The following is a 94,944-nucleotide window of genomic DNA, read 5'->3' as shown; positions in this document are numbered from 1 at the left end:
GAGCGCTTCCAAATTGTCAGCGAGCCGGAAATCGACAGAGGCGTGGACAATGTCATAGCCCTCGTTCGCCGCTTCGACGATCGTGTCGCCAATGTTGTCGACGATGTAAGTGTCATCGCCTGCACCGCCGATCATGCGATCAGCGCCACTTCGTCCGTCCAGATAATCGTTCCCGCCGCCGCCGATAAGGGTGTTGTTTCCGAAGTTACCTGTGAGCGTGTTATCGAGATTATTGCCGATTCCTGTCGTGGCCTCTTGCCCCTCCAGAACGAGCGCTTCCAAATTGTCAGCGAGCCGGAAATCGACAGAGGCGTGGACAATGTCATAGCCCTCGTTCGCCGCTTCGACGATCGTGTCGCCGATGTTGTCGACGAAATAGACGTCGTCGCCCTGGCCGCCGACGAGCGTATCGGCTCCGGCGCCCCCATTCAGCGTGTCGTTGCCGTTTCCGCCCTCAAGCTGGTTTCGTCCGGCGTTGCCGATAAGTTCATTGTCCGCGTCGTTTCCTTTCCCATTGATGTCCGCGCTGCCGGACAGCGTGAGATTCTCGAAGTTGGTCTTTAGGGTATAGGATACAAAGGCAATGACCGTGTCGATGCCCTCATTAGGGTTCTCGACGAGTTCATCGAGTGTATCGCGAACTTTGTAGACGTCATTTCCGGCGCCACCGATGAGCTTATCAATACCGCCGCTGCCGCCATCCAGCGTATCGTTTCCCAAGCCGCCGTCGAGCGTGTTGTTTCCCGCGTTCCCCGTCAGCACATTGTTGGCGCTATTGCCGGTGCCGCTGATGTCGCCGACCCCAGTCAAGACAAGGTTTTCGAAATTTTTCAGCAGAGTATACGTGAACGAAGCTTGGACCGTATCGATGCCTTCGTCGGCGTTCTCAACAAGCTCGTCGTTTTCGTCGATGACATAATAGTCATTGCCTAGGCCGCCAATAAGTGTGTCCTGCCCCAGGCCTCCGTTGAGGAAATCGTTGCCGTCGCCACCGTCAATGACGTTGTTAAAATCATCGCCGATGATCGTGTTATCGCTTGCGTTCCCTAAAACATTGCGGGCCTCGGTAAGCGCATAAACACTTAAGTCAAAAATATCATCGTCTATCGTTGAGAAGACATAGGTCTTTGTCGCCGGGTTATATATAGGCATTGCGAAATCCCACGAATTGATATGATATTTTATATCAATAACTCGAAGGAAACGCAACGATCTCGCGAGGGAAAGGCTTTATTCCCTGCCCCGATGCCGCAAGGTATCTCCTCAGGCGAGGTGTCTTCTCGCCTCGGGGAGCAAAATTTGATTCTCGCGGCGAGAATGATACGTTATAAAAACATGCATATTTGATTGGGTTATCATGGCAGCTCTCGATGCGGTCCTTCGCCAGCATGGCGAAGGCGAGACGATCAAGGTTGGCGCGGAGGAGATTCGATTCGCGCTCACCAGCGCGGAGACGAACGGGCGCCTCGATTTGATCGAGCGCATGGTGTCGCCCAATTTCCAGTCGCCACCCCTGGCGCATACCCATACGCGCGAAGACTGGATGGGGTACCTGATCGAGGGACGGCTCGTCTTTCAGCTTGATGGCGAGACGAAGGAACTGAAGCCGGGCGGATCGCTGTTCGTTCCGCGCGGCGTCTATTTCCGCTGGTGGAATCCCGATCCCGTGCCGGCGCGCATTCTGTTTGCCTATACGCCCGGCGGCTTCGGCTCGTTTTTCAAGGAAGTTCTGGAGCTGTCGGCGCAAAAGGCCGATCGGGTCCACGATTATGACAAGACGCTGACGGGCATCATGAAGCTCCACGACAAATACGGGATGATCCGGCAAGAGCCGAAAGCCCCGTAAGGCGGGACCTCAAGGTTTCAGCGGCAGGCAGGATTGCAGGAAAACCGCGAGGTCGTCGGTCACATAATCAATGTGGGGAGTCTTCACGGCCTCCTGCTCGAAGGCCTCGCGGAAGGGATCGACGGTTTTCGGTACGACCAGCGTCGTCATCATGCCAAGCTCACGCGGAACGATCAGGTTCTTCGCGATATCCTCGAACATCGCCGAGCGCGACGGATCGACGATGTGCTTCTCGAGGAAGCTCTCGTAAGCCCGCCTTTCGGGCTTCGGGACGAAATTGGCATCGGCGATGTCGAACACATCCTCGAAATGATCGAGGATTCCGAGTTTCCTGGCCACGTTCTCCGCGTGCTTGCGGGAGCCGTTGGTCAGGATCAGCTTGCGGCCGGGAAGGTGTTCGATGGCGGTGCCGAGACCGATGTTCAACTCGAGATCGGCGTGATCGATGTCGTGCGCGAAGTCGAGGAAGTGGTGGGGATCGATGTTGTGCTCATTGATGAGCGCGCGCAGCGTCGTGCCATATTTGTGGTAGAAATATTTCTGCAGCGCTCTTGCTGATAGGCCGTCGAGGCCGAAAAGATCGGCGATGTAGAGCGTGATCCGTTCATCGATCTGAGGCCAGATCCGCGAGCTGTGCGGATAGAGCGTATTGTCGAGGTCGAAGACCCAGGTATCGACGTGAGCAAAGCTTCGTTGCTCGGCGGAGATCAGGGTGGCTGAGGCGGGTGGAACGGCTTTCATATCACTCTACAGACAACAATGGGGCCGGATGGCCCCATTGAAAACAATATAAGGACGGTTGGGCCCGCGGAAAAGGGCTCAGCCTCGTGTGATCAGCGTGCCGGCGCCGTGATCGGTGAACAGCTCCAGCAGCACCGCATGGGGCACCTTGCCGTCCAGAATGACGACTGCTTCGACGCCTCGCTCCATGGCGTAGATGCAGGTCTCGATTTTCGGGATCATGCCGTCGGTGATGGTGCCGTCCGCGATGAGGCGGCGGCAATCGTCGATGGTCATTTCCGGAATGAGGTTCTTGTTCTTGTCGAGCACGCCCGGAACGTCGGTCAGAAGCAGGAGGCGCTTTGCCGCCATGGCGCCGGCGATCGCTCCCGCGAAGGTGTCCGCGTTGACGTTGTAGGTATGGCCGTCCTGGCCGATCGCGACGGGCGCGAGAACCGGGATCAGCTCGGCGCTCAAAACCTGGTCGAGAACGGCGCGGTTCACATGCTCGGGCTCCCCGACGAAGCCGAGGTCGATGATCTTCTCGATGTTCGAATCAGGATCGACGGTGGTGCGGGTCACCTTGCGGGCGGTGACCATGTTGCCGTCCTTGCCGCACAGGCCGACGGCCTTGCCGCCTTCCGCCCCGATCCAGCCGACGATCTGCTTGTTGATGGAACCCGCGAGCACCATCTCGACGATCTCGACGGTTGCGGCATCGGTCACGCGAAGTCCGCCTTTGAACTCCGATTGAATGCCGAGCTTCTCCAGCATCTTGCCGATCTGCGGCCCGCCGCCATGGACGACGATGGGCTTGATGCCCGATTGCTCGAGCAGGACCACGTCCTCGGCGAAATCCTCGGCCGCCGCGCGGTCGCCCATGGCATGGCCGCCATACTTGATGACCACGACCTGCTGATCATAACGCTGCATGTGGGGCAGAGCCTGAACCAGGACCTCCGCGCGCACATGCACGTTGGGGAGCTGATCGGGCGTGGACGGATCGGACATGAAGGGCTCCGGCTCGGGTGGAATGGAACGGCGAGCCTTCTAGCCCAGGCGCGCCGCCAAGAAAACAGGGAGTTCAGCCTCGGCTGCGAACAAAGCAGGATGCGCCCGCCAGGAACCAGCCGATCATAAGCAGCACGCCGCCGGTCGGGGCGGCCATGGGAGCGAGCGCAACGCCCGCCAAGGCCCGGCGCGCGAGGTCGCCGCAGAACAGCGCGAGGCCGAGCACGAGAACATAGCCCGCCAGCCGTGCCAGCTTGGCGTTGATGGCCCCGCTCGCGACGAGGGCGATCAGCGCCAGGAGGGCCGGGGCATGAAACAGAAGGAATTGGGCCGCGATCGTGAGGCTGCCTCCCCCGGTGACATGGGCTGCAGCCGCCGACAAGGCGACGCCGGTGAGGCCGGCGAGCGCCGCAAGCGCCATGAGGATCCGGTCAGGCAGGATCATGCAGCGCCCCTTTCATGGAGGAGCTTTGCGATACCCGCGCGCAATTCGGGAATCCCGGAACCCGACCGGCTCGATGTCGGCATGATCTCTGGGAAGGCGGCGGCCCGCTTGGCGATCTTTTGCGCCGTATCGGCGATGCACTTCTCGATCTCACCCTCCTTCAGTTCATCCCCCTTCGTCAGGACGATCTGGTAGGAAACGGCGGCCTGATCGAGGCCGTCCAGCACTGCGGCGTCCAAGGGCTTGATGCCGTGCCGGGAGTCGATCAGCACATAGACGCGGGCGAGGCTGGCACGGCCGCGCAGGTAATCATGGATGAGCTTGGTCCAGGCCTGGACCTTCTGCTTTTCCACCGCGGCATAGCCGTAGCCGGGCATGTCGACGAGATGGAAATGCCCGCCGATGTCGAAGAAATTGAGCTGCTGCGTCCGGCCAGGCGTATGGGAGGTGCGCGCCAGGGTGTTACGCCCGGTCAGCGCGTTCACGAGGCTGGACTTGCCCACGTTGGAGCGCCCGGCGAAGGCGATTTCGACCTTGTCCATGGGGGGCAGGTTCTTCAGGGAGGTCGCGGCCCAGATGAAGTCCGCCGCGCCCGCAAAGAGCTTGCGGCCGGTTTCGAGGAAGGGATCGGTTTCAGGTGCCATTTCGGTCATGAGACCCTTATCGACGCTCGCAGGCCGTTCTTCAAGGCGTCAAGCCGCACCTTTCCCGGGGAAGCGCCCCTATTCGCGGCTTAGCCAGAACGGTTCTGCTTCCAGGAGCTTGCCACAGGCGGCCTCGGCGTCGCTGTGGAGTTTTTTCAGGCGCCGCTCCGCTCGGGCGGGCTTCTGCTGTCCTCGAGTCAGCACCAAGGCTTCGCCGACCACGATATCGTTCATGTCGCCCAACAGATCTTGCAGTCGCCGCAGGATGGCGAGCAAGGAGCGACGGCGTTTCTTGGCGGGGCCATCGGCGAACGAGGAAGCGAAGAACTCGGCCCCATAACGGAGCTTCTTGATGCGCATTCGCAGCCGGTGCCTTTCGTCGAAATCAAGCTCGGCAATGCGTTTCGCGCTCTTGCGGATCCGTTTCCAGTGCCGCGACAGCTCCAGCCCGGCCAATTCCTCGACCGTCAGGCGGCGCGCTACCCGGATGGCGCATTTCTTGCGGGTGAGCCATTTGCCGGATTCGATCCAGGCGGCCGTGTGCAGGATCGCGGCGGTGAAGCGTGGCTTTTCGAGCGTCTTCAACAGGACCTCGTAAGCCTCTGAACGCCGACGCTCGGCCTCCTCCAGCCAGACATCGTTCGGTGCCGAAAGCGTCGATTTGCGCAGTTCGCCGAGGAAGACATCAAGATCGCGAACCGCGCCAAGCTGTTTTCCCGCCCAGCGGAGATCGGCTTTGACGGCGCGGCTCTCGCGGCTTGAGAGCATGGACTTGAAGAGCGAGTTCGCGGCGTTGAGGCGGCGCAAGCCCACGCGCATCTGGTGCAGGATTTCCGGGTCCTGATGTCGGCGCAGGAGGGCTTCGTTGCGCACCACTTGAGACAGGCATGAGCGCGCGATGATCTGGAAGGACTCGGCGCAGGACGTCTTCGGCGGGAGATCGATCTCGTCGGCAGAGACCGGCTTGGCGGCGATCCCATCGAGAAGCGCGTAGCCGCGTTCCGATTTCGTGACCGGTGTCAGCCTCAATGGCGCAGCCTCCGAGAGATCGCGCGCGACCGCGAAGAGGGCGGAGGCGTCCCCCTTCTTCAGTTCGAGCTCCACCTCGCAGAAGCGCACGGAGCGGTGGCCTGCCACAACCTTCACCCGGTCAAGAGCAAGTTCCATGGTCGTGCCATTGCGTTCCACCTCGTAGGCCTTGCGATCGGTGTCGACCGTGAAGACAGGATGGACCTTTTCGCTGGCGGATGTGCCGGAGACGAAAGGCGCGAGAGGCGTGTCCGCCGCCGCCGCAACGTCGAGTTCGCCATCGACGGCGCATTCCCATTCCGACCGATCGAGGGCGAGACTTCGGTGTTTTCGCTCGGCTTTGATGGTCTGCGTGTAATGCCCGTTCTGCCGACGGACCCGAACGGACAGCCCCGCGCGGCGCAGGGCGAACTCGTCGGTGTCATAGTAGACCGCATGCAGAGATCCGCCGCGCTCGGCCAACGGACGGGCCTGCGCGAAGACGGGGTGGCCGAGAAGTAACGACATCCCATCGGAATCAAGCTCGAGCTTCAGCTCGACCTCGCGCGACTTGCCCGCCAAGCGTGTGGCCGGCTTTTTCTTTTTCAGTCGAGCTGCGCCCATCCAGAGCCCGTCGCGATCACCGCCATGCGGTCGATATAGGGCGGACCTTGATCTCCGCAACGCGTGGGTCAGGCGGTGTTTTTCAGAGCGGCGAGGTCCGCCCCGCGGATCGCGTTGAGGTTGCGCGTGATCTTGTCAACGCTCCAATCCCACCAGCGCAATGTGAGTAGCTCAGCGATGACATCGTCGGAAAAGCGTTGGCGCAAGACCTTTGCCGGATTGCCGCCGACAATAGCGTAAGGCGGCACGTCCGCCGTCACGACCGACTTTGCCGCAATAATTGCTCCGTCGCCGATTTTGACTCCCGGCATGATTGTGGCCTCGTGACCGATCCAGACATCGTTGCCGATGATCGTGTCACCCTTGAAGCCAGCTTTGATCGTGCCCCAATCGAACCCTTCCTCCCAGCCGTGACCGAAGATGTTGAAGGGATAAGTCGAGAATCCCGTCATGGCGTGATTGGCGCCATTCATGATGAATGTCACGCCCGTCGCGATCGCGCAGAATTTTCCAATGACAAGCTTGTCGCCGATGAAATCGAAATGATGCAGCACGCATCGCTCGACGAAACCCTCCGGGCCGCGCGGATCGTCATAATAGGTGAAGTCGCCGATCTCGATATTCGGCCGGTTCACGAGTCCTTTGAGAAATCCGACACGAGGGTGGCCTGGCATCGGATGCGGAGTCCGAGGATCGGGGCTGGGCATTATCATCATCTCCGAACTCATATGTACCGACCAAAAAAATCCCCGGGACAGGCCCGGGGATGATTGGAGCAGCTTGTCGCCGGATCAGCCCTTGGCGGGGCTCTTCCTGGCGAAAGTTTTGCGCAAGTTGTCGAAGAGTTCGATCTTCACGCCGTTCCGCTTCATGATGAAGCCTTGCTGCGTCACGGAGAGCAGGTTGTTCCAGGCCCAGTAGATCACGAGACCAGCCGGGAACGAGCCGAGCATGAAGGTGAAGATCACCGGCATCCAGGCGAAGACCTGCTTCTGGACCGGATCCGGCGGCTCCGGATTCATCTTCATCTGCAGCCACATGGTGACGCCCATGATCAGCGGCCAGGCGCCGAGCATCAGGAAGTGGCCGATCATCGGAACCGAACCCGGATCGTAGGGGATCAGGCCGAACAGGTTGAAGAGCGAGGTCGGATCGGGCGCGGCAAGGTCGCGGATCCAGCCGAAGAACGGCGCATGGCGCATTTCGATGGTGACGAAGAGCACCTTATAGAGCGCGAAGAAGACCGGGATCTGGATCAGCACCGGCCAGCAGCCGGCCACCGGATTGATCTTCTCCTTCTTGTAAAGCTCCATCAGCGCCTGCTGCTGCTTCATCTTGTCGTCGGCGTAGCGCTCGCGGATCGACGCCATTTCCGGCTGAACCGCCTTCATCTTCGCCATCGAAGCATAGGATTTGCTGGCGAGCGGGAAGAAGATGGCTTTCAGGATCACCGTCACGAGCAGGATCGCGACGCCGAAATTGCCGAAGAGCTTGTAGAAGAAGTCGAGCACCTTAAAGAGCGGCTTGGTGATGAAGTAGAACCAGCCCCAATCGATCAGGAGATCGAAGTTCTTGATGCCAAGGGAGCTGTGATAGCCGTCGACGACCGCCACTTCCTTCGCGCCTGCGAACAGGCGCTGCGTCGCTTCCGTCGTGCCGCCGGGCTGAAGTGTCTGGCTCCCGCCCAGCATATTGGCCTGATAGACGTGGTTGTTCGCGTCCAGCCGGGAGGTGAAGGAACCCTGGAAGGCCTGAGACTGATCGGGAATGACCGCAGCGGCCCAGTACTTGTCGGTGATGCCGACGAAGCCGCCGGTCACACCGTCCCATGTCTTGCCGACCGTGTTCTGGCCGGGCAGGGCGCCTTCCTTGTCGAGGTTGGTGTAGGTGATTTCCTGCAGGCCCTTGTCGCCAAGAACGCCGATCATGCCCTCGTGCAGCACATAGTAGCCGAGGGTCGCCGGCTTGCCGTGGCGGGACACGAGACCGTAAGCATTCAGCGTGACGGGTGCAGCGCCCTTGTTCTCGACCGCGTTCTTCACCGTGAACATGGATTTCTCATCCACGGCGATCGTGCGACGGAAGATCAGGCCCTGGCCGTTGTCCCAGCTCAAGGTCACCGGGGTCGACGGGGTCAGGGTCGTCCGGTCAGCCGTCCAGACGGTATCGGCGGTCGGCAGAGCGCTCGGCTGTGCGCCGACCCAGCCGAAATCGGCATAATAAGGGTTCGGGCTGCCGGAGGGCGAGAACAGGATGATGTTCGGGCTCTTCGGATCGACCGTCTCGCGATAATGCTTCAAAGCCACATCGTCGATACGGCCGCCGCGCAGGTTGATCGAGCCCGCGATGGCGGGAGTGTCGATGGCGACACGCGGGGAGCGGGCAAGCGCGGCCTCGCGGGTTTCGACGACTTGGGGAGCCGAGGAGCTCGGGACCGCGCCGGGAGCGGCCGGGGCCGTTGCCTGGCCGGGCGTCGACGCGTTCGGGGTGACTTGCGTGGATTGCTGCGCCGTATTCTGGGCAGCGAGGCGCTGTTTCTCCGACTGCGGAGCCGCGTAGAAATATTGCCAGCCGATCAGGATCGCCACTGACAGTGCGATGGCGACGATGAGGTTTTTGCTATCTTCACGCATGGGTATGTCCGCGACGCTCGCCGTTGGCGGGAGGTGGGGATGAAGGACGATCGGAAGGCCGGGTGCCTTTCGGTTTGGTCACGGTCCGAAGAGCGCGCCTAAGATCGTCGATGAGCACGTCATAGTCAGCGGTCAGGATGTCGCGCCGTCCAATAATCACGACGTCCATGTTGACGCTCGAATAGTCTTCGCCCGCCTTCTGGCAGACGGTTCGGAGCCGGCGCTTGATGCGGTTGCGCTCCGTCGCGTGGCCGACACGCTTCGTCACTGTAAGGCCGAAACGCAGGCCAAGACCCAAATCGTCGCGCGGACGGCCTTGAACGGTCATCCGCTCAGTATGAAAGCGGCGGCCGGAGGCCGCCGCGACGAAGTCAGGTCGTTTCGTCAGGCGCCCGATCAAGCGTGCGCAAGGCGCGCGCATCGGGCGGTCCTCTACGCTGCTTACGCCGACAGGCGCTTGCGGCCATGGGCGCGGCGAGCGGCAATAACCTTGCGGCCACCCTTGGTCGCCATGCGCGCACGGAAGCCGTGGCGGCGCTTGCGAACCAGCTTGCTCGGTTGATACGTCCTTTTCACGGCTCATCTCCGGTCGAATTGGGGGCAGCGGTGCTCGAAGGCTCGCGCCCGTCTGGAATGTCGTGGGGTTTCCCCCGAAACTGTCTCTAAAAAACGATCAGCGCCCCAGGAGAGCGCTGTCAGCTCGCGGGCTTATGACGGAAGGGCGCGCCAAAGTCAACGCCGCTCCGGACTTCGGAACCGCCGGCCTCCAGCGCTCCGGGCGCGCGGGGGATTGCGGTTTGGGGTTCGTCCGTTCCGACGCTAAATAGAACAAACGCCTCGCGGAGGAAACGTGGCAACAGACGGGCAGGAATTTTTATGGCGAAGAGGTGCCCGCATAGTGTGGCGCGGTCTGCCCCTGCTCGTCGTCCTGGTCGCCGTGGCCGTCATTTTCGCCACGGATCTGAACCGGACTCTGAGTTTCGAGTCGTTCCTCCGCTATCAGCAGCAGCTCAGGCACCTCGTCTCTGCCCATTTGCTTGAAATGCTCGGCCTTTACATGCTGCTTTACGTGGCAGCTGTGACGCTTTCGATGCCGGTTTCGGCCTTCCTGACGACCATCGGGGGATACCTGTTCGGTTGGCTCCTGGGAGGGGCGGCGGCCATTATGGCGGCCACTCTGGGGGCGACAGGCATCTTCCTGATTGCGAGAACCTCCATCGGACGCCCCCTCCTGCGGCGAACAAGCCCCCGAATCCAAGGCTTCGCGGCAGGATTTCAAAGGGAAGCATTTTCCTACCTTTTATGCCTCCGCCTTCTCCCCGTCGTGCCGTTCTGGCTGACGAATCTGGCGGCGGCCCTCTTCGCCGTCCCGCTGAGGACATTCGTCCTGGCGACCCAAATCGGCATGATTCCAGCCTCCTTCGCGTTTGCCATGGTCGGCGCGGGACTTGACGATGTCCTTGCCAAACAAGACAAAATCCGCGCGCAATGCATTGCCGCAGGAGGCACGGACTGCGCCATTTCACTCAAGGCCAAGAGCCTCCTCACGCCCGAGCTTTCGGTGGCCTTCGTGAGTCTAGGAATGCTGGCTCTTGCGCCGATTCTTGTCAGATATTGGCAGGGGCGGCGTTTCAAGGGGGATCGTGCGTGACGGCAACGGACGCCACCACACCGTTAACACCGGATCTTTGCGTCATCGGGGCGGGTGCCGCCGGACTTTCGGTGGCCTCGATCGCGGCGTCCCTTGGGGCTTCGGTCGTGCTCATCGAAAGCAACCGGATGGGGGGCGAGTGCCTCAACGTGGGGTGCGTTCCCTCCAAGGCGTTGATCGCGGCAGCTCGGTGGGCGCATGAGCGCGGCAGGGCTGACGGAGACGGTGCCGCCATCGATTTCTCTCGGGTGCAGCAGCATGTCGCGAGCGTGATCGCCGCGATAGCGCCGATGGATTCACCGGCCCGATACGGCGCGATGGGCGTGCAGGTGATTCAGGCGGAGGCGCATTTTACCGATGCCGTCACGGTCTCGGCGGGGGGCAGGGTTATCAAGGCCCGTCGATTCGTTCTTGCGACCGGCTCCCGTCCTGCCATTCCGCCGATTCCCGGTCTCGATCAGGTTCCATACCTGACCAGCGAAACGGTTTTCGAACTGACCGAGAGGCCCCGGCATCTCATGGTGATCGGCGGTGGGGCGGTCGGTGTCGAGCTCGCCCAGGCCTATCGGCGCCTTGGCGCCGCGGTCACGGTTATTGAGGCAGGACCGCGCATTGTGGCCCAAGAGGACCCCGAGATGGTGTCCGTCATCGAGCGGGCCCTCTGCCGTGAGGGCGTCACCCTGCGGAAAGGAGCCGCCATTGAGCGCATCGAGCTCCTCTCCTCAGGGAATATCGCGCTGCGCCTATGGAATGGGGACATCGTCGAGGGAAGCCATCTCCTCGTCGCCGCAGGTCGCGAACCGCGAATCGAGGGGCTGGAGCCGGCCGGAATCAAAGCCGATGCCTCCGGGATCCTGGTGAACAGACGTTTGAAGACGACCAATCGCAAGGTCTACGCCATCGGCGATTGCGCAGGGGCGATTGCGACGGGCGGGCGGTTCACCCACGTCGCCAATCATCACGCCGGGCTCGTGATCCGCAATGCCTTGTTCCGGTTACCTGCCAGGCTCGGCAAAACGCCTGTTCCGCGTGTCGTCCACACAGCCCCCGAACTCGCCACTGTCGGCCTGAGCGAGGCGGAGGCGAGGGCGAAACACGGGAGAATGAGAATTCTACGCTGGCCTCTGTCGAACAATGACAGGGCACGGGCCGAGGGTGCGACCGAGGGGCATGTAAAAGCCATCGTGACGCGGCGTGGCAAGATTCTTGGCTGTTCCATCGTGAGCGCGCAGGCGGGCGAACTCATTATGCCGTGGGTCTTGGCCATGGCGCGAGGATTGAAGGTTTCGGATCTTGCTGGTCTCGTCTACCCGTACCCGACCTTCTCCGAAGCGACCAAGGGCGCGGCGGTGGAGTTTCTGAAGCCGACGGCGCAAAAGCCGTGGCTTCGGTGGCTGATCGGCCTGGTTCGCCATTTGGGATAAAGCGGGATGAGCGTGGAGCAACCGCATTCGGTGAAAAGGCATCTCGGGAGACATCTCGGGCTGTCGGCGCGCCTGCTCCTGTTGACGGTGCTGTTCGTGATGATCGCGGAGGTGCTGATCTATGTGCCCTCCATTGCCAATTTCAGGCGGACCTGGCTCAGCGACCGCCTCGCGGCCGCGCAAGTTGCGGCGCTCGTGCTCGATGCAGCGCCGGAGGAGAGGCTTTCCGAAGAACTCGAAATGCGCCTTCTGAACGGCGTCGGCGCGAAGGCCATTGCCCTTCGGGCGGGTGGGAGAAGGAGCCTGCTTGCCACCGGCGAGATGCCCACCGAAGTCGGCAAAAGCATCGACCTGCGCTCTGCGCGGTGGGTCGATCTCGTCGGGGACGCTTTCGAGAGCCTGTTCATCGCATCCGACAAACCCATCAGGGTCGTCGGCTCCGGCATGAAGGTGGATTTCGTCGAGCTGATTCTCGACCCGCGCCCGTTGCGCGCTGCCATGCTCGAATTTTCGCGCAACATTCTCCTGCTGTCTTTATTGATCTCCGCCATCACGGCTGGCCTCGTCTATTTCGCGCTGCAATGGGTGATCGTGCGTCCGGTGCGGCGGTTGACCGGAAACATCACGGCCTTTTCGGAAAATCCGGAGGATGCCGCGAGGGTGATCCGACCGACCGACCGCGCCGACGAGATCGGTCTCGCCGAACAGGCCCTCGCACGGATGGAGAATACGCTCGCGGATGAATTGCGCGAGAAGCGCCGCCTTGCCCAACTCGGCCTTGCCGTCAGCAAGATCAATCATGAGCTGCGCAACATCCTGACCACCGCGCATCTGCTCACGGATCGTCTCGACCGGGTCAACGACGCAACCGTGCAGCGCGTCGCGCCGCGACTCGTCGCAACGCTCGACCGCGCCATCGCCTTCTGCGAATCGACGCTGGCCTATGGCCGGGCGACGGAGCAGTTGCCGCAGCGCCGTCTCTTTCCCTTGGCCCCACTCGTCGCCGATCTTGCTCATCTGACGGATCTCGCACCGGAGGTCGGAATCGCCTTCGAGGCGCAGGTGCCGCGAGATCTGATGATCGACGCGGATCGCGACCAACTCTCCCGCATCCTCGTGAATCTCGTTCGCAACGCGGTGCGGGCTCTCAGTCAGGTTGGAACACCGGAGGGGCAGCCGCGCATCCGTGTGAAGGCCATGCGGGAAGGCAACGAGGTCGCCATTCTCGTTGCGGACAACGGACCCGGAATTCCTGAGCGGGTCAGAGCGGATCTTTTCACGCCTTTCCGGAGCTCAACCGGGAAGGGAGGCACCGGCTTGGGGCTGACGATTGCGGCTGAGCTGGTTCATCTCCATGGCGGAACGATCGGCCTCGAGCATACGGAAATCGGCACTTGTTTCAGGCTCGTCATTCCCGATCGGCAGGTGCGGAGCAAAGAGATTTAAGTCTCGTGCAAATCTTCTTCACAATGAGGCTTGCCAACTGCGCTCGAACCCTTTAATTCACCCGCCACGGCAGACACGTTGCTTCCCGCAAGCAACTGCCGACAAGGCGCCCGTAGCTCAGCTGGATAGAGCACCAGACTACGAATCTGGGGGTCAGAGGTTCGAATCCTTTCGGGCGCGCCATTTCATTTTAGAATCCAAAACTCCGAGTCTGCTGCTTCGGCAGCTTCGGTTCCCGCGGAAAGCGTGGGATCGTCTCCTCCGGGTTTCAGCGTCGCCGCTGCCGATCATCCCCGATGGATTGGGCTTAAATCGCCTGAAGCGCGTCGATCAATAAGCGCTGAGCCGGCTCCAGTCTCGCTGCAAGGTCATCGGGCACGCCGGCGCGCAGCAGCATCGGCCCGACCGGATGAAATGAGACGATCGCTCGACCGTCGGTACCCTCTTGCACCAATACCCGCAGCGGGAGGTCAAGGGCTACTTGCGGAGTTGCGAGCATGACTGGTGTCCCGCCCTTGGGATGACCGTAGAGCAGCACGATTGTCGGAGGCATGATGGTTCCGATTTCGCGCGCGCCAGCTGCATGGTCGATACGAGCGAAGATTCTCATCCCCGCGGCCTCAATCGCTCCGACAAGGCGATCGAGCGTTGGCGCGAACGCCTCGGGGCTTACATATTCAACGGGATCGGAGTCTCTGGCATCCATGGCAAGGGCCCAAGGCAGGAGGACGTGTCCTCATCTGGCACTTGGGCGACGGTGGTTCAAAAGCAAGACGCCTGCGGGTTGAAGCTCAGCCCTCCAGCGTATTCCAGAATCGCCGGACGATCGCGCGTTCGTTTGCGAGATAGCGGTACAGGCGAATCTCGACGCTGAGATCCCACGATGCATCGCCTGCCCGTACGAGGCGACCGGTGGCGAGGTCGTCCGCCAGGATGCTCTCAGGGATCCAGGCCAGGCCCCAACCTTCGATCGCCATTGCCTTCAGTCCTTCCGACATCGTGTTCTCATAGACCGCTTCGCGCTTGAGCGGCCGGTTCTCGAACAGATTCGTCAGCGCATGGCCGAAGAACGCGCCAGGGCCATAGGCGAGATAGCGGACGGGTGCCGTCGTTGTTTCGATTTTGTGCAGGGGGCTGCCTTCTGCATCGGGAGCGGACACCGGAATGATGCTTTCCCGGCCCAGCGTTTTGTATGCGAACCGCGCCTCGTCGATCATGAGCGGAACGGCAGGATGTGCATAGATGAGGAGAAAGTCGCTCTCGCCTTCGGTGAGCGAGTTCACGAACGCTTCCATGCTGCTGTTGTCGGCGCTGAGGCGTGTCGCGAGGGCTCCGAACTTTGGCTCGACGCTTCGTAGCCAGCGCGGGAAAAAGGTGATCGAAAGCGTGTGCAGGGCCGCGAAGCTCAAGGTGTTCGCCTTGATGCCCTGGCTCCCGCGAACCTCGTTGCGGGTTCGATTGAGCGTGCTGACGATCTCCTGCGCAACCGGAAGGAAATCCTGGCCCGCCGGCGTCAGATGGGCGGGGAAGGTGGCCCGGTCGACCAGCGTGACGCCAACCCATGTCTCAAGCTGCTTGATGCGGCGGCTGAAGGCGGATTGCGTGACGTGGCGCTCCTCGGCGGAACGCGAGAAACTCAACGTGTTCGCGAGGCTGATGAAGTCCTCAAGCCACTTGATTTCCATGCCGCGCTCCGGGTGCTGGCGATCCAATGGTTGTTTTGAACGGTTTTGCCGGCGACTCAAGTCAAAACCTCTTGTCATCCCCCCGGTCGCACATGCAGACCCTGCATGGAGTGGTGCGCAATCCGAATTGGGCACACGCAGCGTTGATCCCTAGACTTCCCGGCGGCTATTCTGCCCGCGAGCTTTGAGCGATCGTAAGAAACGAGGAGACGAGACTTTGACCCGCATTGCCTATGTTAACGGAGACTTCCTGCCCCTCGACGAGGCCCGTATCTCCGTTCTCGATCGCGGTTTCCTCTTCGCGGACGGCATTTATGAAGTGTCGGCGGTGCTTGAGAGCAAGCTCGTCGACAATGAGTCGCACCTGTTGCGGCTCGAGCGCTCGGTCGGGGAGATCGCGTTGGCGATGCCTGAGACCCGTGAGCGCATCGAGGAGATCCAGAAAGAACTCATCGCGCGAAACGGCCTCGTGGAGGGCGTGGTTTATATTCAGGTAACGCGTGGAGCGGCCGACCGGGATTTCGCTTTCCCCAAGGGCGTGAAGCCGAGCCTCGTGATGTTCACGCAGGAAAAGAACATCGTGGCATCGCCGTTGGCGCAACGGGGCATCGCCGTGAAGACGCTGCCGGATATTCGCTGGGCGCGCCGCGACATCAAGAGCGTTGCGCTTCTGGCTCAGGTGCTGGCCAAGCAGGCCGCCGCTGAGGCTGGCTGCCAGGAAGCCTGGATGATCGAGGACGGCAAGATCACCGAGGGCGGTTCTTCGACCGTGTTCATCGTGACGAAGGACGATGTGATCGTCACGCGCCCGAATTCCAACGCCATCCTGCCCGGTTGCACGCGCAAGGCGCTGCTCGCCCTGGCGGAAGAACGCCAGATCCGTATCGAGGAGCGCGCCTTTTCCGTCGACGAGGCGCTCACCGCGAAGGAAGCTTTCATCACAAGCGCTTCGGCGTTCCTGCAGCCGGTCGTGACCATCGATGGGGCTCAGGTGGCGGATGGAAAGCCAGGTCCGCTCGCGACGCGTCTTCGGGAAATCTACATCGACTTCGCCCGGGCGACGGCGCGATAGGAACTGAAGACAGCGAAGGCTGCTCCTCAACCTGAGGAGCAGCCAGCAAGGCTACGTCTCGAAGGAGGGTCCAGAGCGCACTGGAGACGCCTCGCCCTTCGAGACGGCCTACGGCCTCCTCAGGGTGAGGCTGCGTTGGTCGTCGTAAGGCGAGTGACCCCGACATTCTCGCGTCGTCCCGGGGCCGCGTAGCGGAGCCCGGACCTATAACGGCTGCGCCTTATGATATGTGCGCGCTGTTGAGTTGAACGAACCTCGGAATAGGCGCGGGTATGGGTTCGGGGCCGCGCTTCGCGAGCCCCGGAATGACGGGGGGATTTGCTCCCCCTCATCCTCGTAAGGGCGAACGACTGCGTTCCGTCAAATCGTCCGCTCGAATTGCAGCAGCCTGCTTCGGTTCAGGAACACGCCCACCTTGTCGCCGTCGAAGACGAGGCTGGAGCGCTTCGTCCACGGACCATCCTTGCCGTCCATCAGCAGCCGGTTGTTGCCGAGCGACGTCAACGGCGCGCTCATGCGAGCCGGACCAACGCCGATCTCGAACCTGTCGCCCTTGATGTCGAATGCCGAATGATAGGCCGGGCAGGTCCAATGGCCTTGCACGCGCGACAGGCAATCATCGGCCTTCACCGGAACGAAGCGGCGTGCCGCGTGACCGATTTCGCCCTCGATGGCCTCGCCCGTCCAACGCAGGCGCATGGGCATGTGAGCGGAGAGTGATACGGACCAGCCGTCCTCCGCCTCGTAGAGCGTGTCGCCTGCGCCAAGGAAGGTGGCGACGCCGTCCTTCATTTCGAGCCAGAACGGACCGCTCTCCGTGGCATAAAGGCCGTCCGGAATGCGCGCGCTGCGCTTCGGCAGGCTCTCGCCGAGCAACGCGGCCATGACCTGAAGCGCGAGCCCGGAGGGAGCCGTGTCCTCGCGGTTGGAGACGATGACGACGCCCGCGTGGTTTTGCGGGTCGAGCAGGAAGTAGGCCTTGTAGCCCGCATGTGAGCCGCCGTGACCGACGAGCCGCCTGTCGCCAAGCCGCGACCAGGCGAGGCCGAGGCCGTATTGCGTCTCGCGGCCATCCGCGAGGGTGCGTGGTGCGGACAGGCGCTTCAGCACGTTTGCGCCCGGGCCGCGATCGCCAAGAACCGTTTGCAGCCAGATCGCCAGATGGCGCGCGCTGCCGGTGAGAGAGCCGGAGGCGGAGAGATGCAGCCCCGCCGTGCCGAGCTGCCAGCCCTGTTCTGACTTCCAATATCCCGGCACGAGGCCGCGCACGGGATCGAACCACAATTCCGGCGCGCGAATGTCGATGCCGAGGGGCTTGGAAATGTGCTCTTGCACCAGCTCGTCGAAGAGCAGGCCCTTGTTCTGCAGGGCCGTTTCCACGAGGCGATAGCCGGTGTTGGAATAGGAAATTTCGTGCCCTGCCGGGAAGTTCACCTCTGCGAGGTCGCCGAGGAAATCGAGGATCGGCTGCGCCTCGGTCGCCGTGTGAACCGAGATGCCGAGGAGCGAGAGCGTATCGCGCACATCGGGCAGACCGCCAGTCATGTCGAGGGCGCGTCCAACAGTCACGTCCGCCATGGGCGCGCGAAGGAACGGCAAGTGCGCCCCAAGGCGATCCTCGAGCCCGATCTTGTCCTCATGGCGCAAGGTCATGGCGGCGAGGATATGCTTGGTGATCGATGCGTAGCGCACGACGCTGTCGGCGGAAAACGGAGCGCCGGTTGCAAGGCTCTCCAAGCCGCCCGCAGCTTCGACGCGAATCTCGTTCTGATCGAACACGACGACAGCGCCGCCGGGATCTCCCCCGCGCTTCCAGGCATCGGTGATCCGGCTGGCCGCTTCAGCGGCGGCGGACCAATGCAGGGAGGAGGGGGCAGCGTCCATCGTCATCTCCTTGGCCTTCGCCCGGTATTCTCCGGGGAAGGGTAATGCCTTACTTTAGAAAGTCAGGTTGCCGACGTATCATGCGGGCTCTTCGAGGCCCACGCTGAGCGCGCGCAGCTCCGACGTATGCGGGTGTTGCGTTTTGCCGGCGCGCAGATCCTCGGCGCTGATCACTTCCACCATCTGTCCGCCGAGCATGACGCCGACCGTCGGGCACAGATGCGACACGACGGCGAGGTTGTGGCTGACGAGGATGTAGGTCAATTGCCGCCGCTCGCGCAGGTCGGCGAGGAGGTTCAGGATTTCCGCCTGAACCGACACGTCGAGCGCGCTTGTTGGTTCGTCGAGCAGCAGGATCTCCGGCTCCGCGATGAGCGCGCGCGCAATCGCGACGCGCTGACGCTGACCGCCGGAAAGCTGGTGCGGATAGCGGAAGCGCGCGGCGGAAGGCAGGGCGACTTCGGCGAGCGCGGTCTCGATGCGGCGCTCGATGTCTCCGATGCCGTGAACGAGCAGCGGCTCGCTCAAGATCCGGTCGATGGTCTGACGAGGATGCAGGGAGCCGTAAGGGTCCTGAAACACCATCTGAACTTTTTGGAAGAAGGCGCGGTTGCGTCGCGGTCCGACACTTTGGCCGTCGATGGTGATGTTGCCGGTCCAGGCGTCATTCAGCCCGGAAAGCGCGCGCAGAACGGTGGATTTGCCCGAGCCGCTTTCGCCCACGATGCCGAAGCTGCCGCCGGCAGGGACATGAATCGATACGCCCTTGACCACCTCGTTGTCACCGAAGCGGACGCGAAGCTGTTCAACCTTGATCATGATTGCAGCCATGCTGCGTCGCGGGTCAGGACCGGCAGACGCGGTTTCGGATGAGTGAGAGAGGGAAGGCAGTTGAGAAGCCCCTTCGTGTAGGGGTGCTTCGCCTGCGCGAGAGTGCCCGCGGAAAGTTCTTCCATCACGTGCCCCGCATACATGACCGCGACCCGGTCGCAGAAATGCGACACGAGCGGCAGGTCGTGGCTGATCAGAATGAGGCCCATGCCGCGCTTCGACACCAGATCTTCCATCAGCCGCAGGATTTCCGCCTGCACGGTCGCGTCGAGCGCGCTCGTCGGCTCGTCGGCGATGAGAAGCGCCGGATCGGGGGCCAGCATCATGGCAATCATGACGCGCTGGCCCATGCCGCCCGACACTTCGTGCGGATAGAGGTCGCAGACGCGGCGCGGGTCGCGGATGCGCACCTGATCGAGCAGATCGACCGCTGCCTCCAACGCTTGCTTGCGGCTGCCACCCTTATGCTGACGCCAGGATTCAGCCACCTGCCGACCGATGGTCATGACCGGATTGAGCGAGTATTTCGGGTCCTGCAAGATGAACCCGGCTCGCTTGCCACGAATGCCGCGCATGGTGCGTTCGTCGGCTTTCAGAATGTCGGTGCCATCGAAGTTCAGGCGATCGGCATCAATGCGCGCGTTCGGCGGCAGAAGCCGCATCAGGGCGCGCGCGGTGAGCGACTTGCCCGAACCGCTCTCGCCCACGATGCCGAGCTTTTCCGTCCCGATCTTGAACGAGACGCCGCGCACGGCCTCGAAGGTACCGGTGCGGGTCGCGAAGGACACGCGAAGATTTTGAATATCGACCAGCATCAGCGTTGCTTCGGATCGAGGACGTCACGCAGGCCGTCGCCCAAAAAGTTGAAGGCGAGGGAGGCCATGAAGATGGCAAGGCCCGGAATGGTCGGCACCCACCATTGTTCGAAGATGAACCGCTTGGCGGTTGCGATCATCGCGCCCCATTCGGGGGACGGGGGTTGCGCGCCCATGCCGAGGAAGCCGAGGCTTGCGGCGGTGATGATGATCGAGCTCATGTCGAGCGTGATGCGCACGACGAGGCTGGGTACGCAAAGCGGCGCGATGTGCCGTAGCACGATGCGTCCGGCAGGCGCGCCGGTCAGGCGGCAGGCGGCGATGAAGTCGCTGTTGCGAACCGTCATCGTCTCGGCGCGAGCCAAGCGGGCATAAGGCGGCCACGCGGTCAACGCGATAGCGAGAACGGCGCTCTCGACACCGGGCTTCAGCGCGGCGACGAATGCGAGTGCCAGGATCAGGCGCGGGAAGGCGAGAAACACGTCCGTGACGCGCATCAGGATGCGATCGACGGCCCCGCCGGAATATCCGGCGATGCAGCCCACCGCGAGTCCGAGAGGTGCTACGAGAAGCACCACCGCGATCACCATGCCGAGCGTCACCCGCCCGCCATAGAGAATGCGCGAATAGATGTCGCGGCCGAGCTCATCCGTGCCGAGCCAATGCGCGACCGAAGGCTTTGCAAGGCGGTTGGTGAGGTTCTGCACGCCGGGATCGTGCGTCGCGAGAAGCGGCGCCGCGAGTGACAGGATGACGAACGCCACTACGACCACGAGGCCGATCATCGCCAGCGGATTCGAGCGAAGGTCGAGCCAGGCGCGGTATCGCCGCCCCCAGGCCGCCTGAGATCGTGATGCCGGTGTTTCGTCCAGCAACCACGCTTGGGAAAAAGCTGCACTCATCGTACGCGCGGGTCCAATTGCCGATAGACAGCATCGGCGAGGAGATTGAGGCCGACATAGACGAGACCGACCAGTAGGGTCGCACCCATCACGGGGTTCATGTCGGCGTTCATGAGGGAAACGGTGAGATACTGGCCAAGGCCGGGCCAGCTGAAGACCGTCTCGGTGACGACCGCGCCTTCAAGCAGGCCCGCATAGGTCAGCGCCAGCACGGTGACGAGCTGCACGCCCACATTCGGGAAGGCGTGAATCCAGATCACCGAGAAGGGCGACAAGCCCTTGGCGCGGGCGGTGATGACGTATTCACCGCGCAGCGCATCGAGCATGAACGCGCGGGTCATGCGCGTGATGTAGGCCATGCTGAAATAGGCCAGGATGCAGACCGGCTGCACCATGTGCGCGAGCGCGTCCCAAAGCGCATCCCAGTCGCCGGCGATGATCGAGTCGATGGTCAACACGCCGGTGATGTGAGGCACCATGTCCTGGAACACGATGTCCTGCCGCCCCGGTCCCGGCGCGATGCCGAGCGCCGCGTAGAAGACGAGCAGGCTGATCAGCGCGAGCACGAAGACGGGCACGGAATGCCCCGCGAGGCAGACCACGCGGATCGTTTGATCGATCCACGTGCCCTGCCGCACAGCGGCCCACACGCCCAGAGGAATGCCGATGATCGCGGCGACAATGACCGCGGCCGTGGCAAGCTCCAGCGTCGCCGGGAAATATCGAGCGATGTCGCTGATCACTGGATTTTTCGTCAGGATGGAACGGCCCAGATCGCCGTGAAGCAGTTGCACCACATAGTGGAAGAACTGCATCAGGATCGGCTGATCCAGGCCCATCTCCAGACGGGCTCGCTCGACAACCTCCTGGGGCGCATTGTCACCGACCGCCGCGATGATGGGGTCGATGGGCATGACGCGCCCGATCAGGAAGGTGATGATGACAAGCCCCAGCAGCGTGAGGCCGACGCTGGCGAGAAGTCCCGCCAGCGCGTTGAGTCGCTTCGTCACGCCTTGCTGGCTCCCGTGTAGGAGTGGGAGTCAGACAGCGTACCGAGACGGACGCCGGAGACGTTCTTGCGGCAAGCCGCCGTCATGACCGCCTGGAACATGAGCGCGAACGGGCTGTTGGCCATCATATCGCGCTGGATCTGCTCATAGAGGGCGATGCGCTTGGCGGGATCGCGCTCCTTGAGGGCGGCTTCCGAGCGGTCCGCGAAGTCCTTGTTCTGCCACGAGCAACGCCATGCGAGCGTGCGGTTGCGCGCGTCATCGCTGTTGTCGGTGTTGACGCAGAACTGCTCCGAATTGGTATTCGGATCGAAGTAATCCGAGCCCCAAGCGGTAAGGATGAGTTCATGCTGGCGAGCCCGCATCTTCGTGAGGACCTGACGGTTCTCGGCCGAGAGCAGCTTCACCTTGATGCCGATTTCCGCGAGGTTCGCCTGAATGGTCTGGGCGATATCGGGATAGGGCTGGGCGGAATAGTGATCCATCGCGATCTCGAAGCCGTCAGGGTGTCCCGCTTCTGCGAGCAACGCCTTGGCCTTCGCCACGTCCTTCTGGAACGGTGTGTCCTTGATCTCGCCCGGGAAGCCTTCCGGCAGGAAGCTCTGATGGACCACGTGGGTCAGCGGGATGACGTTTTTCTGGATGCCCTGGTAGTCGAGCGCCCACTTGATCGCCTGCTGAACCTGCGGCTTTGCGAGAATCGGGTTCTTCTGGTTCATCGAAATGACCATCAACGACGCCACGCCCTTGCGGACGAGGTTGTAGTTGGCGTCATCCTTGATCACGCGAAGCTGCTCAGTGGTCAGGTTGCGTGCGACGTCGGCATCGCCCTTCTGCAACATGAGAAGCTGTGCGGACGGATCGACGATGTGGCGCAGAATGATGCGCTTGACGTTGCCCTTGGTCTGGCGGTGGGGATTGGCGTCGAGCATCACGCTCTCGCTCGGCTTCCATGCGCGCAGGGTCCACTCGCCCGAGCCGGCGCTGTTCTGGCGCAGCCAGCCGTTGCCGAGATCGTCGCCCTGAGCCTTTTCCAGAACGGCCTTCTTCTCGACCACGCTCGCGACGTTGGCCGACAGGCAATAGAGCAGGAAGGAAGAAGAGGTGGGCTCGGCCGTCACGATGACGAGGGTGTGCGGGTCCGTCGCCTTGATGCGCTCGGCAACGTTGTCCTTCGTGAAGCCGAACTGATTGATGATGAACGCCGGGCTCTTGTTCATGATGACCGGGCGCTGCAGCGAGAACGCAACGTCCTCAGCCGTTACGGGCGAGCCGCTGGCGAATTTCGCGTCCTTCTTCAATTTGAAGGTGAAGGTCTTGCCGTCGGCATTGGCTTCCCAGGATGCGGCCAGATCGCCGTCGATCTCGGACGGCTTGTCGAGGTTGGCCTTCACCAGCTTCTGATAGATGTTCGAGCTGATTTCGCTGCCGACCGCTTCGAAACCTTCATGCGGATCGAGGCTCGTCATGTTGTCGAGCTGCTGCGCGACAACCAGGATATCCTTGGGCGTATCCGCAAAAGCCGCCGACAAGCCCGTATAGCTGAAAAATGACGCAGCTGCGGAGCTTGCGAGAAATGTGCGCCGATTAAGCATCCCGTATCACCTCATCTCAAGGAAGGTCTGGCCTGAAAGGGCCTTTGTTAACGTAAGGGAAAACGTTCTGGCCGAACGTATAACCCATCGTCGTTTTGATTTGCTGGAAGCAATGTCGCACTTTACGATCGACGTCCGGCCGCGAGCTTCGTGGTCTCGACCTGCCGCCAACGACCAAAAACGCGGTTGCCTAGCGCCGGCAAAGTACACGGCGCGGGTTTTGCCTGACAAATTCGTAAAATGGCATCCCTTATGCGCGCTTTGCATCGGGCCGTTGTCCCAATTGTCCTATGCAAGACCGGTATCGTTTCCTTCGCAATTTGAATTGGCCGATGGGTGCCGTTCGCCTCTAAACGGGAGCATCCTGAGGCTCGTGCCTCCTCTCGTTTCGGATGTGAAACTATGGCAACCAACGCTCTCGTTCCCGTTTTCGACGGCCACAACGACGTGCTGCTTCGTCTCTCGCGGAGCGGAAGCAAGACGGCGGCGCACGATTTCCTTCAGGAAGGCTCCACCGGCCATCTCGATCTACCGCGCGCCCGCGCGGGAGGTTTCGCGGGCGGTCTGTTCGCGGTTTATGTTCCGTCCTCCACGACCGGGACTGGAAGCGACGGAAAGCCGGAGCCGCTGGCCCCACCGCTCGCTGAGGCTCAGGCCGCAGCCCTGGAATTGGTCTCGCTCCTCGCCCGCATGGAGCGCGTGTCCGATGGGGGCCTGAAGATTTGCCGGACCGGTGGCGATATTCGCGGCGCGATTGCGGCTGGGGCTTTGGCAGCGGTGCTGCATGTGGAAGGGGCCGAGATGATCGATCCTGACCTGAACATGCTCGACGTGCTCCATCAGGCCGGCCTGCGCTCCATCGGCCCGGTCTGGAGCCGCTCAAATATTTTCGGCCATGGCGTGCCGTTCCGTTTCCCATCTTCACCCGATCTCGGGCCCGGTCTCACGGAGGCGGGCAAGGCGCTGGTGCGCGCGTGCAATGAACTGCGCATCATGGTCGATTTGTCGCATCTCAACGAACAGGGCTTCTGGGACGTGGCCGCCTTGTCGGACGCGCCTCTTGTGGCGAGCCATTCCAACGTGCACGCCCTGACGCCGCATTCGCGCAACCTGACAGACCGCCAGCTCGACGCCATCCGCGATAGCGACGGTCTCGTCGGCGTCAATTTCGGCACGATGTTCATTCGCGCCGACGGCACGAAGAACCCGGACACGAAACTCGAAGAACTCGTACGTCACATCGACTATCTGGTCGATCGGATCGGCCTTGATCGCGTCGGCCTCGGCTCGGACTACGATGGCACGACCGTGCCGAACGACCTGCGTGACGCCAGCCGCCTGCCTGCGCTCGTCGCCACCTTGCGCGACAAGGGCTATGACGACGAGGCCGTGCGCAAGATCTGCAGCGAGAACTGGATCAGAGTCCTTGAAAAGACATGGGGCGCCTGAGCCCCTCTAGGCGGGCTTCGTCGCGACAATCGCGTAACGATGCTGCGTCTGTCGCTCCAAGGCCTTGAAGAACGGCAGGTTGCGCGCCTGTTGGCGATGGATGCGTGACAGATCCTGATCGATTTCGATGTGAGTAAAGCCGGCGTCGCGGAGGAGGTTCGCGACCTCGCTCGATCGCGCGCCCCGCGAAAAATAGACCTGCTGCAGAATGCGTTCATGCGCCTCGCGCATTGCGTCCGGCCTGTGAGGGCTCGCCACTGAGCGCCCCGTCAGGCGCTCGATCAGCTGGATCATGCGTTTGACAAAAGTGTTCGAGACGAAGTCGCCATCCATAATGAGAACTCTGCCGCCCGGTTTGAGCAATGAATGCCATTCGCGAAAGGCGGCTTTTGGATCGACCAGGGTCCAGACGAGATGGCGCGTCACGATCACATCATAGCTGCCCGGCTGTTCCAGCGTCCGCTCGGCATCGCCCATCACGAAACGAATTTTCGCGCCGCGTGACGCGGCCTTCGCGCGAGCGCGGCTCAGCATCGGCTCCGACCAATCAAGGCCCGTGACGTCGAACCCCAATCCGTCGAGCAGGTGAGAAACGACTCCTGTTCCGCTGGCGAGGTCGAGCGCGCGGAGTCCCTCGCCGGGGCCGAGATGGCGCAGGAAAAGCGCGCGCCAAGCCTGCCTCTCTTCCTCGGAGAAAATCTCGTGGCCGACTTGTTCGTCGAAGGTGGCCGCACGCAGGGACCAATATTCGCGGATCTCATCGCGGATCGTGTAGTTCGTCATTTTTTGCAATCTGCCGCTCTCAGGCTCGTTCGGCGCTGCTCTACTCGTCAAAACCGAGTTGGTCAAACTATAACTATTATAAACTGCAGTTTAGAATCTATAAAAACTAGCAAATAGTTTGTAATCTATAGTAATTCTAAAAGATAATTATTGCAGATACAGAATTTAAACCATAGGAGAGAGCGCCTTTTGAAAGGGGGAATTGTGATGCGACTTCCTGATTTCGCTGCCTGCGCTGCTGTGGCGCTTGTCGTCCTGCTGCCGTCCGCCTCAAGCGCCGCGGACAACAAAATCACGGTGACCGATGTTGTCGGCCGACAAGTCGAGGTCAAAGCGCCGGTCGAGAAGGTGATTCTCGGCGAAGGGCGTCAGGTCTATTTCGTTGCAGCGCTCGACACGGATGCGCCCTTCAAACGTGTCGTCGGATGGCGCGATGATTTCGAAAAGGCGGATCTCGACGGGTACAAGGATTACATCGCGAAATATCCGCTGATCGCGAAGCTGCCGAAATTCGGGGGCTCCAAGGAGGGCACGTTCGACATCGAGCAGGCCATTTCGTTGGCCCCGGATGTCATGATCATGAACGTCGAGGCGAAAACCGCGACCGACGATTCAAAGCTGATCGAGAAGCTTGCCAAGGTTGGCATTCCAGTTGTGTTCATCGATTTCCGCGACAAGCCCTTTGAGAATACCGATCCAAGCATGCGGCTCATGGGCAAGCTGTTCGGCAAGGAAGCGCGCGCGGAGGAATTCATCGCGTTCCGCAACGAGCAGATCGACATCGTGACGAAGCGGTTGGCGGCGGCGAATCCGCCAAAACCGGTTGTCATGATCGAGCGCGCAGCCGGATATTCCGACGATTGCTGCATGTCGTTCGGCAATGAGAATTTCGGCAAGATGGTCGAGATTGCCGGTGGTATCAACATGGCGAGCAAGATCATTCCCGGCACGTTCGGCGTGGTGAATCCGGAACAGATCATTGCCGCCGATCCCGACCAGGTGATCGTTACCGGTTCGAATTGGGAACTTTATGTTCCCGGTGGTGCGTGGGTCGGTGTCGGTCCCGGAGCGAACGGTCCCGAAGCCCGCCGCAAGCTCAGCGCACTGATGGAGCGCCCGGCCTTCACCGGCGTGAAAGCGGTCAAGAACAAGCAGGTCCACGCCGTCTGGCATCAGTTCTACAACAGCCCGTACCAGTTCGTCGCGATCCAGGCGATCGCCAAGTGGCAGCATCCAGATCTGTTCAAGGATCTCGATCCCCACAAGACCATGCGGACATTGCACGAGCGCTTCCTGCCGGTCACGTACAAGCCCGGCTACTGGGCTTCTCTAACGGACAAAGAGTAAGGCCTTGGCCAGTCCCTCCGCACTTCACTTGCAAACGGCGCGCGGTGCATACCGCGCTCTCGTCCACCGCAAGAAGCTGATGCTGCTTGCGCTGTTGGTCGTTCTCACCCTTTCCGTCGTCGCGGATCTCGGCTTGGGACCTGCACGCTACAGCATGCGTGAGGTCGTGCTCGCCCTGGTCGGATCGCCGGAAATGTCCCGCCAGATCAGTGTCGTGATATGGGACATCCGGATGCCGACGGCGCTGATGGCGATCATCGTTGGCGCGGCGTTGTCTGCCGCAGGCGCGCAGATGCAGACCATTCTGAACAATCCGCTTGCCAGCCCTTTTACGCTGGGCATATCGGCCGCAGCGAGCTTTGGCGCGTCCCTTGCTCTTGTCTTCGGCGTCGGCATCCTGCCGTGGGCTGTCGAGTATGTGGTGTCGATCAACGCGCTCATCATGGCGATGGCGGCGGCGTTGTTCATTCACTTCATGAGCCAGCGTCGCGGCGTCACGGTGGAAACCATCGTGCTTCTGGGCATCACTCTGGTCTTCACCTTCAATGCTCTGCTGGCCCTTGTGCAGTATCTGGCGTCCGAGCAGGCGCTCGGTGCCATCGTGTTCTGGACCATGGGTTCGTTGACGCGCGCCACATGGCCGAAAGTGGCGATCACCAGCGTCGTCCTGCTCGTATCTCTGCCGTTGTTCATGCGTCGCGCCTGGGCGCTGACGGCGCTTCGTCTGGGCGAGGACAAAGCGGCGAGCTTCGGCGTGAACGTGCGGTGGCTCAGACTCGAGACAATGTTGATCGTGAGTCTTCTCGCCGCCGTTCCGGTGGCTTTCGTCGGCACCATCGGATTCATCGGACTGGTCGGCCCACACATCGCGCGAATGCTGATCGGTGAGGATCAGCGGTTCTTCCTGCCCGCCTCCGTCCTTTCCGGGGCTGCGATCCTGTCGCTGACATCCGTTATCAGCAAATCCATCGTGCCGGGCACGATCTTCCCGATCGGGATCATCACGGCGCTCGTGGGCGTGCCATTCCTTTTCAGCCTCATCATGAGCAACCGGAGACGATCATGGTAGCCTCGCTGCAGCTTCATCAGGTCGGCGTGCGATATGGCAAGCAGGACGTTCTCTCGGGCATCACCACGCCGCTTCTCAAGGGAGGGGAGGTGACGGCGGTGATCGGGCCGAATGCTGCGGGCAAGTCGAGCCTGTTCCGCCGGATCGCCGGACTTCTCGATGGACCGGGGCAGGTCAGGCTCGATTATCGAGGCGAGGCCCTTGGCTCCGAAGGCGTCTGCTACATGCCGCAGGATACGTCGGTGAACACGGTGCTGACGGTTTACGAGTCGGTTCTTCTGGCGCGCAAGCAAGGCACGGATCGCAGGGTGAGGGATGATGATCTTGAAGCCGTCGATCAACTGCTTTCTTCGCTACGGATCGAGGCCATCGCGTTCAAGGGGTTGTGCGAGCTGAGCGGCGGTCAGCGACAGCTGGTCTCGCTGGCGCAGACGCTGGTCCGTGATCCGAAGATCCTGCTGCTCGATGAGCCGACGAGCGCTCTCGATTTGAACCGGCAAGTCGAAGTTCTTACGCTGATCCGCTCCCTCTCGCGGGAGCGCGAGATCTGCGTCATGATCGCAATTCATGATTTGAATCAGGTCATGCGTGTGGCTGACCGGGTGCTGGTGATCGATGCGGGCACGATGGTCACCTGCGGCCCGGTCAGCGAGGTGATCACGCCCGGCCTCCTGCGGCAGGTCTACAAGGTCGATGGTCGTATCGAGCGATGCTCGCGGCTTTGCCCCCATGTGATGATCGACGGTCCGGTGAGCCACTGAACAGCGGAGGCTCCGCTCTGAGCGTGGCTCATCGGAAGGTCCGCGTGAAACGGCAATCCCTCACCACTTCATGCTGATCCCGACAACGGGGCCGTGCTGAAGCATATCGTACTCGTAGCGTGTCCGGCCCTGGCCCTGGACATAGTTCACATAGAGCGCGCGGTAGCCGATGATCCCTGAGAAGGTGATGCCCTGATAGGCGCCGAAGTCGAAATCGTAGCCGCCGATGGCTTGCCACGAGAACTTGCTCCCGACGTTAAACCCGCCGATGTCGCCGCGCAGAAAGAGCTCGTGTCCGGGCGCTATCGTATAGCGCAGCCTCCCACCGACAACCGGGTCGAGCCAATCGACAGAGCCGGACTTCGCGATGGCGCGGCCGCCAACGATTGCAAGGTCGCCGGCACCGACCGTACCGAGCAGGTCGAAGGAGAGATCGGCCTCCTGATACCAATAGCGCCCGCCGGCCGTAAGATCGACGCCCAGGGCGCCCAAGCGCGCCACCTCATACGCGGCTCCGAACTCGACGATACCCAATTGGGTGCTCGCATCGACGGAGGTGCCCAGAGTTCCTGTGACGCCCGGTGCCAGGGAGCGGGTTCGCAGATGGTTTCCGGAGAGGCCCACCTTGGTCCAGACGACGTCTCCATAGAGGGCAAGAGGGCCGTTGCGGGCCTCGAAATCTGCCATCAGGCCGACCAGAGTGTCGGCCTTCTCGGCGACGTCGATGAAGCTCGCATTGACCTTGGTCGTCCGTCCCCGCACGGTCTGGCTGCCGTTCAACCCCATGAGCCAGCCATAGGGAACGACGCGGAAGGTCCAGCTGGGGAGCTCCGGAGGAGGTTCGATCAGACGTGGGGCGGTGAGATCGGCGGATTGTGCGCTGCCGGCGAGTGTGGTCACGACACCGAGCGGTGCGAGGATGGCGAGAGCAAACCGTTTCGTCATGCGGCGCATCGAGACTTCCCCTTGTTGTCATTCCGGCGTCAGCGGAACGATAGATCCATTGACCCTCAGTCCTTGCCGGGAAGTCCGTGCCACTCCACCTATTGAATTTGGCGGAGTTCTGCAGCCTCTCGCCCCGGCCCAGCTTCACAAATAGGCCGCCTAGGCGAGAAAAGGAGGTTGGCTATGATGATACCGCTCACCGCATTCTTTCTCTCGACACAGATGGTCGTGGCAGTCGCAGACCGGGTTCCGGTCCTCAACTTCGAGCCCGGGTGCCGCCACCTGGCGCAGCTCGATCTCACGGTCGATCCCAGTTACAAGAACTGCGTACAGGAGGAGAAAAGCGCGCGGACGCAGCTGAGCCGGGAATGGGGGCAATTTGCGGCCGCCGACCGCACGCGATGCACGGAAGAGACCAACATGACTCCCGGCGTCGCCCCGAGCTACGTCGAGGTGCTGGAATGCCTGAATATGGCCCGCGACGTGGCGACGACCGGCCAGATACGCCGCCCCCGGCATTGATCGCGTTCTGACGTCCTAACCTGGCTTTGCGACTCCTGGCGGAGAATTTCGCCGGACGTGTCCTTGCGTCACCCTCTTTTTCCAGCGTCCTTTCAAAAGGAAACACGCTCCCGATCCGATAGCTCGGGGCCGGAGGCTACACAGCGCCCCGGTTCCGGGGTAGGAATGCCCGCCGCTATCCGATTGGTGCCCAGTCACATTCGTGGAGCCTGGAATGAAGGGCCGTCTGCCGCCCCTGATCGCTCTGCGCGCCTTCGATGCGGTCGGGAGGTGCGGCAGCGTGCGTGCGGCGAGCGAGGAACTGGCGGTCAGCCATACCGTGATTTCGCGGCACATCCACAACCTCGAGGCCCGGCTCGGCCTGATCCTGTTCCATCCGAAAGGGCGAGGCCTCGTCTTGACGGAGGAGGGCGCGCGTTATCACGCTCACATTCGGCAGGCCTTTGATCTGATCGCCCGCGCCACCGCCGAACTCGGACGCAGCCAGCGGCGCGTGCTGGACATCTGGTGCACCCCTGGCCTGGCGACCTTGCGGTTGATGCCGAACCTGCCCGATCTGGAAGCGGTGCTGCCCGATTGCGAAATCGTCCTGCAGCCGACTATCGCGCGGCCGCAGCTCCTGCGCGGTGAAGCCGATGTGGAGATCGTTTACCTCGACAAAGCGCCGACCGCGGACGCCCTGCAGGCGGAAGTGCTGGCGACGCCGCGCGTGTTTCCGGTCGCAAGTCCGGCGCTCCTCGCACGCCATCCGATCGGGAGCGATATCGGAGCGATCCTCGACTTGCCCCTCGTTCACGAAGAATCGACCACGCAATGGCAGGATTGGCTGCGGCGCGCTGGCGTTCGTCCCGCGCGGGAACTGCACGGCTCCCATCTCTGGCACGCCCATCTCACCATCGAGGCCGCGCGCCTCGGCCAGGGGGTCGCGATTGCCAACGAGGTTCTTGCGGCCGACGATCTTGCATCCGGCCGTCTGATCGAGATCGGCAGGACCAAAATCGAGCTTGGGGCTTATTATTTCATTGCTCCGCGAGCCCGATGGGACGAGCCGGATATTGCCAAGCTGCGCGGTTGGGTCCGTGGGTTGATCACTCGGTCTCGGCAACCGGTGCATAAAATGCACCAATCGAGCGCAAAATAGATCATTGTTGCATGTCGGCCCTTTAGCGAAGCTCTTGTTGTGTTTCACTGAGGGCTGACGATGACAACCAATGCTGATCTTTTCGCGCGCCGACAGGCGGCTGTTCCGCGTGGCGTGGGACATGCGACCCCGATCGCCGCGGCGAGGGCCGAGAATGCCGAGGTGTGGGATGTCGAGGGCAAGCGCTATGTCGATTTCGCGGGCGGCATCGCGGTCCTCAACACCGGACATCGCCATCCGGCCATCATGGAGGCTGTGAAGGCGCAGATGGAGCGCTTCACGCATACCTGCTTCCAGGTTCTCCTCTACGATTCCTATGTCGAACTCGCGGAGCGACTGAACGCGCTTGCGCCGATCCCGGAACCGGCAAAGTCGATCCTGTTCACCACCGGCGCTGAGGCGACTGAAAACGCCATCAAGATCGCCCGTGCGGCGACCGGCCGGTCAGGCGTCATTGCATTTACCGGCGGCTTCCATGGTCGCACGATCGTGGCCATGAACATGACCGGCAAGGTCGTGCCCTACAAGAAGGGCTTCGGCCCGGCTCAGGCGGAAATCTGGCACGTTCCGTTCCCGGTGCCGCAGCTCGGCGTCGATGTCGAAGACGCGCTGAAGTATCTCAATTTCCTGTTCAAGGCGGACGTCGATCCCTCCCGCGTCGCCGCGATCATCATTGAGCCCGTGCAGGGCGAGGGCGGGTTCCATCAGGCGCCCGCCGAGCTGATGCGCGCCCTGCGCCGCATCTGCGACGAGCACGGCATCGTGCTGGTGGCGGACGAGGTTCAGACCGGTTTCGGTCGCACGGGCCGTATGTTCGCCATGGAGCATTACGATGTCGCCCCGGACCTCATCTGCGTGGCGAAGAGCTTGGCTGGCGGCTTTCCCCTCTCCGGCGTCATTGGTCGGGCGGCGATCATGGATACGGTCGAGCCGGGCGGTCTTGGCGGCACCTATGCAGGTAACCCCCTTGCCTGCGCGGCGGCGCTCGCGGTGCTTGACGTGTTCGAGAAGGAGAAGCTTGTCGAACGCGCGAACGCCATCGGCGAGCGCCTCAAGACCCGTCTCGAAGCCTTGCGTCGCCGGAACGATCTTGCGCCGATCGCTGCCGTACGCGGCCCCGGCGCGATGGTCGCCTTCGACATCGTCAAGGAGCCGGGAACCGACACGCCGGATGCGGAGGCGACGAAACGGGTTGTCACCCGCGCCTATGAGAAGGGGCTGATACTTCTCTCCTGCGGCGTGTATGCCAATACGGTCCGTATCCTCGTTCCGCTGACCGCGGATGATGCAACCATCGACGAAGGGCTCGACATCCTCGAACAGGCGCTCGCTGCCTAGAGCATGATCGAGATAAGTGGAAACCGGTTGTTCGCCCGGATCATGCGACAATAAGGAATCGAGAGCTTGATCATGTTTCAAAAAGACATGATCAAGCTCTAGCCTCTTCCTCCCTGACCCTCGCTTGGCGCGGCCCATTGAAGAGGTCGGGAACAAGCAAGACCGTGCTGGATTGTCCCTCATTGCCCGTCCCTTCACTCAGGGACGGGCGGTTTGCCGCGCCGGTGGCGAAATGATCGATGGGGCGCAACCTTAGCCGCTCATACGCGTTCCCTGTTCAGCCACCAGAGATTAAGGGATCATGTCATGAGCTTCATTTGGACAATCATTATCGGTTTCGTCGCTGGCGTGGTCGCGAAAATGATCATGCCCGGGGAAAAGGAACCTTCCGGCTTCATTCTCACCACCATCCTCGGCATCGTCGGTGCTTTCGTCGCGACCTATCTCGGACAGGCACTCGGCTGGTATCGGGCAGATGAGGGCGCAGGTTTCATCGGCGCAATCGTCGGCGCCGTGATCGTGCTCTTCGTGTATGGGCTGATCGCCGGTCGCGGACGCTCTACGAGCTCCTACTGAGACCGGCCCGGGCGTCCGCTGATATTGATTTTGCGGATCGCGAATTTGGCGTGGTCCGCAAAGGCGATCAGTGTGTCCCGGTGATCTGCTCCGCAGGGGTCGAGTGTCCCATGAGAGCCGCTTTGATGGGACAGCTTCCGACATATCCCCGCCACGCGAGATAGGAACCGCTGACGAGCGCGAGAACGCTCAGAATGTGGTTCGGGCGCGGTTTTACGCTCGCGGCGGCCAAGGCTAAGCCTGTCACGATGTAGGCCGCTCGTTCCGCCGTCGTCAGGTTCGGCTCGGTGTCCAGAAAAGCGTCGGTCTTGGCCGGAGTCGAATGATCCACGTCACGTCTCCTTCATCGGCAAGGGCCGAACGCTACGCCATCGCGATGGTTCCGAGGGCTGCAGACGTGTTGAGCCAGTATCGGTGATGCGCGGAACCTCCGCTCCGAAGCCTCGTTGAGCACACGCCCACCGCTAAGGAGTTCGGACGATGCCCGCCAAGGAAAAGACCCTGAACGATCTCTTTGTGCACACGCTCAAGGACGTCTATTTCGCCGAGAAGCAAATTCTAAAGGCGCTGCCCAAGATGGCGAAGGCCGTCGAGTCCGAAGAACTGAGAGACGCTTTCGAAACCCATCACGCCGAAACAGAAGGTCAAATCGAGCGTCTCGAGGACATCTTCAAGATGCTGGGCAAGCAAGCGCGCGGCGTGCAGTGCGAGGCTATCAACGGCATCATCGAAGAGGGAAAGGAAGTCATGGCGGACTTCGCCGAAAGCATAGCGCTCGACGCCGCCATTCTCGCTGCCGCGCAAGCGGTCGAACATTATGAGATCACCCGCTACGGCACATTGAAAACCTGGGCCGAAGAACTCGGCATGAAGGACGTGGCCAAACTCCTGGCCCAGACCCTCGAAGAGGAAAGAAAGACGGACAAGCTTCTGACCCAGATGGCCGAGGCGCGCATCAACATGAAGGCTGCGTGAGGGCCCTCCCGGGCATCAATGCCCTTGATTGGCGCTTCGGACGCCGTAGGCCGCCAAGGTGAGGCGCAGGCGACCCGAAGAGTCGACATCCAATAATGCCTTCGTCGCTTGCGGATCATCGATCAGGCTCATGAAGGCCAGCAATCTCAGCCGCGTGATCGGGGGCAACCTTTCGAGGATTTGTGACGCGGTCTCGTTCAACGTGCTCGCGATCTCTTCCTGTACGAAAGCGATGAGGGGGGCGGCCTCTTTATCAAAATGTTGCATGGTGCACCTCGTGACCGAGACCGCGTTTGCCGCCCCGTCGGACCTTCGACGCCATCGGCGGCGAGCCGTGCGGATTCGCGGGCGTGATGCCGTTACCGGCGTTGTCGAACAGCCAATGAGTCACAGTGACCTCTCGCAGGTTTTGCGTGGACGGGAATGTTTTATTGTATCGCATCGGGCGATATAGGGGGCGTCTCGCCCTCGCCAACCATACGTTGCGGCCTCTTATCCTTAAGGTTGAGACGGCTGTTGCCGGCTTTCCCTAAGGCGATGCTTGCCTGTGTCGCATAACAATCTGAAATTGCTTGCTTTTTAAGTCGTGTCGGCGCGGGTCCGTCCATCCCACCGGTCTTCGAGAGGCGCTTCGGCTATCGTCCATCCCCAGCGTTTCAAGGCCAGGTCATGGCCGGGGAAGGAGAGACGGAACCCGCCATGCCCCGCGTGGTTACCCCCACGCGATTGAGGAAGGTAAATCATGGGCGTGGGACAGCAAGGTGATGAGAGGAAACGGCAGACCGACATCGGGACCGAGGAATGGAGCGTCTTGAAGGACGAGGTCGGCGGCATCGCCGGGGCTGCCGTAGATCGCGGCCGTCTGTTCATCGATGCCGCTCGTGAGCAGGCGACGCATTATGCAGGCCGGCGCAAGGACGATGTCGCGCAATCGGTGGCCGATTTCGCGACGTCTCTTCGCGATGCCACCAGCTCCTTCGATGATCGCCAGAATATCCGCGCCGTGGTCGACAGTGCGGCGGAAGGTCTGGAGCAGCTCGCGGATACGATCCGCGAGCACAACTTCGCGGATATTGTCGGCGCTGTCGAAGACATCGCGCGCCGTCGCCCCGGGGTCGTGGCCGCTTTGTCCATCACCGTCGGCTTCCTGACGGCGCGTTTCATCAAGAGCACGGCCGAGGATCTCCGCGAGGATCGGTCCTCCCATCGCACTGGTGGACATGCGATGCGGAATCGAGACCCGCGGCTGCAGGTCGACGCCTGACGCGGAGAGATAAGATGTCAGGTCATGGTTCTCAGACGATCCAGGAACTCGCGGGCGAGGCTTTGCGAGACACGACCCTGCTCGCACAGAAGGAATTCGCTCTGTTCCGGACGGAAATGTCTCAGAACATTCGCCAGATTTTCATCGGCATCACTCTCGTGGTCGCGGCGGCGGCATTCGCAATTGCGGCGATCATGCTGTTCACGCAGGCGCTTGTCGATTGGTTGGCGGTGATCGTCGGATCAAGAGCATTGGCGGCTCTTATCGTCGGTGGCGCGATGGCCCTGATCGCGATCGGTCTCGGGCTCGGTGCGCGCTATGCGATGTCGACGTCCTCGCTTGCGCCCCAGCGAACGACGCGTTCGCTCAAACGCGACGCGGAAATCTTATCCGAAAGGGTTACGGGATGACGCGAAGCCTCGATGACCTGGAACGGGAGATCGAAGAGACCCGTTCGAAGCTCGACCTGACCATCGACCGGCTCCAAGGCAAGATGACGGTCTCTGGGATCGTCGACGATATGCTGGGCGCTGCCCGCACAGGGCGATACGCTCCGCTTTTCGACAACATGATGACCGCGATCCGGCGGCATCCCGTTCCGGTCATGCTTGTCGCTGCGGGCATCGGGCTTCTTTTGCATCGTGCGCGCCACGCGCCTGCGGGCGTTTCCCGAAGCCCACGCTTGATGGACCAAGAGGATGTGGCTGCGGAGCCCGAAGACACGCGCCTCTATGGTTCCGGCGCGTCGCCTCTTCAGCCGCCGCAAGACATGTTCGAACGCCGACGCGTTACCAATTCCCGCATCTGATCGATCGATAAGGAGCTTTCCATGGGTGACCACAAGAGCGAGTCCGATAAGTCGTCATCAGCGAAACAGGCTGGTTCGGAAGCCGCCTCCGGAGCCAACATTTCCGCAGGAACGTCAGTCGGCAATGTTGGCCAATCGCCCATGCCGCACACCTATGAGGAGGCGTCCCCCAGGTCCCAGCCAGGAAAAGCCCATGATGCGGCAGCGCGGGTTCGCGAGGCCGCAAGCGAGGCTCGTCACAAGGCGGCCGAGACCTATGAGGAGGCGGCGGAATGGGCGGAGGACACGTATGGCCGCGTTTCGGATTGGGCCTCCGACGCGTATGAACGCCAACATGACCGGATGGGCCATATGCGCGACCGTTCGGCGAAAACATTCAGCGATGCTCGCAATAGCGTCCAGCGCTATGTCGCGGAAAATCCCATGGTGGTCGGCCTGGTCGGCCTTGCAGCAGGTTTGCTCCTGGGGGCCTTGCTGCCGCGGACGCGCCGGGAGAACCAGACCTTCGGCGAATGGTCCGATGAGGTTCGCGAGCGCGGCGTGCAATATGCCCGCGACGCCGCCAAAAGAGGGCGAGAATATGTAGAAGAGGCGCTCGAGGGTGAAGACCCGCGCGCTCGCAAGCGCGAAGGCGAGTTGCGACGCGATAGCCAGGCCGAGCGGCACTGACCAACGTTCGTGTTCTGAAGAAACGGAAGCCCACGTCGCTTCGCCAGATGAGACGCTCACGATTCGAGCGAGCAACGCCACGGCGGAATGGCGCGGCCACTCATCACGGGGCCGATGCATTTCGTGTGCTGATGTGTGATCCGGGCGCCCTGTTTTTCGACCGTTTCGATGCACTCCCAAGGGGTTATGGAACTTCCGCCCGCGATGCCCGTTCGTTCTATGCTCTTGAATAGAGTTGCGTTTCGCGGAGCGTATGTTCAAGCGCAGCAGATTCTGAGGTTGGGGCTGGACCGATGGAGACTGATTGTGCGTGTTTTGATATTGGAGGACGACCCTTTCATTGCGCTGGATTTGCAGACAATCCTCGAGAACGAAGGGCACGAGATCGTCGGTGTTTCAGATTCATTGGTCGAGGCGCGCCGGTATCTTGACGAGACCTTTGACTGTGCGCTGCTCGACATAGATCTCATCGACGGTAAGAGCTTTGGTGTCGCCGCGGAGCTGCTGGAACGCCAGATTCCTTTTGCATTCGTAACAGCCTCGCCGCCTGCCGAGGTGCCGCATTTCCTCCAGCTGGTGTTGTTCATTCCAAAACCGTTTGAAGAGGCCGCGATCCTTCGCTCGATCGAACTCGCCGTTCCGAGCCGTTCGGAAGCGCCCTGAGAGCCCCCGTGCGCTGTCAACCGATCCTGTGGCTTAGCCTAAAGTCGCACAAGTGGTCCTCGACAGGTATGGAACTGAGCCGGTGTGAGGGCGTTGACCGGCAACGTATCAAGAGATTGAGAATTGATGTCCGACGCCTCATCCACAGTTCTTTTGGTTGAAGACGAGCCCCTTATTCGCCTCTTCATATCGGACCTTCTCGATGAAGCAGGTTTTAGAGTGGTTGAGGCCGCCAACGCGGCGGAAGCGTTGATTGCCATGGAGGCCGGTCTGCGCGTCAACGTGCTGCTGACAGACGTCGATATGCCCACCGGCTGCGATGGGCTCGAGCTGGCTCATAAAGTCCATAAGTCATGGCCGGAGGCCGAAATTCTCATCATGTCCGGTCGCCCTTGGCCGGCGGATGGCGACCTGCCCCCCGGAGCCGCCTTTCTCGCGAAACCATGCTCCGGCGAGGCGGTTGTGTCCCATGTCGTTTCCGCTGCGGAACGTTCCCGGTTTAGCGACCCGCCGAACAGGTCCTCCCAAGCCGCCGGCGAAGGCACGATGAAGATTTTATCCCTGTCCAGGACGGCATGACGCCTCAAGTCTAGCTTGCTGATGGCGAAGAGCAGACATAAGCTTCCACAATATTGATCTCTCTGTCGGAGGATCGGGGTCCTAGGAAAGTATCCCAATTCCGGTTCGGGGCAGTTCAATCAGCCTTTGGCGGCCAGGTCCGCGCTGTTGAAGGCTTCTCATCACCCTCGGAGGAATCCATGCCGACCAAGACGACAGCCGGAAAAGCCAGCGCGAAGAAGCCTGAGGCCAAGGCGCCCGCCGCCAAGAAGGCCGGAGCCAAGCCCAATGCTCTCCAGCAGCCTTTGCAGCCGTCCAAGGAACTGGCCGCTATCGTGGGTTCCAGCCCGCTGGCGCGCGGCGAGGTCGTGAGCAAGATGTGGGAATACATCAAGAAGCACAACCTTCAGAACCCTGAGAACAAGCGCGAGATCCTCGCCGATGACAAGCTGGAGCCGATCTTCGGTAAGAAGAAGGTGACGATGTTCGAAATGAACAAGCACCTCGCTCAGCACCTGAAGTAATTTCTCGAATCGAGACGATCAGGAATCCTGCCGCCACTGTGTGAGCGGCAGGATATCCGGCTGCTGACCGGGCGCCTTGGGCCACGGGTCGACAGCCCATTCGCGTCCTGTCCGCTTTTCCACGACGATGGCCGTGACGTGCGGATACCGTCCATCGATGAACAATCCCCGCGATTGCGGTCGTTCGACGTGGTGGTGGGTCAGCAAGCCCTGCGCTTCCAGCACCAGAAGCAGGCTTGTGGTGTTCGCCGTTTCGTCGACGCAATCCATCTGACCATTCTGGCCCGAGAGCTGGGGCGGCGAACGCGGAGCGTCCGGTGTGCCGCCGAACAGGCGCGCGAGAGAGGCCGTGTAGCTCTTGACGACCTCCCCGATCGCCCGTCTTTCCGCGTCCGGCGACCCCCGTCCGCCGTTCATGATGGCGCGCATGCGGGTGAGCCAGGCGGCGTCGATCGCGAGTGCTGCCCGGCGTGAGCATCCATAGCCGTGGCACGCGATGATCTGGTTGCCGTCCGGCGGCACGTAGCCCTGGTCCTGAAACCACGACTGGGCTGACTGGGCGGCTTCGGCGGGCAATGCCATCGACATGACGGACATGAGCGGGGCAACGAAAATCAGCGCGAGTTTCATTGTGCGGACACCTGTCATCACCGGGCTTGTCTGCGCCTTCGGCCTGAGAGATCAGGCGATGCGACGCCGTTGACCCAAGGCCAAGGTCAATCGACTCACGACGGCCGGAGTTCCCGCGTCCCGCAATGTTTTCCTGAAAGGTGTCTCCTCCCGATTGAAGAGGGGAGGGAAAGGACGAGGGCTCCGAGGGCGAGCACATCGACACAGGCTCGTTCTTCCCGTGCGGGCTACAGCGCGCGTGAGCACCTGAACTCTTCCGGAGGAATGCTCATGATCTGCAGCGAAAATTGCGCGTCGCGACAGGACACGCGGTCCCCCGCGGGGGTTCCATCGTGAGACGGCGGTCTCACTCCCTCGCGGCAGGATCGCGCGTCGGAAGCATCTATTTCACGGTTGCCGCGGAGCCCTCGGGGGCCTGGGGATGGCCGGATCGCACGATCTGGTCAGCGATCTCGGTGATGCGACGGCGCAATTCGTTGCTCTGGTTGTCGAGGTCCGCGACGGCTTTTTCGTCGGCGTGGCCCCCAATCCGCTCAGCTTCAAGATCGGTGACTTGCCGTTCGAGGGACTGGCTGCGCTCCTGCGCGGCCCTGAGGTCTTCGGCAAGCTCGGCCAAGCGCTTGCGCTCCTCTGAGAGCTCGTTGTGGCGCTCTGCAAGGGCGCGCTCGAAATCGGTGGCGCGGGCGGTTTGTGTCATCAGGCGGGTTTCCAAAACGGAGATCGTGATGCGTTTGATGTCTAGCTCTTTTAGAGCGGTCGTCAGACGTTCGTCGAGATCGGTCACAGCGGTTCCGTTGCCCGCGAGCATTTCCTTTGTGCGCTCGACCTCGCTTCTTGCCTGCGACAAGTCAGACCGCGTCTGCTCGAGGTCTCCAAGCAGCACGCAGACCTCGTCCAATGCGACGCGGCGGGCGCTCTCAAGGGCGGCGAGCGCCTCATTGCTTCCGTCCGCGGAGATCCTCGCCAGGTGGAGTTCCTCTGTCGCCGCTGCAAATCGCCGTCGGGTCTCCTCCAGATCGGCCTGAAGCCCCGCGATTTTTTCGTCGCGCTCGGCCAGGGTCTCCCCGAGCAACTCGATCTGGACAGCGCGCCGACCCAGCTCTTCCATGCTTTGGTATTTGACGCCCTGCGCCTGTTCCGCCCGACGTTCGAGCCGTCTCTGAAGAACGGCGAACTCTGCCCGGAGATGGTCCTTCTCTGCCGTCAGTTCTTCGATCGAGAGGGGGAAGAGCGCTTCGGCGCGGCGGCGCGCGAGGCGCTCCGCCCGGGCGTTGATGGCAGGGATGATGAGAAGTGCGATCAGGGTTGCGGCAAGGAACCCCAACGCGAAGATCATGATGGTTTCGACCACGCGGACGCGAACTCCAGGCCCTCGACCGGAAAGGCCTCAAGCACCGTGCCTCGTGCCTGCGCGGCCTTCCAGAGCGGATTTGCCCCAGAAAGCCAGTTCTAGCGCAGCTTAGAAGGGATTCCAGGTCGGGTCGGGGGTGAACTTCAGGTACCCCATATTGACGCCGAGTCTCGCGCCGACGCCGGTCCGGATCGGAACCACGACCATCTCATCGGCCTTCGCAGCCGAAACGCCGAAGCCGCCGATCAGATAGGCCGAACCGTCGATGCCGACGAAGCGCCGGTAAAGGGCGTTCATGTGGGGAAGGTTGTAGACAAGCATCATCGTGCGTGCGCCTTCGCCACCCACGTCGAAGCCGAGCGACGGGCCTTGCCAGAAGATGCGGTGCTCGCCGGCATTGCGGGTAAAAAGCTTGCCCTCGCCATAGCGCAGCCCGCCGAAGAACGCGCCGGAGGCCTCCTGGCCGAGAATATAGCCGTTGGGTTCACCCCAGCGACGCACGGCCTCTTGCACGGCAAGCGCCAATCCGCGCGAGGCGGAGCCGAAAAATTGATGGCCTGATTGGACCAGGTCGTTTGAATTGTAGGAACTCGGATCGCCCGGGTTCTGCGCATAGGCGCGCTGGACGCCTTGTGCAGATGCCGCCATCGGGAGCGCGCCGAGAAGGGCAGCGAACGCAGCCGCCATCAGGGAAATATGTCGCGAGCGCATAGGCTATCTCCTCGCATGAGACGCCGGAAAGGACGACTCCGGCATGAAGCAGGGGAAGGTTTCCGCACGATCGGGGCCGGAAACGCCTCAACGAAGCTCAAGCTTAGGGGCATCAACCCTAACAATCTCTGTACGCGTGATTGTTTCTTGACCCTGCGTCAGCGACCGAACGCCACGGGCTTGGTGGTATCGCAGGCGACCGGTAAGGCCAGGCGGGACGCAAGGGCGATGTCGCCCAAGGCCGCGAATGGCCCGTTGAGATAGCCACGATCCTCATGGCCGTAGGTGAGGTTGGAACCTCCCGGGCCGATGACGCAGCCGCCGGCCTGACAGAGAATGTGGTCGCCCGCCGCCGTATCCCATTCCATGGTGGGCCCGCAACGTACATAGATATCCGCTTCTCCCGAGGCGATCAGGCAGAACTTGAGAGCGGACGACGTCATGCGCCGGGTGCCGATGGACAGGGTCGAGAGACAGGCTTCTGTCGTTTCATCGCCGTGGCGACGACTGACGAGCGCGACCAGTCCCTGTTCCGGCGCGGCGCGCGATTCGACCTTGCTCCAGGCGATGTCTTCGCCTGCGGCGCTCGGGATCTTGCCGACGAGGGCCGTCCTTCCCGCGATCCAGACCGTCCCGAGAGCGGGAGCGGAGACGACGGCCGCGACCGGGCGATGGTCCCGGACCAGGGCGATGTTGACGCTGTATTCGCCTGTCCCGTTGATATAGTCGCCGGTGCCGTCGAGGGGGTCGACAAGAAAGAACAGGTTGTCCGGCAGCACGGTGCTGGCGGTTTCCTCGGCAACGACCGGTATATCCGCCCAGGTCTCGTTCAAGCGCTTGAGGATCAGCTGTTCGGCCGCCAGATCTGCCGCCGTCGTCGGAGACCCGTCGTCCTTGATACGCTTCTCAAGGACGGCGCATTCCATCTCACGCAGAACCCGCCCCGCCTCCAGGGCGATCTGGGCAAGCTTGAGGGCGATATCGTCTGCATTTTGGTCGTCGAGCCGCATCATGGCTTTTTGCCCGGTTGCAAGCGGGCTGTCGATCTCTTTTACCCGCTGTTCAAAGAACTCATTGCCGGGTATCCGGGTTCACGTTCTCTTTCCAGTTCCGATGTACTCATGCGGTCTGAAGCCCGCTTCCACGAAGCCATCGCCGAACTTGCCGCCACTCCGGAGCCCTCATGGCCACCATTTCCCTCGACTCGCTCGATCTCGCCGCACTTCTCTGCTCCCGCGTCTGCCATGACGTGATTTCGCCGGTCGGCGCGATCGTGAACGGCCTCGAGGTTCTCGAGGACGACAACGACACCTCCATGCGGGAATTCGCCCTGGAGCTTATCAGCAAGAGCGCGCGGCAGGCCTCTGCCCGGCTGCAATTCGCCCGTCTCGCCTTCGGCGCGGCTGGTTCCGCCGGATCCTCCATCGATCTTGGCGATGCCGAACAGGTCGCACGCGGCATGTTCCAGGACGACAAGATCTCGTTCGCCTGGTCAGCGCCCCGGCTGCTGTTCCCGAAGAACCGGGTGAAGCTGCTTCTCAACCTCGTCATGATCGCCATCACGGCGATCCCCCGTGGCGGTTCGATTGTAGCGAATGTGTCGGGCGATGCCGAGCGGTGCGAGTTCATCATCAAGTCGAAGGGGCTGAACGCCCGCATCCCGGCTCACTCCGAGGCGCTGCTGGCTGGCGATTCCGAGAGCGGTACGGTCGATGCTCACGGCATTCAGGTCTATTACGCCGGCATGGTGGCGCGCGCGGCCGGCATGACGATCGCTTTCAGCATCGACGGCGACGAAGTCACGATCCGCGCGACGACGGCGTAGGTGTCTTCTCGGCCTCCTGCGCCAACCAGGCGCAGAAGGCCTGGGCTTTGCGGTTGCGGCGAGGACGGCGAACCGCGACATAGTCCATTCCGCTCGGCACGAAGCCGAACGGAGCGACGAGCCGACCCGCTCTGATGTCATCGATCACGAGCTGCCAGGGCGCGATGCAGACCCCGAGCCCGCCTGTTGCCGCCTCGAGCATGTAGTAGAAATGCTCGTATTCGGTGCCCGGTAGATCCGCCCCATGCCAATCGGCGGCGCGAGCGGCCCAGTCTTCCCACGCATACCGGCGGGTGATGGTGTGGAGAAGCGGTCCGCGCGCCAGATCCTGCGGCTGCTTGAGGGTGAGGCGTGCCGCCAGCGCGGGGGAAAGGACCGGGCCGACGGATTCCGCAAACAGGGTCGTGACCGGCGCGTCGGGCGGCAGGGTGTGATCGAGCGATCGAATGGCGACTTCGTAGCGCTCGCGCGCGAAATCGACGGGCGCGTAGGAGGCTGAAAGCCTGACCTCGATTCCCGGATGAAGCTCCTGAAATCGATAGAGGCGCGGAATCAGCCAACGCATGCTGAAGGTGCCGTTACAGGACACATCGAGCGCGCCTTCCTCCTCATCCGCAACGGCGCGCACCCCGGCCTCGATGCGATCAAGTCCCGTGGTCAAGTGGGAAAGCAGCGTCTGCCCGGCCTCCGTCAGCCGGAGGGCGTTTTTAGGTCCCTCGAAGAGACGGATTCCCAAAACGTCCTCGAGATGCCGGACATGCCGGCTGATGGCCCCGTGAGTGACCGCGAGTTCGTCAGCCGCGAGCGTCATACGGCCCAGACGGGCCGACGCCTCGAAGGCGACGAGGGCATTCAGAGAAGGCAGGCGGCGTCTGGTCATGTGAGAAAAAATCACATTCTCTGTCAGATGATCTCGATTATCAGCCGGCTCAGCGAGTGACACAAGAGCACATAGCTAATGGCGGGCGTCACGACTTTTGCTCTTCGCGAAAGCATTGCCCGCCGGACTTTTGGGGGATGCCTTGGAGCCGTTCGTTTTTGTCGCCGTTCTCGTGGCGGCCTCGATGCATGCGGGTTGGAACGCGCTCGTGAAGGTCGGTCTCGACCGCTTCTCGTCCATCGTGCTCCTGGGCCTGTCGGGGATGGGCATATGTCTCGTCCTGCTCCCCTTCTTTCCGCTTCCAGCGCCGGCGGCGTGGCCCTGGCTTTTCGCCTCAGCGCTCATCCACGTCTGCTACAAGCTCTCCCTGGTCAAAGCTTACGAACACGGCGATCTGTCCCAGGTCTATCCGCTCGCCCGTGGCACGGCTCCGCTGATCGTGGCCGTCGTCGGCGCGCTCTTCCTGGGTGAAGTGACGACGCTGACGAAGGTCCTGGCAATCCTCTCCATCGGCCTTGGCGTCTGCCTCATGTCGGTGAGGGGAGGGGGCGTGGGACGGATGCCGCCGAAGGCGCTCGGCTTCGCGTTGGCGACAGCGGCTTGCACGGCCTCCTACACGCTGCTCGACGGCATCGGGGCGAGACTCTCGGGCTCCGCGTCCGGCTTCATCATCCTGCTCACCATTGTCGACGGGTTCTTTACCTGCACCTATGCCTTCGCTACGCGTGGCCCGGCGATTTTCGCACGATTGGCTCCCGCGTGGCGCAGCGGCGTGATGGCTGGAGCCATGTCGCTTGCGTCATACTGGATTGCGGTCTGGGCCTTTACCCAAGCACCCATCGCCCTCGTGGCGGCGCTTCGTGAAACCAGCGTGCTCTTCGCCGTGCTGATTGCTGTGCTCTTTCTCAAGGAGAGAGCCGGGCTCGGTCGTATTGCAGCGGCGTGCCTGATTGCCAGCGGCGTGGTGCTGATGCGTATCTAGCCTGCTTGTCGCGTTCTCATCCGCAAAACCGAACAACCGGTTTCAGCTTGTCTCGATCATGCTCTAGGCGCGGAATGCGACCAGCACCGCCCCGGCGGCGATGAGCGCGATGCCGGCCCAGTTCAAGCCCGACAGGCGCTCCCCTAAAAAGATCACGCCGAACACGGCGACAAGCACGACGCTGAGCTTGTCGATCGGGGCCACGCGCGCTGCATCGCCAAGTTTCAGGGCGCGGAAATAGCAGAGCCATGATGCGCCAGTGGCAAGCCCGGACAAGACCAGAAAGAGATAGGTCCGGCCGGGGATCGACTCCAGCGACTGCCATTGCTGCGTGCCGATGAGGATGCCGCCGAGAACCAGGAGGATGACGACGGTTCGAATGAACGTCGCGAAATCCGAGTTGATTTGCTCAACGCCGACCTTCGCAAAGATCGCGGTCAGCGCCGCGAACGAGGCCGACGAGACGGCCCAGAATTGCCACGACAACAAGGCGGACTTCATAATCTGCTCCACTCGGTGTGTTCGCCCCGGCGATTACGCCGCAAACGATAACAAAAAAGCCCGGCTTCCACCGGGCTTTTCATCAAGAGATCGACAGCGCGATCAGACCGCGATGCGCTCTTCCGCCTCGTTCGGCTCACGCAACACGTAGCCGCGGCCCCAGACGGTTTCGATGTAGTTCTTGCCTTGCGACGCATTGGCGAGCTTCTTGCGGAGCTTGCAGATGAAGACGTCGATGATCTTCAGTTCGGGCTCGTCCATGCCGCCATAGAGATGATTGAGGAACATCTCCTTCGTCAGGGTGGTCCCCTTGCGGAGCGAGAGCAGCTCCAGCATCTGGTATTCCTTGCCCGTCAGGTGAACGCGAGCGCCGCCCACTTCGACGGTCTTGGTGTCGAGATTGACGACCAGATCGCCGGTGGTGATGACCGACTGCGCGTGGCCCTTCGAGCGCCGCACGATGGCGTGGATGCGGGCGACGAGTTCGTCCTTGTGGAACGGCTTCGTCAGGTAATCGTCGGCGCCGAAGCCGAGGCCCTTCACCTTGTCGTCGGTGCCGGCCATGCCGGAGAGGATCAGGATCGGCGTCTTCACCTTCGCGACGCGCAGCGTGCGCAGAACCTCATAACCCGACATGTCGGGGAGGTTCAGATCGAGAAGGATGATGTCGTAGTCGTAGAGCTTGCCAAGGTCGACGCCCTCTTCGCCGAGATCCGTCGCATAGACGTTGAAGTTCTCGGATTTGAGCATCAGCTCGATGCTCTGCGCAGTGGCGCTGTCGTCTTCGATCAGAAGTACGCGCATGTTTATTCCCCAGCCTTTGCCCTTGGGCCACAGAGTAGCTGAGAGCTACCCACTCGCCACAGGGCCTGTGGCGGATGCCCTTTTGAACTGATTCGCAACGCTAATACGGAATGGTTAACAAACCCTGATTCGCACATGCAAGCGATTAACGACATGTCTTCAACAACATGTCGTCGGAAGCTGCCGTGTTGTGAGTCCTGATCCACCATCTGGAATCGTGCCGCGTGACCTGAAAAGCTTTTCCTGCAAGGCATTTCACCTGCATCCGGCAATCGCTCGCGAGGGGCGGAAGCCGTGACGGGGCCAGTGTTAACGAAACCGGTAAACGAAACGTTGACGAAGCTCGTCGACGGGCCTGCCTTGCGGGCTTGGAGCCGCTCGTCCCGAATTTTTCGGTGTCGGCGGTAAGGAAGAGTCAACTTCCATCGACGAAGGTGGCCATTGTCAGGCGGGTAACTGAGCGATCCGCGGGGCGCATTTAGAGCATGGTCCGGCAACTCAAGACCGGTTTGCCGACAGGTCATGCTCCAGCAATGGCATAGGGCGGATGGCACGACGAGAGTCTGTGCGGGTTCGCTCTAGCAGCGACGTGTGGAGTTCAATCAAGATGAAGTCGCGGGACACGCTCATCCGCCTCAAGCGCTTTCAGGTCGACGACAAGCGTCGGCGGGTGGCGCAGATCGAAATGATGATCGCCGAGTTCGACCGCATGGCGGCTGACCTTAACCGGGAGATCGCCACGGAAGAGCAGAAGGCCGGGATCACCGATCCGAACCATTTCGCCTATCCGACCTACGCCCGCGCTGCCGCGCAGCGGCGCGACAACCTTCGCCAGTCGGCTGAGAATCTTCACGCCCAGCTCGACGATGCGAAGGCCGAGCTTGGCGAGGCTTTCGAGGAATTGAAGAAGGCCGAGAGCCTGGAAGACCGGGAGCGTTCCGTCGAACGCACCCTGGACGCCGTGCGCGAACAAGCGGCCATCGGACATCTCGGACAGGCTCGCGTGCTGCGCGCCTCCGCGTAAAGCCTGCCGTTCCGGATTTTTTCAAGAACGCGCCGAGACCCGGCGCGTTCTTTCCATTCGGGCTATCCGAGGACAGGCACCTGCGGCGCGGCCTCACGGGGCACAGCACCCATCAGGCGAGGGTCGTCATCCACCTCGATGGCGCGCTTATAGGGCGTGAAGCCCGAGCGCCTGTAGAAGTCGAGCGCGGCCGGATGATCCAACGTGCAGGTGTGCACGAAGAAACGGCTGACCGGTTTGGCGAAGGCCCGCCGGATGGCTTCGTTCATGAGAAAACGGCCCGCTCCCCGGCCGATCGTTCCGGGCACAAGGCCGAGGAAACCCAACTCAACCTCTCCCGCGACGCGGAAGTCGAGTTCGAGAAGGCCGATATCGGCTGTGCCGTCGTTCAACGCATAGGCCTCGACCTTCGGATCATCGAGGATCGCTGCCAGCTCCGCGTCGGAGATTGTAACGCGGCTGAACCAAAGCCAAGGTTCGCCGATGCCGCGGAACAGGGCGCGATAACGGTCGCGGTCGCTCGTCAGGCGCTGGAGAGACAATCCGTCCGGCGTCGTCGCCGGTGGCAGCGCGGGCGCCTGCCGCATCTCCAGATAGGTGACGATCGTCGCGATCTTGCCCGGCGGCAAATCCGTATAGCCGGAGAGATTGAGTTCCACGGGAAGCCTCATCGTGATGCGTCGTGATGGCAGCCGATTTCTCACGAGCAGGGCGGGAGCGCAACCGTGCGACGCCGCCAAGTTCGAGGACCGGGCAAACCGGTGCACGCGATGTCGCAGCCAGCCATGATGACCGGAATGGGCGCGGTGACAGGCACCGGCGTGGCCTCTTCGGTTGGGCACCATGAGCCGGCTCATGTGTCCTCCTCGTCGCGGAGCGCATTCCCCCCTTGCAGAATAAGGGGATTGTGGGGCACAGAGAGGAGAACGAAGGAGCCGGGCCGCCTCTATGAAGAACGTGCGTGAGTTCATTTGGCCTGTGATCGGGCTTGTGGCGGTCGTTGTGTCCGGTTGGCTTCTCTATCGCGAGCTTCGCGGCCTCTCCCTCGACGATGTCTGGGAGAGCCTGAACGCTGTGCCGGGCAAGCGTTATGCCCTGGCTGGCCTTTCCACCCTCGTCGCGTATGCGGCCTTGGCTTGGTACGACCGGATCGCGCTTCTGCATCTGGGCGTGCGCCATATCTCCTGGCTTTTCGTCTCGACGACGTCGTTCACGACCTATGCGCTGTCCCACAATATCGGCGCCTCGGTGTTCTCCGGCGCAGTTGTCCGCTATCGGGCCTATACCTCGAAGGGTTTGAGCGCGGCGCAGATCGCTGTGCTGGTTGCCCTTTGCTCGTTCACCTTCGGTCTTGGCACCATCCTGCTCGGCGGCATCGTGCTGACGGTCGATCCGACACTTTTGTCCCGTCTCGAAGATCTTCTCCCATCCGCGCTGACGAACCCCGCCACCGCCCGGATCATTGGAATCCTGCTTCTCGGCTTCGTCGTGCTTTATGCGGCCGGCTCGATCCTGCATCTGCCGCCTCTCGTGATCCGCAAGGCCAAGCTTGAATATCCCCGCCCGGCGATCATGTGGCGGCAGTTGGTAGCCGCACCTCTCGAATTGCTGGGAGCCGCCGGAATCATCTATTTCGTGCTCCCGGCGCATCTCGAGCCCAGCTTCATGGTGGTTCTCGCGGTCTTCCTGGCCTCCTTCTCGGCCGCCCTCGTCAGCCACGCGCCGGGTGGGCTCGGCGTCTTCGAACTCGTGTTCCTGACCGCGATGCCGGGTATTCCGAAGGCGGACGTTTTGGCCGCGCTGATCGTCTTCCGCCTGTTCTATCTCCTGATCCCGTTCGCCTTGTCGATTGTGGTCGTGCTGCTGTTCGAGCGCGCGCGGTTGGCTCAGGCCTTGCGGCTTCGGATCGGGACAGGGGATGGTCCGCCTGCTCCGCCAAGAGCCTGAGCGCCACCATGACGGTCTTCTGGAGAAGGCTGCGGTTCGGTCTCTCGACGATATTCGGCTTCAAAGCCCTCGGCTTCTTCATCCCCTATCGCTACGCACAGAGCGTGGAAGCACGCGACTATCCGGCGCTACGCCCGCTATTCGAGACCTCGCGCCCGGATTTCATCGAGATCCTCGAGGCTATCGAAGGCTGCGCCGGGGACCTTCGGCGCATCGCGGAGGGCAGGGGGCTGGCACGTTTCGATCAGGATTGGTTTCCGCGCCTCGATGCGGCTGCGGCCTATGCCATCGTGCGACGGGAAAGGCCGGCGCGCATTGTCGAGATCGGATCCGGCCATTCGACGCGATTCATGGCCCAAGCCGTCAGGGACGGAAACCTCGCCACCCGCATCACCTGCATCGACCCTGCCCCCCGCGCCGCTCTGGCACGGCTCGAGGTGGACCATTTGCCGATCCTTTTGAAGGATGCAAACCCGGGCGTGTTTGCGGCGCTAGGGCGGGGAGATATCCTTTTCATCGATTCCAGCCACATCGCCATGCCCGGCACCGACGTGGACCATCTCTTTCTGGATGTATTGCCGCGCCTTGCGAGCGGTGCCCTGGTCCATATCCACGACATCACCCTCCCGGACGCCTATCCGGAAGTGTGGGCGTGGCGGTCCTATAACGAGCAGATCCCGGTTGGGACGCTCATGCAGGGCGGGGGGTATGAGCTTGTCTTCGCGAGCCATTTCGTCGCGAGGGAGGTCCTCCCGAATGGAGCAGGCGGCATCCTCGGCGAATTGCCGCTGTCCGGCGGCGCGTTCGAGACCAGCCTCTGGCTCAGGAAGTGCTGACGAGTCGATTTAGGAGACGATGGGACGTTTCTGCCCCGGTTCCGGCACCACGATGCCGGCCTCCATGTACTCATTCAGCTTGTTGCGCAGGGTGCGGATTGAGATCCCCAGAATTTTTGCGGCATGGGTCCGGTTGCCGACGCAGTAATCCAGCGTGTCGAGAATGAGATGCCGCTCCACGTCGGCCACGGTCTGGCCGATCAGAATCCGCCTCGCGGTGGCGTTGATCGGGCCGACAACGGAATGATTGAGGGTCGAAGGCGCTGAATGGGACTGTTCCGACAAGTCGCAATCTCTCGGCAAGGGTTGGGCGCGCCCGGATGGGATGCTGAGGGATTTATGTCCAGGTTATGGTTAGGGAACCCTTAACGAGCCTCAAAGCCTTGCCGCGCAATGGCCGTCAAAACGAAGAAGGCGCCGCCTGATCGGCAGCGCCTCAATTCTGGAGGTCATTGAGAACGGTTACTGGCGATATTGCTGAATGCGCGTGGTGCGCAGACCGGCCAAGCCATGCTGGTCGATGGACAGTTGCCAGCTCAGGAATTCTTCGGTGGTCAGCGTATAGCGCTGACATGCCTCCTCGAGGCTCAAAAGGCCGCCGCGGACAGCGGCGACGACCTCGGCCTTGCGGCGGATGACCCATCGACGAGTAGAAGACGGGGGAAGATCAGCAATCGTCAAGGGACTGCCGTCGGGCCCAATGACATACTTGACCCTTGGGCGGTGGGGTTCGGTCATGATACGCTCACACAAAAATTCAACGACCTCGTTAAGCTCGAAACTACGTCATGGGGCTTAATGTTTTCCTAAGCGCAAAAGGGGCGATGACTGATCTGCCCCGATTTAGCCTTAATGGTTAAGGCCCTCTTATTTCGCCTCGTGTGCTCTGGAACATTGAAACCGCAATCGCTATAGAAGACCTTTGGCCCCTCCCGTGCGCCGCCTTGAACGGCGCCTCTGGACGGAACGATGCTCAACTCACTTGATCTTCCCAAAGACCCCTCAAAGACCCGCGTCGTCGTCGCGATGTCGGGCGGCGTGGATTCCTCCGTCGTCGCAGCCCTTCTCAAGCGCGAAGGCTATGACGTGCTCGGCATTACGCTCCAGCTTTACGATCACGGCGCGGCCGCGCATCGTAAAGGGGCCTGCTGCGCGGGACAGGACATCTACGATGCCCGCCGCGTCGCCGAAGCTATCGGCATCCCCCATTACGTGCTCGATTATGAAGCCCGCTTCCGCGAGGCGGTGATCGACCGTTTCACCCAGAGCTATCTGGCCGGGGAAACCCCGATCCCCTGCGTCGAATGCAATCGTTCGATCAAGTTCCGCGATCTCCTGGAGACCGCGAAGGAACTCGGCGCGGATGTGCTGGCGACCGGCCATTATGTGGCAAGCCGGGCTCTCCCCGATGGACGCCGCGCGCTTCACCGGGCCGCCGATCCGGACCGGGACCAGAGCTATTTCCTCTATGCGACGACCCCCGAGCAGCTGAGCCTGCTGCGCTTCCCGCTCGGCGAGCTGCCGAAGGACGACACCCGCGCGCTCGCCCGCGAATTCGGCCTGACCGTGGCCGAGAAGGCCGACAGCCAGGACATCTGCTTCGTCACCCAGGGGCGCTACAGCGACATCATCGAGCGTTTGAAGCCCGGCGCGGTCCATGGGGGCGAGATCGTCCACGTGGATGGGCGCGTGCTGGGACGCCATGAAGGCATCATTCACTACACGGTCGGGCAGAGGCGGGGACTTGGCCTCTCCACGGGCGAGCCGCTCTACGTGGTGCGTCTCGAAGCCAAGGAGGCGCGCGTCGTCGTCGGTCCGCGCGAGGCTCTGGCGACCCGCCTGATCCGCATTACCGATGTGAACTGGCTTGGCGACACACCGCTCGAAAGCCTCGGCGAGGCGGGCGCAGAGGTGGCCGTGCGCGTTCGTTCGACCCGTGAACCCCGCCCAGCGATCCTGCGCTTCGGCGGCGGCGGCGTGACGGTCGAATTGCTGGCGGCGGAAGACGGGGTGTCTCCCGGTCAAGCTTGTGTCATCTATGAGAGCGATACTCCCCGGGCCCGCGTGCTCGGCGGGGGCACCATTGCTCGTACAGCAGCCGAAGCCGCACCCGCCGCGGCCTGAGGCTTCACCTAGGGAAACTGCATGACGGACGGACCGACCACGGCCCCGATGCGTAAGGCTTACGCGCGTTGGGCCCCGATCTATGACCTGGTCTACGACAAGCTGACCGAGCCCGCCGCCCGCGCCGCCGTGGCTGCCGCCGTGGCCTGTGGCCCGCGCGTGCTGGAAGCGGGCGTCGGCACCGGTCTGTCTCTCGGCTACTATCCGAAAACTGCCGAGGTTTACGGCGTGGACCTGTCCGAAGACATGCTGCGCCGGGCGCAGGAGAAGGTCGAAAAGCGCGGCTTGACCCATGTGAAGAGCCTGCAGGTGATGGACGTAACCCACCTCTCTTTCCCGGATGAGATGTTCGATGCGGTCACGGCGCAATTCATCATCACCCTGGTGCCAAACCCTGAAGCGGCGCTTTCCGAATTCGCCCGCGTGCTGAAGCCCGGCGGCGAAATCGTGCTCGCCAACCATTTTGGCCAGCCCACCGGCCCGATCGCCGCGCTCGAGGAAATTGCATCTCCCGTGGCAAAGGCCATCGGGTGGAGCTCGGCGTTCAAGGCGTCCCGGGTCGAGGCTTGGGCGCGCAGCACGGGGCGCATGGAAGTTGTCGAGTTGAAATCACTTTTCCCAGCCGGTTTCTTTAAGCTGATGCGGATCCGAAAGCGCGCCTGAAACGTGTAGCCAAGTCGATCGAAAACGGGGGGGCGTTAGATCACGCCCCGTTATATCTTGTAATTATTTTATTTGAGTCTATATTAGTTATTCGACATTTGGCCTGATCCCTGTGCGCCTTCGGTTGTATTGACGAGCGCGAGTTCAGTCTTCTTCCCAAAATCGAAAGATCCAAAGGGACGCGTTTGTGCGCTCTTGCGCCTCACGTGATGAAAGATTGAACGATGCTCCAAGGAACCGTGAAATTCTACAACGACCACAAGGGATACGGATTCATCCAGCCTGAGAATGGCGGCAAGGACGTCTTCGTCCATGCAACGGCGCTCGAACGCGCCGGGATGCGCGGCCTCGTCGAAGGCCAGAAGGTCGCTTTCGACATTGAAACCGACCCTCGTTCCGGAAAACAGTCGGCCGGAAATCTCCAGACTGCTTAATCAAGCGAAGCGTGCATTGATGCACCTCGCTTCGCGGAGGCGATCTCAGCCTCCCCTAAAAAGAAGAATACAGACAAAATGCGCTTTCATTTCATTCCCAAACCCGTTCGAGCGGAAAACGCAGCGGCAGGCTTCACCCTGGACCGTGTATGGACCCGCGACGATGGGCACAATCGAGATATCAGCAATCTTCTCGACCAGACATACATGTATCAATCGGCGCGGGAGCTTCAGTGGCATCTTGCCGACCGATTTGGCATCTGCGCTCAGACAGTTGAGCTGACTTTCGACGCCTGAGCCCTATTTCTTAAAGGGCAAGCGTCGGTCGCTTATATCGAAGGTCATTCACATGCGTATCTTCATGTTCGTTTCGCAGACCAAAGACGACCTTCATGCCTTCGCGGGCGACGAGTCCGGTAGCAAGCTTCCGGCCAAATACGGCCCTTGGGGCCTGACCGGAACGCTTCACTCCCGCGAAGCACCTCCGCATAAGTTCGCCCGCCGGGTCATCGAGCAGTCGATCGCATCAGAAGGGTTCCAGCTCTGGCGGACGAAGCCGAAGGGCTGAAACCTTTGCATCGTGCTCTCCCTGCTTTGCGCTGGCGGCGACGCGAGCCCTAAGGTCAAGCATGGGCCAGGTCACACTGGCCCATGTCACGATAGATCTCACGATAAATCCGCAGCTTGGCTGCGGGTCGTCCTTGACACCGGGGCCCAACCTTTTCTATATCGCCCTTGCCTGACGCGGGGTTCGCCCCGTTCCCTGGGGCGGAGTAGCTCAGTTGGTCAGAGCAGAGGAATCATAATCCTTGTGTCGGGAGTTCAAATCTCTCCTCCGCTACCATAAGCTCTTGAAATCAAAGAGCTCTTTTCTTTTCTTTTGGAACCTTAGCCACGGCTGTAGAGTTAGCTCAGTGCTAGCTCACCCGCCAAAAAGCCCAATAGAATCAAGGCCCCTGGTTGGTGCTGCGCTGGGCTCCTAGCGCAGTTCTAGCGCACCTTTTGCACCAAAGTAACCAAGTAGGGCGCGAGCATGGGCTCCTCTCCGTCCAAAGAACGCTATCAACTGTTCCAGCGCACCGGCAGCGCCAAATGGCAGATGCGCTTCAGCATCAAGGGCCAGGGGCAGATCAAGCGCTCACTGGAGACCAGCGACCGAATCGAAGCAGAACGGAAAGCCGAGGAAATTTGGTTCGAGGCGAACTACCGTGCTCGTCAGGGTCTCACCGCCAAGGCTCGAACCTTCGAGCAGGTGGCTGAGGATTTTATCGCGCACATTCAGCGCGAGGTGGAGAGGGGAGAGCGTCGTGCGGACCAGGGCAAGTCAGAACCTGCAATCATCCGGCGCTATTTCATCGGCTATTTTGGGCCGCGTCCTATCGATGGAATCACAGACTCGGACCTGGAGCGCTATGCGGAGTGGCGACGAACCTACTGGACCGAAGGGCCAGGCAAGGACATTGCCTATATCCATTATGAGCGTGGTGGCAGGCGGCTTCGGCGGCCCGTCAAACGGGCCGCACCCACACTGAGCCGTCAGCGCGGAGAGGCTGTGCTTCTGCGTGCTCTGTTCCGGCAAGCCATGAGGTGGGGATACATCAAGACCCCTCCAACGATCTCGCTCCGGGTCAAGCGCGCTCCGGACAATCGGCGTCCCAGCTTTGAGCCACATGAGTTCGAGAAACTGATCGAGACGAGCCTCAGCCGATTGGGCGATCCGATTATGATCGACCAGCCTCGTCGCATCCGCGCCAAGGATCGGCGGATCTGGACCCTCAAGAAGCTGGATGAGCATACCCGCCGTGATCGCACCATCCTGCACGCCTACATCATGATCGCTGCTTTCTCAGGCTTTCGCCCCACCGAGATGCGCAACCTCAATTGGGGTGATGTGCTCGGGTATCGGGAGGGCATGGGTAAACCGCTTGCGGAGCGTGATCTGAGGCTCAGGGCTCGTGGCAAGGGCAAAAGTGGCACTGCTATCCCCCAACTTGGTGCCCTCCCGTGGTTCGACGTGCTCTGGATGCTGTTCGAACAAGCTTGTGGACGGGAGCCCAATGATGACGATCCAGTATTCTCCAGTGCGCGGGGTGAACGAATTGGCTCTATTGCACGAGGTCTGACCGAGTTGTTGCGAGCTTGCGGACTTGAGCGTGATCATCGGGGCGTCAAGCGAACACCATACTCGCTCAGACACTTCTATATCAGTCAGCAACTCGCTCACGGTGCTGAGGTGTTGGATGTGGCCCGAAATACGCGAACCTCCCTCGCAATGATCGATAAGCATTACGGGCAGGTGAATTTAGAACGAATAGTAGACCGCCTGAGGCCGCAGTGGACCCGTGAATAATTGCTCGTAGGCTATCCATAGACATGAAGCGGTGATCCACACTACGGAGCAGGTTAAATATGGGTCCAGCGGCTTGATCTTGACACTTCAAACTGCAGACTTGATGACCTTTGTGAGATTGCTGCTGTCGGTCTTGGGCTGATTCTCCCTACATAGAATGCGCTAAAGGTTTTGGGTCCGGCCCAACCAATACGGAGCTGCCATGTCTGCGATGCTGAAACCTTGGTGTCTAAAAGGCTGCGTAATTCAGCTTCAATAAGTAATTGGGTGTACACGTGCTTCCGCGAATTAGCGTAATGCAAGTTGGTGACGTGCATCTTCCCGGAAACGCACAGCATCGGCATAATCTCGACGATAAAGACAAGAGGTTCCCAGTAGAACTGAAAGGAATATTATCTTCGAGTCCCATAAAGATCGTCTTCAAGCAAATTTATTCATTTATATCAAAGCAAGATGTATCTGCCATGTTATTCATGGGAGACCTTACTGATATAGGCGGACTCGGTGGATATAGATCTTGCGCAAATTATATCGCAAGGTCGCTCCAGCTCGGGTCTGGGAATGTTCACTCCAGCCTCCCAGTTGGAATCATTCCAGGGAACCACGATATAAACCGTGATTTGGCTAAGCTGCCAGGCTTAACAAGAAAGTTTCAGCCGCTCACTGATGCCTTGCAAGCTGTCGGATTGCCTGCCCTTCCAGTCTCCAAGCCCTTGTGGCTCAGGTTGCAGGAAGGAGCGGCACAGGCGCAAATTGCATTGCTGAACAGCTGCTGGGGGTGCGGAGCCAGGGAGTTCATCCCCGAAGAATTTCGTGATGATGTCGAGGCGGCAATCGACAATGCTATCAAGCGGGGCAATGCGGAGCGCGCCACGCGGGCTTACTATGACCGACAGTTCGACACACCTGCGTTCAACGAAGACTCAATCCGCGAATTCGTACAGGGAGCAAATGGCATTGCACGGACAGGCCTGTTGATAGCCTGCGCTCACCATAATCTCCTTCCGCAGCGGCAACCCCGCCTTGCCCCATACACTGAGGTTGTGAACTCCGGTGCGGTGCGAGGAACCCTAAAGGAACTCGGGCGTCCGATCCTTTACTTGCACGGGCACATTCATGAGGATCCTATCGAGATTCTTCATTCTCCCGGGGGTGACCCTCTAGTGTGCATTTCAGCCCCTGAGGCAAGTGCTGGTTTCAACGTTCTAGAAATTGTGTTTACCCGTGCTGGGCTGCCGTTAAGCTGCCATATTCACAAGTGGCGCTTTGATCAATCTGGTGTCTTTCGCTCGACTGGAACTGAGGTCGTTTCGCTCTTAGGCCAGCGGAGGAGAGCCTATGATAAGTCGCTTTCACGGCTTTATGCACATCTGCTGACGGAGGGCGAAAGCTATTGGTCTGATCTGCTTCAAGCGTCCCACGGAATATTTGCGACCGATGCGGAGGAGTCGCTTGAAGAGAGCCTTGAGGTACTCTGGGCTGATGCGAGGATACGCATAGACAATTATGACCTTCCGCCAGAAAACTGGATCGTAGGGGCGCGACTCTAATGGTTAATCGGCTCAATCCATTCCGCCCGACACGCTGGGAGCATCAGCGGGAGGACTTCCGGCTGATTTGGTTCACAAAAACTGCAGAACAGCTGGATTCGGAAAAATCCATCTATGTTAGAGGAAGCAGGGGGAGTGGAAAGACCACACTTCTGAAGAGCATTTGCTGGGAGGATCTTACTAACAATGTCTCTCTGAAGATGCAAAGAACCCTAGCCGATTTTAGTCACATAGGTATCTATGTCCGCTTTCCCGATCATCTGAGTTCGTCTCTATCATCGCGAGCGTGGAAAGCAGCATTCGACAAGCCTGAAGTCGCCGATTGGGAGTTCCACAAGTATTTCTCTTTAATCGTCGAAATCACCTGCATCGAAAGGATGTTGCATGCATGTCATCAGCTCCGCCTTTCCCGCAATATCTCTCAGAGTCCTGCCCATGAACTCCGCTTCGTTGACGATGTGCTCGAAGAATTTCCCGCATTATCGATCTTCGTTGGTGTCAGACCCAAGACGTTTCTCGAATTGTCGAGACTGTTAAGGTCTATCGCGCGTGCGATGAATGAGGCCGCTGGGAGAGGAACATTCCGAGAGTTGCAGGCTCAATTGCCTGCTCGTGAGCCTGGGGAATTACTTGCTTATGCAAGTGAGCGCCTCGCTAACGGGATTAGGCTAGTTAACCCCCGGGGGGAGCGTCAGCCAGGATTTCGCTTTTGTCTCGATGACTGCGAGGTTCTAGATCCACTGCAACAAAAAAGCATCAATACGCTTGTTCGTATTAGTCGCTTCCCGATTTCATGGGTGGTGAGCTACGTTGGCGCATTCTTCGAGAGTACTGAGACATTCATCGACCAACAACCGCTAACCGAAGCGGATAGGAAAGTGATTTCGCTCGACTCACGAAACGAGGACGATTTTCGCGAGCTTTGCCAGGCGGTTGTTAGTTTGCGGCTGCTGTTCTCAGTTTCTGAGAACGTGCGGAACACGAACAAGAGCGACAATATCTCGGATTTCTTCCCGCTGCCAGTGAGGTTAGGGCGCAGGGATGTCAATGATATGGCAGCTGTCATGCTGCAACGCTCGACAAGCCCGATCGCGGATGAGCTAGTCCGCGCCGCGTCGACGCTTAAAGATAAGTTGATCGAGATAAGTAAACGGCATCGGACACGGTTGACGAAAGAAGGCACTGCGCTTCCGATATACGAATCTTATCTATTGCTACTTTGGCAAGGTCGCGAGGATGCATTCAAAACGAGCTTCTCGCCGGATGACGAGAAAAAGCTTCTAGAACTTGCACCGCGACTAGTTGAACCGGCATTTGAGGCATGGTTGCGCCGAAAGCAGCGCGGTGCGTTATTGCAACTTGCTGCAGTGCTCGGTTTCAGAAGGTTACCTCTCGGAGGAGCCAATGTCGCGACCTCATTAGCTGATGGTTCAATTCGCGACTTCCTGGAGATCCTTGGCGAGATTTACGAGTCTTACACACGGCGACAAAAGCTTGATAAAAGCGACCAGGGAAGCCTGGATCGCTTCGCGACATCGCGAACTCAGATTGGGTGGGACATTCAAGCGGATGGAATTGCATCCGCGAGCTCGTCATACCACTCGTCCGTAAGTTCTCGGGCAGAGCTGGACTCTGACATTGTTATGCGTCTGCTGGACGGTCTGGGATACTATACATCCATCCTACAATCAGCGCCTGACGACCCAGCTGTGCTGGGACGTGCAGAGCGTGGTGTATTCACTGTGCGTTTCAGCCGTCCTGAGATCATCTCGCCTGGCGATGTGACTTCAGATAGAGAGCGAGCAGTGTGGCGGGCAATTCGTCAAGCGGAAATCGCCGGATATTTGAGAACGATAGAGGTCAAATTTCACGACGGCACCGATGCTCAAGAGCCAGAAGACCAGCGTGGGAGAACAATTACCTTTCGACTTCATCGCCGGTTTTCTCCGCATTACCGGTTCTCGTTTCGAGGAGCGTACGAACAGGTTGTTGTAACTCCAAAGGAGCTCTGGCCGCTATGTGACCGGCAGGCGCCAGCTGACGCACGAGCATGGGCAGAAGCTATGGCAACAAGATCTGTAGTAGGGAACGGCTCGCAGCTGCCCTTACCGTTAGGTGGAGACCAGGATGATGAGTGAGGTCTACGCGGCAGGCTCGATCTCTCTAAGGCAGTCCCTCGGCCTTTCCAGAATAGAACTTAGCCGTGAGTATGACGTAGTCCTCGCAGGGTTAAGTTGGGAAAAGCGGGCTAGCACGGCGTTGTCAGCCGTCGCTCAGCGCGTTGGTCCTCTTAAGTTGCTAAAGTTTCGGTCCGTCGATCAAGAGGCCGAAGATAAGAAAAACGCCACTCTAGAGACATTTCGTGCTTTGGATTGGGATTTGGAAGTGCTCGATTTCGAGCGTTCGACAGATTTCGGAGCTAATGCGGATCGTTTCGAGCGCCTCTTGAGAGATCTGTATGTCCAGAAGGGTAGGCCACTCAAAATATTGGTAGATGTCACTTGTCTTCCCAAGTCATACATCCTTTTTCTATTCGGTTGTGGGTTCAAGCGAGACTATGTTTCTCGTTTAGACTGTGTGTATGCGGAGGGTGCGTACTCTCTTCATGAAGATCATGCGAGCGCAAAGTCACCTGAGCAGCCAGGTACCGCAAGTGGCATTATCTCTGAGGGTGAGTGGCAGTCACTGCAGGTACCGTATTTGGAAGCAGAAAGTGCCATGCCAATGTATCGTGATTTAATCGTCGCGATGGGCGGTGAGGTTGGGCTTTCAGTGCCTTTGATTGAGAAATACGAGCCGCGGCGACTCGGCTTGATCCTGATTCAAGAAAGCTTAGTGCAGGAGCCGGATAAACTTGTGCCCAGCGAGCGCGCAGCACTTCTGAGCCTCCTTTCAGAGTCAAACGTTCAGCGATCTAATGTGCCACTCTGCGATGTGTTGAGTTTGACCAAGTTCGCCATTGAGTTCTGCAGGTCGTCGAGTTCCGACAATGTCACAGGACTCGCGATTGGCTCGAAGCCACATGCACTTGCACTCGCCCTCGCGGCTCTAAGCGAAGACAAGATGGAAGTAATATGTCGTGTGCCGACACGCTATAGGCAGCTAGATGTAGCACCAACAGGAACCATCTGCCTCTACGAACTCGATGATCGATTTGAACCTACGTCATATTTCTGAAATTCAGTGCATTGCTGCTGACCTTGCGACAGTGATCGATCTAAGGAGCTCAACCGCAGCTCGCACCATTTCATGTCGATGTAGCGCTGAGTGGTTGCGAGGTGTCGGCGCCCAGTAAGCAGCATGATCGCTTTGGGTGATATGCCCGCGTGCGCCAGCTTGGTAATGAACCAGCGTCGCGCTATGGCTTGTCCCTCCATCTAAGCTCGCCTGGGCGTACTACTGTCCCATGCGCTGGCGTTGAATGACGCACGGTTTTAGGCCATCAGCACTGGCCAGTTTTGGTTCAGAGCAGTTGTTGAACACCCACGGTGCTGAATATAATCCGGCTCAACAAACGGGGGGGCATGATGGCGTTCTGGTGGGTCAACCACAGTCAAACGTACCGGCAGGAGATCGAGGGGAGATACATCTGGTCACCTAAGACCAAGGGCAATGGAGGCCCCAATCGGTCCTACGACAATCTACGGCTCCTCGTGCCTGGCGATCTCGTCTTCTCATATGCCGGCGGACAGATCCGACAGCTTGGTATCATCACCCACCGAGCTGTTTCCAGCCCAAAGCCGCCCGAGCTTGGATCGGCTGGTACACACTTGGCACAGGATGGCTGGATGGTGCCGGTTGAGTGGTACGCTTTACCTCAGCCGCTGAGACCCAAGGAGTTCATCAGCGAGATAAGACCCCACCTTCCCAAGAAGTATGCCCCATTGAACGAGGAGGGGAATGGTTATCAGCATGTCTACCTCGCTGCTGTGCCTGACGGTATGGCAGAGGTGCTGTTAGCCCGGCTGAGCGCGTTACCGCAGGAGGTCAATGCTGAAAGCCGAGTGGCCGAAGCTTACCGTCAGTTGGGCTACAATGTTCATCAAGAGGTGCTGTTCGGCCCGCTCAGAGTTGATCTTGTCATCGAACGCCGCGGCCAGCGCACACCGGTCGAGGTGCTCAGCTCCGGCAAACCCCTTCAAGCCGACCGGTTGCAGCGAGAGATAGTGCGCCTATCCACCCTTCGTGGTGCCGATCTCTGGAGCGGCACGCCGATCATCATCGTCGCGTCGGACATGACGCCAGAGACGCAGCATTGGTCGCAGCATCAAACCGAGGTGAGCATCCGGACCCTCGCGGATCTCGAGGCTGAGGTCGGCGCTCTCGCCCAGCGCGCGCCGACGGCGAGCGTTCGTGAAGAAGCGCCCGCGGAGATCGAGGCTCGTCGCGCAGCCGAACGCCGCGATACGCGGGCCGCTCTGATCAAGGAGCTCAAGGATCACGAGTCAGGCGCGGTCGCACTCTCGCCCACTGAATTCGAACGTCTATGCATGCGGACGTTTATCTTTCTGTTTGATCCGAATCTTTTCGGCTTCGAGCGGCAGGCCGAGACTAGCGACGGTGGGAACCGCTACGACTTCATCTGCCGTATCGCCCCCGGCAGGCCTTTCTGGGACAGCCTCCGCGCTGACTTCCGGACCAAGGCGTTGCTCTTCGAATGCAAGAACTATCAGGATCCCATCACTGCCGATCAGATCTACTCCACCGAGCGTTACCTTTTTGCCGGGGCTCTGCGGACGGTGTGCTTCCTAATCGCCCCCAAGGGTGGGGATGCAGGATGCTTGCGGGCCGCTCAAGGGGCGATGCGCGAGAGCGGCAAGCTGATCCTAGTGCTTTCCAACCTAGACCTCGTTGAGCTACTCGAAATTGGCGAGGATAGCGACAGCGCCGAGAACTTCCTCGACGAGAGGATCTGGCGTTTCATCATCAGCTTGCCGCGCTAGGCGAAAGATTCTGCTTCTAGAGCTCTCCATGACGGAGATCGAAGGTCTGCTTCCGGGAATTGCCAGTCGCCCCGGCAATGACCGACATGGACGCGAAGCGGACCCTCCGATTGAGACATTTGCCTCATTCATTCATCTTCGTCGACAATCCACGAAGAGGATTGAGAACTTTCGGCGTTATAGGATCTCAACCGCCGAGCGCATCATTTCATCATTTACGTCGATGTAGCGCTGCGTTGTTGAAAGATGCTTGTGACCAGCAAGAAGCATGATTGCCTTTGACGATATGCCCGCGTGCGCCAGCTTGGTAATAAACCAGCGTCGTCCGCTGTGGCTTGTCCCTCCATCTAAGCCCGCCTGCGCGTACCACTGTCCGATGAGCTGACAAAGTGTGTTGGCGCTGAATGATGTACGCTTTTGGGTGACCAGCACTGGCTGGGTGGGTTGCGGTGGTCGCTTTAGCGTGCTCCGAAATTGTTCTATCTCTCGCTGTAGTCGGGAGTTCATGAATACCACTCGTGCGTGCCCTCCCTTGGTGACAGCTGCATTGAGCCGCAGCTGTTCACGGACGTGACCTTCTCTGTCCAGGAGATCATCCCACTTCAGAGTAGCGATCTCACCAACGCGCAAGCCAGCAAAGTAGCTGAGCATGAGAGCAAGCCGATTACGTGCTCCATGCCGTCCTTGACTTACTACAGCAGTAAGACGCTTGAATTCCGCCTCGGTAAGTACGCGCGCCTGCTTCATCTAAACCTCATGCTCTATAGCTGCTAGCGACAAAGCATGATGTTTCCAGAATTTGAAAAGGGCAATGGTTTCTCAGAAGCCATGACTCATAAGCATTTGTGAGTTTAACCTAAAAAACTGTAGTTTTTATGAGGTTCGGACGGCTATTATCGATTGGCTGATACCCATATCAGCTTAACAGCTGATCAAATCTGTGGTTTCGTTTGGAATAATTTTGTTATTTTCCCCGAGGCGGCCCTTCATCGACGTGATCGGTAGCTGCTTTCTTCGGAATCGTGGCCGATCCTTGTTTTCTGGAGATTTCGGGAAAGTGAGTGGATCTCAAAGCTAGGCTGGTTGTTATTAAGGGAAGACCGACGATACGGGATCGCATATGGCGCGTCGCAAACCCTATCCTTCAGCGCTTGATCCGGTGATCGAAGAAGCGCGTAGAAACCGAAATCTGTTGCGGGGCCTGCCGCGGGTTGATCGGCTTAATTCTCTCTATGTCTTTGCGCTGCATCAATGGCCATTGATGGCTGAATGGAGAGAGGGCGGGAAGGCGTTCCCGATCGGGAAGGTGCCTTTGACAAGGGATGAACTCATCCTTTTTGCGTTGGCTCTTCGGGACTTTGACATGAATAAAGTACGGGAAAGAATCGCTGAAAACCGCATGCATCTGACAGAAGCTGAGAGAGACTATCACTCCCGACGTCGCCAAGCGCAAGCGCAGGAGGTCGCCGCATCCTGGAGTTCGCGGGATGCGCAGCGCGCGCTTGGGCTAGATGAGGAAACGTGTCAATTCATCTCTCACATATGGGCGACACGAACTGCACGTGCTCTGTATAACTTACTTCAGGAGATGCACGACCGAAGTGCAGAGTTCCTGCACCCCGCCAGCGGCCCCTTCTCTATATGGGTCAAACGCGAGAATGGGCCGGCGCGTAGGGCCCTGAGAATAGAAGAGGCACGTTCTCACTGGCTTAAGAGGCGGAGAGCACTTCAAACGGCTCTTTTGGCAGCCATACGACTGCAAAGGGCGATCCAATCCTTGCCCGTCGGTGTTCGCGAGATATTATTTGATTACTTCGGCGCGAGCGCGCTCGGAAAGAAGCTGACGAGATCGCTCCATACGACGCATGCCGCAAAGATCCTAACGGCCTGCATCATTGCGGCTGAACGTCTCAACGCCGGACCATCGCGCTTCGTCGCTGATGACCGCCTCCGCAAGGACATTCTTGCTGCCATTTGAGAACAGCGCTTGTGTCGGTTTTAGGGGCAGCTTTTAATCACAATTTGCATAATCTATTGATAGAATAGGAGTTTTTATGAAATTTCGTCCGTGCTCGCAAGGCGGGGCGCGATTACGTTCCGGATGATCGAGCAAAGGAGCCTGCTGATCATATGACCGGAATCAATGGAATAATTCGCAACGATGCACTGCCCAATCGAAGCCATCGAGGCAGTTGGACGAAATGCTTCTCTTGTAACTGTGTGGAGCCTTGTGAGACGGCTGCCCAGAAAGCTAGGATTGGTATCGATCCCATCAGCATCGTTCAATACAATCACAATACTTCGCCGTTGAGCTATCAGGGGCAGTGGCCGAAATTCGAGGTCTTGCGCCTTGAGCACACCATCGGCATCCTGTTTCGCGTGCCTTCGATGGGTCCAGTTGACCAGTTTGGCTTATGTAATCACTCGCTTGACCGCTGGCTCGTCGGGACGAAGGACGGCATCTGTCAATTCTCCGAAAATCCCGTCGATCTCCGAGACGCACTTCCGATCCCAGAATACGTCATGAAATACGTCGTGTTATTGGCCGTCGGTCAAGGGCATCTCCCGAACGACTAAGGTTAGGCGAGCTAGCCATCATCCATCCGCAGAATCTGAACTAGGTGATCTGCTTCCTCTCCCCGGAGGCAGATTGCCGTAAATAATTGCTGTTGTTGTTTGAGGTTATCATGGGAAATTTAGATCATTTTCGTGCCCAGCTAATTACGAAGTGTTTTGAACCGCACGAGCGTAAGCAGATTCGCTGGCTATCTCCGGGAATGCAGATGCAGCGTGAGCGCGTAATGCAAGCGCTTACAAAGCAGCACTCTCTCTACGACCGTATGGAAGCATGCGGTACGATGGATGAAAATCACAATAACATGCGCTTATGCGGCGTGCCTCTGTGCCCGCGCTGCTTCATGCGCCGACGCGGCAAAGAAACGGGGCTAGCGCTTAAAAAGACCTTTGTTGGCATCCCCAATGAGCGGCTGGCGTTCCTAACTCTGCTTTTGCCAGTTCAGACAGATCTCGATGAGGTTGAGCCGAGCCAACGGAAGGCCAAGAACAGGCTGCGCAACATCATCGCGTACCAACGTGATCGCGATGTGCGCTGGAATGATGTGCAATTCACTGGTTGGTGGGAGATGGCACGGCTCTCAGCATCAGACTTCGACGAGCAAGGCAGAAACACACGGATTGCTCTTGAGGCTTTGGACTTCCCTGTGCTCGTAGCAAAAGCGGACACTACCGTTTGGCGCCCGCATCTCCACGCGATTGTTGGACTTGGGGATGTCACTTGTGAGGAATTTGCCCAAGCTCTTCGCGGTAAAGGCTTCAACAAGCCGTATCAGGTTGACGCTCGGCCATTCCATGCGAACCGTCCTGTTCACGCGAACATTAAGAGCGTGGTCCGATACGCGCTGAAATTTCGCATTGAGCACGACACGCTGACAGTGGATGGGATCGCCTACGACAAAGAGGCGGATCAGAGAACAGGGCGCGATTGGTGGAGTGATAAAGACATCACTGCATATGCGAAATGGCTCATGAGGGGGAGGAGCGGTTTTGAGAGCCTACGTGTTGTCATAGGTCCGAAGTAGAAGTCTCTTCGTATGTTTAATTGCGACAGCACACAATGTGTAGCTGCGCATACCAACAATATTCATGATGTTTCTATACATGATACGAACTGGCTCATTACGACGGCTCGTCGCAAATGTGGCGTCACTGACAAAGATAGCGAGGTTAGAACCGCACTCTCGTTCACGCGGCGAGTTCATGGTTACGACAATCTTAGGTTGAAAAACCAGAAAGTGGCTGTAGCTTCCCGGCATAGAGACCACACTGGCTATGCCAAGGGAGAGAATATGTCTGTCCTAAAATCGCTTAAGCTGTCGGATGCAAAGCCTGCCGCACAATCGAAGACACCTGCTGAGCGTGCGCGAGAAAAGCTCATCGGGAATCTCGCGTTGCAAAAGGACCTCGCTAAAGCCACGATCGAGGGAAGAGTCTTCGTGCCGCCAAAGCGCTGGGTGTCCCGCACAAACGAGGACGGGGTACGTGTGCGGGTGGAGACGCCCCGGCGCGTGCGAAAATGCTGGTTTGAAGACGGAAACCGAACGACACATTTCGTGATGCAATACGGTGGTCGGCCACTGGAAATCGCGAAGGGTAAGACGGCCATTGAGGTCGGTCCGCTTGCTAATCTCCCGACGCTTATCGACGGCCTCATCGAAGCGGTTCGTGCTGGAGAGTTCGACACAGCCTTGTCCAATGCTGCCGCCGAGCGGGGTCGTCTTCTGAACCGCAACGGAAGGCCAAAGGCGAATTGATTTCGCGCTAAGCGGGTTCGGCTCTTTGGCCGCGAATGATCGATGGAGCCGCGCAGAAGAGTGGAAATGCCCGCATTTCCCTGGCGGTAGGTAGCCCTGAGTGGAGATAATTGCCCAGCTTGGTCTCGACTGCCGGTCGAAACCAGAAATTGAGAGAAGAGGACATCGTGCGTGAACCGCAAAGCAATTCGGGATCGTAATTTTTGCATCCTTGGCTACATTGAGATGATATCGGACGGACGGCAAAGGGCGCTGGATGCTAATCTTAGGACACCGGGCTACTTTGATCCCCGACGCGATATCACCACAGCGAATAATCGCACAGGGAAACGTACTATCGGCTCTTGTCTACGGCGCGGACTGAGGGTGATCGGAAGTTGATAGATGCTTCAGGTATATAAGAGCTTCTTAGGAGCTTCTTGCCTCTACGAGGGAGTACAAGGATATACCCTTATGCAAGTCGGATTATGGGTGCGGCAACCGACGCAGCGTGAATTTGTCTGCCCTCAGAAAGCGGTTCTCGCTAAGAAGAGCTTTGGCGGAAAGAGCCAATCATTAGGGAATTGAATTAGAGGCAATGTTCGCGTCACCCTTGGTCGCAGGTGATCTCCGTGTCTTATAAAATTTAGTGCCCGAAAGGCATTTTCCTGTTGTGAGCGCCCGAATTCAGAAGATCGCATGGACTGGGATGCTGTTCTTGGTATTGGACAAGCTCAAACAATAATGTGTTTCCTTTACGAAAAGTGCAGACTGTCGATAAGTTTCCAATTGTAGTACCATTGTAATGCTATAACATCATAATTTAGTTAAATGGGGTAATTAAAATTGAGATTATGCCTTAATTCTCCCATCCTTCGCCAATTTTACTACTAATTTGCTTATTTTAGCTCAAAAAAAGTCTAGCGTACCAACGCGCAACTTAAACCTGCGACGGACTTTTTTTATCTCCTAATATTTCATGAGGCACATACCTCAAAAGGGCATTCGTCTAAAGCTTAGAAGTTATTGACGTACGATACATCAGAAAATAATACTCTATTTCAGCTTAAATATTAACCGAAATGGGAGGGAATTTCTATGGTATCTCCAAATCGGAGGCAGGTAATTGCCGGATTGAGTGCAGTAGCCCTTGGTGGGCTCACCAAGGGAGCGAGTGCAGAAGACCTTCCTGCCGCTCTTGCAGATCTTCATGCGCAATATTATAATTTTCTTAAGGCGCTTATATCGTCTCCAAACATCCAGAATCCGCTCATCGTATTGAACAATACAATTACTCCTTTTGATGCGGATGTCCAAACACCATATTTTAATCAAGAGCTATTTCGGTTGTACTCAGACCAAACCTATTCCAGTCCATACACATCATTCATAAAGCCAGGGGCAATGAACCACTCTGGACGCTTCTCAACATTATACAAGGATGCGATTTCGATCGCCGCCTCTCAAGTAGATCAAAACCATCCAGAGATTGCACAGGTTGTGACGGACCTCCAGGGTCGGCGAGATGATGCACAGCGGGCCTTTAGTGCAAAGGACAATCAATTCAATGACCAGTGGGCAGCGGTGGCAAAAGATCGGGGCCTTCAGGCCGGTACCCGTGAGTATGCTCTGAATTACCTAAAATGGCTTGAGGACGTCCGATACGCTGATCAGATGGCCGATTACTCAACGGCACTTGATCGTCTGAATGCCCAGATAGCAGCCGTTCGGCGCTCGAAATATACGCCTTCAGAATTAGCGTTGTTAGACAACCTTGATGCGCTTCAGTCCTCTTTTGACATAGCACGGCCGCGTTATGCTCAAACTGAGATTGATATGGCCGCAAGCGGAGAGCGGTTGACCGATTTAAGGCTTGCAGATCCTCATCAAACTCCCGGTGCGTTGTTTGATCGTTCTCCGTTGATACTCCCGATGGCTGACTTCAGACTCTTCCTTACAAACCAAGGAGGACATGACTTTGACTCTAGAACAGAGTCCAAGCAAATCGGTTCAGGGTCTTCGAGCTGGAACGCGTCCGGCGGAGCTAGCTTCTTTGGTTGGAGCCTCGGCGGTGGCGGGTCTGGAAGCTCTTCCTCCAGGAATGAAATGCGGTCGCTGAAGGGCATGAAGATCTCTTTCAAAAATATCTCTGAAATTTACATTGATAGAGGGCAATGGTTTAATCCTGGCGTGCTGCAAGACGACAAGGTGTTTAAGCTTGTTGAAAATCTCAAACAGCTCCAATATCTAAAATATGTTGCTGTTTCCCTTTTCGTTGGACGTGGCCTAAATTTGAATTTGGAGCTGCAGAATAGCGCTGCAAACAGCGATTGGTCGACGCAGTCAATCAATGCTCGTGGCGGTGCATCTCTATTTGGCTTCTCGTTCGGAGGTGGCGGAGGGTCCTCGCGAACAAGTCAAAACTTCACTTCTAATGCGAATGGCACAACCGTGACATTTGAGGACGGTGATCAGGTAATCCGCGTGCTAGGGGCCCGTGTCGAGCCATTCCTGCATGTGCCGGAAACGCCCCAAGCGTTGGCCGATCTTGGCAAACTTCGGAGTTCTGTAGACGACCTTAAGGCTGGCAAGATCACCTACATCGACTTCCAGAAACAGCGCTTGCGGGCGCAGGTGCGATAGCAGATGTGGCGCGTGGTTTTCATCACTGCGGTTGCGCTTCTTGTAAGCAGCGCAACGGCTATAGGTAAGACTCGGCTCTATCCAGTTTGCTTTTACAACAGCCCGAGACCAGATCGTTCCGAATTCAGTTCTCACTATGCACCCTCGTTAATTAGTGCTTTGAGGGCTGCGGCCTATCTTTCGGGCAAGGCTCAAGTCGTCACTTCGCCGGACGGCAGATGGTTGATCGCGGATACCACGAATGCGCAGAACGCTAGAATCGCCAGTATATGGCCTCGTGTGGCATGCATTGGGAATGCTACTAACTCTGATCGTGTTAGAACCGAGAAGGTTTGCATCGACTACGTCAGTAATTTCATCAGAAGCGGAAATTATGTAACTTTTAGTGAAAATAAGGTGTCAGGAACAACGCTCGTGAGCGAGCATGTTCTCGACAATTATTCTTTATATTGTAAGACAATAACAACTATTTCAGACCCATAAAGGTGTAGTTGATTGGGCAACATTGGCCGCGGTGTCTCGTTTTAGTTCCGCAACCTTATCCTGATAAAGCGTGCGATACCTGAGAACTCAGATGCGGTCTCTACTATTTATAGCTGCTTGTATCCCAGCTCTTCTCAATGCCTCGACGGCATGTGGAGCAGAGCCAGACAATAGCGTGGCTTCGGAACTGATAGTTGAAACCTTCCCGTCCGAGCACAGTCGCTACCAACTCTCTCAGGATTTCAAAACGCAGTTCCCGTCACTGTATTCAATCGTTGGCTTGAGCCGTAGATGGGATCCTGGAACAATTTTGAAGGCCTGTTTCTATGGGGGAAGTGAGGCGGTCAACAGGAGGATTTCAACTGTAGCTAAGCTTTGGCTGGATGGTGTTAATCTTAGTTTCGATTTCATAGACGATGACGGAAAGCTTAGGGACTGTAACGTTCCAGACGTGGAGAAAGAGAGCCAGATAAGAATTGGGTTTTCGTGTAGAGGCAGTTGGGCCCTTCTTGGAACGGAAGCAACAGATCCCACAATTGGTTCAGCTCCAACATGTGCTGCGCCCGCTCAGACTGTCAATTTATCGAAGGTTCAAGTTGCCAACGTAAATGAGTCTTCCTTCAATCGTGACGTATTACATGAACTTGGGCATGTGCTAGGATTTTATCATGAGCATATGCGATGTGATGCCGAGTATGACAGTGCTGAAATGGTCTCCTGGCTTAAGCAAAATCTTAATATGACCGAGGAAGAGATAGGTCGGCAGTTCTACCTTCCTTCTCAGGCGTCCGATCGATACGGTAGCGCAATAGCTATGTCTGATAAGATCGACACGAAATCCATCGAGTTTTATTCGATGCCTGCAATCTTCTTCAAGAGGCGTGAGGCGAGCCCATGCTATGTTTCTCCACTTCCAGTCACGTTATCTGACCAGGACAGAGCCGCTGCACAGAAAGCATACCCCTTTGATGCAGCACAGATTGTCGCACTAAGAGATGAACTAAAGCAGGGCCTTGAGGCGATACAGCTACAGATTACATCTTCCGTCGCTGCTATTGCGCTGGCGGACTCTATTTTCTCCGGAAGGCTTTCTGCAGAAATTCGCTCGGATGGAATGGCAGAAACACAGCAGCCGCAAGATTCGTCCACTAATCTGAAACTAGACGATGTGCGTGCAGTACAGAACCGAACGCTTGCAGATTTGCGCGCCGCTGAAGCCTTGCTCAAGACCCGCCTTGGAAGGTAGGTAGCGACCCGTGGTAACGGTCTCGCGGTTTAGGTCCTTGACCTACGGACCTGTAGCCGGTCACAACCTGAGAAGAGCTCGATTGCTAAGAGTCCGTCCCGAATGTCATGAACACCGGCCCAAGCGGCGGACGAGCAACATGACAGTATGCCGCATAGAGGAACGCGCGACCTGGGTGAGCGTCGCCTCTGGATCGTTCCAGAGCCTGCGGTTACGGCATGATGCGAAGAACCGTTCCACGATCCGCGGCGAGGATGCCGCAAAGCCGACTTGATCAGGTGGCTTTCTGACAATCTCAATCGCGATGGAAGTTGCCTGGACCGGAGCCTCCCCGGCATAGCCGCTGTACGCGAACGCTGTGGCGATGAACGGGAACGAGCGCCGCGACAGGCGCAGAACCACACAGGCTCCGTCTCGGGCCGACCCGCTCGCGATCCACCATGACAAGCAGGTGGTTGATGATCTCAAAACAGACCGGTATCACGCCACACGCAGAACCAGCAGAAGACGGTGCTCTTGGCCGGTAGACTCGAAGGCAGAAACCGCCACGCAATCCCGCCAGAACGTAGAAGACGGCGTCCAGAATTTCACGGTCCGGCCAGCGGCTAGGCCGCCCTCGGGCGTGGGGTGATATTTAGCGTAGAGCTAGTGCAGTTTGGGAAACGTGCAATATTTACAGCAATTTAATAGTGCTTGGTTTCAAATCATAATCCTTGTGTCGGGAGTTCAAATCTCTCCTCCGCTACCATTTGCCCCCTGAGGTCGGCGCATCCCATTCGGGCGCGCGGGGCTAATCATCCGGCCATCGCGCTTGGCGCGGGCATGGATCGTAGGCTTTTCCTGTCCGAAAGCATGAAACCTAACAGTGCGAAGCGCGCAGTCGCGCGGCCACTTTGTCGGTGATCCGGCGTTTTCTTGCCTGAAATGGACCTTAGCCGACTTTGGCTGGCCCTTGGGGCGGCCCCGTCTATGAGGCAGATCCGGGTGTAGTGGCCGAGTGCCCCGCACCCTCTCCAGCGGCCAGCAGTGCTTCCAGGCCGTGGCGATAAGTGGGGAATTGAAGAACAACGCCCAGATCGCGCTTGATGCGCGTGTTGAGAACGCGCTTGTTGTCACCATAGAAGCTTTTCGCCATCGCGCCCAAGTTTGCGTCCGCAAAGGCTTCCTCGGGGGGCGGTGCGCGGCCAAGCAGCTTGGCCGCGTAGGTAATGACATCCTGCGGCGGCGCCGGCTCGTCATCCACAACGTTGTAAATTGTGTTCCGCGAAGGGGACCGGATGGACGACATGAGGACCTGAGCAACATCGGCGACGTGAATGCGATTGAAAAATTGCCCTGGCTTGATGATCCGTCGAGCATCTCCCTGAACGACGCGCGGCAGAGCGTTGCGCCCAGGCCCATAAATCCCCCCGAGGCGGAAGAGGTGGGTCGAACAATGCGATGTGCGGCCTAGATCAAGCCAGCGTCGCTCCGCAATGACACGAGAGCGGGAGCGGTCATTGACGGGATCCGGAGGCGTGTCCTCATTGACCCATCCGCCACCTGCATCGCCATAGACTCCGACGGTCGACAGATAGCCGACCCAACGCAGGCGAGAGGACGACGTGATGAGATCCGAGAATGTTTCCAACACAATGTCAGAACCGGCAACGGGAGGCACGGACACGAGCAGCGCGTCGGAGCGTGCAAGTTCATCCGCGATCCCGTCGTCGCCGCGTCCCGCATCAAACCGGTGCGCTTGAAAGCCCGCCGCTCTGAGCGCCTCTTGCTTTTCGGCGGAACGGACGGTGCCGCAAATCTCGGCGAAGTGGTCGCGATACGCCTCAACAAAATGACCGGCCGTGTAGCCGAGGCCAAATACAAACAGTTTCATGACATCACATGGGATGAGTGGCTCTCATCCCGCTTATATCTGATTTAGGGCGTAGACTCATAAGCACGGAGCCACAGACGCATTGAAGCGAGCTGGACCATGGCGAGGAAATTGGCGGCTAGCTTGTCGTAGCGGGTAGCGACGCGGCGAAAATGCTTCAGCTTGGAGACGAAGCGCTCGATGAGATTGCACTCACGGTAGAGCTGTTTGCTGAAGCAGGGTTTCCAGCGCCGCCCTGTTTACAATTTCCTGAAAACCGACGCTGTGCCAGTATGGCGCTATGGTAGTGACCCTTCGACCTGCAATCCAAAGTGATCTTGCAACCGTCCACGAAATTGTCCGAGCTGCGTATACTCATTACATCGCTCGCATTGGACGCAAACCTGGACCCATGCTCGATAACTACAGCGCGCTGATAAGCGATGGTCGAGTCTATGTCGCCGAGCGCGACGATACTGTGCAGGGCGTTCTCGTGCTCGTTCCACAGAAGGACGCGATGCTCCTCGATAACGTGGCCGTCGCGCCTGAGGCGCAGGGCTCTGGTATAGGTCGAAGGATGCTGGAGTTCGCAGAGCAAACGGCGATCAAGGCCGGCTATGGCTTCATCAAGCTCTACACAAATGAGGCGATGACGGAGAATATCGCGCTCTACACGCGCTTCGGCTACGCGGAAACGCATCGAGCCGAGGAGCGAGGACTACGGCGGCTTTATATGAGCAAGGTTCTCGGTGAGACCCGCAATCAGGTATGAGCATGTAGGTCCCGTATCCACAATCTCGGTCAATCCCGTTTATGAGTTCACAGCCTAGTGGGAGACAAAGGGAGCACGCGAGCAGCAGAGTATCTAAATGACCAAGCATGCTGCTCGTCTGCAAGAGAATGAAGCCTCCGTAGCGCCTCTAGCCCGCTGTAACCGGAGCCCTGCCTCGCTCCCGCTTTAGACGTCTTGCGAAATCCGGTCGCCGACGGCGACACCCTTGGGGGGCGAGGTCCGTTCGGATCGTGGTTTGCGCGGGATCTCGAAGCGCGCTTCTTCCGCCTTATGGACGTATTGGCTCGCGACGAGCATGCCTTTGAACGGACGAATGGGCGGAATGCAGCTCAGCAGGAGGAATGGCAGCGTTGTGACGAAATGCACCCAGAGCGATGGCTCGTAGGTAAGCTCGATCCAAATGCCGAACGCCGTTGCTGGAACCGCCATCGTCATCATGACGAAGAAGGCTGGCCCATCGGCTGGATCGGCAAACGAATAGTCAAGCCCGCAGACTTCGCATCGAGGTGCGAGGGTCAGGAAGCCATTGAATAGCCGCCCCTTGCCGCATTGGGGGCATCTGCACTTGAGGCCCGTCATGAGGATGGATTGGGTCTCAGCCGGTCGCGCGGTCATGTTAGGTCCTTCGAATAACGGTCCGATCTCCCAAGAACATCTGTTGAATGTATGGATTGTATATCCATACAAGATGATCTAGGTGTCGTCCTGCGCCCTATTTGGGCTGAGTTGGCATTGGAAGCAAGCCTTACGTATATTGAGATTCTGCGTGCGGTGCACCTAGCCATGCATTTGTAAGACAAGAGGGCCGATGAGCGTAGTGTCCTGGTTGCCGCGGATCGAGAGCGAAGGGGGGCCGAAATACCTGGCCATCGCCGATGCTCTGCTGGCCGACATTCAGTCAGGCCGACTGAAGCACGGCCACCGACTGCCGTCGCAACGGACATTAGCCAAGGAGCTCGGGGTCGATCTCACGACCGTGACCCGCGCGTTCAACGAAGCGCGTCGCCAGGGCCTGATCGAGGCTAACACCGGCAAAGGGAGCTTCGTGCGCGCGAGGACTGCGGAACAGGACGGTCTTGCACCGACTGCATCGCCGATCATCGACCTGAGCATGAATATGCCGCCGCAGCCGCCGGAGGCGAGGCTGCGGGAGCGGATTCAAAGCGGCATCGCGAACGTGCTCTCGACGCCTCATGGCCTGATGCATCTGCATTATCAGGAGAGCGCGGGCGCCGGCCCCGACCGCGCCGCGGGCGCCCGTTGGCTGGAGCGGCGTCTGGGGTCGGTTCCCGTGGATCGGGTTATGGTGGTCGGAGGGGCGCAAACCGCTCTTTACGCGATACTCCGCACCCTTTTTCAGCCGGGGGATGCTTTGTGTGCCCCGTTTCTCACGTATCCAGGTCTCAGAGCCATCGCCGAGCAGCTGAAACTCCGTTTGGTTCCCGTGGCTCTCGATGCCGAGGGGCTTGATCCGGCGGCGTTCGAAGAAATTTGCCAGCGTGATAAACCGCGGGCGCTCTATTGCGTGCCGACAATCCACAACCCCACGACTGCAACCATGCCCCTCGAACGACGCGAGGAGGTGGCCAGGATCGCGCGGCGCTATCGTGTCTCCATTATCGAGGATGACGCTTACGGCGCGTTGCCCCGTGCGGCCCCCGCGCCGATTGCCTCGTTGGCGCCGGACATCACCTGGCACATTGCCACGCTCTCGAAATGCGTCACGCCGGCGATGCGGACAGCCTATGTCGTCACCCCCGGCTTTGCGGATACCCTGCGCCTCGCCGCAGAGATCCGGGCCATGACGTTCATGGTGCCACCGCTCATGGCGGCCCTGGCGTCTCAGTGGATTCTCGATGGCACCCTGGATGCGACTACGGCGGCCATCCGGGAGGAGAGTGCCGCACGGCAGGTCATCGCGCGGCGCAGCCTGCACGGTTTGGACTTCCTGGCACATCCGGAAGGGCACCATCTTTGGCTCACATTGCCGGAGCGGTGGCGCCAGGCCGATCTCAACATCTATGCGCGGCAGTCCGGGCTCGCGTTGGTGCCGAGTGACGCTTTTGCTGCAGGACCCGGCCCAGCCGCGATCCGCGTTTCGCTTGGGGCCGCGCCGAACCGGAGTGTTTTGGAACGCGGATTGGAGCTGCTCGCGACGGTTCTCTCCCACGGGCCCAGCGCCTTGTCGTCGATCGTGTAATTGTCCCTCTCGGAAGCAACCGTCGCGGTGCATTCTCACCGACCCCGATGGAACGACGCTTGCCGCAAAACCCGGAGCGAGGGCGGCGTGCACCTGAGGCATTGCCACGCTCGCCGACGCCACGAATATGGCGGGTTTCTGTGAGTATCTTCCGACGTCTCTGCATCATCGAAAGAGACCCAGCGCATGGGAAACTCGGAGGTGGTCGTGCATGGTCCGCGCTGCCCGTTTCTTCGACCTGCTATTTGCCTCTGCGCCGTGGCGATATTTTTTTGTTCTGTTCAGGGAACGCGGGGTGAGCCCGTTGCCCCGCCGTCGGCTGGCATCGACACCGTTTCAGGGATGCCGCCGGTGGTTGATGCAGGCAATCTCTACAGCGAAGCTTCCGCCGGCCATCTCAGCCCCGGAGTTTCGGGCATAAGACCGAGAATCTACGTTCCCAATGTAGGATCCGGCGATGTGTATGTGATCGATCCTACATCGCTTCAGGTCGTGGATCGCTTCAAGGTCGGCCGTAACCCGCAGCATGTCGTGCCATCGTGGGACCTGAAGACTTTGTGGGTCACGAGCAGCAATGAAGGTCGCCGCGGTGGCGGCAGTCTCCTGCCCATTGATCCCGCGACGGGCAAGCCTGGTTCGTCCATCCGGGTACCTGACGCATACAACATGTATTTTACCCCGAACGGCGCTTTCGCGATCGTCGTTGCGGAGGCTTATCAGCGGTTGGAATTCCGCAATCCGCAGACGATGGAGCTGCAGCAATCCCTGACCGTTCCCGAATGCAACGGCATCAATCATGCCGATTTCTCGATGGATGGGCGCTACGCCATCTTCACGTGCGAATTCAGCGGTCGTCTCGCCAAGATCGATTTTTCTCGGGGGAACGCTGTACGCATTTTGGCGCTCTCCAAAGGAGGGATGCCTCAGGACATCCGGATCTCGCCTGACGGCAAGGTCTTCTATGTGGCGGATATGATGGCCGATGGCGTCTTCCTCATCGACGGGGAAGATCTGACGGAGATCGGTTTCATTCCGACTGGAGTCGGTGCGCACGGGCTCTATCCCAGTCGCGACGGCCGGAAGCTTTACGTCACCAATCGGGGTTCTCATCGCGTCAACGGTCCTCGTCGAGGCCAGGGAAGCGTCTCAGTAATCGATTTCGCGACCCGGTCTGTCGAAAGTACTTGGCCCATCCCCGGAGGCGGGAGCCCCGATATGGGACAGGTGAGCGCGGACGGGGATCGCCTTTGGCTCTCTGGCCGCTTTGACGATGTGGTTTATGCAATCGACACCAAGTCGGGGGCCGTGGAATCCATCCCTGTGGGACATACACCGCATGGCCTGACTGTCTGGCCGCAGCCGGGCCGCTACTCGCTCGGCCATACCGGAAACATGCGATAAAATTTTAGACGGCTCATTAAAAAGCGGGGCGCGCGTCAAGGGTAACGCGCCGCGCCGTGTCTCTTGATCTTTTGGGCCTGGAGGACATTCTTAAAAGGGCAATGCCCGCGTCCCGCCGCGTCGCGGTCGGATTGTCGGCGTGGCCTGATCGACCTTTGTCTTCTCCGCACGGGAAGGAGAGACCGATGTCCGAAACATTCAACGTCGATGACGGGCGGGCCTCCCCGGTTACCAGGCGTGACGTTCTCTTCGTCGCGACTGGGACTTTCGCCACGATCGGCGCCGCCGCTGCCGTGTGGCCTTTCTTCGTGTCGATGAGGCCTTCAGCCGATGTCCTGGCTGCGGGAGAACCCGTCACGGTTGACGTGTCGCAAATGCAACCGGGTCAGCAGATCTCGCTGACCTGGCAGGGGAAGCCGATCTTCGTTTTGCATCGCACGGAGCAAGCTTTGGCCGAGTTGAAAAACAAAGACCTCATCGCACGGCTCAGCGATCCCGACTCCACCGCGCTCCAGCAGCCGGGCTACGCCAGAAACGGGTACCGCTCGATCCGGCCTGAATTCCTCGTCATCGTCGCCATCTGCACGCATCTGGGCTGCATTCCTTACATCAAGCCCGATCCCGGAGATCCGACAATCGATGCGGCGTGGCCCGGTGGATATTTTTGCCCGTGTCACGGGTCCAAATATGATCTCGCAGGTCGTGTTTTCCGAGGTGTGCCGGCGCCTTACAATCTGCCTGTGCCGCCCTACCACTTTGCCGACGACAAGACGCTGGTCGTCGGCGCAAACCCTGCCGGAGAGAATTTCTCCCTTTCTTCCATCGAGCAGCTCTGACGATCTTCCGCGCGATCTGCCCGGGAGGTTTGGAGATGGATGGAAGTGCTTCAGCCGACGGGCCAAAGCCGGGGTCAGGGCGGTGTACGCCGCCCTGACCGGGACAATCGGTGCGGTCAGCCTAGCGCCCGACCGCGTAGGCCTGCATGAGGCGAGGCGTAGCGGCTCCATGGAGCAGGCCATCGGCGTCGCGGCTTGCCGCGACGAGACGGCCCACGGTCCACGCGGGCGCTGTCTCGACGTCGTGGCCTCGCGCACGCAGTTCGTCCAGCACTTCCGTGCCGAAGGATTCCTCGGCGGCCAGATGACCGGGCTTCTGCTCGCGCGGATAGAACGACGAGGGGAAGTGCCCCGTGTGAGCCATGGGCTGGTCGATTGCTTCCTGCAGGTTCAGCCCGTGATGCGCGTGGCGGAGGAACAGGAGCAACTGCCATTGTTCCTGCTGGTCGCCGCCGGGCGAGCCGAACACCATGTAAGGCTTGCCGTCCTTTTCCGCGAGGGTGGGGGTCAGCGTCGTGCGCGGGCGCTTGCCGGGCTCGAGGCTTGCAGGCAGACCCGACTCCAGCCAGAACATCTGCGCGCGCGAATTGAGCATGAAGCCGAGTTCCGGAATCACGGGCGAGGATTGCAGCCAGCCACCGGAAGGCATGGCGGCGATCATGTTGCCGAACCGGTCGACCACGTCGATATGGACCGTGTCGCCGCGTCGCGCGGAGCGCATCGAGGCGAGGGTCGGCTCGCCGCCCGTCACCTTGCGGTCGGTGGTCGAGAGATCGCGCAGAGCCTTCATCGTCCGTTCGACCTGCAACTCATAGCCGTCGACATGGCCGGGGCGCAGATCGAGCGAGGCCCGCTCGCCGATCAGCTTGCGACGCTCGTCATTGTAGGCATCCGAGAGAAGCATCTCCATCGGCACCTTCACGAAATCCGGGTCGCCGTAATATGCCTCTCGATCCGCAAAGGCGAGCTTCATCGCTTCGACGACAGTGTGCAGGAAACGCGCGCTCGTGGGGCCCATGGCGCCGAGGTCGAAGCCCTTCAGAAGAGCCAGCGTCTGGAGGAAGACAGGCCCCTGTCCCCAAGGCTGTATCTTGTTGACCCGATAGTTATGGTATTCGTAGGTGAGAGGAGCGTCATAGCTCGCGGACCAGGATGCCATGTCGTCGCCGGTCAGGACGCCGCGATGGCGAGAACCGCTCTGGTCCATCACCTCCGTCGACCGGACGAAGTTGTCGATCGCCTCCGCCACGAAACCTTTGTAGAACGCCTCGCGCGCGGCCTCGATCTCGCCCTCGCGGCCGCGTCCCTTCGCTTCCGCCTCGCGCAGGATCCGCTTCCAGGTGTCGGCAAGCGGCGCGTTGCGGAAGATCTCGCGCGGTGCCGGAGCGTTGCCGCCGGGCAGGAAGAGAGAGGCGGATGTCGGCCATTCGGTTTCAAAGAAGCTCTTGAGGCCCTTGATCGTGTCTGCCACGCGCGGCAGGAGAGGGTGCCCCTGTTCGGCGTAATAGATGGCGGGCTCGAGGACGTCACGCAAGCGCAACGTGCCGTGATCGCGCAGCAGAAGCATCCAGGCGTCGAACGCGCCGGGGATCACGGTTGCGAGCATCCCGTTGCCGGGGATCAAGGTCAGCCCTTCGCGCCGATAATGCTCGATGGTCGCGCCTTTCGGAGCGGTGCCTTGGCCACAGAGGACTTCGACCTTGCCGGTCTTCGCGGAATAGAAGACCGCCGGAACCTCGCCTGCCGGGCCGACGAGATGCGGCTCGACAACCTGCAGAACGAAACCGGATGCGACGCAAGCGTCGAAGGCATTGCCGCCTTTCTCCAGCATCGCCATGCCGGAGGCGGAGGCGAGCCAATGGGTCGAGGTAACGACACCGAAGGTGCCGAGAATTTCAGGCCGTGTAGTGAACATGAAGCTGATCCGGGATGATTTTAGTTTTCGCGGGGGTCGAGAGCATCGCGCAGGCCATCACCCATCAGGTTGAAGCCGAGCACGATGAGAAAGATGGCGGAGCCGGGGAATATCGACATCCAAGGCGCCTGGCTCATGAAATTCTTGGCCGTGTTCAGCATGGAGCCCCAGGATGGGTTCGGCGGCTGCTGGCCAAGGCCAAGGAAGGACAGGCTTGCTTCCGCGATGATGGCGGAGGCGATAGTCAGAGTTGCTTGCACGAGGATCGGCGGCAACGCATTCGGCAGGATATAGCGGACGATGATCCAGAAATCCGGAAGCCCGATGGCTCGCGCCCCTTCCACGTAGTCCTCGGCGCGAACGGCGAGAACTTGCCCTCGTGTCAGACGGACGAATATCGGCATGGCAGAGAGACCGATCGCGATCATCGCGTTCGTCATGCTCGGGCCGAGAAAGGCGGCGAGCGCAATGGCGAGGATGAGGAAGGGGATGGACAGCATCGCTTCCGTCGCACGCGAAATCGCCGCGTCGAGCCAACCCCCGAAATAGCCGGAAATCAAACCGAACGGCACTCCGAGAATGATGGCGATGCCAACCGAAATGACGCCCGCGCTGAGCGAGGCGCGGGTGCCCAGAAGCATACGCGAGAACACGTCGCGTCCGAGTTCGTCGGTGCCGAACCAGTAAAGAGCCGACGGCGCCTTCCGGATCGTCGAGAAGCTCGGCTTGACCGGATCGAACGGCGCGACGAACGGCGAAACGATGGCGATCAGAACGAAGAACAGAACGATGGCCGCGCCGAAGACGGCGGCCCGGTTCTTCAGGAATTTCGCCAGAATGCGGTTCCGTTTTTTCGGAAGGGCGACTTCATCGGTGATTGCGAGTGTCATCGGGCGTGCCTCAGGCGAGGATTGACCAGGACATAGAGAATGTCCGCGAGAAGGTTCATGAAGATGAAGCCGACAGCCGTGCAGAGCACGACGCCTTGCACCACCGCGTAGTCGCGGTTGAACACCGCATCGACGACGAGCTTTCCGAAGCCCGGAATGGTGAAAATTTGTTCCGTCAGCACCGCGCCGGCCAGGAGCTCACCAAAGAGCAGGGTCGAGAGCGTAATGATCGGCATGAGCGCATTGCGCAAGGCATGTTTCCAGATCACCACATGACCGAGCAAACCCTTGGCGCGGGCGGTGCGGATGTAGTCGGATCGCAGAACACCGAGCATGGCGCTTCGCGTATGGCGCATCAGGCTCGCGGCGAGGCCGGTGCCGAGCACAATCGCGGGCATGATCATCGTTTTGATGTTCAGCCAGAGGTCTTCGCTCGGCGGCACGAAGCCTGAGGCGGGTAGAAGCTGCCACTGCACGGAGACCAGCATGATCAAAAGAATGCCAAGCCAGAAGTTGGGGATCGAGAGGCCCGACAGCGCGACGACATTCGTGGCGTAGTCGACGGCGGTGCCCTTCTTGACCGCGGAGATGATGCCGGCCGGAATGCCGATGGCGAGAGCCACGATCATCGCGAAGATCGCGAGTTCGATCGTCACCGGAAGCTTGGTGAGGATGAGCTTGAGAACCGGAATGTCGGTGCGTAGCGAAATGCCGAGATTGCCCTGGAGAACCTGTCCGACCCAAACGAAATATTGCACAGGGATCGGGTCATTGAGGCGATATTTCTCGCGCAGAAAAGCCAGGACCTGCGGGTCTCGCTCTTCGCCGGCCATGGTCAGAACGGGATCGCCCGGCAGGAGTTGCTGCAGGGTAAAAACCAGAACCGACACGAGAATGATTGTCGGAATCGCGATCAGAAGGCGTCTGGCGATATAGCGGAGCATGAGGCTCTGTCATCAACTATGAGAGGGATGGCGACGCGTGCCCGGCTTTGCGCCGGACACGCGATTTTCAGGAAGGATCAGGAGGCGAATTTCACGCCCTTGAGACGGATCAACCCGTCCGGATACGGCTTGAAGCCGTCCACCTTCTTCGTCAGCGCGAACGGCCAGGGCTGATAATACGTATAGATGATCGGCAGATCGTCGAGCAGGATGGCTTGCGCGGAATCGTACAAGGCCTTGCGCTTCACTTCGTCCGTAATCGAGCGCGCCTCATTCAGGATGGTGTCGATCTGCGGGTTGCAATATCTGCCGTCGTTGAGCCCACCCTTGCAGGTGACGAAGGCGTGGATGTTGCCGTCCGGATCGACGCGTCCGGACCAACCGATCACGTTGACGTCGAAATTGCCGGCGGTCGCTTCCTTCTGCAAGGCTGCGAACTCGGTCGGACGAAGCGTGATTTCGAATCCGGCCTCGGCGGCCATCGCCTGGATCATCTCGGCAATCTGTTGCGCGGTCGTGCTGGTGCCGAAGGAGAGTTCGAACTTGACCTTCTCGACGCCCGCTTCCTTCAGAAGCTTCTTCGCTTTCGCCACATCGCGCTTGCGACTGTCATATTTGGGATTGCGATAGGGGCTTGCAAGCGGGAACGGCTGCGTTGCCGGCGGGAAGATTCCCTGACCGACCACTTCATTGATCACATCCATGTCGATCGCCAATTCCAGCGCCTGGCGGACGCGCTTGTCCTGGCCGAGCGGAGTTTTGGCGCGGTCACCATTATTGGTGTTGATCGTCAGGCCCTGATAGCCGATGCCATCGACCGGAGCGAAAACCAGTTTCGCGTCGCTCTTCACGCTCGGCGCGTCGGTTGGAGCTAACCGTTCGAGCAGGTCGATATTGCCGGCCTTGAGATTGGCGAGGCGGACCGTCGTGTCCGGGATCGGCGTGAACACCACGCGATCGAAGTTATAAGCCTTCGCGTTCCAATGCTCCTTGAAGCGCTCGAGAACGATACGGTCGTTCTGAACGCGCTCAACGAATTTGAACGGGCCGGAGCAAACGGGCTTCTGGGCAAAATCGGCGAAAGCCTTCGGCGAGAGCATCATGCCGGCGCGGTCGGAGAGCTGCGAAAGCAACGTGCCGTCCGGACGCGCGAGCTTGATGGCAACGGTGAGATCGTCCACCACCTCGACGCTCTCGACGGAGCTGAGTTCGCTCTTGCGCAGGCTGTCCTGGAGCGTGCGCGCGCGGTCGAGATTGGCCTTCACCGCGGCTGCATCAATCTTCTCGCCGTCATGGAAGGTCGCGCCCGAACGCAGTTTGAAGGTCAGCGTCTTGCCGTCTTCGCCCCACTTCCATTCCGTGGCGAGCTCCGGCGTGAATTTCAGGTCGGGCGTGATGTCGACGAGCTTGTCGCACAGCGACGCGAAGACGATTCGTCCCGTGAAGGTACGCGCGCGGTGCGGATCAAGCACGTCCGGATCGTCGTTGAGCGCGATCTTCAGTGTCTGGGCCGAGACGGCGGTGCTCATCAAGAGCCCGGCGGCCATGGCCATCATGGAAAGGGGTTTCATTGACTTTTCTCCTCTGGGTTAGCAGCCCGACGCGCCGGCATTATCCTGCCGGTCACGCCAAGTTCTGTAGAGTTCGAGACGCTTTGTCAGCGCCGGGCTTGCAGGCGGCGCAGCGATGGAGCCCGCCCCCGCGTTCTGGATTTCGCGCCAGAAATGGCAGGCGACCTTTCGCCCGCCTTCAGCGGCTTCGAGTCTGGGATGCTGCTCGCGGCACAAGGCCTTCGCATGCGGGCAGCGCGTATGAAAACGGCAACCCGGCGGGGGCGCGGTCGGGCTCGGCACGTCGCCCTGCAAGAGTGGCTTCGGCGTGCGATTGACCGGGCTTGGAACCGGGATCGCTGTCAGAAGCGCCTGCGTATAGGGATGAAGCGGGTTGTCGAAGAGATCGTCCGTCTCGCTCAACTCGACGATCTCGCCGAGATACATCACGGCGATCCGGTCGCTCATATGCCGGATCACGGCGAGATCGTGCGCCACGATCACGAGGGTCAGCCCGAACTGTTCCTTCAGGTCTTCCAGAAGGTTGATGATCTGTGCCTGGATCGAAACGTCGAGCGCGGAGACAGGCTCGTCACCGATGATCAGTTTTGGTTCACCCGCGAGCGCGCGGGCAATGCCGATGCGCTGGCGTTGTCCGCCGGAGAACTCGTGCGGGTAGCGATCCGCATGGGCCGGAAGGAGGCCGACCGTCCTGAGGAGCTCGTCCACCCGCTCGCGTCGCTCATTGCCGTGGGCAAGGCCATGCAACGCGACAGGCTCGCCGACGATATCGCGCACGTTCATGCGCGGATTGAGCGAAGCGAAGGGGTCCTGAAAGATGATCTGCAATTCCCGGCGCAGGCGGCGCATCTCGCGCTGGCTCAGCGAGCGGATGGAGCGACCTTCATAGAGAACGTCGCCCGCGGTCGCCTCGATGAGGCGCAGGAGCAACCGGCCGAGCGTGGATTTGCCGCAGCCGGATTCGCCCACGATCGCGAAGGTCTCGCCGCGCTTGACCTGAAGCGAGACGCCGTCGACCGCACGCACGATCGTCGGAGAGGAGAGAAGGCCGCCGCCGCCGAAATGTTTGACGAGGTCGATGCCTTCCAGAATGGTTTCGCTCTTGTCGATCATGAAACCGCTCCACGGTGTTGTTCAAGCGGCGCATACCAGCAGCGCACGTGATGCTTCGGCGTGGCCTCCACGAGCGGCGGCGGCTCGGTCGCGCAGCGACTTTCCGCAAAGGGGCAGCGAGGCGTGAAACGGCATCCCTTCGGCATCAATTCGGCGGGTGGCACGGAGCCGCGGATCGTCGCGAGCCGGCCCTGCCGGCGGCCAAGCGAAGGGACAGAACCCATGAGGCCGATGGTGTAGGGATGCTGCGGATCCTCAAAGATCGCCTCGACAGAGCCGGATTCGACGACGCGGCCCGCATACATCACCACCACTTCGTCGGCGATTTCCGCGACGACGCCGAGATCATGGGTGATCAGGATCATCGACATGCCGCTCTCTTCCTGCAGACGGCGGATGAGAGAGATGATCTGTGCCTGGATCGTCACGTCGAGCGCGGTCGTCGGCTCGTCGGCGATGAGAAGTTGCGGGTCGTTGGCGAGCGCCATGGCGATCATCACCCGCTGACGCATGCCGCCGGAAAGCTCATGCGGATAGGCGCGAAGGCGCTTCTCCGGCGCGGGAATGCGGACCCGGCGAAGCATCTCGAGCGCTCGCTCCCACGCTTCCGTCTTCGAGACCTTGCGATGCCGGAGAATGCCCTCCGCGATCTGGTCGCCGACGGTAAAAGCCGGGTTGAGCGATGTCATCGGCTCCTGAAAAATCATCGCCGTCGAGTTGCCACGCAGATCGGCCCGTTCACGCTCGGTCAGGCCGAGGAGGTCTTTGCCCTCGAAATGAGCCGTCCCTTGGACAATCCGCGCCGGAGGGGTCGGCAGGAGCCCCATGAGGGCAAGGGCCGTCACGCTCTTGCCGCAGCCGGATTCACCCACGATGCACAGGGTTTTGCCCTTGGCGAGTGAGAACGACACGTCATCGACGACGTTGATCCCCTTCGGCGCGCCATCAAAGCGGATCGAGAGGTTTTCCACGCGCAGAAGCGGTTCCGATGCGGGTGATGCGAGCGGATCGACCGCGAGGTCGGTCTCTCTCGACCGGAGGGCAGCTTCATTGATCATGCCGCAGGTCTTCCTTGGTCATCTGAGTGTTGCCCATTTGCGGTTCGAAGGTCTTGGTTGTCCGTCGCAGGTCTCGTCATGATCTTGACCAGGCTCTCGCGAACCGCCTCCAGATGCTCCCGCATCGCCTGTTCGGCCGCGCTGCCATCGCGAGCCGCAATCGCCGCGACGATCTGGTGATGGTAATGGACGTAAGTCTGCTGCCCCGCGGGGGAGCGTGCCTGTTCGCGCAGCCGCCGCCAGGTCGGGTCCTGTCTGATCTGGTTGATCACGTCGATAAAGGCGAAGAGCAGGCTGTTGTTCGCCGCTTCGGCAATGGCCCGGTGAAAAGCCCCGTCCCAGAGTTCGCGGTTGTCAGTATCCGTCGCGGCGGATGTTCCGGTCTTGCGCGCAAGATGCTCCAGGCGCTCGATGTCGCCGTTCGAAGCGCGTAACGCAGCCAACCGCGCCAGCAGTGGCTCGATTCCGATACGCGCTTCCATCACTTCGAGTGGGTTGGTCCGGCTGGAAAGCTCCTCCACGCTCGTTTCCGCTCGCAGCGGGCGTGGTCCGAGGAAGGTGCCTTTGCCTTGATGCCGCCAGATCCTGCCCTCCGCTTCGAGCACGTCCAGCGCCCGCCTCAGGGTCCGTCTCCCCACTCCAAGGTGGTGCGCGAGGGCGCGCTCCGGCAGCAACTGCTTGTCCTCGCCCGCCGATCGGTCGTCCAAAAGGGCGCGCAGCTGCCTGAGCGCAAAATCGGAGCTGTCCGAAGGGGTTTCGGCGTCGATCATTCAGGTTTCCTGGTGTGAACCAATGTTGCCATTGGTGCCGCCCCAACTTGCTGATTGTTGCCGAAATGATCGGCTTTGTGAAACTAAGCTAGACCGAGAGCGAACCAATTTGCAATTGGTTTCACGACGGGCAGGCGAGCAACAGGTGCTCTTTTTGAGTGCATGTGCCTGCTAAAGCGGCCGGGCGAACGCCCCGTCAAATTAAGACCGAAGAGAGGGGCGGGGGCGTTTGCCCAGGCCTTGGCCCTCGCTTAAAAAGGATCTGCAAACAAGCCGGCGGAACGGATCGATAAGGGCGGCCAAATGGACCAGATCACCGCACTGGCGGCAGACCCTGCTGCATGGGCAGCCCTGGCGACCTTGATCGTCATGGAGGTCGTGCTCGGGATCGACAATCTCATCTTCATCTCGATCCTCACCAACAAACTGCCCGCGAACCAACAGACCAAGGCGCGTCGCATCGGCATCGGCCTGGCGCTGATCATGCGCCTCGGGCTCCTCGGCACGATCGCCATTATCGTGCGATTGACCGAGCCACTGTTCACTGCCTTTGGGCATGGTTTTTCGTGGCGGGATCTGATCCTCATTGCGGGCGGCCTCTTCCTTGTCTGGAAGGCGACGAAGGAAATTCACCACAACGTCGATCCTGATCCGGGGCCCGATCTCTTTGACAGCGGGCGCGCGACGCTCGGGTTCGGCGCGGCGGTTGGCCAGATCCTCATGCTCGATCTGGTGTTCTCCATCGACAGCATCATCACGGCCGTCGGCATGACGGATCATGTGCCGATCATGGTCGTGGCTGTGATTGTTGCCGTGACAGTCATGCTCCTGGCGGCCAACCCGGTGGCGCGCTTCCTTCAAGCTAACCCCACCGTCGTGATGCTGGCGCTGGGCTTCCTGCTCATGATCGGGATGACGCTGATCGCGGAAGGTTTCGGCGCGCATGTGCCAAAGGGTTATATTTACACGGCCATGGCGTTCTCCGCTCTGGTCGAAGGGTTGAACATGCTGCGAAGGCGGGCCAACGCGAAACGCTAGAGCGCTTTTCGTCGATGTCGTCGCGGGCCCGCGCCAGAGTTGAGGTCCACCGCGCGCCGTGCCTTCCTTGCCGTCTTATCGCTCGTTGCCGGCGTCGGCGTAGAGACTCCCGGAGTTCGGATTGACGGTGGACCGTGGACTGATCTGCTTCACGAGGTGTGACAGAAAAATCCAAGTATTCGGTGTGATTAGAACTTGGCTCTGGTTTCGAGATGGACGCTTGAAGGGCACCATTTGTGTGAAAAAATAAGAAAAAATATTATATTATAAAACTATAATCCAGATTAATGGATTTTTGTCACGTGTCGTCCCTTCGATTCCAATCCCGCTCTACAAGCTTGGCGACGTGAAGGTGTCGCCTTTTGCGCTTTCGCGCGTGGGTATTTTCTTCTCATTGAGGTCTCGATTTTGATGCCGTGCCGGTCATGGCCAAGGTTTTTATTCGCGCGTCGTGGATCAGACAAAAGAGATTAAATCATTGAGCTGAAAGGGCATTGTTGTCTATTGTTTGCAGATGATGTCTCGATCAGGTGAAGCAAGCCGAGAAGTATAATTTTACTTATCGTCATATTGTTGCCATGTGTTGTCTCGCCAAATGGAGAATTAAGTCGAAAGTATGCGGCGTATTTTCCCAATGGCAAGGCTTTCCCAAAGGGAAATAAATAAATTTAAGAATTTTATTTTATCAATGTGAGATCATTTATGTCTATCAATCCGAATAAGCTTTCAGAAACGGCGATCTTGACGTTCGATGAGAATTTCAACGTCTTCAGCTACTGGAATGGCAAGGCCGGTACATGGGACACCGGGTATCCCTGGACCGTTGCGAATGGCGGTACGAATGAAGGCAACGGCGAGCTGCAGTGGTACATCAATGCCAATTACGCGCCGACTGCAGGCCTCGGCACCTATTCTGCCAACAATGGTATCATGAACATCACGGCCGCGCCGACATCCGCCGCGGCGAAGTCGTATATCAATGGTTACGACTACACATCCGGCATGATCACAACCTTCCACTCGTTCAGTCAAACCTATGGCTATTTCGAGATGAGGGCGAAGCTTCCGGCAGGGCAGGGGTTGTGGCCGGCCTTCTGGCTTCTGCCGACGGATCAGTCCTGGCCACCCGAGATCGACGTGATGGAGGTCATCGGAAGCGCGCCGAACACGCTTGAGACCACAGTTCACTACGATTCAAACGGTCACAAGATGGATAACAAGTCGGCCACCGTGCAGGGCATGACCACCGGGTTCCACACCTACGGCGTGGACTGGGAAAGAGACAAGATCACCTGGTACTACGACGGGCAGAACGTGCACGAGACCGCGACGCCCGTCGGCTTGGATAAGCCCATGTACATGCTGGCCAATCTGGCTGTTGGCGGATCCTGGCCTGGCGCTCCGGACAACAGCACAAACTTCCCGGCGACGCTCGAAATCGACTACATCCGCGCGTACAAGGAGGGAGAAGCTGCGCCGACGCAGTCGGGTCCGGTCCTGATCCCGGCGCCAATCCCGACAGGTCAGAAGCTCTTCAGCCTTCCGGCAAGCGCCGCGTCGAAGAAGACCATCAACGGCACGTATGGATGGGACAACCTCAAGGGCACTTCGGGTCACAACAGGATCGACGGCAAGGAAGGTCGCGACACCATGAAAGGCTTGGGTGGCGACGATACCTACATTGTCGAGAGCCGCGGCGATAAGGTCGTCGAAAGCGCCAACGGTGGGATCGATACGGTTCGAACCGATCTCGCATCGTACAAGCTGACCGCCCACGTCGAAAATCTGATCCTGACAGGAAAGGGCGATCAAGCGGGCATCGGCAACGAGCTGAACAACCGGATCACATCGAATGGAGTCGGAGACAACACTCTCTCTGGCGGTGCTGGCAACGACATTCTCTTCGCAGGTCGATACGCCGATGTTCTCGCAGGTGGACCGGGAAGCGATCAGTTCGTTTTCAAAAATGCGCCGGTCCGTGCCGGCCATGTCACGGACTTCACGGTCGGTGTCGATGTTCTCGATCTGAGGGGGCTGTTGGCCGACTATCAGGGAGAGAACCCCGTCGCGGATGGCCGTCTGTCGTTTAGCGATAACGGATCAGGCGACACGATCGTCAAAGCCAGGTCTGCAACCGGTACTGTTTCGACGATCACGACGCTCGACAAGGTCACCACGAACCAGTTGCATGCGAACGCGGACTATTTCTGGGCGTAGCGACATATCCCGGCGCCGGGACGAATAATCACGAGAAAGTCTATAAGGAGGTTTCTCGCGGTCGATGGTGACCGGCGGAGGAAGCGCATTAACGCGTCAGATCTGTCCGCACTTCGACGATCCGGCCCAGGTTCTTCTTGGCAGAAGCGTTATGTCCAAACTTCTGATGGGTTCCCCGACGGCTCAGATACAACGCCGTCAGGCCGGCAAGGGAGCTTGCGCCGAAGGGCGCGCCGACCAGCGCGACAATAATCCCATATGGCCACAGCAACGCGAAAGTGGCAGCTCCGCCGACAAGAATAGCCCAAAGCAATATGATCAAAGCCAATCTCCTATCGGCTCAAACTCCATGAGGCGAATGCTCGCCCATTTCGCAGCCAAAAGATTGCTGTCTTCCGCACGATCACGAAACAATAAAGCGAATGGCAGCGGCCGCAAGTGTTTTCGTCTGCCGCCGATCGGGAGACGCACCGCCCGATTTCCGGTGTTATCGGCGCTCCGAGAAATGAGAGCTAAGCACCCGCACCGCGCCCGATCATCCTCAGCATCATGAACGGCACCCCCGAGAGGAGCGCCCGCAAGGCGGCCTCGTTCTGGTGGAGGCCATTGATGGATAGGCGTGGCAGGGCGGTCAGCAGATCCGAATGCCTGGCGAAAAGGTGCCCTGGGCGGGTCGTGACCGCCGTCTCGTAGCCGCTCTGCCGAGCGAGGGAGAACTCGCGCGAACCAGCAGAGCCCGGATCTCCATGAGGGTAGGCGATGTGCCGGACCGGCCGTCCGAGCCGCTTCGCGATGGCGGCTTTGCTTTCCAGGATTTCAGACGCGGCGACCGAACTCTCATGGCGAGCCATGATCGGATGCGTCAGCGTATGTGATCCAATCGTGACATCCGGATCGTTCGCGAGCCCCGCGAGCTCGTCCCAATTGGCGCAGAGATTCTGCACGAGACGCTCCGGATCGATCCCGACGCGTTCTGAGAGTTCGGCGATCATCGCCCGCAGCTGCTCCTCCGGCCCTGCCTTGAGGCGCCGGTGGAGGGTGTCGAAAGCGACGTACTTCTGAGCCGTCGTTTTGGTTACGAAGATAAGCCTCTCGTTTCCGAGCGTGACCTCGACGCGGTCCAACTGCCTGATGGCCATTTCGAGTTCGAGCCACCACAGACGCCCGCGGCCGTTTGCGAAATCGTTCACGACAAACAGCGTCCAGGGGACCTGCAGCCTTTTCAAGACAGGCCATGCATATGCGAGATTGTCACGATAGCCGTCATCGAATGTCAGGACCGCGAAAGGCTTGTGGGAGCGCGTTGATCGGAGCCGGTCCGGCACATCATCCATGGGAATGATGTCGAATCCCTCTCGCTTCAAGAACGTGACGGTCGCGTCCAGAAACTCCGGAGTGATTTCCAGAAAGCGATTGGGCGCGAAGGGGCGGTCATGCCAGGGCCTGACATGGTGAAACATCAGGATCACGCCGGAACCCATGGCAAGAGGGCGAAGCCATTGATCGGCGCGTGTCGCCGAGATGGCGGAAAGACCGGTCGCGAAAAGGCGGTGCCTCCAGGATGACATGCCCGCGCCCATTCAATGCTCCGCAGCCGGTGATGCGTCCGGCGGCAGAAAGACACGGATGCGATCGACGCGAAGATCCGCTGGAAAGCGGGTCGAGGAATCCGGAACGCCCGGCCACGAACCACCGACCGCGAGGTTGACGATCATGTACATCGGCCGATGCATGTCGGAGGGCGTCGGCATCCTGGTGACGGAGCGTCCATCGAAATACCAAACGAGTTCCTCCGCGGTCCATTTGACTGCGTAGGTATGAAAGGCCGCCGATAAATCGGGTGTCGGTATCCGGAACTGCGACATCGATGCTCTCAGGAAGCGCCTCGTATGCGCGGTCACGAAATTGGCGCGCGTGTCATGCCCGAGCACTTCCATGATATCGATTTCCGGCGGCCAGCTTTGGTCCGTCGGCGCGAGCCAGAATGCACTCCACAGACCCCTTCCTTGCGGGACGCGCGCGCGTATTTCCGCGTATCCATAGGTGAAGGAAAAGCTTCGAGCGGAACTCAAGAGACCTGAGGCATAGCGCATGCCGGTCGACGATGTGCGCGCGAAGGGACGCGCACGAATGACGAGAGAGGCGCTTTCGATCGAGAAGGGATTCAGTTGGCGAACTTCCTCGGTGTCTGCGCCCGGACGCGGATCGACGTAGTATTGCAGTTCCCCGTTCGAAGGATTTGTCCGTCCACCCCAAGGATATTGCGCGTCCCATACTCCTGAGCCTGCGTGCCGGAGCTGCAAACTGCTGAAACTGTCCTCAAAAGCTAATCTCCATCCGGGAGGAGGAACGGCGTCTGCGCTCCTAGTGTAAATCGCGGCCATGACGTCCCTTGGAGAGGACGAGCTGAGGGCAAGCGCTGACAATCCGCACACAAGCGCGATCTGAACCGCATAGATGCGAAGGGCGGAACGACCGGTGACGATGCCGAGCAGATACATGCGCGCCAGCAGGCAGGCGAGAAGAACGAGTCCGGCCGCCACGCAGCCCCAGGCTTGACCGGCGATGCCGGCAACATGATCCCCCAAAGCCATCGCGCCGATCAGGATCAGAAAGCCGGGGGCGAAGATCAGTGCCGCGTCCCGTTTTGGAGTTGGAGACAAAGCGATGACCATTGGAATGATCCACGTGATCAATCCAAGCGAAATGCAGGAAATGGCGAGCGCGATGGTGGAGACCGCCGCTCCTTCAAACTGGGGGAATAACCGCAGGATGAGAGGATGCGCCGTGAACATCGCCAAGAGCGCGATGCTCGCCAGAGCGATCCCGAGAAAGAGGGACTGCCGTTCCACGAGCCCGGAACATGCGCCTGGAGATTGGCGTGCGATCCTGGCAAGCAGCTTTGGATAGTGAACCTGCGCAATCGTGGAAAGAATGCCCAGGCCTACGAGAGCGAGGTTGGCGCCGAACGCAAAGAGACCGAGCTCGTCGGGAGTGGACAATGCCGCCGCGATCCAGCGGTTGGCGGTTAAATAAACCAACCACAGCGCGTTGAAGACGAACAGCGGAAGCGCCGTCCGCAGCAGGGGCCAAATTGACGCTCGCCGCCGGGAGGAAGGCAGTCCGGCGCGAGCGAAACACATGGCGAGGACGCCATACCATAGCACCAGAACGGCAAAGCAGCCCGTAATGCCCGCGAAAACCAGTCCGGCAAGGCGAGGAACGGTCATGCCGGCCTGCAACGTCAACGCGACGGCGCTGAATTCCCAGACCTGTCCGCTGGCCCTGAAGATGGTCACCGGCGCATTGGCGATCATCCCGAGGGCGCCGCCTGCAATCGCGAGCGCCGTTTCAAAGGGGGAAAGCCGACCGCTGATGAAGGCTCCAAACGCGGCGATAGGTACCATGACCAGCAGGACAAAGCCGCCGATGATCCAATTGGCGCGCAGGATCTCCGCGCCATGCTCGACCGAAGACGCGCCCCCGGTCGTCAAGTTCCGGTCCGCGAGTTGCGAAAGCCCCAGATCGAACTTGCTGGCGTATTGAAAGAGGCTCGTCAGAAGAGCGAAGGATCCAAATGCCGCCGGCCCGAGCAGGGACGGTGCCAACAAGGATGTCCCGAGACTCATGAAGCTCGCGACGGTCGTACCGATCGTGTAGGCGAGCGGGTACGAAAGCCATTGCAGGCTGCGCGCTTGCCGAACGGACTGCACCGCGACAGGAAGAGGAAAGTCTGACCCGGCGGGAATGTCCGGATTGGCCGCCGGCGTCACAGCTGACTCCGGCGCGGAAAGGCGATCATGCCACCAAATGCGTCGGAGATCTGCGTCGACAGTCGACCGGTGACGCCATCATCGAAACCGAACCGCTGCGAGGCAGCCGTCTCCTCTCCTTGCCTCACGCCTTCCAAAGTCCTCCGGTATTCCCGATGAGCGAACGCGTCGAATGAGGATGTGCTTTTCATGATGCCAAGGCGAACCAACTCGTCGTTGGAGCGATAGGTCGCGCTGCGGTCGAAGAAGAGTGAGACTCCCGGTTCCCCCGCGAGCAGCGAGGAGTACCGAACGTATTCGGCTCCTCCGTCCCAATGCTGTCCGCGCGTGGCTTCGCTGATGGAGCGATCATGGAAATCGGAGAAGAATTTGAAGTGCAGCAGGGCGCTTCTGACACCGGACAATTTGAGTGGCGTGCACCGATGATTCGACACCCAATGTCTGCCCGCTCGTCCCTTGAGGAGAGGGATTTTCGTCAGGTCCGGCGGCATGGCCCCGCCCAACCGTGTATGACGCAGGCCGAAGGCCGCACCCAGAGGATGCCGTCGGAGGCGACGCAAAGCTCGGTGGAGCGCCATGCGCCAGACGCCTGCGCGCTGAAATTCCGGATAGAACCGGCGTAGCCGTGGACCGCCAACTGCCTCAACCTCGGCGAACGAGCTCTCGCCCCGCGACAGGCTGATCTTGCGGCGGATCGTGTATCCCGGATCGAAATGTGGGCAGGTCGTCAGGAATGGCGTTCCGGGACGATAGATCGCTTCGGAAATCGGCCCGCGATTGTACATGTCGAGAAGAAGCGCGAATACCCCTTCGCTTCCCGTCTCATCAAGGAAACGGCAGAACTCCGGAAGCGAGAGGAACTCCGCGTGCGGAAACGTGAAGAGTTCATCAGCGTCGAGAAAGAGGCACCAGCTTCCGATACCGAACCGCTCGACGAGCGCATTCACCCAATCCATTCCATAGTTCGCGCTTCCGAACGGTGCAAAGGTCTGGAAAACGTGACAATCCGGCTGCGAAAGCAGGAAGTCGGTGGTGCCGTCATCGGAGCCGTTATCGACCAGGAAAAAGCGATCGACGCCCAGAGCGCGATGATATGTCAGGTGGTAGGGGAGGCGGGCTCGCTCGTTGCGGACGACCATGAAGACGCTGTGCTGCCCGGCGCTTCCATTCAGGCGACGTGTGTCGATGCGGACGAGGTCGTTGATCACGCGCCTATTCCTTTCCGCAGACTTCGATCCGCGTTGCGGTGAGACGCTGCCTGTCGCGACAGGCCTCGCGCGCAATGAAGAAGAAGAACATGAGCGTTAGGAGAACCGGACTCGCGAAGATCTCGACTTCTCCCATCCCCACGATGAGCATGAAGAGGGTGAACCGGTCGCGCGTCGGCTCGGGTGCGGTGAAGAGGCGGGTGACGAAGATGAGGATGATGCAGAAGCCTGGCAGTGACCCAAGGATGCCGAGCGATACCAGGCTCTGCAGGTACATGTTGTGAGCGTTCACGGCAGACCCCGTGAAAGATGCGCTCATGCGGCTCGAAAGCAGCTCCTCTGTTCCGTTGAAGCCCCAGCCGAAAAGGGGCTTCTGCAAGAACAGATCCCAGGCGACCTGCCAGACTTCGGTTCGCCCTGTCAGGGTGAAGATCTCGCTCTCGCTTCCGGTTCTGCTGAATTCCTGCAGATAGGCGCTCGCGTCTGCCAG

The 94,944-nt window shown here is 59.8% G+C and carries 94 protein-coding genes, 2 tRNA genes and 3 pseudogenes (1 of these 99 cut by a window edge); 50 read left to right on the top strand and 49 right to left on the bottom strand.

All coding sequences use genetic code 11. The features are described 5' to 3' along the window. The coding region (locus tag I2H38_RS14115) for a calcium-binding protein (RefSeq protein ID WP_196272489.1) at nucleotides 1–1,209 on the bottom strand (1,209 nt) is incomplete at its 3' end. A 148-nt stretch (nucleotides 1,210–1,357) separates the two neighbouring features. On the opposite strand from I2H38_RS14115, the gene I2H38_RS14110 reads away from it, so the two are divergent. Continuing rightward, nucleotides 1,358–1,846 carry a cupin domain-containing protein gene (locus tag I2H38_RS14110; RefSeq protein WP_196272488.1) on the top strand — a complete coding sequence of 163 codons (489 nt, stop codon included), beginning with the start codon at nucleotides 1,358–1,360 and terminating at the stop codon, nucleotides 1,844–1,846. Nucleotides 1,847–1,855: 9 nt separating this feature from the next. Here the strand turns inward: I2H38_RS14110 and I2H38_RS14105 are convergent, their stop codons facing one another. The 9 genes from I2H38_RS14105 to rpmH all read right to left on the bottom strand — a co-directional run bounded on the left by I2H38_RS14105 (nucleotide 1,856) and on the right by rpmH (nucleotide 9,507). Further along, nucleotides 1,856–2,587, bottom strand: a complete 732-nt coding sequence (locus tag I2H38_RS14105) for a pyrimidine 5'-nucleotidase (RefSeq protein WP_196272487.1) — start codon at nucleotides 2,585–2,587, stop codon at nucleotides 1,856–1,858. Nucleotides 2,588–2,665: 78 nt separating this feature from the next. Next, nucleotides 2,666–3,577, bottom strand: coding sequence for an acetylglutamate kinase (argB, locus tag I2H38_RS14100; RefSeq protein ID WP_196272486.1), 912 nt, complete (start codon nucleotides 3,575–3,577; stop codon nucleotides 2,666–2,668). 73 nt (nucleotides 3,578–3,650) lie between these two features. Beyond that, nucleotides 3,651–4,022 (bottom strand): DUF423 domain-containing protein, encoded by a 372-nt coding sequence (locus I2H38_RS14095; RefSeq protein WP_196272485.1) that lies wholly within the window; start codon nucleotides 4,020–4,022, stop codon nucleotides 3,651–3,653. After that, complete coding sequence (yihA, locus tag I2H38_RS14090; RefSeq protein WP_196272484.1) at nucleotides 4,019–4,675, bottom strand: ribosome biogenesis GTP-binding protein YihA/YsxC; 657 nt, start codon at nucleotides 4,673–4,675, stop codon at nucleotides 4,019–4,021. The genes I2H38_RS14095 and yihA overlap by 4 nt, the downstream gene beginning before the upstream one ends. A 69-nt stretch (nucleotides 4,676–4,744) precedes the next feature. Further along, nucleotides 4,745–6,298, bottom strand: coding sequence for a CYTH and CHAD domain-containing protein (locus tag I2H38_RS14085; protein ID WP_196272483.1), 1,554 nt, complete (start codon nucleotides 6,296–6,298; stop codon nucleotides 4,745–4,747). Between the two features lie 68 nt (nucleotides 6,299–6,366). Next, nucleotides 6,367–7,005, bottom strand: a complete 639-nt coding sequence (locus tag I2H38_RS14080) for a CatB-related O-acetyltransferase (RefSeq protein WP_196272507.1) — start codon at nucleotides 7,003–7,005, stop codon at nucleotides 6,367–6,369. An 84-nt stretch (nucleotides 7,006–7,089) separates the two neighbouring features. Next, entirely contained in the window at nucleotides 7,090–8,931 is a 1,842-nt protein-coding gene (yidC, locus tag I2H38_RS14075) for a membrane protein insertase YidC (RefSeq protein WP_196272482.1), read from the bottom strand. Then, entirely contained in the window at nucleotides 8,924–9,352 is a 429-nt protein-coding gene (gene rnpA / locus I2H38_RS14070; protein WP_196272481.1) for a ribonuclease P protein component, read from the bottom strand. Before rnpA ends, yidC begins: the two co-directional genes overlap by 8 nt. Before the next feature lie 20 nt (nucleotides 9,353–9,372). Beyond that, nucleotides 9,373–9,507 (bottom strand): 50S ribosomal protein L34, encoded by a 135-nt coding sequence (gene rpmH / locus I2H38_RS14065; protein WP_027314822.1) that lies wholly within the window; start codon nucleotides 9,505–9,507, stop codon nucleotides 9,373–9,375. A gap of 322 nt (nucleotides 9,508–9,829) precedes the next feature. Between rpmH and I2H38_RS21025 the strand changes: the two genes are divergently transcribed. The 4 genes from I2H38_RS21025 to I2H38_RS14050 all read left to right on the top strand — a co-directional run bounded on the left by I2H38_RS21025 (nucleotide 9,830) and on the right by I2H38_RS14050 (nucleotide 13,635). Beyond that, the gene (locus I2H38_RS21025; RefSeq protein WP_324617403.1) at nucleotides 9,830–10,582 is read left to right on the top strand and encodes a TVP38/TMEM64 family protein; all 753 of its coding nucleotides are present in this window, start codon (nucleotides 9,830–9,832) and stop codon (nucleotides 10,580–10,582) included. After that, nucleotides 10,579–12,006 (top strand): dihydrolipoyl dehydrogenase family protein, encoded by a 1,428-nt coding sequence (locus I2H38_RS14060; RefSeq protein ID WP_324617402.1) that lies wholly within the window; start codon nucleotides 10,579–10,581, stop codon nucleotides 12,004–12,006. The genes I2H38_RS21025 and I2H38_RS14060 overlap by 4 nt, the downstream gene beginning before the upstream one ends. Nucleotides 12,007–12,012: 6 nt before the next feature. Further along, entirely contained in the window at nucleotides 12,013–13,452 is a 1,440-nt protein-coding gene (locus I2H38_RS14055) for a sensor histidine kinase (RefSeq protein ID WP_196272479.1), read from the top strand. Nucleotides 13,453–13,558: 106 nt separating this feature from the next. Further along, nucleotides 13,559–13,635: transfer RNA gene (locus tag I2H38_RS14050), tRNA-Arg, on the top strand. A 124-nt stretch (nucleotides 13,636–13,759) separates the two neighbouring features. Here the strand turns inward: I2H38_RS14050 and I2H38_RS14045 are convergent. Continuing rightward, nucleotides 13,760–14,062, bottom strand: coding sequence for a DUF302 domain-containing protein (locus I2H38_RS14045; RefSeq protein WP_196272478.1), 303 nt, complete (start codon nucleotides 14,060–14,062; stop codon nucleotides 13,760–13,762). Between the two features lie 181 nt (nucleotides 14,063–14,243). Next, nucleotides 14,244–15,137 (bottom strand): LysR substrate-binding domain-containing protein, encoded by an 894-nt coding sequence (locus I2H38_RS14040; protein ID WP_196272477.1) that lies wholly within the window; start codon nucleotides 15,135–15,137, stop codon nucleotides 14,244–14,246. A 217-nt stretch (nucleotides 15,138–15,354) separates the two neighbouring features. On the opposite strand from I2H38_RS14040, the gene I2H38_RS14035 reads away from it, so the two are divergent. Continuing rightward, entirely contained in the window at nucleotides 15,355–16,209 is an 855-nt protein-coding gene (locus tag I2H38_RS14035; RefSeq protein ID WP_196272476.1) for a D-amino-acid transaminase, read from the top strand. Between the two features lie 360 nt (nucleotides 16,210–16,569). On the opposite strand, the gene I2H38_RS14030 is transcribed toward I2H38_RS14035, so the two are convergent. The 6 genes from I2H38_RS14030 to I2H38_RS14005 all read right to left on the bottom strand — a co-directional run bounded on the left by I2H38_RS14030 (nucleotide 16,570) and on the right by I2H38_RS14005 (nucleotide 23,246). Then, on the bottom strand, nucleotides 16,570–18,093 hold the full coding sequence (locus tag I2H38_RS14030; protein ID WP_196272475.1) for a serine hydrolase domain-containing protein: 1,524 nt from the start codon (nucleotides 18,091–18,093) through the stop codon (nucleotides 16,570–16,572). 78 nt (nucleotides 18,094–18,171) lie between these two features. Then, entirely contained in the window at nucleotides 18,172–18,912 is a 741-nt protein-coding gene (locus tag I2H38_RS14025) for an ABC transporter ATP-binding protein (RefSeq protein WP_196272474.1), read from the bottom strand. Next, the gene (locus I2H38_RS14020) at nucleotides 18,909–19,739 is read right to left on the bottom strand and encodes an ABC transporter ATP-binding protein (protein ID WP_196272473.1); all 831 of its coding nucleotides are present in this window, start codon (nucleotides 19,737–19,739) and stop codon (nucleotides 18,909–18,911) included. Before I2H38_RS14020 ends, I2H38_RS14025 begins: the two co-directional genes overlap by 4 nt. Then, the gene (locus I2H38_RS14015) at nucleotides 19,739–20,641 is read right to left on the bottom strand and encodes an ABC transporter permease (RefSeq protein ID WP_196272472.1); all 903 of its coding nucleotides are present in this window, start codon (nucleotides 20,639–20,641) and stop codon (nucleotides 19,739–19,741) included. Before I2H38_RS14015 ends, I2H38_RS14020 begins: the two co-directional genes overlap by 1 nt. Further along, a complete protein-coding gene (locus I2H38_RS14010; protein WP_196272471.1) occupies nucleotides 20,638–21,651 on the bottom strand; it encodes an ABC transporter permease in 1,014 nt (337 codons plus the stop codon). The genes I2H38_RS14015 and I2H38_RS14010 overlap by 4 nt, the downstream gene beginning before the upstream one ends. Further along, nucleotides 21,648–23,246, bottom strand: coding sequence for an ABC transporter substrate-binding protein (locus I2H38_RS14005; protein ID WP_196272470.1), 1,599 nt, complete (start codon nucleotides 23,244–23,246; stop codon nucleotides 21,648–21,650). Before I2H38_RS14005 ends, I2H38_RS14010 begins: the two co-directional genes overlap by 4 nt. Nucleotides 23,247–23,648: 402 nt before the next feature. Between I2H38_RS14005 and I2H38_RS14000 the strand changes: the two genes are divergently transcribed. Further along, entirely contained in the window at nucleotides 23,649–24,695 is a 1,047-nt protein-coding gene (locus I2H38_RS14000) for a dipeptidase (RefSeq protein ID WP_196272469.1), read from the top strand. 6 nt (nucleotides 24,696–24,701) lie between these two features. On the opposite strand, the gene I2H38_RS13995 is transcribed toward I2H38_RS14000, so the two are convergent. Continuing rightward, nucleotides 24,702–25,478 carry a class I SAM-dependent methyltransferase gene (locus tag I2H38_RS13995; protein ID WP_196272468.1) on the bottom strand — a complete coding sequence of 259 codons (777 nt, stop codon included), beginning with the start codon at nucleotides 25,476–25,478 and terminating at the stop codon, nucleotides 24,702–24,704. A 207-nt stretch (nucleotides 25,479–25,685) separates the two neighbouring features. Between I2H38_RS13995 and I2H38_RS13990 the strand changes: the two genes are divergently transcribed. The 3 genes from I2H38_RS13990 to I2H38_RS13980 are packed head-to-tail and all read left to right on the top strand — an operon-like array spanning nucleotide 25,686 to nucleotide 28,655. Continuing rightward, nucleotides 25,686–26,825: an ABC transporter substrate-binding protein gene (locus I2H38_RS13990; protein WP_196272467.1), complete on the top strand. Its 1,140-nt coding sequence runs from the start codon at nucleotides 25,686–25,688 to the stop codon at nucleotides 26,823–26,825. A 4-nt stretch (nucleotides 26,826–26,829) separates the two neighbouring features. Further along, nucleotides 26,830–27,894 (top strand): FecCD family ABC transporter permease, encoded by a 1,065-nt coding sequence (locus I2H38_RS13985; protein ID WP_229426701.1) that lies wholly within the window; start codon nucleotides 26,830–26,832, stop codon nucleotides 27,892–27,894. Continuing rightward, nucleotides 27,888–28,655: an ABC transporter ATP-binding protein gene (locus tag I2H38_RS13980; RefSeq protein WP_196272466.1), complete on the top strand. Its 768-nt coding sequence runs from the start codon at nucleotides 27,888–27,890 to the stop codon at nucleotides 28,653–28,655. The genes I2H38_RS13985 and I2H38_RS13980 overlap by 7 nt, the downstream gene beginning before the upstream one ends. Nucleotides 28,656–28,715: 60 nt before the next feature. Here the strand turns inward: I2H38_RS13980 and I2H38_RS13975 are convergent, their stop codons facing one another. Next, entirely contained in the window at nucleotides 28,716–29,600 is an 885-nt protein-coding gene (locus I2H38_RS13975) for a hypothetical protein (RefSeq protein ID WP_229426700.1), read from the bottom strand. Nucleotides 29,601–29,783: 183 nt separating this feature from the next. On the opposite strand from I2H38_RS13975, the gene I2H38_RS13970 reads away from it, so the two are divergent. The 4 genes from I2H38_RS13970 to I2H38_RS13955 all read left to right on the top strand — a co-directional run bounded on the left by I2H38_RS13970 (nucleotide 29,784) and on the right by I2H38_RS13955 (nucleotide 33,177). After that, nucleotides 29,784–30,122 carry a hypothetical protein gene (locus I2H38_RS13970; RefSeq protein ID WP_196272464.1) on the top strand — a complete coding sequence of 113 codons (339 nt, stop codon included), beginning with the start codon at nucleotides 29,784–29,786 and terminating at the stop codon, nucleotides 30,120–30,122. Nucleotides 30,123–30,336: 214 nt separating this feature from the next. Then, nucleotides 30,337–31,263, top strand: a complete 927-nt coding sequence (locus I2H38_RS13965; RefSeq protein ID WP_196272463.1) for a LysR substrate-binding domain-containing protein — start codon at nucleotides 30,337–30,339, stop codon at nucleotides 31,261–31,263. Nucleotides 31,264–31,323: 60 nt separating this feature from the next. Further along, nucleotides 31,324–32,601, top strand: a complete 1,278-nt coding sequence (gene gabT / locus I2H38_RS13960; protein WP_196272462.1) for a 4-aminobutyrate--2-oxoglutarate transaminase — start codon at nucleotides 31,324–31,326, stop codon at nucleotides 32,599–32,601. Between the two features lie 306 nt (nucleotides 32,602–32,907). Next, nucleotides 32,908–33,177, top strand: a complete 270-nt coding sequence (locus tag I2H38_RS13955; protein ID WP_196272461.1) for a GlsB/YeaQ/YmgE family stress response membrane protein — start codon at nucleotides 32,908–32,910, stop codon at nucleotides 33,175–33,177. 67 nt (nucleotides 33,178–33,244) lie between these two features. On the opposite strand, the gene I2H38_RS13950 is transcribed toward I2H38_RS13955, so the two are convergent. Continuing rightward, nucleotides 33,245–33,508 carry a YgaP-like transmembrane domain gene (locus I2H38_RS13950; RefSeq protein WP_324617401.1) on the bottom strand — a complete coding sequence of 88 codons (264 nt, stop codon included), beginning with the start codon at nucleotides 33,506–33,508 and terminating at the stop codon, nucleotides 33,245–33,247. 149 nt (nucleotides 33,509–33,657) lie between these two features. Here I2H38_RS13950 and I2H38_RS13945 point away from each other — a divergent pair, with 149 nt between their 5' ends. Then, a complete protein-coding gene (locus tag I2H38_RS13945; RefSeq protein WP_196272460.1) occupies nucleotides 33,658–34,152 on the top strand; it encodes a YciE/YciF ferroxidase family protein in 495 nt (164 codons plus the stop codon). A gap of 15 nt (nucleotides 34,153–34,167) precedes the next feature. On the opposite strand, the gene I2H38_RS13940 is transcribed toward I2H38_RS13945, so the two are convergent. Then, the gene (locus tag I2H38_RS13940) at nucleotides 34,168–34,419 is read right to left on the bottom strand and encodes a hypothetical protein (RefSeq protein ID WP_196272459.1); all 252 of its coding nucleotides are present in this window, start codon (nucleotides 34,417–34,419) and stop codon (nucleotides 34,168–34,170) included. A 475-nt stretch (nucleotides 34,420–34,894) separates the two neighbouring features. Between I2H38_RS13940 and I2H38_RS13935 the strand changes: the two genes are divergently transcribed. The 7 genes from I2H38_RS13935 to I2H38_RS13905 all read left to right on the top strand — a co-directional run bounded on the left by I2H38_RS13935 (nucleotide 34,895) and on the right by I2H38_RS13905 (nucleotide 38,638). Next, nucleotides 34,895–35,416, top strand: a complete 522-nt coding sequence (locus I2H38_RS13935) for a hypothetical protein (protein ID WP_196272458.1) — start codon at nucleotides 34,895–34,897, stop codon at nucleotides 35,414–35,416. A gap of 14 nt (nucleotides 35,417–35,430) precedes the next feature. After that, nucleotides 35,431–35,826, top strand: coding sequence for a phage holin family protein (locus I2H38_RS13930; RefSeq protein ID WP_196272457.1), 396 nt, complete (start codon nucleotides 35,431–35,433; stop codon nucleotides 35,824–35,826). Then, complete coding sequence (locus I2H38_RS13925) at nucleotides 35,823–36,224, top strand: DUF3618 domain-containing protein (RefSeq protein ID WP_196272456.1); 402 nt, start codon at nucleotides 35,823–35,825, stop codon at nucleotides 36,222–36,224. Before I2H38_RS13930 ends, I2H38_RS13925 begins: the two co-directional genes overlap by 4 nt. 21 nt (nucleotides 36,225–36,245) lie before the next feature. After that, nucleotides 36,246–36,893, top strand: a complete 648-nt coding sequence (locus tag I2H38_RS13920) for a hypothetical protein (RefSeq protein WP_196272455.1) — start codon at nucleotides 36,246–36,248, stop codon at nucleotides 36,891–36,893. Between the two features lie 306 nt (nucleotides 36,894–37,199). Next, nucleotides 37,200–37,556, top strand: a complete 357-nt coding sequence (locus I2H38_RS13915; protein WP_196272454.1) for a response regulator — start codon at nucleotides 37,200–37,202, stop codon at nucleotides 37,554–37,556. Between the two features lie 126 nt (nucleotides 37,557–37,682). Further along, the gene (locus I2H38_RS13910; RefSeq protein WP_196272453.1) at nucleotides 37,683–38,135 is read left to right on the top strand and encodes a response regulator; all 453 of its coding nucleotides are present in this window, start codon (nucleotides 37,683–37,685) and stop codon (nucleotides 38,133–38,135) included. Nucleotides 38,136–38,314: 179 nt separating this feature from the next. Beyond that, nucleotides 38,315–38,638 carry an SWIB/MDM2 domain-containing protein gene (locus tag I2H38_RS13905; protein WP_196272452.1) on the top strand — a complete coding sequence of 108 codons (324 nt, stop codon included), beginning with the start codon at nucleotides 38,315–38,317 and terminating at the stop codon, nucleotides 38,636–38,638. A gap of 18 nt (nucleotides 38,639–38,656) precedes the next feature. Here the strand turns inward: I2H38_RS13905 and I2H38_RS13900 are convergent, their stop codons facing one another. The 4 genes from I2H38_RS13900 to I2H38_RS13885 all read right to left on the bottom strand — a co-directional run bounded on the left by I2H38_RS13900 (nucleotide 38,657) and on the right by I2H38_RS13885 (nucleotide 42,343). After that, entirely contained in the window at nucleotides 38,657–39,268 is a 612-nt protein-coding gene (locus I2H38_RS13900; protein WP_196272451.1) for a hypothetical protein, read from the bottom strand. A gap of 382 nt (nucleotides 39,269–39,650) precedes the next feature. Continuing rightward, nucleotides 39,651–40,619: a coiled-coil domain-containing protein gene (locus I2H38_RS13895; RefSeq protein WP_196272450.1), complete on the bottom strand. Its 969-nt coding sequence runs from the start codon at nucleotides 40,617–40,619 to the stop codon at nucleotides 39,651–39,653. A 108-nt stretch (nucleotides 40,620–40,727) separates the two neighbouring features. Beyond that, nucleotides 40,728–41,330, bottom strand: coding sequence for a DUF1134 domain-containing protein (locus tag I2H38_RS13890; protein WP_196272449.1), 603 nt, complete (start codon nucleotides 41,328–41,330; stop codon nucleotides 40,728–40,730). Between the two features lie 158 nt (nucleotides 41,331–41,488). Next, nucleotides 41,489–42,343: a 3'(2'),5'-bisphosphate nucleotidase CysQ family protein gene (locus I2H38_RS13885; RefSeq protein ID WP_196272448.1), complete on the bottom strand. Its 855-nt coding sequence runs from the start codon at nucleotides 42,341–42,343 to the stop codon at nucleotides 41,489–41,491. A 170-nt stretch (nucleotides 42,344–42,513) separates the two neighbouring features. On the opposite strand from I2H38_RS13885, the gene chpT reads away from it, so the two are divergent. Then, nucleotides 42,514–43,155 carry a histidine phosphotransferase ChpT gene (gene chpT, locus I2H38_RS13880; protein ID WP_196272447.1) on the top strand — a complete coding sequence of 214 codons (642 nt, stop codon included), beginning with the start codon at nucleotides 42,514–42,516 and terminating at the stop codon, nucleotides 43,153–43,155. Here chpT and I2H38_RS13875 read toward each other — a convergent pair. Continuing rightward, nucleotides 43,130–44,035, bottom strand: coding sequence for a LysR substrate-binding domain-containing protein (locus tag I2H38_RS13875; protein WP_196272446.1), 906 nt, complete (start codon nucleotides 44,033–44,035; stop codon nucleotides 43,130–43,132). The two genes, chpT and I2H38_RS13875, sit on opposite strands and share 26 nt — an antisense overlap. 142 nt (nucleotides 44,036–44,177) lie before the next feature. On the opposite strand from I2H38_RS13875, the gene I2H38_RS13870 reads away from it, so the two are divergent. Beyond that, on the top strand, nucleotides 44,178–45,017 hold the full coding sequence (locus I2H38_RS13870) for an EamA family transporter (protein WP_196272445.1): 840 nt from the start codon (nucleotides 44,178–44,180) through the stop codon (nucleotides 45,015–45,017). Nucleotides 45,018–45,080: 63 nt separating this feature from the next. Here the strand turns inward: I2H38_RS13870 and I2H38_RS13865 are convergent, their stop codons facing one another. Next, nucleotides 45,081–45,518, bottom strand: a complete 438-nt coding sequence (locus I2H38_RS13865; protein ID WP_196272444.1) for an EamA family transporter — start codon at nucleotides 45,516–45,518, stop codon at nucleotides 45,081–45,083. Nucleotides 45,519–45,620: 102 nt separating this feature from the next. Further along, nucleotides 45,621–46,322 (bottom strand): response regulator transcription factor CtrA, encoded by a 702-nt coding sequence (gene ctrA / locus I2H38_RS13860; protein WP_196272443.1) that lies wholly within the window; start codon nucleotides 46,320–46,322, stop codon nucleotides 45,621–45,623. A 607-nt stretch (nucleotides 46,323–46,929) separates the two neighbouring features. Between ctrA and fliJ the strand changes: the two genes are divergently transcribed. Then, complete coding sequence (gene fliJ / locus I2H38_RS13855) at nucleotides 46,930–47,346, top strand: flagellar export protein FliJ (protein WP_196272442.1); 417 nt, start codon at nucleotides 46,930–46,932, stop codon at nucleotides 47,344–47,346. A gap of 62 nt (nucleotides 47,347–47,408) precedes the next feature. Here the strand turns inward: fliJ and I2H38_RS13850 are convergent, their stop codons facing one another. Then, the gene (locus I2H38_RS13850) at nucleotides 47,409–48,017 is read right to left on the bottom strand and encodes a GNAT family N-acetyltransferase (RefSeq protein ID WP_196272441.1); all 609 of its coding nucleotides are present in this window, start codon (nucleotides 48,015–48,017) and stop codon (nucleotides 47,409–47,411) included. Between the two features lie 277 nt (nucleotides 48,018–48,294). On the opposite strand from I2H38_RS13850, the gene I2H38_RS13845 reads away from it, so the two are divergent. Together I2H38_RS13845 and I2H38_RS13840 are read left to right on the top strand one after the other, a co-directional pair. Then, on the top strand, nucleotides 48,295–49,293 hold the full coding sequence (locus I2H38_RS13845; RefSeq protein ID WP_196272440.1) for a lysylphosphatidylglycerol synthase domain-containing protein: 999 nt from the start codon (nucleotides 48,295–48,297) through the stop codon (nucleotides 49,291–49,293). Nucleotides 49,294–49,301: 8 nt separating this feature from the next. Further along, a complete protein-coding gene (locus I2H38_RS13840; RefSeq protein ID WP_196272439.1) occupies nucleotides 49,302–50,129 on the top strand; it encodes a class I SAM-dependent methyltransferase in 828 nt (275 codons plus the stop codon). 9 nt (nucleotides 50,130–50,138) lie between these two features. On the opposite strand, the pseudogene I2H38_RS13835 reads toward I2H38_RS13840, so the two are convergent. Further along, a pseudogene (locus tag I2H38_RS13835) lies at nucleotides 50,139–50,345 on the bottom strand (helix-turn-helix domain-containing protein); the annotation flags it as partial. 246 nt (nucleotides 50,346–50,591) lie between these two features. Then, nucleotides 50,592–50,867 (bottom strand): CtrA inhibitor SciP, encoded by a 276-nt coding sequence (gene sciP / locus I2H38_RS13830; RefSeq protein WP_114187418.1) that lies wholly within the window; start codon nucleotides 50,865–50,867, stop codon nucleotides 50,592–50,594. A 231-nt stretch (nucleotides 50,868–51,098) separates the two neighbouring features. Between sciP and mnmA the strand changes: the two genes are divergently transcribed. The 11 genes from mnmA to I2H38_RS13775 all read left to right on the top strand — a co-directional run bounded on the left by mnmA (nucleotide 51,099) and on the right by I2H38_RS13775 (nucleotide 62,193). After that, entirely contained in the window at nucleotides 51,099–52,253 is a 1,155-nt protein-coding gene (gene mnmA, locus I2H38_RS13825) for a tRNA 2-thiouridine(34) synthase MnmA (RefSeq protein WP_196272438.1), read from the top strand. Nucleotides 52,254–52,274: 21 nt separating this feature from the next. Next, on the top strand, nucleotides 52,275–52,916 hold the full coding sequence (locus I2H38_RS13820; protein WP_196272437.1) for a class I SAM-dependent methyltransferase: 642 nt from the start codon (nucleotides 52,275–52,277) through the stop codon (nucleotides 52,914–52,916). Nucleotides 52,917–53,140: 224 nt separating this feature from the next. Continuing rightward, entirely contained in the window at nucleotides 53,141–53,350 is a 210-nt protein-coding gene (locus I2H38_RS13815) for a cold-shock protein (RefSeq protein WP_196272436.1), read from the top strand. 78 nt (nucleotides 53,351–53,428) lie between these two features. After that, nucleotides 53,429–53,647, top strand: coding sequence for a hypothetical protein (locus I2H38_RS13810; RefSeq protein ID WP_196272508.1), 219 nt, complete (start codon nucleotides 53,429–53,431; stop codon nucleotides 53,645–53,647). Between the two features lie 52 nt (nucleotides 53,648–53,699). After that, entirely contained in the window at nucleotides 53,700–53,918 is a 219-nt protein-coding gene (locus I2H38_RS13805; RefSeq protein WP_196272435.1) for a hypothetical protein, read from the top strand. Nucleotides 53,919–54,117: 199 nt separating this feature from the next. Beyond that, nucleotides 54,118–54,194, top strand: a tRNA-Met gene (locus tag I2H38_RS13800). Nucleotides 54,195–54,383: 189 nt separating this feature from the next. Beyond that, the gene (locus tag I2H38_RS13795) at nucleotides 54,384–55,700 is read left to right on the top strand and encodes a tyrosine-type recombinase/integrase (protein ID WP_196272434.1); all 1,317 of its coding nucleotides are present in this window, start codon (nucleotides 54,384–54,386) and stop codon (nucleotides 55,698–55,700) included. A gap of 296 nt (nucleotides 55,701–55,996) precedes the next feature. Continuing rightward, on the top strand, nucleotides 55,997–57,250 hold the full coding sequence (locus I2H38_RS13790; RefSeq protein WP_196272433.1) for a metallophosphoesterase family protein: 1,254 nt from the start codon (nucleotides 55,997–55,999) through the stop codon (nucleotides 57,248–57,250). Continuing rightward, nucleotides 57,250–59,388, top strand: a complete 2,139-nt coding sequence (locus I2H38_RS13785; RefSeq protein ID WP_196272432.1) for an ORC-CDC6 family AAA ATPase — start codon at nucleotides 57,250–57,252, stop codon at nucleotides 59,386–59,388. The genes I2H38_RS13790 and I2H38_RS13785 overlap by 1 nt, the downstream gene beginning before the upstream one ends. Further along, nucleotides 59,381–60,427: a hypothetical protein gene (locus I2H38_RS13780; protein WP_210324803.1), complete on the top strand. Its 1,047-nt coding sequence runs from the start codon at nucleotides 59,381–59,383 to the stop codon at nucleotides 60,425–60,427. The genes I2H38_RS13785 and I2H38_RS13780 overlap by 8 nt, the downstream gene beginning before the upstream one ends. Before the next feature lie 347 nt (nucleotides 60,428–60,774). Next, the gene (locus I2H38_RS13775) at nucleotides 60,775–62,193 is read left to right on the top strand and encodes a hypothetical protein (protein ID WP_196272430.1); all 1,419 of its coding nucleotides are present in this window, start codon (nucleotides 60,775–60,777) and stop codon (nucleotides 62,191–62,193) included. Between the two features lie 177 nt (nucleotides 62,194–62,370). Here I2H38_RS13775 and I2H38_RS13770 read toward each other — a convergent pair whose 3' ends face one another. Further along, entirely contained in the window at nucleotides 62,371–62,940 is a 570-nt protein-coding gene (locus I2H38_RS13770; RefSeq protein WP_196272429.1) for a tyrosine-type recombinase/integrase, read from the bottom strand. Nucleotides 62,941–63,313: 373 nt separating this feature from the next. Here I2H38_RS13770 and I2H38_RS13765 point away from each other — a divergent pair, with 373 nt between their 5' ends. The 6 genes from I2H38_RS13765 (at nucleotide 63,314) to I2H38_RS13740 (ending at nucleotide 70,875) form a co-directional block, all read left to right on the top strand. Next, nucleotides 63,314–64,171, top strand: a complete 858-nt coding sequence (locus I2H38_RS13765; protein WP_196272428.1) for a hypothetical protein — start codon at nucleotides 63,314–63,316, stop codon at nucleotides 64,169–64,171. A gap of 152 nt (nucleotides 64,172–64,323) precedes the next feature. Further along, entirely contained in the window at nucleotides 64,324–64,770 is a 447-nt protein-coding gene (locus I2H38_RS13760) for a hypothetical protein (RefSeq protein WP_196272427.1), read from the top strand. A 95-nt stretch (nucleotides 64,771–64,865) separates the two neighbouring features. Beyond that, nucleotides 64,866–65,792 (top strand): hypothetical protein, encoded by a 927-nt coding sequence (locus tag I2H38_RS13755; protein ID WP_196272426.1) that lies wholly within the window; start codon nucleotides 64,866–64,868, stop codon nucleotides 65,790–65,792. 12 nt (nucleotides 65,793–65,804) lie between these two features. Beyond that, nucleotides 65,805–66,524 (top strand): DUF6641 family protein, encoded by a 720-nt coding sequence (locus I2H38_RS21020; RefSeq protein WP_229426699.1) that lies wholly within the window; start codon nucleotides 65,805–65,807, stop codon nucleotides 66,522–66,524. 1,113 nt (nucleotides 66,525–67,637) lie between these two features. Next, nucleotides 67,638–69,146, top strand: coding sequence for a hypothetical protein (locus I2H38_RS13745; RefSeq protein WP_196272425.1), 1,509 nt, complete (start codon nucleotides 67,638–67,640; stop codon nucleotides 69,144–69,146). 658 nt (nucleotides 69,147–69,804) lie between these two features. Continuing rightward, nucleotides 69,805–70,875, top strand: a complete 1,071-nt coding sequence (locus tag I2H38_RS13740) for a M12 family metallopeptidase (protein ID WP_196272424.1) — start codon at nucleotides 69,805–69,807, stop codon at nucleotides 70,873–70,875. Nucleotides 70,876–70,980: 105 nt separating this feature from the next. On the opposite strand, the pseudogene I2H38_RS21015 reads toward I2H38_RS13740, so the two are convergent. The 3 genes and pseudogenes from I2H38_RS21015 to I2H38_RS13730 form a co-directional block, all read right to left on the bottom strand. Next, nucleotides 70,981–71,503, bottom strand: a pseudogene (locus I2H38_RS21015) (transposase); the annotation flags it as partial. Nucleotides 71,504–71,842: 339 nt separating this feature from the next. Further along, entirely contained in the window at nucleotides 71,843–72,748 is a 906-nt protein-coding gene (locus I2H38_RS13735) for an SDR family oxidoreductase (RefSeq protein WP_196272423.1), read from the bottom strand. A 44-nt stretch (nucleotides 72,749–72,792) separates the two neighbouring features. Beyond that, nucleotides 72,793–72,981 (bottom strand): annotated as a pseudogene (locus I2H38_RS13730) (IS5/IS1182 family transposase); the annotation flags it as partial. A 47-nt stretch (nucleotides 72,982–73,028) separates the two neighbouring features. Here I2H38_RS13730 and I2H38_RS13725 point away from each other — a divergent pair. Then, complete coding sequence (locus I2H38_RS13725) at nucleotides 73,029–73,499, top strand: GNAT family N-acetyltransferase (protein WP_196272422.1); 471 nt, start codon at nucleotides 73,029–73,031, stop codon at nucleotides 73,497–73,499. A gap of 186 nt (nucleotides 73,500–73,685) precedes the next feature. Here the strand turns inward: I2H38_RS13725 and I2H38_RS13720 are convergent, their stop codons facing one another. After that, on the bottom strand, nucleotides 73,686–74,135 hold the full coding sequence (locus I2H38_RS13720) for a DUF983 domain-containing protein (RefSeq protein ID WP_196272421.1): 450 nt from the start codon (nucleotides 74,133–74,135) through the stop codon (nucleotides 73,686–73,688). A 193-nt stretch (nucleotides 74,136–74,328) separates the two neighbouring features. On the opposite strand from I2H38_RS13720, the gene I2H38_RS13715 reads away from it, so the two are divergent. The 3 genes from I2H38_RS13715 (at nucleotide 74,329) to petA (ending at nucleotide 77,957) form a co-directional block, all read left to right on the top strand. Then, entirely contained in the window at nucleotides 74,329–75,720 is a 1,392-nt protein-coding gene (locus I2H38_RS13715; RefSeq protein ID WP_196272420.1) for an aminotransferase-like domain-containing protein, read from the top strand. Nucleotides 75,721–75,978: 258 nt separating this feature from the next. Then, nucleotides 75,979–77,121, top strand: a complete 1,143-nt coding sequence (locus I2H38_RS13710; RefSeq protein WP_407664075.1) for a YVTN family beta-propeller repeat protein — start codon at nucleotides 75,979–75,981, stop codon at nucleotides 77,119–77,121. A gap of 185 nt (nucleotides 77,122–77,306) precedes the next feature. Further along, nucleotides 77,307–77,957, top strand: a complete 651-nt coding sequence (gene petA, locus I2H38_RS13705) for a ubiquinol-cytochrome c reductase iron-sulfur subunit (protein ID WP_196272418.1) — start codon at nucleotides 77,307–77,309, stop codon at nucleotides 77,955–77,957. Between the two features lie 121 nt (nucleotides 77,958–78,078). On the opposite strand, the gene I2H38_RS13700 is transcribed toward petA, so the two are convergent. The 7 genes from I2H38_RS13700 to I2H38_RS13670 all read right to left on the bottom strand — a co-directional run bounded on the left by I2H38_RS13700 (nucleotide 78,079) and on the right by I2H38_RS13670 (nucleotide 86,218). Further along, on the bottom strand, nucleotides 78,079–79,872 hold the full coding sequence (locus tag I2H38_RS13700) for a gamma-glutamyltransferase family protein (protein ID WP_196272417.1): 1,794 nt from the start codon (nucleotides 79,870–79,872) through the stop codon (nucleotides 78,079–78,081). A 20-nt stretch (nucleotides 79,873–79,892) separates the two neighbouring features. Continuing rightward, nucleotides 79,893–80,762, bottom strand: coding sequence for an ABC transporter permease (locus I2H38_RS13695; RefSeq protein ID WP_196272416.1), 870 nt, complete (start codon nucleotides 80,760–80,762; stop codon nucleotides 79,893–79,895). Then, nucleotides 80,759–81,706, bottom strand: a complete 948-nt coding sequence (locus tag I2H38_RS13690) for an ABC transporter permease (protein ID WP_196272415.1) — start codon at nucleotides 81,704–81,706, stop codon at nucleotides 80,759–80,761. The genes I2H38_RS13695 and I2H38_RS13690 overlap by 4 nt, the downstream gene beginning before the upstream one ends. Nucleotides 81,707–81,783: 77 nt before the next feature. Next, nucleotides 81,784–83,277: an ABC transporter substrate-binding protein gene (locus I2H38_RS13685; protein ID WP_196272414.1), complete on the bottom strand. Its 1,494-nt coding sequence runs from the start codon at nucleotides 83,275–83,277 to the stop codon at nucleotides 81,784–81,786. 18 nt (nucleotides 83,278–83,295) lie between these two features. After that, the gene (locus tag I2H38_RS13680) at nucleotides 83,296–84,390 is read right to left on the bottom strand and encodes an ABC transporter ATP-binding protein (protein ID WP_196272413.1); all 1,095 of its coding nucleotides are present in this window, start codon (nucleotides 84,388–84,390) and stop codon (nucleotides 83,296–83,298) included. Continuing rightward, the gene (locus I2H38_RS13675) at nucleotides 84,387–85,448 is read right to left on the bottom strand and encodes an ABC transporter ATP-binding protein (protein WP_196272412.1); all 1,062 of its coding nucleotides are present in this window, start codon (nucleotides 85,446–85,448) and stop codon (nucleotides 84,387–84,389) included. Before I2H38_RS13675 ends, I2H38_RS13680 begins: the two co-directional genes overlap by 4 nt. Next, nucleotides 85,445–86,218, bottom strand: a complete 774-nt coding sequence (locus I2H38_RS13670; protein WP_196272411.1) for a FadR/GntR family transcriptional regulator — start codon at nucleotides 86,216–86,218, stop codon at nucleotides 85,445–85,447. Before I2H38_RS13670 ends, I2H38_RS13675 begins: the two co-directional genes overlap by 4 nt. A 303-nt stretch (nucleotides 86,219–86,521) precedes the next feature. Between I2H38_RS13670 and I2H38_RS13665 the strand changes: the two genes are divergently transcribed. Both I2H38_RS13665 and I2H38_RS13660 read left to right on the top strand, forming a co-directional pair. Continuing rightward, the gene (locus I2H38_RS13665; protein ID WP_196272410.1) at nucleotides 86,522–87,256 is read left to right on the top strand and encodes a TerC family protein; all 735 of its coding nucleotides are present in this window, start codon (nucleotides 86,522–86,524) and stop codon (nucleotides 87,254–87,256) included. Nucleotides 87,257–87,958: 702 nt separating this feature from the next. Continuing rightward, complete coding sequence (locus I2H38_RS13660) at nucleotides 87,959–89,473, top strand: family 16 glycosylhydrolase (protein ID WP_196272409.1); 1,515 nt, start codon at nucleotides 87,959–87,961, stop codon at nucleotides 89,471–89,473. An 88-nt stretch (nucleotides 89,474–89,561) separates the two neighbouring features. Here the strand turns inward: I2H38_RS13660 and I2H38_RS13655 are convergent, their stop codons facing one another. The 5 genes from I2H38_RS13655 to I2H38_RS13635 form a co-directional block, all read right to left on the bottom strand. Then, a complete protein-coding gene (locus I2H38_RS13655) occupies nucleotides 89,562–89,795 on the bottom strand; it encodes a hypothetical protein (protein ID WP_196272408.1) in 234 nt (77 codons plus the stop codon). A gap of 190 nt (nucleotides 89,796–89,985) precedes the next feature. Then, nucleotides 89,986–91,041, bottom strand: coding sequence for a polysaccharide deacetylase family protein (locus I2H38_RS13650; protein WP_196272407.1), 1,056 nt, complete (start codon nucleotides 91,039–91,041; stop codon nucleotides 89,986–89,988). 12 nt (nucleotides 91,042–91,053) lie between these two features. Continuing rightward, the gene (locus tag I2H38_RS13645; protein ID WP_196272406.1) at nucleotides 91,054–93,246 is read right to left on the bottom strand and encodes a family 16 glycosylhydrolase; all 2,193 of its coding nucleotides are present in this window, start codon (nucleotides 93,244–93,246) and stop codon (nucleotides 91,054–91,056) included. Further along, nucleotides 93,243–94,454, bottom strand: a complete 1,212-nt coding sequence (locus I2H38_RS13640) for a glycosyltransferase family 2 protein (protein ID WP_196272405.1) — start codon at nucleotides 94,452–94,454, stop codon at nucleotides 93,243–93,245. The genes I2H38_RS13645 and I2H38_RS13640 overlap by 4 nt, the downstream gene beginning before the upstream one ends. A gap of 4 nt (nucleotides 94,455–94,458) precedes the next feature. Next, nucleotides 94,459–94,944: the end of an O-antigen ligase family protein gene (locus I2H38_RS13635; protein WP_196272404.1), read on the bottom strand. 921 nt of this gene lie beyond the right edge of the window; 486 of the gene's 1,407 nt are visible here — the last part of the coding sequence; the start codon falls outside the window, past its right edge; its stop codon occupies nucleotides 94,459–94,461.

Source organism: Microvirga alba (assembly GCF_015694465.1).
GTDB classification, from domain to species: domain Bacteria; phylum Pseudomonadota; class Alphaproteobacteria; order Rhizobiales; family Beijerinckiaceae; genus Microvirga; species Microvirga alba.
This window is presented reverse-complemented; position numbering and strand designations above follow the sequence as displayed.

Excerpts from the sequence above, each read along its gene's own strand:
- I2H38_RS13790 (WP_196272433.1), top strand. The coding sequence starts at position 55,997 with ATGCAAGTTGGTGACGTGCATCTTCCCGGAAACGCACAGCATCGGCAT.
- I2H38_RS13715 (WP_196272420.1), top strand. The coding sequence starts at position 74,329 with ATGAGCGTAGTGTCCTGGTTGCCGCGGATCGAGAGCGAAGGGGGGCCG.
- I2H38_RS13845 (WP_196272440.1), top strand. The coding sequence starts at position 48,295 with ATGAAGAACGTGCGTGAGTTCATTTGGCCTGTGATCGGGCTTGTGGCG.
- argB (WP_196272486.1), bottom strand. The coding sequence starts at position 3,577 with ATGTCCGATCCGTCCACGCCCGATCAGCTCCCCAACGTGCATGTGCGC.
- I2H38_RS13970 (WP_196272464.1), top strand. The coding sequence starts at position 29,784 with ATGATGATACCGCTCACCGCATTCTTTCTCTCGACACAGATGGTCGTG.
- I2H38_RS13925 (WP_196272456.1), top strand. The coding sequence starts at position 35,823 with ATGACGCGAAGCCTCGATGACCTGGAACGGGAGATCGAAGAGACCCGT.
- I2H38_RS13765 (WP_196272428.1), top strand. The coding sequence starts at position 63,314 with ATGGCGCGTCGCAAACCCTATCCTTCAGCGCTTGATCCGGTGATCGAA.
- I2H38_RS14105 (WP_196272487.1), bottom strand. The coding sequence starts at position 2,587 with ATGAAAGCCGTTCCACCCGCCTCAGCCACCCTGATCTCCGCCGAGCAA.
- I2H38_RS13945 (WP_196272460.1), top strand. The coding sequence starts at position 33,658 with ATGCCCGCCAAGGAAAAGACCCTGAACGATCTCTTTGTGCACACGCTC.
- I2H38_RS13650 (WP_196272407.1), bottom strand. The coding sequence starts at position 91,041 with ATGTCATCCTGGAGGCACCGCCTTTTCGCGACCGGTCTTTCCGCCATC.
- I2H38_RS13665 (WP_196272410.1), top strand. The coding sequence starts at position 86,522 with ATGGACCAGATCACCGCACTGGCGGCAGACCCTGCTGCATGGGCAGCC.
- I2H38_RS14000 (WP_196272469.1), top strand. The coding sequence starts at position 23,649 with ATGGCAACCAACGCTCTCGTTCCCGTTTTCGACGGCCACAACGACGTG.
- I2H38_RS14005 (WP_196272470.1), bottom strand. The coding sequence starts at position 23,246 with ATGCTTAATCGGCGCACATTTCTCGCAAGCTCCGCAGCTGCGTCATTT.
- I2H38_RS14045 (WP_196272478.1), bottom strand. The coding sequence starts at position 14,062 with ATGAGAATCTTCGCTCGTATCGACCATGCAGCTGGCGCGCGCGAAATC.
- I2H38_RS13700 (WP_196272417.1), bottom strand. The coding sequence starts at position 79,872 with ATGTTCACTACACGGCCTGAAATTCTCGGCACCTTCGGTGTCGTTACC.
- I2H38_RS13775 (WP_196272430.1), top strand. The coding sequence starts at position 60,775 with ATGATGGCGTTCTGGTGGGTCAACCACAGTCAAACGTACCGGCAGGAG.
- I2H38_RS13965 (WP_196272463.1), top strand. The coding sequence starts at position 30,337 with ATGAAGGGCCGTCTGCCGCCCCTGATCGCTCTGCGCGCCTTCGATGCG.
- fliJ (WP_196272442.1), top strand. The coding sequence starts at position 46,930 with ATGAAGTCGCGGGACACGCTCATCCGCCTCAAGCGCTTTCAGGTCGAC.
- I2H38_RS21020 (WP_229426699.1), top strand. The coding sequence starts at position 65,805 with ATGTTTAATTGCGACAGCACACAATGTGTAGCTGCGCATACCAACAAT.
- I2H38_RS13885 (WP_196272448.1), bottom strand. The coding sequence starts at position 42,343 with ATGATGCGGCTCGACGACCAAAATGCAGACGATATCGCCCTCAAGCTT.
- yidC (WP_196272482.1), bottom strand. The coding sequence starts at position 8,931 with ATGCGTGAAGATAGCAAAAACCTCATCGTCGCCATCGCACTGTCAGTG.
- I2H38_RS13805 (WP_196272435.1), top strand. The coding sequence starts at position 53,700 with ATGCGTATCTTCATGTTCGTTTCGCAGACCAAAGACGACCTTCATGCC.
- I2H38_RS13680 (WP_196272413.1), bottom strand. The coding sequence starts at position 84,390 with ATGATCGACAAGAGCGAAACCATTCTGGAAGGCATCGACCTCGTCAAA.
- I2H38_RS14080 (WP_196272507.1), bottom strand. The coding sequence starts at position 7,005 with ATGCCCAGCCCCGATCCTCGGACTCCGCATCCGATGCCAGGCCACCCT.
- I2H38_RS13760 (WP_196272427.1), top strand. The coding sequence starts at position 64,324 with ATGACCGGAATCAATGGAATAATTCGCAACGATGCACTGCCCAATCGA.
- I2H38_RS13975 (WP_229426700.1), bottom strand. The coding sequence starts at position 29,600 with ATGACGAAACGGTTTGCTCTCGCCATCCTCGCACCGCTCGGTGTCGTG.
- I2H38_RS13955 (WP_196272461.1), top strand. The coding sequence starts at position 32,908 with ATGAGCTTCATTTGGACAATCATTATCGGTTTCGTCGCTGGCGTGGTC.
- I2H38_RS13725 (WP_196272422.1), top strand. The coding sequence starts at position 73,029 with ATGGTAGTGACCCTTCGACCTGCAATCCAAAGTGATCTTGCAACCGTC.
- I2H38_RS13735 (WP_196272423.1), bottom strand. The coding sequence starts at position 72,748 with ATGAAACTGTTTGTATTTGGCCTCGGCTACACGGCCGGTCATTTTGTT.
- I2H38_RS13690 (WP_196272415.1), bottom strand. The coding sequence starts at position 81,706 with ATGCTCCGCTATATCGCCAGACGCCTTCTGATCGCGATTCCGACAATC.
- I2H38_RS13840 (WP_196272439.1), top strand. The coding sequence starts at position 49,302 with ATGACGGTCTTCTGGAGAAGGCTGCGGTTCGGTCTCTCGACGATATTC.
- I2H38_RS13815 (WP_196272436.1), top strand. The coding sequence starts at position 53,141 with ATGCTCCAAGGAACCGTGAAATTCTACAACGACCACAAGGGATACGGA.
- I2H38_RS14055 (WP_196272479.1), top strand. The coding sequence starts at position 12,013 with ATGAGCGTGGAGCAACCGCATTCGGTGAAAAGGCATCTCGGGAGACAT.
- yihA (WP_196272484.1), bottom strand. The coding sequence starts at position 4,675 with ATGACCGAAATGGCACCTGAAACCGATCCCTTCCTCGAAACCGGCCGC.
- I2H38_RS14025 (WP_196272474.1), bottom strand. The coding sequence starts at position 18,912 with ATGATCAAGGTTGAACAGCTTCGCGTCCGCTTCGGTGACAACGAGGTG.
- I2H38_RS13850 (WP_196272441.1), bottom strand. The coding sequence starts at position 48,017 with ATGAGGCTTCCCGTGGAACTCAATCTCTCCGGCTATACGGATTTGCCG.
- I2H38_RS13785 (WP_196272432.1), top strand. The coding sequence starts at position 57,250 with ATGGTTAATCGGCTCAATCCATTCCGCCCGACACGCTGGGAGCATCAG.
- I2H38_RS13770 (WP_196272429.1), bottom strand. The coding sequence starts at position 62,940 with ATGAAGCAGGCGCGCGTACTTACCGAGGCGGAATTCAAGCGTCTTACT.
- I2H38_RS13675 (WP_196272412.1), bottom strand. The coding sequence starts at position 85,448 with ATGATCAATGAAGCTGCCCTCCGGTCGAGAGAGACCGACCTCGCGGTC.
- I2H38_RS13980 (WP_196272466.1), top strand. The coding sequence starts at position 27,888 with ATGGTAGCCTCGCTGCAGCTTCATCAGGTCGGCGTGCGATATGGCAAG.
- I2H38_RS13930 (WP_196272457.1), top strand. The coding sequence starts at position 35,431 with ATGTCAGGTCATGGTTCTCAGACGATCCAGGAACTCGCGGGCGAGGCT.
- I2H38_RS13685 (WP_196272414.1), bottom strand. The coding sequence starts at position 83,277 with ATGAAACCCCTTTCCATGATGGCCATGGCCGCCGGGCTCTTGATGAGC.
- I2H38_RS13810 (WP_196272508.1), top strand. The coding sequence starts at position 53,429 with ATGCGCTTTCATTTCATTCCCAAACCCGTTCGAGCGGAAAACGCAGCG.
- chpT (WP_196272447.1), top strand. The coding sequence starts at position 42,514 with ATGGCCACCATTTCCCTCGACTCGCTCGATCTCGCCGCACTTCTCTGC.
- I2H38_RS13905 (WP_196272452.1), top strand. The coding sequence starts at position 38,315 with ATGCCGACCAAGACGACAGCCGGAAAAGCCAGCGCGAAGAAGCCTGAG.
- I2H38_RS13720 (WP_196272421.1), bottom strand. The coding sequence starts at position 74,135 with ATGACCGCGCGACCGGCTGAGACCCAATCCATCCTCATGACGGGCCTC.
- I2H38_RS13695 (WP_196272416.1), bottom strand. The coding sequence starts at position 80,762 with ATGACACTCGCAATCACCGATGAAGTCGCCCTTCCGAAAAAACGGAAC.
- I2H38_RS13910 (WP_196272453.1), top strand. The coding sequence starts at position 37,683 with ATGTCCGACGCCTCATCCACAGTTCTTTTGGTTGAAGACGAGCCCCTT.
- I2H38_RS14110 (WP_196272488.1), top strand. The coding sequence starts at position 1,358 with ATGGCAGCTCTCGATGCGGTCCTTCGCCAGCATGGCGAAGGCGAGACG.
- sciP (WP_114187418.1), bottom strand. The coding sequence starts at position 50,867 with ATGACCGAACCCCACCGCCCAAGGGTCAAGTATGTCATTGGGCCCGAC.
- I2H38_RS14030 (WP_196272475.1), bottom strand. The coding sequence starts at position 18,093 with ATGGACGCTGCCCCCTCCTCCCTGCATTGGTCCGCCGCCGCTGAAGCG.
- I2H38_RS13995 (WP_196272468.1), bottom strand. The coding sequence starts at position 25,478 with ATGACGAACTACACGATCCGCGATGAGATCCGCGAATATTGGTCCCTG.
- I2H38_RS13990 (WP_196272467.1), top strand. The coding sequence starts at position 25,686 with ATGCGACTTCCTGATTTCGCTGCCTGCGCTGCTGTGGCGCTTGTCGTC.
- I2H38_RS13920 (WP_196272455.1), top strand. The coding sequence starts at position 36,246 with ATGGGTGACCACAAGAGCGAGTCCGATAAGTCGTCATCAGCGAAACAG.
- I2H38_RS14085 (WP_196272483.1), bottom strand. The coding sequence starts at position 6,298 with ATGGGCGCAGCTCGACTGAAAAAGAAAAAGCCGGCCACACGCTTGGCG.
- gabT (WP_196272462.1), top strand. The coding sequence starts at position 31,324 with ATGACAACCAATGCTGATCTTTTCGCGCGCCGACAGGCGGCTGTTCCG.
- I2H38_RS13865 (WP_196272444.1), bottom strand. The coding sequence starts at position 45,518 with ATGAAGTCCGCCTTGTTGTCGTGGCAATTCTGGGCCGTCTCGTCGGCC.
- I2H38_RS14015 (WP_196272472.1), bottom strand. The coding sequence starts at position 20,641 with ATGAGTGCAGCTTTTTCCCAAGCGTGGTTGCTGGACGAAACACCGGCA.
- I2H38_RS14020 (WP_196272473.1), bottom strand. The coding sequence starts at position 19,739 with ATGCTGGTCGATATTCAAAATCTTCGCGTGTCCTTCGCGACCCGCACC.
- I2H38_RS13890 (WP_196272449.1), bottom strand. The coding sequence starts at position 41,330 with ATGCGCTCGCGACATATTTCCCTGATGGCGGCTGCGTTCGCTGCCCTT.
- I2H38_RS13820 (WP_196272437.1), top strand. The coding sequence starts at position 52,275 with ATGACGGACGGACCGACCACGGCCCCGATGCGTAAGGCTTACGCGCGT.
- I2H38_RS13670 (WP_196272411.1), bottom strand. The coding sequence starts at position 86,218 with ATGATCGACGCCGAAACCCCTTCGGACAGCTCCGATTTTGCGCTCAGG.
- I2H38_RS13875 (WP_196272446.1), bottom strand. The coding sequence starts at position 44,035 with ATGACCAGACGCCGCCTGCCTTCTCTGAATGCCCTCGTCGCCTTCGAG.
- mnmA (WP_196272438.1), top strand. The coding sequence starts at position 51,099 with ATGCTCAACTCACTTGATCTTCCCAAAGACCCCTCAAAGACCCGCGTC.
- I2H38_RS13935 (WP_196272458.1), top strand. The coding sequence starts at position 34,895 with ATGGGCGTGGGACAGCAAGGTGATGAGAGGAAACGGCAGACCGACATC.
- I2H38_RS13660 (WP_196272409.1), top strand. The coding sequence starts at position 87,959 with ATGTCTATCAATCCGAATAAGCTTTCAGAAACGGCGATCTTGACGTTC.
- ctrA (WP_196272443.1), bottom strand. The coding sequence starts at position 46,322 with ATGCGCGTACTTCTGATCGAAGACGACAGCGCCACTGCGCAGAGCATC.
- petA (WP_196272418.1), top strand. The coding sequence starts at position 77,307 with ATGTCCGAAACATTCAACGTCGATGACGGGCGGGCCTCCCCGGTTACC.
- I2H38_RS13900 (WP_196272451.1), bottom strand. The coding sequence starts at position 39,268 with ATGAAACTCGCGCTGATTTTCGTTGCCCCGCTCATGTCCGTCATGTCG.
- I2H38_RS14095 (WP_196272485.1), bottom strand. The coding sequence starts at position 4,022 with ATGATCCTGCCTGACCGGATCCTCATGGCGCTTGCGGCGCTCGCCGGC.
- rnpA (WP_196272481.1), bottom strand. The coding sequence starts at position 9,352 with ATGCGCGCGCCTTGCGCACGCTTGATCGGGCGCCTGACGAAACGACCT.
- I2H38_RS13780 (WP_210324803.1), top strand. The coding sequence starts at position 59,381 with ATGAGTGAGGTCTACGCGGCAGGCTCGATCTCTCTAAGGCAGTCCCTC.
- I2H38_RS14040 (WP_196272477.1), bottom strand. The coding sequence starts at position 15,137 with ATGGAAATCAAGTGGCTTGAGGACTTCATCAGCCTCGCGAACACGTTG.
- I2H38_RS13795 (WP_196272434.1), top strand. The coding sequence starts at position 54,384 with ATGGGCTCCTCTCCGTCCAAAGAACGCTATCAACTGTTCCAGCGCACC.
- I2H38_RS13940 (WP_196272459.1), bottom strand. The coding sequence starts at position 34,419 with ATGCAACATTTTGATAAAGAGGCCGCCCCCCTCATCGCTTTCGTACAG.